The 113,559-nt window shown below is 53.8% G+C and carries 120 protein-coding genes, 5 tRNA genes, 1 other RNA gene and 2 riboswitches (2 of these 128 cut by a window edge); of the genes, 83 read left to right on the top strand and 43 right to left on the bottom strand.

Annotated features, from left to right (window positions below):
* On the top strand, positions 1-300 hold the 3' portion of the coding sequence (locus A3193_RS14075) for a porin (protein ID WP_069015099.1). The gene continues 717 nt to the left of window position 1, outside the view; only the last 300 of its 1,017 coding nucleotides appear in the window; the start codon falls outside the window, past its left edge; its stop codon occupies positions 298-300.
* 274 nt (positions 301-574) lie between these two features.
* Here A3193_RS14075 and rpiA read toward each other — a convergent pair whose 3' ends face one another.
* Positions 575-1,234 carry a ribose-5-phosphate isomerase RpiA gene (gene rpiA / locus A3193_RS14070; RefSeq protein ID WP_069003633.1) on the bottom strand — a complete coding sequence of 220 codons (660 nt, stop codon included), beginning with the start codon at positions 1,232-1,234 and terminating at the stop codon, positions 575-577.
* Between the two features lie 464 nt (positions 1,235-1,698).
* Here rpiA and ilvA point away from each other — a divergent pair, with 464 nt between their 5' ends.
* Positions 1,699-3,225, top strand: a complete 1,527-nt coding sequence (gene ilvA, locus A3193_RS14065) for a threonine ammonia-lyase, biosynthetic (protein WP_069003634.1) — start codon at positions 1,699-1,701, stop codon at positions 3,223-3,225.
* A gap of 92 nt (positions 3,226-3,317) precedes the next feature.
* On the opposite strand, the gene A3193_RS21030 is transcribed toward ilvA, so the two are convergent.
* From A3193_RS21030 to A3193_RS14040, 5 genes are all read right to left on the bottom strand, one after another.
* Entirely contained in the window at positions 3,318-3,761 is a 444-nt protein-coding gene (locus tag A3193_RS21030; protein WP_141694791.1) for a histidine biosynthesis protein HisIE, read from the bottom strand.
* Between the two features lie 414 nt (positions 3,762-4,175).
* Positions 4,176-4,760 (bottom strand): 5-formyltetrahydrofolate cyclo-ligase, encoded by a 585-nt coding sequence (locus tag A3193_RS14055; protein ID WP_069003636.1) that lies wholly within the window; start codon positions 4,758-4,760, stop codon positions 4,176-4,178.
* A 298-nt stretch (positions 4,761-5,058) separates the two neighbouring features.
* Positions 5,059-5,243: non-coding RNA, 6S RNA (gene ssrS, locus A3193_RS14050), on the bottom strand.
* A gap of 308 nt (positions 5,244-5,551) precedes the next feature.
* On the bottom strand, positions 5,552-5,866 hold the full coding sequence (locus tag A3193_RS14045) for a cell division protein ZapA (protein WP_069003637.1): 315 nt from the start codon (positions 5,864-5,866) through the stop codon (positions 5,552-5,554).
* Complete coding sequence (locus A3193_RS14040; RefSeq protein WP_069004123.1) at positions 5,863-6,096, bottom strand: TIGR02449 family protein; 234 nt, start codon at positions 6,094-6,096, stop codon at positions 5,863-5,865. Before A3193_RS14040 ends, A3193_RS14045 begins: the two co-directional genes overlap by 4 nt.
* Before the next feature lie 593 nt (positions 6,097-6,689).
* Here A3193_RS14040 and A3193_RS14030 point away from each other — a divergent pair.
* From A3193_RS14030 to A3193_RS13970, 13 genes are all read left to right on the top strand, one after another.
* Entirely contained in the window at positions 6,690-7,256 is a 567-nt protein-coding gene (locus A3193_RS14030) for a UPF0149 family protein (RefSeq protein ID WP_069015096.1), read from the top strand.
* On the top strand, positions 7,243-8,550 hold the full coding sequence (gene pepP / locus A3193_RS14025; RefSeq protein WP_069003639.1) for a Xaa-Pro aminopeptidase: 1,308 nt from the start codon (positions 7,243-7,245) through the stop codon (positions 8,548-8,550). Before A3193_RS14030 ends, pepP begins: the two co-directional genes overlap by 14 nt.
* Positions 8,547-9,767, top strand: a complete 1,221-nt coding sequence (gene ubiH / locus A3193_RS14020; protein ID WP_069015095.1) for a 2-octaprenyl-6-methoxyphenyl hydroxylase — start codon at positions 8,547-8,549, stop codon at positions 9,765-9,767. The genes pepP and ubiH overlap by 4 nt, the downstream gene beginning before the upstream one ends.
* A complete protein-coding gene (locus A3193_RS14015) occupies positions 9,764-10,975 on the top strand; it encodes a UbiH/UbiF/VisC/COQ6 family ubiquinone biosynthesis hydroxylase (RefSeq protein ID WP_069015094.1) in 1,212 nt (403 codons plus the stop codon). Before ubiH ends, A3193_RS14015 begins: the two co-directional genes overlap by 4 nt.
* Positions 10,976-11,066: 91 nt before the next feature.
* Positions 11,067-11,156, top strand: a riboswitch (glycine riboswitch).
* 21 nt (positions 11,157-11,177) lie between these two features.
* A riboswitch (glycine riboswitch) is annotated at positions 11,178-11,296 on the top strand.
* Between the two features lie 78 nt (positions 11,297-11,374).
* Positions 11,375-12,463, top strand: a complete 1,089-nt coding sequence (gcvT, locus tag A3193_RS14010; RefSeq protein WP_069003642.1) for a glycine cleavage system aminomethyltransferase GcvT — start codon at positions 11,375-11,377, stop codon at positions 12,461-12,463.
* Between the two features lie 32 nt (positions 12,464-12,495).
* Positions 12,496-12,888: a glycine cleavage system protein GcvH gene (gcvH, locus tag A3193_RS14005; RefSeq protein ID WP_069003643.1), complete on the top strand. Its 393-nt coding sequence runs from the start codon at positions 12,496-12,498 to the stop codon at positions 12,886-12,888.
* A gap of 38 nt (positions 12,889-12,926) precedes the next feature.
* A complete protein-coding gene (gene gcvPA, locus A3193_RS14000) occupies positions 12,927-14,309 on the top strand; it encodes an aminomethyl-transferring glycine dehydrogenase subunit GcvPA (RefSeq protein ID WP_069015093.1) in 1,383 nt (460 codons plus the stop codon).
* Between the two features lie 18 nt (positions 14,310-14,327).
* The gene (gcvPB, locus tag A3193_RS13995) at positions 14,328-15,776 is read left to right on the top strand and encodes an aminomethyl-transferring glycine dehydrogenase subunit GcvPB (RefSeq protein ID WP_069003645.1); all 1,449 of its coding nucleotides are present in this window, start codon (positions 14,328-14,330) and stop codon (positions 15,774-15,776) included.
* Positions 15,777-15,941: 165 nt separating this feature from the next.
* On the top strand, positions 15,942-16,874 hold the full coding sequence (locus A3193_RS13990; protein WP_069003646.1) for a carbohydrate kinase family protein: 933 nt from the start codon (positions 15,942-15,944) through the stop codon (positions 16,872-16,874).
* A 65-nt stretch (positions 16,875-16,939) separates the two neighbouring features.
* A complete protein-coding gene (locus A3193_RS13985) occupies positions 16,940-18,178 on the top strand; it encodes a molybdopterin molybdotransferase MoeA (protein ID WP_069015092.1) in 1,239 nt (412 codons plus the stop codon).
* Positions 18,179-18,341: 163 nt separating this feature from the next.
* Positions 18,342-18,593, top strand: coding sequence for a molybdopterin converting factor subunit 1 (gene moaD, locus A3193_RS13980; protein WP_069003648.1), 252 nt, complete (start codon positions 18,342-18,344; stop codon positions 18,591-18,593).
* Positions 18,594-18,596: 3 nt separating this feature from the next.
* Positions 18,597-19,067: a molybdopterin synthase catalytic subunit MoaE gene (gene moaE, locus A3193_RS13975; RefSeq protein ID WP_069003649.1), complete on the top strand. Its 471-nt coding sequence runs from the start codon at positions 18,597-18,599 to the stop codon at positions 19,065-19,067.
* Between the two features lie 79 nt (positions 19,068-19,146).
* Positions 19,147-19,791, top strand: a complete 645-nt coding sequence (locus A3193_RS13970) for a hypothetical protein (protein WP_069015091.1) — start codon at positions 19,147-19,149, stop codon at positions 19,789-19,791.
* A 145-nt stretch (positions 19,792-19,936) separates the two neighbouring features.
* Here the strand turns inward: A3193_RS13970 and A3193_RS13965 are convergent, their stop codons facing one another.
* The gene (locus tag A3193_RS13965) at positions 19,937-20,311 is read right to left on the bottom strand and encodes a helix-turn-helix domain-containing protein (protein WP_069003651.1); all 375 of its coding nucleotides are present in this window, start codon (positions 20,309-20,311) and stop codon (positions 19,937-19,939) included.
* A 240-nt stretch (positions 20,312-20,551) separates the two neighbouring features.
* Between A3193_RS13965 and lgt the strand changes: the two genes are divergently transcribed.
* From lgt to folA, 3 genes are read left to right on the top strand one after another with little or no spacing between them, the layout of a single operon-like run.
* Positions 20,552-21,391 carry a prolipoprotein diacylglyceryl transferase gene (lgt, locus tag A3193_RS13960; protein ID WP_069003652.1) on the top strand — a complete coding sequence of 280 codons (840 nt, stop codon included), beginning with the start codon at positions 20,552-20,554 and terminating at the stop codon, positions 21,389-21,391.
* A gap of 57 nt (positions 21,392-21,448) precedes the next feature.
* Positions 21,449-22,243, top strand: coding sequence for a thymidylate synthase (locus tag A3193_RS13955; RefSeq protein WP_069003653.1), 795 nt, complete (start codon positions 21,449-21,451; stop codon positions 22,241-22,243).
* 22 nt (positions 22,244-22,265) lie between these two features.
* Entirely contained in the window at positions 22,266-22,772 is a 507-nt protein-coding gene (folA, locus tag A3193_RS13950; protein ID WP_268802802.1) for a type 3 dihydrofolate reductase, read from the top strand.
* 53 nt (positions 22,773-22,825) lie between these two features.
* Here the strand turns inward: folA and A3193_RS13945 are convergent, their stop codons facing one another.
* On the bottom strand, positions 22,826-23,647 hold the full coding sequence (locus A3193_RS13945) for a symmetrical bis(5'-nucleosyl)-tetraphosphatase (RefSeq protein WP_069003655.1): 822 nt from the start codon (positions 23,645-23,647) through the stop codon (positions 22,826-22,828).
* 149 nt (positions 23,648-23,796) lie between these two features.
* Positions 23,797-24,180 carry a Co2+/Mg2+ efflux protein ApaG gene (gene apaG / locus A3193_RS13940; RefSeq protein ID WP_139116893.1) on the bottom strand — a complete coding sequence of 128 codons (384 nt, stop codon included), beginning with the start codon at positions 24,178-24,180 and terminating at the stop codon, positions 23,797-23,799.
* Between the two features lie 273 nt (positions 24,181-24,453).
* On the opposite strand from apaG, the gene A3193_RS13935 reads away from it, so the two are divergent.
* Complete coding sequence (locus A3193_RS13935; protein WP_069003656.1) at positions 24,454-24,927, top strand: ankyrin repeat domain-containing protein; 474 nt, start codon at positions 24,454-24,456, stop codon at positions 24,925-24,927.
* 130 nt (positions 24,928-25,057) lie between these two features.
* Complete coding sequence (locus A3193_RS20585; protein ID WP_155523021.1) at positions 25,058-25,213, top strand: hypothetical protein; 156 nt, start codon at positions 25,058-25,060, stop codon at positions 25,211-25,213.
* A 70-nt stretch (positions 25,214-25,283) separates the two neighbouring features.
* On the opposite strand, the gene coq7 is transcribed toward A3193_RS20585, so the two are convergent.
* Both coq7 and A3193_RS13925 read right to left on the bottom strand, forming a co-directional pair.
* The gene (gene coq7 / locus A3193_RS13930) at positions 25,284-25,928 is read right to left on the bottom strand and encodes a 2-polyprenyl-3-methyl-6-methoxy-1,4-benzoquinone monooxygenase (RefSeq protein ID WP_069003657.1); all 645 of its coding nucleotides are present in this window, start codon (positions 25,926-25,928) and stop codon (positions 25,284-25,286) included.
* A 166-nt stretch (positions 25,929-26,094) separates the two neighbouring features.
* Positions 26,095-27,297: a (Fe-S)-binding protein gene (locus A3193_RS13925; RefSeq protein ID WP_069015089.1), complete on the bottom strand. Its 1,203-nt coding sequence runs from the start codon at positions 27,295-27,297 to the stop codon at positions 26,095-26,097.
* A 208-nt stretch (positions 27,298-27,505) separates the two neighbouring features.
* On the opposite strand from A3193_RS13925, the gene A3193_RS13920 reads away from it, so the two are divergent.
* The 11 genes from A3193_RS13920 (at position 27,506) to A3193_RS13870 (ending at position 38,008) form a co-directional block, all read left to right on the top strand.
* The gene (locus A3193_RS13920; protein ID WP_069003659.1) at positions 27,506-27,814 is read left to right on the top strand and encodes a (2Fe-2S) ferredoxin domain-containing protein; all 309 of its coding nucleotides are present in this window, start codon (positions 27,506-27,508) and stop codon (positions 27,812-27,814) included.
* Between the two features lie 316 nt (positions 27,815-28,130).
* The gene (locus tag A3193_RS13915) at positions 28,131-29,966 is read left to right on the top strand and encodes an Ig-like domain-containing protein (protein WP_141694537.1); all 1,836 of its coding nucleotides are present in this window, start codon (positions 28,131-28,133) and stop codon (positions 29,964-29,966) included.
* Between the two features lie 191 nt (positions 29,967-30,157).
* On the top strand, positions 30,158-30,973 hold the full coding sequence (locus A3193_RS13910; protein ID WP_235615005.1) for an ABC transporter ATP-binding protein: 816 nt from the start codon (positions 30,158-30,160) through the stop codon (positions 30,971-30,973).
* The gene (gene mlaE, locus A3193_RS13905) at positions 30,973-31,752 is read left to right on the top strand and encodes a lipid asymmetry maintenance ABC transporter permease subunit MlaE (RefSeq protein ID WP_069003662.1); all 780 of its coding nucleotides are present in this window, start codon (positions 30,973-30,975) and stop codon (positions 31,750-31,752) included. The genes A3193_RS13910 and mlaE overlap by 1 nt, the downstream gene beginning before the upstream one ends.
* Positions 31,753-31,754: 2 nt before the next feature.
* Positions 31,755-32,234 carry an outer membrane lipid asymmetry maintenance protein MlaD gene (gene mlaD / locus A3193_RS13900; RefSeq protein WP_069003663.1) on the top strand — a complete coding sequence of 160 codons (480 nt, stop codon included), beginning with the start codon at positions 31,755-31,757 and terminating at the stop codon, positions 32,232-32,234.
* Entirely contained in the window at positions 32,224-32,559 is a 336-nt protein-coding gene (locus A3193_RS13895) for an STAS domain-containing protein (RefSeq protein WP_069003664.1), read from the top strand. Before mlaD ends, A3193_RS13895 begins: the two co-directional genes overlap by 11 nt.
* 210 nt (positions 32,560-32,769) lie before the next feature.
* The gene (gene trxA / locus A3193_RS13890; protein ID WP_068989632.1) at positions 32,770-33,096 is read left to right on the top strand and encodes a thioredoxin TrxA; all 327 of its coding nucleotides are present in this window, start codon (positions 32,770-32,772) and stop codon (positions 33,094-33,096) included.
* Positions 33,097-33,278: 182 nt separating this feature from the next.
* On the top strand, positions 33,279-34,535 hold the full coding sequence (gene rho / locus A3193_RS13885) for a transcription termination factor Rho (protein ID WP_069003665.1): 1,257 nt from the start codon (positions 33,279-33,281) through the stop codon (positions 34,533-34,535).
* Between the two features lie 316 nt (positions 34,536-34,851).
* On the top strand, positions 34,852-35,526 hold the full coding sequence (gene murU / locus A3193_RS13880; protein WP_069015086.1) for an N-acetylmuramate alpha-1-phosphate uridylyltransferase MurU: 675 nt from the start codon (positions 34,852-34,854) through the stop codon (positions 35,524-35,526).
* Positions 35,527-35,543: 17 nt separating this feature from the next.
* A complete protein-coding gene (locus A3193_RS13875) occupies positions 35,544-36,962 on the top strand; it encodes a glutamate-cysteine ligase family protein (protein WP_069015085.1) in 1,419 nt (472 codons plus the stop codon).
* A gap of 23 nt (positions 36,963-36,985) precedes the next feature.
* Positions 36,986-38,008, top strand: a complete 1,023-nt coding sequence (locus A3193_RS13870; RefSeq protein WP_069015497.1) for a M14 family metallopeptidase — start codon at positions 36,986-36,988, stop codon at positions 38,006-38,008.
* A gap of 18 nt (positions 38,009-38,026) precedes the next feature.
* On the opposite strand, the gene A3193_RS13865 is transcribed toward A3193_RS13870, so the two are convergent.
* The 14 genes from A3193_RS13865 to A3193_RS13800 form a co-directional block, all read right to left on the bottom strand.
* On the bottom strand, positions 38,027-38,782 hold the full coding sequence (locus tag A3193_RS13865; RefSeq protein ID WP_069003668.1) for a YdcF family protein: 756 nt from the start codon (positions 38,780-38,782) through the stop codon (positions 38,027-38,029).
* A 15-nt stretch (positions 38,783-38,797) separates the two neighbouring features.
* Positions 38,798-39,784 (bottom strand): lipoyl synthase, encoded by a 987-nt coding sequence (gene lipA, locus A3193_RS13860; RefSeq protein WP_069003669.1) that lies wholly within the window; start codon positions 39,782-39,784, stop codon positions 38,798-38,800.
* Entirely contained in the window at positions 39,777-40,430 is a 654-nt protein-coding gene (lipB, locus tag A3193_RS13855; RefSeq protein ID WP_069003670.1) for a lipoyl(octanoyl) transferase LipB, read from the bottom strand. Before lipB ends, lipA begins: the two co-directional genes overlap by 8 nt.
* Before the next feature lie 3 nt (positions 40,431-40,433).
* Positions 40,434-40,700: an HP0495 family protein gene (locus tag A3193_RS13850; RefSeq protein ID WP_071933756.1), complete on the bottom strand. Its 267-nt coding sequence runs from the start codon at positions 40,698-40,700 to the stop codon at positions 40,434-40,436.
* Positions 40,701-40,704: 4 nt separating this feature from the next.
* The gene (locus A3193_RS13845; protein WP_069015084.1) at positions 40,705-41,853 is read right to left on the bottom strand and encodes a D-alanyl-D-alanine carboxypeptidase family protein; all 1,149 of its coding nucleotides are present in this window, start codon (positions 41,851-41,853) and stop codon (positions 40,705-40,707) included.
* A 145-nt stretch (positions 41,854-41,998) separates the two neighbouring features.
* Positions 41,999-42,850 carry a septal ring lytic transglycosylase RlpA family protein gene (locus tag A3193_RS13840; protein ID WP_069015083.1) on the bottom strand — a complete coding sequence of 284 codons (852 nt, stop codon included), beginning with the start codon at positions 42,848-42,850 and terminating at the stop codon, positions 41,999-42,001.
* A 6-nt stretch (positions 42,851-42,856) separates the two neighbouring features.
* Complete coding sequence (gene mltB / locus A3193_RS13835) at positions 42,857-43,852, bottom strand: lytic murein transglycosylase B (protein WP_069015082.1); 996 nt, start codon at positions 43,850-43,852, stop codon at positions 42,857-42,859.
* Between the two features lie 5 nt (positions 43,853-43,857).
* The gene (gene rodA / locus A3193_RS13830; protein WP_320408961.1) at positions 43,858-44,988 is read right to left on the bottom strand and encodes a rod shape-determining protein RodA; all 1,131 of its coding nucleotides are present in this window, start codon (positions 44,986-44,988) and stop codon (positions 43,858-43,860) included.
* A 209-nt stretch (positions 44,989-45,197) separates the two neighbouring features.
* Entirely contained in the window at positions 45,198-47,042 is a 1,845-nt protein-coding gene (mrdA, locus tag A3193_RS13825) for a penicillin-binding protein 2 (protein ID WP_069015081.1), read from the bottom strand.
* 18 nt (positions 47,043-47,060) lie between these two features.
* On the bottom strand, positions 47,061-47,549 hold the full coding sequence (gene mreD, locus A3193_RS13820) for a rod shape-determining protein MreD (RefSeq protein WP_069003675.1): 489 nt from the start codon (positions 47,547-47,549) through the stop codon (positions 47,061-47,063).
* Entirely contained in the window at positions 47,546-48,439 is an 894-nt protein-coding gene (gene mreC / locus A3193_RS13815) for a rod shape-determining protein MreC (RefSeq protein ID WP_268803220.1), read from the bottom strand. Before mreC ends, mreD begins: the two co-directional genes overlap by 4 nt.
* 85 nt (positions 48,440-48,524) lie before the next feature.
* Positions 48,525-49,574, bottom strand: a complete 1,050-nt coding sequence (locus A3193_RS13810; RefSeq protein WP_083218177.1) for a rod shape-determining protein — start codon at positions 49,572-49,574, stop codon at positions 48,525-48,527.
* 272 nt (positions 49,575-49,846) lie between these two features.
* The gene (locus tag A3193_RS13805; RefSeq protein ID WP_069003677.1) at positions 49,847-51,178 is read right to left on the bottom strand and encodes a DUF5666 domain-containing protein; all 1,332 of its coding nucleotides are present in this window, start codon (positions 51,176-51,178) and stop codon (positions 49,847-49,849) included.
* Positions 51,179-51,218: 40 nt separating this feature from the next.
* Complete coding sequence (locus A3193_RS13800) at positions 51,219-52,040, bottom strand: DUF6502 family protein (protein WP_069003678.1); 822 nt, start codon at positions 52,038-52,040, stop codon at positions 51,219-51,221.
* 386 nt (positions 52,041-52,426) lie between these two features.
* On the opposite strand from A3193_RS13800, the gene gatC reads away from it, so the two are divergent.
* The 4 genes from gatC to A3193_RS13780 all read left to right on the top strand — a co-directional run bounded on the left by gatC (position 52,427) and on the right by A3193_RS13780 (position 58,011).
* Positions 52,427-52,714 (top strand): Asp-tRNA(Asn)/Glu-tRNA(Gln) amidotransferase subunit GatC, encoded by a 288-nt coding sequence (gene gatC / locus A3193_RS13795; RefSeq protein WP_069003679.1) that lies wholly within the window; start codon positions 52,427-52,429, stop codon positions 52,712-52,714.
* 53 nt (positions 52,715-52,767) lie between these two features.
* Positions 52,768-54,222, top strand: a complete 1,455-nt coding sequence (gene gatA, locus A3193_RS13790) for an Asp-tRNA(Asn)/Glu-tRNA(Gln) amidotransferase subunit GatA (protein WP_069003680.1) — start codon at positions 52,768-52,770, stop codon at positions 54,220-54,222.
* Positions 54,223-54,293: 71 nt separating this feature from the next.
* Positions 54,294-55,727, top strand: coding sequence for an Asp-tRNA(Asn)/Glu-tRNA(Gln) amidotransferase subunit GatB (gene gatB / locus A3193_RS13785; protein ID WP_069015080.1), 1,434 nt, complete (start codon positions 54,294-54,296; stop codon positions 55,725-55,727).
* Positions 55,728-55,797: 70 nt separating this feature from the next.
* Complete coding sequence (locus A3193_RS13780; protein WP_235615004.1) at positions 55,798-58,011, top strand: reprolysin-like metallopeptidase; 2,214 nt, start codon at positions 55,798-55,800, stop codon at positions 58,009-58,011.
* A 72-nt stretch (positions 58,012-58,083) separates the two neighbouring features.
* Here A3193_RS13780 and A3193_RS13775 read toward each other — a convergent pair whose 3' ends face one another.
* A complete protein-coding gene (locus tag A3193_RS13775) occupies positions 58,084-58,935 on the bottom strand; it encodes a hypothetical protein (protein ID WP_069015079.1) in 852 nt (283 codons plus the stop codon).
* 336 nt (positions 58,936-59,271) lie between these two features.
* Here A3193_RS13775 and A3193_RS13770 point away from each other — a divergent pair, with 336 nt between their 5' ends.
* A complete protein-coding gene (locus A3193_RS13770) occupies positions 59,272-59,817 on the top strand; it encodes a CAP domain-containing protein (protein ID WP_162272430.1) in 546 nt (181 codons plus the stop codon).
* A 31-nt stretch (positions 59,818-59,848) separates the two neighbouring features.
* Here A3193_RS13770 and A3193_RS13765 read toward each other — a convergent pair whose 3' ends face one another.
* From A3193_RS13765 to hemA, 7 genes are all read right to left on the bottom strand, one after another.
* Entirely contained in the window at positions 59,849-60,166 is a 318-nt protein-coding gene (locus A3193_RS13765; RefSeq protein WP_235615003.1) for a glutamyl-tRNA amidotransferase, read from the bottom strand.
* 64 nt (positions 60,167-60,230) lie between these two features.
* The gene (rrtA, locus tag A3193_RS13760; protein ID WP_069003686.1) at positions 60,231-60,839 is read right to left on the bottom strand and encodes a rhombosortase; all 609 of its coding nucleotides are present in this window, start codon (positions 60,837-60,839) and stop codon (positions 60,231-60,233) included.
* 15 nt (positions 60,840-60,854) lie between these two features.
* Entirely contained in the window at positions 60,855-61,601 is a 747-nt protein-coding gene (locus A3193_RS13755; protein ID WP_069015077.1) for a HesA/MoeB/ThiF family protein, read from the bottom strand.
* 52 nt (positions 61,602-61,653) lie between these two features.
* Positions 61,654-62,064, bottom strand: a complete 411-nt coding sequence (locus tag A3193_RS13750) for a hypothetical protein (protein WP_069003688.1) — start codon at positions 62,062-62,064, stop codon at positions 61,654-61,656.
* Between the two features lie 130 nt (positions 62,065-62,194).
* Positions 62,195-63,037, bottom strand: coding sequence for a peptide chain release factor N(5)-glutamine methyltransferase (prmC, locus tag A3193_RS13745; RefSeq protein WP_069015076.1), 843 nt, complete (start codon positions 63,035-63,037; stop codon positions 62,195-62,197).
* A 16-nt stretch (positions 63,038-63,053) separates the two neighbouring features.
* Positions 63,054-64,133, bottom strand: a complete 1,080-nt coding sequence (prfA, locus tag A3193_RS13740; protein ID WP_069003690.1) for a peptide chain release factor 1 — start codon at positions 64,131-64,133, stop codon at positions 63,054-63,056.
* Positions 64,130-65,398 carry a glutamyl-tRNA reductase gene (gene hemA, locus A3193_RS13735; RefSeq protein ID WP_068989717.1) on the bottom strand — a complete coding sequence of 423 codons (1,269 nt, stop codon included), beginning with the start codon at positions 65,396-65,398 and terminating at the stop codon, positions 64,130-64,132. Before hemA ends, prfA begins: the two co-directional genes overlap by 4 nt.
* A gap of 480 nt (positions 65,399-65,878) precedes the next feature.
* Between hemA and A3193_RS13730 the strand changes: the two genes are divergently transcribed.
* The 3 genes from A3193_RS13730 to A3193_RS13720 all read left to right on the top strand — a co-directional run bounded on the left by A3193_RS13730 (position 65,879) and on the right by A3193_RS13720 (position 72,066).
* Complete coding sequence (locus A3193_RS13730) at positions 65,879-66,856, top strand: outer membrane lipoprotein-sorting protein (protein ID WP_069003691.1); 978 nt, start codon at positions 65,879-65,881, stop codon at positions 66,854-66,856.
* A gap of 140 nt (positions 66,857-66,996) precedes the next feature.
* Positions 66,997-69,213 (top strand): DUF1302 domain-containing protein, encoded by a 2,217-nt coding sequence (locus tag A3193_RS13725; RefSeq protein WP_069003692.1) that lies wholly within the window; start codon positions 66,997-66,999, stop codon positions 69,211-69,213.
* Positions 69,214-69,300: 87 nt separating this feature from the next.
* Positions 69,301-72,066, top strand: a complete 2,766-nt coding sequence (locus A3193_RS13720) for an efflux RND transporter permease subunit (protein ID WP_069015075.1) — start codon at positions 69,301-69,303, stop codon at positions 72,064-72,066.
* Positions 72,067-72,132: 66 nt separating this feature from the next.
* On the opposite strand, the gene A3193_RS13715 is transcribed toward A3193_RS13720, so the two are convergent.
* The 10 genes from A3193_RS13715 to A3193_RS13670 all read right to left on the bottom strand — a co-directional run bounded on the left by A3193_RS13715 (position 72,133) and on the right by A3193_RS13670 (position 81,756).
* Positions 72,133-72,969: an ABC transporter ATP-binding protein gene (locus tag A3193_RS13715; protein ID WP_069003694.1), complete on the bottom strand. Its 837-nt coding sequence runs from the start codon at positions 72,967-72,969 to the stop codon at positions 72,133-72,135.
* A 7-nt stretch (positions 72,970-72,976) separates the two neighbouring features.
* Positions 72,977-74,221 (bottom strand): ABC transporter permease, encoded by a 1,245-nt coding sequence (locus A3193_RS13710; protein WP_069003695.1) that lies wholly within the window; start codon positions 74,219-74,221, stop codon positions 72,977-72,979.
* A complete protein-coding gene (locus tag A3193_RS13705; protein WP_069015074.1) occupies positions 74,214-75,458 on the bottom strand; it encodes an ABC transporter permease in 1,245 nt (414 codons plus the stop codon). The genes A3193_RS13710 and A3193_RS13705 overlap by 8 nt, the downstream gene beginning before the upstream one ends.
* A gap of 82 nt (positions 75,459-75,540) precedes the next feature.
* A complete protein-coding gene (locus A3193_RS13700; protein ID WP_069003697.1) occupies positions 75,541-76,287 on the bottom strand; it encodes an outer membrane lipoprotein-sorting protein in 747 nt (248 codons plus the stop codon).
* A gap of 245 nt (positions 76,288-76,532) precedes the next feature.
* Entirely contained in the window at positions 76,533-77,117 is a 585-nt protein-coding gene (pth, locus tag A3193_RS13695; protein WP_069015073.1) for an aminoacyl-tRNA hydrolase, read from the bottom strand.
* Positions 77,118-77,177: 60 nt separating this feature from the next.
* Positions 77,178-77,810, bottom strand: a complete 633-nt coding sequence (locus tag A3193_RS13690) for a 50S ribosomal protein L25/general stress protein Ctc (RefSeq protein ID WP_069003699.1) — start codon at positions 77,808-77,810, stop codon at positions 77,178-77,180.
* 261 nt (positions 77,811-78,071) lie between these two features.
* On the bottom strand, positions 78,072-79,010 hold the full coding sequence (locus A3193_RS13685; protein ID WP_201258728.1) for a ribose-phosphate diphosphokinase: 939 nt from the start codon (positions 79,008-79,010) through the stop codon (positions 78,072-78,074).
* Positions 79,011-79,064: 54 nt separating this feature from the next.
* Positions 79,065-79,139 (bottom strand) — tRNA-Gln (locus A3193_RS13680).
* Position 79,140: 1 nt separating this feature from the next.
* Positions 79,141-80,013 (bottom strand): 4-(cytidine 5'-diphospho)-2-C-methyl-D-erythritol kinase, encoded by an 873-nt coding sequence (gene ispE, locus A3193_RS13675; RefSeq protein ID WP_069003701.1) that lies wholly within the window; start codon positions 80,011-80,013, stop codon positions 79,141-79,143.
* Positions 80,014-80,034: 21 nt separating this feature from the next.
* Positions 80,035-81,756: a tetratricopeptide repeat protein gene (locus A3193_RS13670; RefSeq protein ID WP_069003702.1), complete on the bottom strand. Its 1,722-nt coding sequence runs from the start codon at positions 81,754-81,756 to the stop codon at positions 80,035-80,037.
* A 320-nt stretch (positions 81,757-82,076) separates the two neighbouring features.
* Between A3193_RS13670 and A3193_RS13665 the strand changes: the two genes are divergently transcribed.
* The 44 genes from A3193_RS13665 to A3193_RS13455 all read left to right on the top strand — a co-directional run.
* Positions 82,077-82,161: transfer RNA gene (locus A3193_RS13665), tRNA-Tyr, on the top strand.
* Positions 82,162-82,317: 156 nt separating this feature from the next.
* Positions 82,318-82,391: transfer RNA gene (locus tag A3193_RS13660), tRNA-Gly, on the top strand.
* 120 nt (positions 82,392-82,511) lie between these two features.
* Positions 82,512-82,587: transfer RNA gene (locus A3193_RS13655), tRNA-Thr, on the top strand.
* A gap of 66 nt (positions 82,588-82,653) precedes the next feature.
* Positions 82,654-83,844 (top strand): elongation factor Tu, encoded by a 1,191-nt coding sequence (gene tuf, locus A3193_RS13650; RefSeq protein ID WP_068989742.1) that lies wholly within the window; start codon positions 82,654-82,656, stop codon positions 83,842-83,844.
* Positions 83,845-83,899: 55 nt separating this feature from the next.
* A tRNA-Trp gene (locus A3193_RS13645) sits at positions 83,900-83,975 on the top strand.
* Positions 83,976-83,996: 21 nt separating this feature from the next.
* A complete protein-coding gene (secE, locus tag A3193_RS13640) occupies positions 83,997-84,371 on the top strand; it encodes a preprotein translocase subunit SecE (RefSeq protein ID WP_069003703.1) in 375 nt (124 codons plus the stop codon).
* An 11-nt stretch (positions 84,372-84,382) separates the two neighbouring features.
* Positions 84,383-84,916 carry a transcription termination/antitermination protein NusG gene (nusG, locus tag A3193_RS13635; RefSeq protein ID WP_069003704.1) on the top strand — a complete coding sequence of 178 codons (534 nt, stop codon included), beginning with the start codon at positions 84,383-84,385 and terminating at the stop codon, positions 84,914-84,916.
* A 117-nt stretch (positions 84,917-85,033) separates the two neighbouring features.
* The gene (gene rplK / locus A3193_RS13630; protein WP_068989753.1) at positions 85,034-85,468 is read left to right on the top strand and encodes a 50S ribosomal protein L11; all 435 of its coding nucleotides are present in this window, start codon (positions 85,034-85,036) and stop codon (positions 85,466-85,468) included.
* A 2-nt stretch (positions 85,469-85,470) separates the two neighbouring features.
* Positions 85,471-86,166 carry a 50S ribosomal protein L1 gene (gene rplA / locus A3193_RS13625; protein ID WP_069003705.1) on the top strand — a complete coding sequence of 232 codons (696 nt, stop codon included), beginning with the start codon at positions 85,471-85,473 and terminating at the stop codon, positions 86,164-86,166.
* A 245-nt stretch (positions 86,167-86,411) separates the two neighbouring features.
* Positions 86,412-86,939 (top strand): 50S ribosomal protein L10, encoded by a 528-nt coding sequence (gene rplJ / locus A3193_RS13620; RefSeq protein WP_069003706.1) that lies wholly within the window; start codon positions 86,412-86,414, stop codon positions 86,937-86,939.
* 218 nt (positions 86,940-87,157) lie between these two features.
* Positions 87,158-87,538, top strand: coding sequence for a 50S ribosomal protein L7/L12 (gene rplL, locus A3193_RS13615; protein ID WP_069003707.1), 381 nt, complete (start codon positions 87,158-87,160; stop codon positions 87,536-87,538).
* A 246-nt stretch (positions 87,539-87,784) separates the two neighbouring features.
* Entirely contained in the window at positions 87,785-91,861 is a 4,077-nt protein-coding gene (gene rpoB / locus A3193_RS13610) for a DNA-directed RNA polymerase subunit beta (protein ID WP_069004129.1), read from the top strand.
* A 42-nt stretch (positions 91,862-91,903) separates the two neighbouring features.
* A complete protein-coding gene (gene rpoC, locus A3193_RS13605; RefSeq protein WP_069015072.1) occupies positions 91,904-96,118 on the top strand; it encodes a DNA-directed RNA polymerase subunit beta' in 4,215 nt (1,404 codons plus the stop codon).
* Between the two features lie 259 nt (positions 96,119-96,377).
* Positions 96,378-96,752: a 30S ribosomal protein S12 gene (gene rpsL / locus A3193_RS13600; RefSeq protein WP_068989772.1), complete on the top strand. Its 375-nt coding sequence runs from the start codon at positions 96,378-96,380 to the stop codon at positions 96,750-96,752.
* A gap of 42 nt (positions 96,753-96,794) precedes the next feature.
* Positions 96,795-97,265, top strand: a complete 471-nt coding sequence (rpsG, locus tag A3193_RS13595) for a 30S ribosomal protein S7 (RefSeq protein ID WP_069015071.1) — start codon at positions 96,795-96,797, stop codon at positions 97,263-97,265.
* 50 nt (positions 97,266-97,315) lie between these two features.
* Complete coding sequence (fusA, locus tag A3193_RS13590) at positions 97,316-99,412, top strand: elongation factor G (protein WP_069003710.1); 2,097 nt, start codon at positions 97,316-97,318, stop codon at positions 99,410-99,412.
* A 19-nt stretch (positions 99,413-99,431) separates the two neighbouring features.
* A complete protein-coding gene (gene tuf, locus A3193_RS13585; protein WP_068989742.1) occupies positions 99,432-100,622 on the top strand; it encodes an elongation factor Tu in 1,191 nt (396 codons plus the stop codon).
* Positions 100,623-100,628: 6 nt separating this feature from the next.
* Positions 100,629-100,940, top strand: a complete 312-nt coding sequence (gene rpsJ / locus A3193_RS13580) for a 30S ribosomal protein S10 (protein ID WP_068989778.1) — start codon at positions 100,629-100,631, stop codon at positions 100,938-100,940.
* An 11-nt stretch (positions 100,941-100,951) separates the two neighbouring features.
* Entirely contained in the window at positions 100,952-101,602 is a 651-nt protein-coding gene (gene rplC, locus A3193_RS13575) for a 50S ribosomal protein L3 (RefSeq protein ID WP_069003711.1), read from the top strand.
* A gap of 5 nt (positions 101,603-101,607) precedes the next feature.
* Positions 101,608-102,219, top strand: coding sequence for a 50S ribosomal protein L4 (rplD, locus tag A3193_RS13570; protein WP_069003712.1), 612 nt, complete (start codon positions 101,608-101,610; stop codon positions 102,217-102,219).
* A complete protein-coding gene (rplW, locus tag A3193_RS13565) occupies positions 102,216-102,512 on the top strand; it encodes a 50S ribosomal protein L23 (protein ID WP_069003713.1) in 297 nt (98 codons plus the stop codon). Before rplD ends, rplW begins: the two co-directional genes overlap by 4 nt.
* 23 nt (positions 102,513-102,535) lie before the next feature.
* Complete coding sequence (rplB, locus tag A3193_RS13560; RefSeq protein ID WP_069003714.1) at positions 102,536-103,363, top strand: 50S ribosomal protein L2; 828 nt, start codon at positions 102,536-102,538, stop codon at positions 103,361-103,363.
* 19 nt (positions 103,364-103,382) lie between these two features.
* On the top strand, positions 103,383-103,655 hold the full coding sequence (gene rpsS, locus A3193_RS13555; protein ID WP_069003715.1) for a 30S ribosomal protein S19: 273 nt from the start codon (positions 103,383-103,385) through the stop codon (positions 103,653-103,655).
* A gap of 11 nt (positions 103,656-103,666) precedes the next feature.
* Positions 103,667-103,999: a 50S ribosomal protein L22 gene (gene rplV / locus A3193_RS13550; protein WP_069003716.1), complete on the top strand. Its 333-nt coding sequence runs from the start codon at positions 103,667-103,669 to the stop codon at positions 103,997-103,999.
* Positions 104,000-104,017: 18 nt separating this feature from the next.
* Positions 104,018-104,704 carry a 30S ribosomal protein S3 gene (rpsC, locus tag A3193_RS13545; protein WP_069003717.1) on the top strand — a complete coding sequence of 229 codons (687 nt, stop codon included), beginning with the start codon at positions 104,018-104,020 and terminating at the stop codon, positions 104,702-104,704.
* A gap of 3 nt (positions 104,705-104,707) precedes the next feature.
* Complete coding sequence (rplP, locus tag A3193_RS13540; protein ID WP_069003718.1) at positions 104,708-105,121, top strand: 50S ribosomal protein L16; 414 nt, start codon at positions 104,708-104,710, stop codon at positions 105,119-105,121.
* A complete protein-coding gene (rpmC, locus tag A3193_RS13535) occupies positions 105,121-105,321 on the top strand; it encodes a 50S ribosomal protein L29 (RefSeq protein WP_068989805.1) in 201 nt (66 codons plus the stop codon). The genes rplP and rpmC overlap by 1 nt, the downstream gene beginning before the upstream one ends.
* Complete coding sequence (rpsQ, locus tag A3193_RS13530) at positions 105,318-105,578, top strand: 30S ribosomal protein S17 (protein WP_068989809.1); 261 nt, start codon at positions 105,318-105,320, stop codon at positions 105,576-105,578. The genes rpmC and rpsQ overlap by 4 nt, the downstream gene beginning before the upstream one ends.
* 47 nt (positions 105,579-105,625) lie before the next feature.
* Positions 105,626-105,994: a 50S ribosomal protein L14 gene (gene rplN / locus A3193_RS13525; RefSeq protein WP_069003719.1), complete on the top strand. Its 369-nt coding sequence runs from the start codon at positions 105,626-105,628 to the stop codon at positions 105,992-105,994.
* Between the two features lie 10 nt (positions 105,995-106,004).
* A complete protein-coding gene (gene rplX, locus A3193_RS13520; protein WP_069003720.1) occupies positions 106,005-106,325 on the top strand; it encodes a 50S ribosomal protein L24 in 321 nt (106 codons plus the stop codon).
* A gap of 13 nt (positions 106,326-106,338) precedes the next feature.
* The gene (gene rplE / locus A3193_RS13515; protein ID WP_069003721.1) at positions 106,339-106,878 is read left to right on the top strand and encodes a 50S ribosomal protein L5; all 540 of its coding nucleotides are present in this window, start codon (positions 106,339-106,341) and stop codon (positions 106,876-106,878) included.
* 7 nt (positions 106,879-106,885) lie between these two features.
* The gene (rpsN, locus tag A3193_RS13510) at positions 106,886-107,191 is read left to right on the top strand and encodes a 30S ribosomal protein S14 (RefSeq protein ID WP_069003722.1); all 306 of its coding nucleotides are present in this window, start codon (positions 106,886-106,888) and stop codon (positions 107,189-107,191) included.
* A gap of 98 nt (positions 107,192-107,289) precedes the next feature.
* Positions 107,290-107,685 (top strand): 30S ribosomal protein S8, encoded by a 396-nt coding sequence (gene rpsH, locus A3193_RS13505; protein WP_069003723.1) that lies wholly within the window; start codon positions 107,290-107,292, stop codon positions 107,683-107,685.
* A 13-nt stretch (positions 107,686-107,698) separates the two neighbouring features.
* Entirely contained in the window at positions 107,699-108,232 is a 534-nt protein-coding gene (gene rplF, locus A3193_RS13500) for a 50S ribosomal protein L6 (protein WP_069003724.1), read from the top strand.
* 8 nt (positions 108,233-108,240) lie between these two features.
* Positions 108,241-108,600, top strand: coding sequence for a 50S ribosomal protein L18 (rplR, locus tag A3193_RS13495; RefSeq protein ID WP_069003725.1), 360 nt, complete (start codon positions 108,241-108,243; stop codon positions 108,598-108,600).
* Positions 108,601-108,612: 12 nt separating this feature from the next.
* A complete protein-coding gene (gene rpsE, locus A3193_RS13490) occupies positions 108,613-109,119 on the top strand; it encodes a 30S ribosomal protein S5 (RefSeq protein WP_068989840.1) in 507 nt (168 codons plus the stop codon).
* A 3-nt stretch (positions 109,120-109,122) separates the two neighbouring features.
* Entirely contained in the window at positions 109,123-109,311 is a 189-nt protein-coding gene (rpmD, locus tag A3193_RS13485; protein WP_069003726.1) for a 50S ribosomal protein L30, read from the top strand.
* Position 109,312: 1 nt separating this feature from the next.
* A complete protein-coding gene (gene rplO / locus A3193_RS13480) occupies positions 109,313-109,744 on the top strand; it encodes a 50S ribosomal protein L15 (RefSeq protein WP_069003727.1) in 432 nt (143 codons plus the stop codon).
* A gap of 3 nt (positions 109,745-109,747) precedes the next feature.
* Positions 109,748-111,097 (top strand): preprotein translocase subunit SecY, encoded by a 1,350-nt coding sequence (gene secY, locus A3193_RS13475; protein ID WP_069003728.1) that lies wholly within the window; start codon positions 109,748-109,750, stop codon positions 111,095-111,097.
* A 30-nt stretch (positions 111,098-111,127) separates the two neighbouring features.
* Positions 111,128-111,241 (top strand): 50S ribosomal protein L36, encoded by a 114-nt coding sequence (gene rpmJ, locus A3193_RS20110; RefSeq protein ID WP_071891793.1) that lies wholly within the window; start codon positions 111,128-111,130, stop codon positions 111,239-111,241.
* 109 nt (positions 111,242-111,350) lie between these two features.
* Positions 111,351-111,707, top strand: coding sequence for a 30S ribosomal protein S13 (gene rpsM / locus A3193_RS13470; protein ID WP_069003729.1), 357 nt, complete (start codon positions 111,351-111,353; stop codon positions 111,705-111,707).
* 32 nt (positions 111,708-111,739) lie between these two features.
* Positions 111,740-112,129, top strand: a complete 390-nt coding sequence (rpsK, locus tag A3193_RS13465) for a 30S ribosomal protein S11 (protein ID WP_068989854.1) — start codon at positions 111,740-111,742, stop codon at positions 112,127-112,129.
* Between the two features lie 19 nt (positions 112,130-112,148).
* Complete coding sequence (gene rpsD, locus A3193_RS13460; protein ID WP_069003730.1) at positions 112,149-112,769, top strand: 30S ribosomal protein S4; 621 nt, start codon at positions 112,149-112,151, stop codon at positions 112,767-112,769.
* Between the two features lie 20 nt (positions 112,770-112,789).
* On the top strand, positions 112,790-113,559 hold the 5' portion of the coding sequence (locus A3193_RS13455; protein WP_069003731.1) for a DNA-directed RNA polymerase subunit alpha. The gene runs 229 nt beyond the window's last position; the window shows 770 of its 999 coding nt (coding positions 1-770); it begins with the start codon at positions 112,790-112,792; the stop codon falls past the right edge of the window.

The following is a 113,559-nucleotide window of genomic DNA, read 5'->3' as shown; positions in this document are numbered from 1 at the left end:
TTCAAAGTTGGTATGATCTACGACACCATCGAGAACGGTGTTGACGATTCCACCAGTATCATGCTGAACGGTTCTGTGAAAGCCGGTCCTGGTAACTTCAAAGCTAAATTCTTCAAAGTTGACTCTGACGACTCCACCGCTAACCTGTTCCGTACCGGTAGCCACGATGGTTTCGGTTTCGGTTACGACTACAACATGAGCAAGCGTACCCAGGTTGCTGCTTACTACGTAACCTCTGAGATGGATGACAGCGGCGACGAATCAAGCGTTGTCAGCTTCCAGATCAACCACAACTTCTAATAGTTGTTAGAACTGGTTGTATCGAAAAGCGGGGCTCATTGAGCCCCGCTTTTTTTTGCCTCTTAAGTCAGAAACTCGATTTGATAGGTGAAGGATCAAGGTGGGTTGCCGATCCGGCGCGATCCTTTCCTGGGCTGAGTGAGTGGTTTCACACTCCGGCTAACAAACCGATCCCGCAGATCACAGCCTGCCGTTCAACTCGTTAGAGAAATAACCGTGAGACATCTCTAATCGTTTGATTTGACTGAATCGGCAGGCAGGGCTAATCGGTGGCTTATTTCGGCTGCACGGTTTTGGCGCCTTCCTCAGTTCCCAGAATCAACACATCCGCGCCGCGTAAGGCAAATATACCTGTTGTCACAACGCCGGCAATGGCATTGATCTGTTGTTCCATCTCTCTGGGCTTCATGATTTCCAGATTGTGAACATCCAGGATTACATTACCGTTGTCTGTGGTGAACCCTTCGCGCCAAACCGGTGTACCGCCCAGCTTTACCAGCTGTCGGGCAACATGGCTTCTGGCCATGGGGATGACCTCGACCGGCAGTGGAAAGGTGCCCAGCATATCAACCAGTTTGCTCTGGTCCGCGATACAGACAAATTTCTTGCTCGCACCGGCAATGATCTTTTCCCTGGTCAGCGCGCCGCCGCCACCTTTGATGAGATTGAGGTAGTGGTCTGACTCATCCGCACCATCGATGTAGACTTCCAAATCGCCAGTCGAGTTGAGATCCAATACGGGTATGCCGTGCTGTTTCAAGCGCTCGGTCGAGGCCTCTGAGCTGGAGACTGTGCCTTCGATTTTGCCTTTGACTGTGGCCAGGTAGTCGATAAAGTGGTTGACTGTGGAGCCGGTACCGACGCCTATGATTCCGCCTGTTATGTACTCCAAGGCAGCTTTTGCGGCCTGTTTTTTTAGTTCATCTGCATTCATCTGATCCCTCCGTCTACGATCGTTCTGTACACTGAGTTGTCTCTGCTCGATGTCTGTTGTGCGTTTAACCCTTACCGCACTGCGGTATGGTCCGTGAAAGCACCCAAAAAGAGATATAGTCAGCCGGACAGATTGGTTTTTTTGTTCGGTTTTTGGCGGCAGTGGGTGATAATACCCATGCTAGGGTCTGGTATCACTAATCCAATGCGTGCCGCGCAGACAATAGCAGACCATTGTCAACTGGCGCAATGCAAGATTCAGTCTGTGCGGGCCTCCCTTCAGGCGAGATGCTCAGTTAAATCGTCCGCATTTTTGGCGTGATTTGAAGAGAGTGAGCCATTTCCTGGGTCAGGCGTCTGGCGGTGAATGGTTTAGTGTCACGCTATAATCGTGGATTAGTATGAGGTACTACACAAGTTGAGAAAGTCAGTTATTGTTATCGGATATTCATTTGGGATCAGCCAATGCCCTTGCCATATATAGAAAAGATTCTCCGCGCGCGCGTCTATGATGTTGCCCGAGAGACCCCGTTGGACCGCATCAGCTTGTTGTCGGCTCGTTTGGATAACCAGGTCTATCTGAAACGGGAGGATATGCAGCCGGTATTCTCCTTCAAACTTCGCGGCGCTTATAACAAGATGATCAATCTCAGCGAAGAGAAGCGTAACCGGGGGGTTATCGCTGCATCAGCGGGTAATCATGCGCAGGGCGTGGCACTGGCAGCTCAACGCTTGAAAATCCAGGCATTGATTGTGATGCCGAAGACAACGCCGCTTATCAAAGTGAAGTCTGTGAGAAATTTTGGGGCAAAGATTGTCCTGGCCGGAGACTCCTACGATGAGGCCTTCGCCCGCTCCCAGGAGTTGGCCAAAGAGCAGAATTTGACCTTTATCCATCCGTTTGACGATCCTGAGGTGATTGCGGGCCAAGGCACTATTGGAATGGAGATATTAAGACAGCATCCGACACCGCCAGAAGCTATTTTCATTCCAGTCGGTGGAGGTGGTTTGATTGCTGGTATCGGCGCCTACATCAAATATGTCTATCCACAAGTGAAGATCATCGGTGTAGAGCCTGAGGATGCACCGTCTCTCTATACGGCATTGAAGGCCAAGCGTCGGGTCAAGCTCAAACAGGTGGGAATCTTTGCTGATGGCGTTGCTGTTAGGCAGGTTGGCAAAGAGAACTATCGACTCGCGCGCAAGGTTGTGGATGAGGTTGTACTGGTCAATACCGATGAGATCTGCGCCGCGATCAAAGATATCTATGACGATACCCGAACTACTGCTGAGCCTGCGGGTGCACTCTCTGTTGCCGGTTTGAAGCACTATGTAAAACGGGAGGGTTGCCAGGGTAAGGATCTGATTGCGATCAACAGTGGTGCAAATATCAACTTTGACCGCTTACGGCATGTTGCGGAGCGTGCTGAATTTGGTGAGCGCAGGGAGGCCTTGTTTGCGGTGCAGATCCCTGAGCAGCCCGGAAGTTTTCTGCGTTTTTGTCAGTTGATCGGTAAGCGCAGCATAACGGAGTTCAACTATCGTTATTGCAATGCGGTTAAAGCTCAGATCTTTGTCGGTATCGAACTGAGTGGCGGTGACAAGGAGCGCGAATCCCTGTTTCAGCGTTTTCAGGATAAAGGTTATTCGATTATTGATATGACCGACAACGAGACCGCCAAGCTGCATATTCGATATATGGTAGGTGGTCATGCTCAAGGCATTGAAGATGAGAGTCTGATACGTTTTGAATTTCCGGAGAGGCCCGGGGCGCTGCTCTACTTTCTCAGTCATCTGGGTAAAGAGTGGAATATCAGTCTGTTTCACTACCGTAACCATGGTGCTGCCTATGGGCGTGTGTTGATGGGAATCCAGGTTCCGCCAGGTGAAAAAGGGGATTTTTTACGTAAATTGAAGAGGTTGGAGTACGTCTACTGGGACGAGACAGACAATCCTGCATACAGATTGTTTGCAGGTGTCAGTGCAGACTGACTAGGGCCGATTGGATTCGTGTTAACAGGCCCTAGGTAGCAGGGTGTAAACAACAAACCCCGCAATGCGGGGTTTGTTGTTACTGAGCCAGTCTAAGAAGCAGCCTTTTTCTTTCTAGGGGTTACTTTCCTAGGGCGGGCTGGCCTCTTTTTAGCAGCCACCTTCTTCTTCGCTGCCTTTTTCTTGGTAGCTTTTTTCTTAGCGACCTTCTTCTTGGCAACCTTTTTCTTAGCGACCTTTTTCTTGGTTGCCTTCTTCTTAGCGACCTTCTTCTTGGCAACCTTTTTCTTAGCGACCTTTTTCTTGGTTGCCTTCTTTTTGGCTACCTTCTTTTTGGTTGCCTTCTTCTTAACAACCCGCTTCTTGGTAGCTCTCTTTTTCGCTGCTACCTTCTTCTTGGTTGCCTTTTTCTTGGTAGCAACTCTCTTCTTGGTTGCCACCTTCTTCTTGGTAGCTCTCTTTTTAACAGCTACCTTCTTGGTTGTGGTTGCACGCTTCGCTGTTGCCTTCTTTTTGGCGGCCTTTTTCTTCGCCATATATATTTCCTCCCAGAAGAACTACCTAACAGATGAACTGAGTATAATTCAGCTTTTAAAAAAATCCAGAAGATAACGCATTCTTTTGCTAATTAATTCAACTTGTTGGTACTTATCATGGTGAGTTAAGTGATTTTTAGCCATATCAGATCAAAATATTGATCAGATTTGTATCATCATCTCGTTTATTGAAATTAGTTTGATTGAAGCTTTCAGTCTGTTTTAGAGCTTTGAATATGCGTGATGCGAATCTTCTGAATTACATTGGTTGAATCAGTTATCACTGTAAAACACCTGCAATCGGATAGATAAATAGAGCGTTTCAGTAAGGATGATAGTTATCTGTAACGAATTTGATCGTCAAGAGTGTCATGCCTTACTGCTAAAGGCTTTGCTGGATACCTTGATCATCACTTAGAACTTGTAAAGATGAGACTCTGTTATCACGCAATCGAGTGGAATGTCCCAAGGGTTGGAGTTGATGACCGGTCGATGTTGGAGATTATGTGCCAGTCCTACCATGGTTGGGCCTGTGAGATGTCTGCGTTGCAGTTTGAAGGCAAATGTCCGGTCATAGAAGCCACCTCCCATACCCATGCGATGTCCATGATCGTCAAATGCCACCAGTGGTACAAAGACCATATCAAGTGACCATGGTTTGATCAGCTTCCGGTGTACTACGGTAGGCTCAGGAATACCGAACCGGTTCAACTTGAGCTTGGCCTTGTCAGTATAGGGTGCGAACCATAGGCCGATGGATGCATCATGCCTGAGGATCGGCAGGTAGGGGGTTTTTCCGCTCCTCAGTGCTTCTTCAAGCAGCGGCGTCGGATCAATTTCACCGTTGACGGCATGATAGAAGGCAATGCGTCTGCTCTGTCTGAAAGGTTTGTAGTTTTTCGCATGGTCCAGCAGTTGCAGACTGTGCTGTGTACGGGTCTGTAGGCTGAGTTGACGGCGTTCAGCCTTGATCTGTTGGCGGAGTTGTGAAGTCTGCATAATTATTAACCCGGTATCCAAATAGTTTGCTCTCAGGGCTGCAAGCCTGTCCTTGTTCAAGGCTTGACTCGCAGAGAAAGGTTGTCCCCTTGTCAAGAGCCACTACGCAGAGCAAGGGCAGGCTTGTAGTCCTAACATTTTGAATGTGATCATGATAGGCGTATTGAGCCTGTCAGCAGACTTCGCTATCAAAACCTGCTGTAGGTGTGCTACAGCGGCGTATTGATGCCTCGCTGCAGGCAGGCTCAATGCGGCTGAAAGTAAACTATTTGGATGCCGGGTTAATAACTGTTGAGGTGACGCCCCCGTTTGTGCCGTCGCGTGCCTTTGTTCTTGAACCAGAGGGTTCAAGTGGGAGCAACAGTAGTACCTCAGGCTTTCCGCATGAAAACGGACATGCACACCGGTATTAGCATTATGTTCCCAGGGTAGCTATTAGGCTCAAGAAAATACCCGGGCTGCTAACGTGCACCACAGGGGCGTCACAACTCTAGGCTAAACCTATTTTATTAAACCGGCAACTAAAACTGTCAACTTCATTGCGTCATTCAAAGCTTGCCAATCTGATTCCAGATTGAAGTTTGGCCAGGGAAATTGAGCAGGCTCTCTTTTTAAATCAGAATGTTAGGTATTACTGTGTCACCTTGATCCGAGTTGCAGCCATTGTATTGGAGTACCTCAATATCCCTATCTTTAACATGTGCACGGCCTGGCCACGGCACTGCTGCTGCGGAGTCTGGGGGTTGTACGGTGGCTCGCAGTGTTGGCTGGAGGTGCCAGTGGATGGATGCTTAAAGCTCCATCTGATTGGTTGAATTGAGGGCGATCTCAATCTTCTCTTGAAGTGTTTTGATCCGGCGGGAGATGTTTTGTGAACCATCTTCCTTGGTTCTCTGGCTGAGCAGTAAATCGTTGGCAATATTCAGAGCGGTCATTACAGCGATGCGTTCGGTTCCGATGATCCGACCGGCCTGACGGATCTCGCGCATCTGGCCATCCACATAAGCTGCCGCCTGTAACAGCGATTCACGCTCATCCGGTTGACAGGATATACGGTATTCCTTGTCGAGAATCGAGACGGTTACAGGCAGGGTGTTGCTTTTCACTGGGGTGTTTCCATGGATTTGAGACGGGTTATCATGGCTTCGACACGAGTTCTTGCCAGCTCGGTTTTCTCGATCAATGCAGCTCTTTCAGCAACAAGGTTGTCCTGCCTCATGCGAAGGGACTTATTTTCGTCTTTGAGGTAGGAGCAGGCGCGAATCAGCTCCTCAACCCGGACTTCGAGTGCCTGGAGATCCAGTTCAGTTGGATTATTTGTCTCTTTTTCTGTCATGGGCATCAATATAGTGGGCAGTTTGTGGTGGGTCAATCTCTATAACTGCATGAAATGATTCGAAACTGTAATCACGACACATCTATCGGCAGATTCTGACGGAAATTGATGGTTATCCGTGCTGTATTACTCAAACTGTCCAGTTTCTGTAGTGCAATTAAGCTGTCTCAGTGCAGGTTGCGGAGTGGCATACTATGGCTGCCGGGTGAATATCTGCGGTCGATAAAGCCCTATCCCAGCCAGAAATAGCCTGTTTTGATTGGCGATTCGCCCTTCACAGGCCTGTATTGAGGCTGCTTCCGTATCACGTATGACAGATCCATCATTTAAAATTAGATGTTTAGCAACTTCAAGAAAAGCTTTTCAGCTATTGTCCTTGTTGCCAAGAGCATCACTTTTTCATGGCCGTCTGTGACACGCTCTTTATGGATCAGTAGGCGTTGGCTGTGATTTGATCCGACAGCAACAATAAATGTGTATGGATTCTGTAGTTCAGCGGTTGATGGCGGCTGAAAACTCGGCTGGCGGATTGTGGCTGGAAACGACATACTTGGTTCAGTTGATTCTGAATCGAGAGGCATCAAAGAGATAAAATGTTAACAACGGATCAAATGCCCGACTACCAACGCCTCGAAAAGCTACTGGGCACGATGAGTGCCGATATGGGAGCCAGTGAGTTGCACGGTGTCATCAGCGGATTGATTTGCGCCGGTTCTGCCGAGGCACCGGTGGATTGGATTGCAGCCTTTATAGAGGCTTGGCCGGAGGGGGATCTGCTGGCTCAGGAAACCCGGGAAATGATAGGGCAACTCTACTACGCTGCCAGGCATCAGATTACTCAGGAAGAGCTCACATTCATGCCTTTACTTCCTGAGGATGATGAAGTCATTTCCACCAGGGCCAAAGCATTGAGCGAATGGTGTGAAGGGTATCTGTATGGACTTGGGCTGGCCGGTGTGACCGAACAGATGCTGTCGGGTGATTCCAAAGAGGCGATTCAGGACCTGGCGCATTTTACCCGTCTGGATTATGACCAACTCGAGTCTGGTGAAGCGACTGAGGTGGCCTATGTGGAGTTACAGGAATTTTTGAAGGTGGTCACGCTGCTGATGTGGGAAGAGCTGTTCGAGATACGGGGGGAATCGAATGCAGATGAGTGAATTCAAGCGCCGTCGTCGTGAGCTGATGCGAATGATGGGGCCTGGCAGTATTGCGATTTTACCAACTGCACCACTCCTGATTCGTAACCGGGATGTCCACTTTCCCTACCGCCCGGATAGTGATTTTTTCTACCTGACCGGTTTTCCTGAACCTGAAGCGGTGCTGGTTTTGATACCTGGGCGTAAACAGGCCGAGTATATTCTGTTCAACCGGGAATCAGATCCGGTAAAGGAGCTATGGGATGGGGCGCGTGCAGGACAGGAAGGCGCCTGTGAAAAGTATGCTGCCGATGACTCATTCCCGATTGGGGATCTGAATGACATATTGCCGCGGATGTTGGAGCAGTGTGAGCGAATCTTCTATGTCATGGGCTGCAATCCGAAATTCGACAAACGACTCTCTGAGTGGATCAATGAGATTCGATGCGAATCACGTAGCGGTGTCCAGGGGCCGGTTGAGATTATTGCACTTGATCACTATCTGCACGAGATGAGGCTCTACAAGAGTCGCTCTGAGTTGAAGGTGATGAGGCAGGCTGCACGTATCTCAGCAAAAGCACATAAAAAGGTCATGCAGAGTTGTAAACCGGGTGTATGGGAGTATCAACTCGAAGCCGAGTTTGTCAGAGAGTGCAGCCATCAAGGTAGCCGGGCGCAAGCCTACCCACCAATTGTCGGAGCGGGCGCCAATGCCTGTACTCTGCACTACATCGATAACAACTGTCAGGCACAGGCAAAACAGATGCTGCTCATCGATGCGGGTTGTGAGTATGACTACTACGCCTCTGACATCACCCGCAGCTATCCGGTAAACGGTCGATTTTCAGAGCCGCAGCGTCAACTCTATGAGTTGGTATTGGCTGCCCAGGATGCCGCAATTGAAAAGGTCAAACCGGGTAATCACTGGAATGATCCGCATGATGCAGCGGTGAGGACGATCACCCGTGGCCTGATCAAGCTGGGGATCATCAAGGGAACCCTGGCAAAATCGATACGTGAAGAGAAATATAAACCCTTCTTTCCTCATCGTACCGGTCACTGGCTGGGTATGGATGTTCATGATGTTGGTGATTACAAAGTGGATGGGGCCTGGAGAATGCTCGAGCCAGGCATGGCGTTAACCATCGAACCCGGCCTCTATATTCCAACCGGTAGTAAGGGGGTTGCGAAGAAGTGGTGGAATATCGGGATACGTATTGAGGATGATGTGGTTGTCACCAAGGAGGGTTGCGAGGTGTTGACCAAAGATGTTCCAAAGCGTGTTGCAGAGATTGAATCGGTGATGGCCACATGATTGATCGACTGGATATTCTGATCGTAGGCGGTGGTATGGTCGGCGCCAGCCTGGCCCATGCCTTGAGTGGACATGGCTATGAAATAGGTGTGATCGAGGCCTGGCCACTGAGTTCCACCAGTCAGCCCAGCTACGATGACCGGGTCATCGCACTCTCCTGGGGCAGTCGCCTGATTCTTCAGGCGATGGGTGTCTGGCAAGGTATCGAAGCTGTTGCTCAGCCGATTCTGGATATTCATATCTCGGATCGGGGGCACTTCGGTTTCACTCGATTGAATCACCGCCAGGAAGGGGTCGATGCCTTGGGTTATGTGGTGACGGCAAGGTCGCTCGGCAATGCGTTGTTGAGCGAACTGGATAGACGTCAGGATGTGCAGCTGATCTGTCCTGCACAGTTGAAGAGTTTCGCCGTTTCAGGCAACGGTGTGGAGGCGAGGGTAGAGCAGGATGGTCGTGAGCAACGAATCAATACCCGCTTGCTGGTTGCTGCGGATGGTGGGGATTCACTGGTCCGTCGCTTTCTGTCGATTCCTCTGAAAGAGAAAAGCTATGGGCAGACGGCCATAATCGCCAACCTCGGTTGTGATCGTGCCCATCGGTCTGTCGCCTATGAGCGCTTCACCGATACCGGTCCTTTAGCCTTGTTGCCGATGACGGATGATCGTCTCTCTATGGTATGGACGGCTGAAGATCACCAGGTGGCGGAGTTGATGGGGCTGAGTGATCAGGCCTTTCTGGACCGTTTACAGGATCGCTTTGGTTACCGGCTGGGCAGGTTGGAGCGGTTGGGTAAACGGGTGGCCTATCCACTGCGGCTGCGTCAGGCTGAAGAGCAGGTCAGGTCGCGCATTGCCTTGATCGGTAATGCGGCCCATGCGATACACCCGGTAACCGGACAGGGATTCAATCTTGGGTTGCGGGATGTTGCTGGATTGGCGGATCTGTTGGTTGAGGCGGCAAAACATGGTCAGGACCCTGGAGATCTTGAACTGCTGAATGAGTATCGGCAATGGCGAGAGAGGGATCAGAATCGGGTGGCTGCGATTACTGACAGTCTGGCGCGATTGTTTGCAAACCCGTTCGGGCCTCTGCGACTCATGCGAAACCTCGGCTTGGTGGGTCTCGATCTGATGCCTGGACTCAAACATCAGGTCGCCAGGCAGTTCATGGGTCTGAATGGACGATTATCAAAACTTGGCAGAGGAGTATCACTATGACGAATTCCCCATCCACTGTCGACTTGCTGATTGTTGGTGGCGGGATGGTCGGCAGTGCCTTGGCATGTGCCATGGCGGAGGCCGGCTTTGAGGTCACGGTCATCGATGTCAGGGAGCCTGCTCGGAGCTGGCCCGAGGATGAGGTTGATCTGAGAGTTTCTGCATTGACCCGGGCCTCGCAACGAATCCTTGAAAACCTGCAGGCCTGGCCTCGGATGGCTGAAATGCGGGTCAGTCCCTATGACAAGATGGAAGTATGGGATGCCGGAGGAAACGGGCGGATACATTTCAGTGCCGCTGAGATCGGTGAGATGGATCTGGGGCATATCGTGGAAAACCGGGTGACCCAGCTGGCCCTTTGGGAGCGGCTGGAGTCCTATTCCAATGTTCAGCTGCGATTTCCGGAAAGAATCAGCAATCTGCTGTTGGGGGAGTCGCCGGAGGTTGTATTGCAAAGCGGTGAGCGGTTGACTGCCAAACTGGTTGTGGCAGCCGATGGCCGGGACTCCGAGATCAGACATCTGGCCGGAATCGATACCCGGGGTTGGGAGTATGATCAGCACGCCATCGTAGCCACCATTACCCCGCATCGGTTTCACGATAATACCGCTCGCCAGCGCTTCATGAGCTCAGGGCCGCTCGCTCTGTTACCGATTGATGATGGCCGCTGTTCCATTGTCTGGTCTACCAGTCCGACCCATGGTGAGTCATTGATGTCGCTGGATGATGCAGGTTTTTGTCAGGAGCTGACCCAGGCCAGTGAAGCGGTTTTGGGCTCGATTCAGGCGATTGGCCCCAGAGGTCTTTTTCCGCTGCGACTCGAACATGCGGAGACCTATATTCAGCCTGGCCTGGCACTTATCGGTGATGCGGCCCATGCCATGCATCCACTGGCGGGGCAGGGGGTCAATCTGGGTCTGATGGATGCCATGACCCTGGCCGATGTCTTGACCGAGGCGGGTGCGGCTGGCAGGTCGATCGGATCGATGGCTACACTGCGTCGTTACGAGCGGGCCAGGAAGGGGGCGAATATCGCAATGCTGGGCGCTATGGATGGATTTAAGCGGTTGTTTAGCAACGAAGTGCCGCCGCTGCGACTGATCCGAAACCTTGGTTTGAATCTTGCCGACCGTTCCGGGTTTGTGAAACACCAGATCATGCGGCGTGCGATGGGAATGGTCGGGGACAGGCCGAGGCTGGCCCGCTGATCATCCGCCTGGAATCAGCAATTCAGCTGACAGTTTATGAGGTTTTTGCGGATTGGCAACCGCCCGGTAGAAGAGTATAGTCATTCCTCGATCCACCCCCGTGGGAGAGAGCGGCTGAAAGCCGACGCCGAAGGCGCAAACCCGCCCGGAATCGCTCAGGCAAAAGGACCGTGGGGAGAAGCCAAGTAAACTCAATTAGGCTTAGGTCGACTCTGGAGAGTGGTGTAACAACACCCACCGACGGGGCAGGCGCGCAGCAGGTTGCCTAAATCACCTTGTATGCATGCGCCAAACTCTCAGGTTTTGGACAGAGGGGCGGCGCGGATGGTCTCATCCGCGCCGCCCTTTTTTGTATTCAACCTGAACCCACGGGTTCAGGTTTAAACCGGGAGAAGATTAATGAACAAACAGACCGTCCTCTATCCCAAGCATCAACAGATGGGAGCCAAACTGGTGCCCTTCGGTGGCTGGGATATGCCTCTACACTATGGTTCCCAGCTTCAGGAGCACCATCAGGTGCGTCAGGATGCGGGCATGTTCGATGTTTCACACATGACCGTGGTCGATCTGCAGGGCCCCGGAGTCAAATCCTATCTTCGCCATCTGCTGGCCAACGACGTCGACCGCTTGAAGAATGAGGGTAAAGCGCTCTACTCCTGTATGCTCAATGAGCAGGGTGGTGTGGTGGATGACCTGATCGTCTACTACCTGGGTGACGAGTGGTATCGCATGGTGGTGAATGCGGCTACCACCGAGAAAGATCTGGCTTGGATGGAGAAGCAGTCTGCCGGATTTGATCTGAAGCTCACCCCGCGGCGTGACCTGGCGATGATTGCGGTACAGGGGCCGAATGCCAAGGCAAAGACTCTGCCGTTACTCTCGGAGAAATTACAGCAGGCTGGTGAGTTGAAGCCTTTCAATGCCTTGGACGATGGAGACTGGTTTGTCGCCAGTACTGGTTATACCGGTGAGGATGGCTTCGAAATCATGGTGCCTGGCGATCAGGCCGCAAACTTCTGGCAGGCATTGAGTGATGCGGGGGTAGCCCCCTGTGGTCTGGGTGCGAGGGATACCCTGCGTCTTGAGGCGGGTATGAATCTCTATGGTACCGACATGGATGAAGAGATCTCCCCGCTGGAGGCAGGACTCGCCTGGACGGTGGCCTGGGAGCCTGCAGATCGGCAGTTCATCGGTCGCGGACCCCTGGAAGCTCAACGCAAGAATCCACAGAAAAAGAAATTCATCGGTCTGGTCTTGACCGGACGCGGGGTGCTGCGTAACCATTTGAAACTGTTTAACGGAGAGCAGGAGATTGGTGAGATTACCTCAGGTGGCTTTTCGCCCACCCTGGAGCGATCCATCGCTTTTGCACGTGTATCGCCTGATGTTGGAGAGAGCTGTGATGTTGAGATTCGCGGCAAACGGGTTCCGGCACAGGTGGTGAAACCACCTTTCGCACGTCAGGGTAAAGCTGTCCTGGCGCTGTAACAATCGATCAATTTTTTCTAAAGGATAGTCACATGAGTAATGCACCTACCGACCGCCGCTATGCGAAATCCCACGAATGGATAAAAGATGAAGGTGACGGCAGTCTGACCATTGGAATTACAGATCACGCGCAGGAGCTGCTGGGTGATCTGGTGTTTGTCGATCTACCGGAAGTCGGTCAGTCACTCGATGCCGGGGGCGATTGCGCGGTCGTTGAATCGGTCAAAGCGGCCTCGGATGTCTACAGTCCGGTTAGCGGTGAAGTGATTGCCATCAACGATGCGCTGGATGGCGCACCCGAGACGATCAATGAAGACGCCTTTGGTGATGGCTGGATGTTTAAAGTCAAAGCATCCGATATGTCTGAACTGGATGGCCTGCTGGATGCTGAGGGCTATGATGCCCTGGTGGCTGAGGAAGAGTAGGACGCAGGGTTTTAATACAAGCGATTGATGAGGCGGATATGCCATTTATCCCACATACAGAAGATGATATTCAGGAGATGCTTGCGACCATCGGGGTCGACAGTATCGATGACCTGTTTGATGAAATTCCAACTGAGCTTCGCTGCGGAGAGCTGCAGGAGATTCCCCCGGGATTGCCTGAGATGGAAGTAGCCAGCTTGATGCAGAGTCATGCCCGTACCGATGGGCAGCCACTCTGTTTTATCGGCGCTGGGGCCTATGATCACCATATCCCGGCAGCGGTGTGGGAGTTGACCACCAGGGGAGAGTTTTACACGGCCTATACCCCCTATCAGGCGGAGGCCAGTCAGGGTACTCTGCAGTTACTGTATGAGTTCCAGTCGATGATGACTGGACTGACCGCAATGGATGTCTCCAATGCGTCTCTCTATGACGGCGCCTCAGCCTTGGCCGAGGCTGTATTGATGGCGGTCAGAGGTAATCGTAAATCCAAATCGAAACGGATTCTGTTGCCGAGAAATCTGCATCCGCACTATCGTCGGGTGGCTCACAGCATTGTCCGCAATCAGAAGATCGAACTGGTTGAAGTGGCTTATGACAAGTCGACCGGTCAGGTCGATATGGCGGATCTGGAAAAATATGCCGGTGAGGACTATGCCGCACTGGTGATCCCCCAGCCAAACTTTTTCGGTGTCCTGGAACAGACCGATACGTTGACGGATTGGGCTCACCAAAATGGTATGCTGGCGATCGCTGTGGTCAATCCTCTCGCCATGTCACTGATCAAACCGGCTGGTGAGTGGGGCGGGCAGGGCGCCGATATCTGTTGTGGTGAAGGCCAGCCCTTGGGGGCCCCTCTTGCCTCAGGCGGCCCCTATTTCGGTTTCCTCTGCTGTACCGACAAGCTGGTGCGACAGATGCCCGGGCGGATTATCGGCAAGACGGTGGATATGGATGGCAAGCCGGGTTACGCCTTGACCTTGCAGGCCCGTGAGCAACACATCCGTCGCTCGAAGGCGACTTCAAACATCTGCACCAATCAGGGGCTGATGGTTACGGCAGCCACCATCCATATGTCCATTATGGGGGCTGAAGGCTTGCAGCGGGTTGCCGCAACCTCCCATGCCAATACACAGAAACTCACTCAGGCACTAACCAGTTTGCCAGGTGTGGAGCCGCTCTTCAGTGGGGCGGTCTTCCATGAGCAGGTGCTGAAATTGCCGCTGGAAACTGTGAATGCGCTGAGCATGCTGGCAACCCATAACGTGCTCGGTGGATTCAATCTGCAGGATGACTACCCGGAGCTGGGTGATGCCGTATTGGTCTGTGCGACTGAATTGCGCAGTGATGATGATATTGAAAACTATCGGGGTAAGCTGGAGCGGGTGATTCAATCACAAGCCCAGACGCCTTCTCAGTAGTAACCGGATTGGTGAGTTATGATTTACGATCATTCGCGAAAAGGTAGACGAGCCACTGCACAGGCTCCATTGGAAAAACCTGAGCTGACAGGGATTCCTGCTGAGATGGTGCGTACCAGTCGGCCCAATCTGCCAGAGGTTTCAGAGATGCAGGCGGTCAGACACTTTACCCGTCTGTCGCAGAAGAATTTTTCAATCGATACACACTTCTATCCATTGGGTTCCTGTACCATGAAGTATAACCCCAGGGCGTGCAATACCCTGGCAAGTCTGCCTGGGCTGCTGACCCGGCATCCGCTGGCGCCGGATACCCACAGCCAGGGTTTCATGGCCTGTCTCTATGAGCTGCAGGAGATCCTGAAAAACGTTACCGGTATGCATGCGGTCTCGCTCTCTCCAGCGGCAGGTGCCCAGGGTGAGTTTGCCGGTGTGGCGATGATTCGCGCCTATCACGATGCCCGGGGGGATGATCAGCGTACAGAGATTCTGGTACCGGACGCGGCCCATGGCACCAATCCCGCGTCAGCGGTGATGTGTGGCTACAAAGCCCGGGAGATTCCCACCGGAGCGGATGGGGATATCGATGTGGATGCGCTGCAAGCGGCACTGGGCCCACAAACAGCCGGTATTATGCTGACCAACCCCTCTACGGTGGGTGTGTTCGAGCGTCGCATCAAAGAGATTGCCAGTATGGTGCACGAAGCAGGCGGACTGCTCTATTATGATGGCGCCAATCTGAATGCGATCCTTGGTAAGGTCCGTCCAGGTGACATGGGGTTTGATGTGATTCATATGAATCTGCATAAGACCTTTTCAACGCCTCATGGTGGCGGTGGTCCGGGAGCGGGTCCGGTGGGTGTCAGTGAGCGCCTGGAGCCCTATCTGCCGGTGCCCATGGTTGACTATGATGGTCAGGACTACCGTTGGCTGAGCGAAAAGGATCGACCGAATACCATTGGCCGGCTGTCCGCCTTTGCCGGTAATGCGGGTGTGCTGCTGCGTGCCTATGTCTACGCACGTCTGCTGGGGCGTGAAGGTATGCATCGGGTATCCGAGTTTTCCACATTGAATGCCAACTATCTGCTGAAACGTTTGATGGAGGCCGGTTTTGATGCCGCCTATCCAGAGAGGCGGGCCAGTCATGAATTTATCCTGACCCTGAAGAAGCAGGCCAAGGAGTTGGATGTGAATACCATGGATTTTGCCAAACGCATGCTCGACTATGGTGTGCATGCCCCCACCACATACTTCCCGCTGCTGGTGCCGGAGTGTTTACTGGTGGAGCCAACTGAATCCGAAGCCAAAGAGGAGCTGGATCAGTTTGTCGACATCATGCGCACCATCAAGCAGGAGGCTGAGAATCAGCCCGATCTTGTGAAACAGGCACCCCATACCATGCCTGTCAAACGTCTGGATGATGTGCGCGCGGCCCGGGAGCTGGATCTGGCCTATAAAGCTGAGGATTGAATGTCCAAGATTGTGGAAACGCGAGTGGACGCAAATCACCGTGAATCTGTCACCAATGTTATCTGTGGTGTTACTCCCACCACGATGACATTGTGATAACACCTTCTGTCTTGGATCGCTGTACAATAGCAATCTTTGTAACAGTTTAAAGGACAAGAGGCAGTTATGTCGGCTCTGATCTGCGGCTCATTCGCATTCGATACCATTATGGTCTTTCATGATCATTTCAAACACCACATCCTTCCCGAGCAGGTGCATATTCTGAATGTCTCTTTCCTGGTTCCGGATATGCGTCGGGAGTTTGGTGGCTGTGCCGGAAACATTGCCTACAATCTGAACATGCTCGGCGGAGAGGGTAAACCGGTCGGCACGGTCGGTGACGATTTCGAACCCTATGCGAAATGGATGGATGAGTGTGGTGTCAGCCGGGATCATGTTCAAGTGGTTCCCGGCAGCTATACTGCTCAGGCCTATATCACCACTGACAAGGACGATAATCAGATCACCGCTTTCCACCCTGGTGCAATGAACCAGGCTCACGAGATCGATGTCTCAAAAATTGATGATTGTACGCTGGGTATGGTCTCACCCGATGGCAGGCAGGGTATGTTGGAGCATGCCGAACAGTTTGCCGAATCCGGTGTGCCTTTCATTTTTGACCCTGGTCAAGGCATGCCGATGTTCGATGGCGATAGTCTGCTGAAGTTTGCAGAACAGGCTACCTGGATGGCTTTCAATGATTATGAAGCGATGCTGATGCAGGAGAGAACCGGTAAGAGCCTGAAGCAGTTGGCGGAGATGGTGGAAGGTGTCATTGTCACCCGGGGAGCTGAAGGATCGGAAATCATTACCCGTGACGCATCATTTCAGATTCCCAATGCACCGGTGAAAGCTGTGGTTGATCCGACTGGATGTGGTGATGCTTACCGGGCGGGTCTGATCTATGGCCTGATGAACGACATGGACTGGCAGACCACAGGTCGAATTGCCTCTTTGATGGGGGCAATCAAGGTTGAGCAGGCTGGGACACAAAATCATATCGTCTCTACCGAGTCCTTCGCTCATCGCTTTGAAAAAGCATTTGATTATCGATTTTGAACCATTGGTTCAATCCCTGGTGAACCCACTGGGTTCGGGTTAACAGATCTCTGGAGAGGTAAGAGATGAGTGATTGTGATCGCCATCAACCATCATTGAAACCTGTGGAAGAGGCATTGGCGCTGCTGTTGTCGCAGGCTGAATCTGTTACTGAGAAAGAGTCGGTGCCACTTAACCAGGCGCTGGGCAGAGTGTTGGCCGAACCGGTTAAAAGTCAGGTTGATGTGCCTCCCTGGGACAACAGTGCAATGGATGGTTACGCTGTCAATTCAGCGGACCTGTCGGCTGACAAAGCGCATCTGACCATCGATCAGCGGATTGCCGCGGGCTCAGTAGGTAAATCCCTCACCCCAGGAACCGCAGCCCGCATATTTACCGGAGCCCCAGTGCCACCCGGTGCGGATGTGGTGGTGATCCAGGAGGTTTGCGAGGCAAACGGGGATCGACTGATCATCAAGGAGAAACCGGCACCTGGAGCGAATATAAGAAGTGCCGGTGAGGATATCCTGCAGGGAGAGGTGATTCTGAAACCGGGGTTGCGTCTTGCGCCACAACATCTTGGACTGGCGGCATCCGTGGGGGTGGCTGAGTTGTCGGTATACCGCAAATTGAAAGTGGCGCTCTTCTCCAGTGGTGACGAACTGGTAATGCCGGGTAATCCACTCGGCTCAGGTCAGATCTACAACTCCAATCAATTCACCCTGACGGGACTGTTGCAACAATTGGGTTGTGAAACCTTTGAAATGGGAATTGTCGAGGATACTTTTGAGGCGACTTGCGATGCTCTGCGACAGGGTGCCGAAGAGGCTGATCTGGTACTTGCCTCGGGTGGGGTGTCGGTGGGGGAAGAGGATCATGTGAAGCCTGCCGTGGAGAGCCTGGGTTCACTGGACTTATGGAAAATTGCCAGCCGTCCTGGAAAACCCTTGGCTTTTGGACATATTAAAGGCACTCCGTTTCTCGGTTCTCCGGGAAATCCGGTCTCCCTGTTTGTCACCTTCACGATCTTCGGCAGGCCATTCATAAAAAAGATGCAGGGTCTGACCGCAGGTATTCAGCCCATCTCCCGCAAGGTTGTAGCGGGCTTCGAAAAGGCGGCAACCGACAAGCGTCAGGAGTATGCCCGTGGCCAGCTGGAGATCGACGAGCAGGGGCGTGAAGTAGTCAGGTTGTATTCAAATCGATCCTCAGGTGTCTTAACCTCAGTCGCCTGGGCCAATGGATTGGCTGTGTTACCCCCTTTGACGGCAATTAAACCTGGTGATGTCGTGGATTTCATTCCCTACAGTGAATTGATCAGCTGATTTCGACTCTAAACCCTTAGAGTTTACATCTGATATGCTTGCCATTAGGGCCGTTCAGGATTACCGGTAACCGGCCCTGAGACGATTGGGATGAGAGCAGGCCGGATGATTCCCGATGATATGAAACTATTTCAGAGACTTCGGTCTGCGTGAGGATTTCCGCATGGTTCAACTACGTTTGTTTGCAAGATTCAGAGAAGAGCTGGGTGTCGATTCGGAACAGTTGGAATCGGATGACATCCGCTGCGTTGAGGATCTGCTCAGTCGGTTACGCCAGCGGGGTGGTGACTGGTCGAGACTGTTGGCGGAGGACCAACGGATCATGATGGCGGTTAACCAGGAGATGGCCAATCCACAGACGCCTCTGCAGGCGGGTGATGAGATTGCCCTGTTTCCACCGGTAACCGGAGGCTGAAGCATGTATTTCATCCGGGTGGATTCCGAACCTTTCGATCCAAACCATGAAGTGGACCTGTTGCGGGGAGAGGATCCTGCCATTGGCGCGGTAGTCTCGTTTATCGGTTTGATGCGAGATCTCAACGAGGGTGATCGGGTCGACACTATGTTTCTCGAACACTACCCTGGTATGACGGAGAACGCCCTGGAACAGATCGTAAAACTTGCCTTTGAGCGTTGGCAGTTACAAGGCTGCCGGGTTGTGCACCGGGTTGGTGAGTTAAAACCGACCGATCCCATCGTCCTGGTCGCAGTGGCCTCAGCCCATCGGAAAGAGGCATTTCAGGCTTGTGAGTTCATCATCGATTATCTGAAGACTCAGGCGCCATTCTGGAAAAAGGAGGCAACCGAAAATGGCGAACGATGGGTTGACGCCCGCGACAGCGATGACGAGGCAATCCGTCAATGGTCCCAGGGGGACAATGAGCATTAACCTGGAATAGATCGGTCATGCCATAACGCTTTTGTCTTTAACTCAGTTTGATTAAGGATTGAAGAGCAGGAGAGGCTCAATGAACAGAACCCAATGGTTGTTGACTGGATTGGTCTTGCTGCCCCAATCCGCCGTTGCCTACGATACCGTAGTGGGAGCCAGACTGGGTTCATTGGGCTTCGGCATTGAAGCGGGCTATGGTCTGACTGAACAGTTCAAAGCTCGACTGGGTTTCAATCGCTACGACTTCGGTTTTGATGCCAAGGTGGATGGGATTGAATACGATCTCGATCTGCAGTGGCGCAGCCTCTCTCTGGTTGCCGATTGGCACCCGTTCAAAGCCAAATCCTCATTTCGTTTCTCCGCAGGTGTTTTCCGCAACAACAATGAAATCCATGGTTCTGCCGGTGCTGAAAACCTGACGATAGGCAATACCGTCTACCCAGGGGTAGGTTTGGACGCGGTTGTGGGTTTCAGGTCTTATGCACCCTACCTGGGTGTAGGCTGGGATACCGGTGCCTATAAGCAGCAGGGTTGGGGATTCAATGTGGACCTGGGGGTTCTCTATCAGGGGGCCGGAAGCGTCGACCTGGTGCCGACAGGTGCCTTCGCAGAGCTGGTTGATCCAAACGATATTAAACTGGAAGAGCAACGGTTTGAGGATGATATCGAGGATTACCGCTACTACCCGGTCTTCTCATTCGGTTTCTCCTACCGATTTTGAACCGTCGACTATCGGCTTGAAGCGCATTTCAGCAGGCGAGGGGTAGTCAACCCGGATATCCCGTGCTTGGTTTCTGTGAGAAAGAGGGGAAATTAAAAAGCCGGGATGTACCGCAATCATCCCGGCTGGAGCTTAGGAAGCTGAGCTACTTCTTGTTCGAGTGAAGCAGAACCTGCTCGAAGATGTTGCGTTTGATTCTACTGCGAATCGGTTCCGGCAGATTGTGCCAGGCTTTGGCCACTTCTATGGATTCGTCATCCATTACGGCGGAGGAGCTCTCACCGAACATCAGCCAGGCTGGATTGACATCCAAAACCTGAGCGATTTCATCGATTTTTCTGGGGCGCAGACTTTTCCCGTTTTCAATCTTTTGAATGACGGCCTGATTGGTACCGGCGCGCAGAGCCAGTTCCTCTTGCGTCCAGCCTCTTTCCCGTCTTTTTCTGCGTAGTCTAGAGCCTAGAGTATCCATTTCCCGCGGTATATAGGTTTCAAATTTTTGTGCGTGTACGTAGCTCATTGTCCTTCCCGTTGGATGCCTAAAGGTTGTTGCATCGTCTTGTATCTGGTAGCGGCGCTTCTAACGAAAACTTGACACTCCGGATTTGTCCGTCATGACGCCTGTGAAATTAATTCCAGTACATGGGAATAATGTGACTAAGTTCACAGTATCCTAACATGGGCTGTGTGTCAGAAAATCGCAGATATCCAAAAAAATGTCACATTAGAGAATGGGATTCCTGTGATAACATGCCGACCCATGCTGACTTACCCCGACATAGATCCCGTAATCGTGACCCTGGGGTCAATCGACATCTATTGGTACGGTGTGATGTATATGATTGGCTTCTTCGGTGGCTGGTGGCTTGGGCGTATCCGTGTCGGCAAGCCCGGTATCGTCTGGAGTGCCAAGCAGGTGGACGATATCGTCTTCTACATTGTGCTCGGTGTGGTCGGTGGTGGCCGAATCGGCTATCTGCTGTTTTATGATCTGCAGAGCTTTCTGGCCAATCCGCTGATCATTTTTATGGTTTGGGAGGGCGGAATGGCCTTCCACGGCGGTTTGATCGGTGTGTTGCTGGCCATGTGGTATTTTGCTCACAAAGAGGGGCGGACCTTTTTTGAGGCAACCGACTTCATCGCACCTCTGGTTACCATTGGTCTGGGTGCCGGTCGTTTGGGTAACTTCATCAATGCGGAGCTCTGGGGGGGTATCACCTCCCTGCCCTGGGGTATGCAGGTGCCCTGTGTTGAGTCCGACAACCTCTGTGCCCGTCTGGGTCTGCCACCGGACACGGTCCTATCGCCTCCGGTGCATCCCAATCAGCTCTACGAATTCCTGCTGGAAGGTGTACTGCTGTTTACCATCCTCTGGCTCTTCTCTGCCAAGGCCAGGCCGAGGATGGCGGTCTCCGGATTGTTTCTGATCTGCTACGGGATATTTCGCATCGCCATCGAGTTTGTTCGTCTGCCGGATCTGCACATCGGTTACCTGGCGTTTGACTGGCTGACCATGGGGCAGCTGCTGAGTGTGCCGATGATTCTGTTTGGTGTGTTGTTGCTCTATCTCGCCTACCGAAGAGATCCAATGCCTGCTTGATGCCCGATACATAACCTATTATTGTGCCGGGTTGAAACCAGATTTATAGGCAACAGCATGCAACAGTATCTTGATCTTATGCGCCATGTGCGGGATTTCGGGGTTACCAAGGAGGATCGAACCGGTACGGGTACCCGCAGTGTATTCGGTTATCAGATGCGCTTCGATCTCTCACAAGGGTTTCCTCTGCTGACCACCAAAAAGCTGCATCTGAGATCGATCATCCATGAGTTGCTGTGGTTTCTGCAAGGCGACACCAATATCCGCTATCTGAAGGAGAATGGGGTCAGTATCTGGGATGAGTGGGCTGATGAGGATGGCAACCTTGGACCTGTCTATGGCTATCAGTGGCGCTCATGGCCAACCCCGGGCGGTGGCCATGTTGACCAGATCAGTCAATTGGTGGAACAGATCAAACACAATCCGGATTCAAGACGTCTGATCGTCTCAGCCTGGAATCCGGCCCAGGTCGATTCCATGGCTCTGCCTCCCTGCCACTGCCTGTTCCAGTTCTATGTGGCCGAGGGTCGACTCTCCTGTCAGCTCTATCAACGCAGCGCGGATATATTCCTCGGTGTGCCGTTCAACATTGCTTCTTATGCCCTGCTGACCATGATGGTGGCTCAGGTCACCGGCCTCAAGCCGGGTGAGTTTGTGCATACGTTTGGCGACGCCCATCTCTATCTTAATCACCTGGACCAGGTGGAGCTGCAGCTCTCCCGGGAACCGAAAGCCCTGCCTGGCATGTCGATCAATCCGGAGGTGAAGGATATCTTTGCGTTTCGCTTCGAGGATTTTGAATTGACCGATTACGATCCCCATCCCCATATCAAGGCTCCGGTCGCGGTTTGAACCATATAAATAAGGTGTCGATGTGTCGATAATCTCGCTTATCACAGCTATGGCTAATAATGGTGTGATCGGTCGCGATAACCGCCTTCCCTGGCATCTGCCTGCCGATTTGCAGCACTTCAAGTCACTGACTCTGGGAAAACCGATCCTGATGGGGCGCAATACCTGGGAGTCCCTGCCCGGACTACTGCCCGGCAGAAGGCATATCGTGGTGACCCGAAATGAGGCCTATCTTGCCCCTGGTGCTGAGGTAGTGCACTCGGTAGAGGAGGCTTTGGCGGCCGTGCAAGGGGAGCCGGAGATCATGATCGTTGGTGGCAGCCATTTTTATGCGGAAATGCTGCCCAGGGCGGATCGCCTCTATCTGACCCTGGTGGATGCAGATGTTGAGGGGGATGTGCGATTTCCTGAAATCGATTGGCAGGAGTGGCAGGAAGTGGCGCGTCAAAATCATTCCGCAGATGAAAAGAACGCCTATGACTACGCATTTGTTAACCTGGTCCGACGTACTTCCGTAGCTGACGATTGATATCGGCTTGAGTGGGTAGCTGATGAAACCGCAAATTGTATCAGTATGATTGCTTATCTGGCTGGGCAGCTTAGGTGGTAGGGTTTCGGTGGTTTGCGTTTCCTCAGTTTCAGCGCGGTGAGCTGGCCACCCCAGAAGCATCCACTATCCAGTGACCAGACATTGTCGATCTGTCGATACCCCAGCGTCGACCAGTGACCGAACAGAATCATCTCATGCCGGCTTTTTCTTCCGGGTACCGCATACCAAGGGATGGAGGCATTCAGATGTTGTTCCGGTGAGCCTTTGTCACGCATCGACAGTCGGCCATCCCGGGTGCAGTAGCGAAGTCGGGTGAAGCAGTTGGTGATGAAGCGTAATCTCTCTATGCCTCTGAGGTTCTCCCGCCATTTATCCGGTTTGTCGCCATACATCTGCTGGCAGAAGTCGTGAAATCCCGGACCGCGAAGTGTCTTTTCCAGCTCCCGGGCGCAGCTCAGTGCTGTCATGATATCCCACTGGGGTGGCAGGCCGGCGTGCACCATACTGACGTTGCGCTTGGCGTGGTGGACCATGATTGGGCGATGACGTAGCCAGTCGATCAGTTCGTGACTGTCCGGAGCCTCGAGAATATCCATCAGGCTGCTCTGTTTCTGATGGGTGCGGTTACCCTGGGAGATGGCCAACAGGTGCAGGTCGTGATTGCCCAATACGCAAACGGCCCGGTCGCCCAGGGATTTGATGAAACGCACTACCTGAAGTGATTTTGGTCCCCGGTTCACCAGGTCGCCGGCAAACCAGAGCTTGTCTTTGGCTGGATCGAAGCGTATCAGCTCCAACAGCTTTTGCAGTTCATCATAACAGCCCTGTACATCCCCAATTGCATAAATAGCCATAGTTGTTCTTGTTATTGCCTGGTTTAATCTGTGGCGGTTGCCTGTTGGATGCTCAAAGCTGTGCGAAGAATGTGTCTGTTTGGGAAACTAACGGCCTGTGGAGTGAAGTTGGATGAGCCCAGTCTATGATTCATCCACGGACTATTGAATCAGTGAAGACTGCCGGGGCGGGCCAGAGAAAAAGCCGGGATCAGCGCGTCAAAATGGTTCCCATGGGCGTCGATCATATCGTAACTGCCCTGCATGCTGCCGACTGGAGTATCCAGTACGGTGCCACTGGTGTAACGGAAGGTCTCTCCCGGATTGAGTTGTGGCTGCTCTCCAACAACCCCTTCGCCACGGACCTCCTGGGTTTTGCCGTTGGCGTCGGTAATGATCCAGTGACGATTCATGAGGCGAGCGGAGGATTCTCCGTCGTTGCGGATGGTTACCGTGTAGGAAAAGACAAATCGCTGCTCTTTGGGCAGAGACTGGGACTCGATGTATCGAGTCTCAACCTCAACTTCGATATGGTGCTTCGTTTCCTTTTCCATCTTCTTCATCAAATCTGATCGTTTATCTTGCTCTGCTGTCTGCATCAATAGTTCTCATTGATTAAAGGGTACTGGGGCGCAGTGGGTAGTGCAATAGCGGACGGGTTATTGGTCATCCACTCTGTATGCTATTTGGCCACATCCTCAGGATTAGGTTCAGCCGGCTCAATGATATAGGAATTGTCTTGCTTTAGGGGAGGCTTGAGAATTCTATCAAGAAATAAATTCCGGTGCCGATACGCTGATCAGGAAACATTACAGGAATCCGGCTAAATGAGAGTTGGTCTATTGCTTCTACTTTGCTTTGTCGTCCCGCTAGGCAGTGCGGTCGAACTGACTCCTGAGAGTCAGGCGCTGCTTGCTGCCGCAACTTTCGGCGAAGTGGAACGGGTCAATGATCTGCTGTCACAAGGGGTTGACGTCAACACGAAAAACCCAACCGGCCGCTCAGTTCTGCATATTGCGTCGTTCAACGGCAATCTGCAGACCGTACGCGCCCTGTTGGCTGCCGGTGCTGATGCTAACCTGGCCGATGGTGCCGGTCTTACGCCATTGATGGAAGCGGCGTCCTTTGGTCATCTTGAGGTGGTGCGGTTGCTGATACAGCGTGGTGCTGATGTCAATGCGGCGGATCAGGCCGGGAACACGCCACTGACCCTGTCAAATCGGGGACGTCATACTGAGGTCTCCGCGCTGTTGACTGAGATGGGCGCGACTGAGGGTGGCGGCAAGGAAGTGAAGAAGTAGTGCGAGGTACTTCTCACAAAACCCGATATTTTGCGATGTTTCCCCTGCGACAACGTGATGTGCGTCTAAGTAAACAACGTAATGCACGTGAATAATTGTTAATAAGTCATTGATTGGACTTGTAAGAGAAATGAAAAGGCAACATCTTCATCATAAACCAGACTTCTTTGCCGTGGTGGTGGTGTTGGTCATGATAGGCTTTGGTTTGACGTTGGCTGTTCAGGTTGGGGCTATTGATCGGCATGAGGTGGTACACAGCGAAGTATCCCAGGCTGAGGCCGGATAATCCTGAAGTCTGCGGTTATCTGTCTGATAGCTTACCTGGTTTGATCCATACCTGAATCCAGGGTGTCGGGTCATAGATAAAATACTGACCTTGTCATCAGTTTGGAGGTCAGTTTCATCGCCGTTTTAATCGGTTGGGGGAGCTCGGCACCGCCTGCCTTCAGGGCCAGTTCGGCATGTTCGGCTTCATCCGTTTTCATCTGCTGTAATACAGCATGGGTCCGCTTGTCCTGTTGTGGGATACGGTTGATATGCTCGTCCAGATGGGCGCCTACCTGGTTTTCTGTCTCGGCCACAAAGCCCAGGCTCCATTTGTCACCGGCCAATCCGGCTGCGGCACCAAGCATGAATGAGCCGGCATACCAGAATGGGTTGAGCAGGCTTTTACGATTGTCCAGCTCAACCAGTCGCTTTTCACACCATGCCAGGTGGTCATTCTCCTCCTGGGCCGCTCTCTCCATCTGCTCTCTGATTTGCGGCAGTCGGGCGGTCAGTGCCTGGCCCTGGTAGAGTGCCTGGGCACATACCTCACCGGTATGATTGATCCGCATCAGGCGTGCGGTCAGGTCCCGCTCCTGATCCGATAGATCGGTCTCATCGATGCTGTCTGCAGGATTGGCTCTTTCTGTGACCAGGGGTCTGCCGAACAGGGTTCGAACTGCACTGTCCACGCCCATCAGCAGGTGGTCTGCCATTTTGTAATCACGTTCACTCATGTGCAAACCTTAGCCTTAAACCGAGGGGTTCTTCAACTTTGTTTGATTGGCTCAGCGATCGATTCGTTCAATTTTACCGCTGTGTTGCTGTCGGCTGGCAAAGGTGTTGTGGTCATTCGTGATGAGTACCAGTTTGTCAGGGGTTTTTGTACGCCTTGGAGACGGATTATTTGTTTCCCGTGCCGGTGATGGCCCACTGCTTGTAGATCAACTCGATCGGATGGCGTACCTCAATGGAGAGCCCGGCTTGTCTGATCTGCTGGCGAAACTGCATGGCACAACCGGTACTGGTGGTAATCAGGATTTTCGCACCGCTGGCTTTCAGGTGGGTTAATTTCATCTCACCGAGCTGATTGGAGAGTTCCGGTTGGGTGAGTATGTAACTTCCTGCCGCGCCGCAGCATAGCTCATTCTCAGCCAATTCAATCAATTCAAGCTGTGGGATCTTATTGAGTATCCGCCAATCCGAGCTGTCCCGTGAAGAGCAGGGGCGGTGCAGAACCGCCCTGATTGGCATGGGAGCCAGTTCGGGCATCTCCCTGTCGGGCAGATGCAACAGAAAATCGGAAATTGAGACCAGTGGCAGCCGGCTTGCCTGCTGATCCGCCAGCTCCAGATGGCATGCGGTGGCCAGGGTGATCAGGTATTGCGCACTGCTTTTGGCAGTCTGGGTACGGATGGTGTCGCACTGCTGTTCGGCCTCTTCGATAAAGCCGTTATGTCGATGCATGGCACCACAACACTCTGTGCCGGTAGGGATATCGATCGCATAACCCAGGCCACACAGTAATTGGATGGCGTTCTGAACCAGGTTGTCATCGATTTTTGAGCCAATGCAGCCGGTGAACAGCTGTACTTTTTTCCCCGTTGGTTTTGTTGATGGATAGAAACCGGTTCGATCCACAGCGGTTGGAGGCAGTTGCTCTGCCATGGTGAGTAGCTGCCTGAAACGGGGCGCTGGCAGTTTTTTAGCCAGGGCAAGTAAGCCTGATTGACGTATCGCATGATACAGGCGTATCCAGTAATTGAGTCTGCCGTTATGACTCAATTGATGGAGAAGTCGTTTCAGCAGCGGTTTTTTTCGATGTTCAGTGGCAATCGATGAGCGGCTGGCGTCCAGCAGGCTGCCATATTTCACCCCGGACGGGCAGGCGGATTCACAGGCCCGGCAATTGAGGCAACGGTCAAGATGTTGTTCCGCATGGGAGTCTATGTCGATCTCTTTTTTCGCCAACGCCTGGATCAGACTGATCCGGCCTCGAGGTGAATCAGCCTCGCTGGCGAGCAGTCGATAGGTTGGGCATACAGTCAGGCAGAGACCGCATTTTACGCAGCGGTCTGCTTCAACAAGCAGGTCTTCAGGTGTCACAACGGGCAGCGTTTCCGGAAAAGATCGGCCATTTTACCTGAATCGTGCTGTCAATTGGAGATATCATGATGATTTGGCGTCTAACCGGAAGCATCCGGCAGGTTGGTTGATCTGGTTGAGGAGAGTGGCTCCAGTCTCTAATATTGGACATGATCTTGAACAACGGGTTCTGCGAACAGCTTCCACTCCATAACGCCGAGGTTATGCCATGTCCTACTATCGTCACCACCTCTTTTTTTGTGTCAATGAGCGACAGGATGGGCGCCCCTGTTGTGGCAGCCATGGCAGCAAGGCCATGCGTGACTACCTGAAGGGGCGGGTCAAGGAGCTGGGTTTGACCGGGCCTGGAGGGGTAAGAGTCACCACCGCCGGCTGTTTTGATCGCTGTGATCTTGGGCCGGTTCTGGTGATCTATCCCGAAGCGGTCTGGTATACCTTTGTGGACCGTGACGATATTGACGAGATCTTACAGCGCCACCTGATTGAGGGAGAAATCGTTGAGCGGCTGACCGTGTAGCTGGCCGATCCGGGTTGCTACTGGGCAATCTGTAGCTTTTTCAGGAACTAAGTCATGTTTTACGGATTGGCCTGCCAGATTTTCCTAAAGCGGCAAACGATGCTGCCGCTACTCAGTAGAAGTTGAGGATTGAGTGGTGTAGAGTGGCTTGCCGCTACGAACGCTAAAGCGTGACGCGGGTTGGTATTGGAGTGAAAAAATAGCCATTTCATTGCTTATAATCCCTTGCATTAGCCGAGTGATTGTATACTATTAAGAAATTAGTCTAAGTTTCCTCACTTAATGGACTGTTTCGTATGGGATTTTGGAGTTTGCCATGTCAGGTTTAGCCCGTTTAGCTACCCCTTTTATTCTTATGTTAGCGCTCGTCGCCTGTGGCGGTGGAGATGCTGAAACCCCGTGGGATAGCAGTGGTGGTACAACCGGAACCGGTGACACCATCGATGATGCAGGAACCAGCGGGGCAACCATATTTCTTGGTAATGGCTCAGGATCCTCTTTCGAAATTGGTGAGCTGAATATTGCGGTTACCTCTCTCTCTGCCGGTGGTCAGACTTCTGTCAGGGCAACCTTGGCTGATGTCGAGGGCAATCTTTATCAGGATAGCGCTACCGTCACATTCACTACCGACTGTCTGGCATCCGGGTTGGCTACTATAGATTCATCCGTAAGCACTTCAGATGGTGTTGTGACGGCAACTTATATTGCCCAGGGCTGTTCTGGCTCTGACACGGTTCGTGCCACAACCACAGTGAATGGCAATACATCTACGGCAGATGGAACAATCACTATCCAACCGGCAGAGATTGGTTCAATGCAGTTTGTTTCCGCAGAACCATCGGTGATTGGTATCCGCGGCGTAGGTTTGACGGAGGTCTCCAAGGTTTCGTTCCAGGTACTGGATACCAACGGCAATCCGGTTTCCCAGCAGGTGGTTAACTTCTCGTTGAATACAGATATCGGTGGGGTTGCAATACCAGCTGGATCTATTAAGTCAACCAGTGATATCGACGGTATTGTCAGAACCGATGTGAAATCGGGTACCGTACCCACGACGGTACGTGTAACTGCCTCATTGGAATCCAATCCTTTAATCTCAACCCAGTCAGATGGCTTGGTCATTTCCACCGGCGTATCAGACCAAAACAGTATTTCGTTGAGTGCGGAAACGCTAAATCCAGAAGGGTTGAACATTGATGGCACTGAAGTTGATATTACCGTGCATGCATCAGATCACTTTAACAATCCTGTTCCTGACGGAACTGCCGTATATTTCACAACTGAGAGTGGTCAGATTCAATCGCAATGCCAAATAGATGATGGTGCCTGCACTGTAGTCTGGACGAGTTCTAACCCTAGGCCGTGGGATGACTTATTGCCTGGTGGTATGGGGCGGGCAACTATATTGGCAACCATGCTAGGTGAAGAGTCATTTGTCGATGCGAATGGTAATGGTGTACTGGACTCTGGTGATACGCCGTTCGCGGATATTCCGGAAGCCTTTCGTGATGATAATGAGGATGGTGTACGAGATCCGGTGTCAGAAGAATTCGTTGATTTCAATAATAATAATACTTACGACGGGGTCGGTGTTGATCCAAACTACAATGGTGCGCTCTGTTGTGATGCGGCAGCGGTTGCTGAAGCCCAAACGGCGGTTGCCGCAGGGGAAGATCCTGGTGTCTGCTTCGGGGTCACACCTGTATCTGTAGTCTCATGCAGCGCAGAGAAGAATATCAGTGTCCGGGATAGCCTTGTGCTTGTTATGTCAGAATCCTTTCCTGAGATTTTACTGGATGGTGTGAATGTTGCTGTCGATAGTGGATTTCTGATAATTGACCTGACTGCGGCTACTACGATTTCAACCTATAACTTTACAATCAGAGGCGCTGTAACCGGGCAGGTAATGCCTGCCGGGACAACCATAAACTTCTCGACCACCAACGGCACTATTGAGACAGCCAGTAGCTTTGTTATTCCCAGTACCAATGCAAATGCTCGTTTGGCATCACAAGCAAGTGTTGTTGACTATCGAGTCGCATTGGTTCCAACGGAAAATAGAAACCCTGGTGATGAAACAGGTGTGCTTACAATCCGTGTGACAACACCAAGTGGAGCAACGACAACTGGCTATGTCATTGTGAACGATTAACCGCTGACGGTCATTTCATACAAAAGCCCTGTCTTTTTGGCAGGGCTTTTTTATTGGGAGGTATTATTAAAGACAATCTACAACTCCATTCTGCAGTAACATATAAGGGTTATAGCTTGACGCCTCATCACGACAAAGACACAATGCAATCCATCTGCCCCAGATGCTGAGTATGAAGCTCTGAAATCATAGTGAACAATTCACCACCGCTCGTAAAAATCAGAGATCTGCACTTTTACCATGGAGATCGCCCGATATTCCAAGGGGTCGATATCGATATCCCCCGTGGCAGGGTGACTGCCATCATGGGCCCCAGTGGTACTGGAAAGACCACCTTACTCAAGCTGATCGGCGGCCAGTTACGCCCAACCCGGGGCACCATCGAGGTCGATGGTCAAAATGTGCATAAACTCTCCCGTAAGGCGCTCTATCAACTGCGGATGCGGATGGGCATGCTGTTTCAAAGCGGAGCTCTGCTGACCGATCTCTCGGTCTATGACAATGTGGCTTACCCGCTGCGGGAGCACACCAATCTGCCGGAGTCGATGATTCGCCGTCTGGTGCTAATGAAACTCGAAGCGGTCGGTCTGCGGGGTGCCAGGGAACTGATGCCCTCGGAGCTTTCCGGCGGCATGGCCAGGCGGGTCGCCCTCGCCCGTGCGATTGCTCTGGATCCCATGATGGTGATGTACGATGAGCCGTTTACCGGTCAGGATCCAATCTCCATGGGGGTGTTGGCGCAACTGGTGAGACGCTTGAACGATGCGGTCGGTTTGACCAGTATCCTGGTCTCCCATGATGTTGAAGAGACGGCTGGTATCTCCGATCTGATCTATGTCCTCTCCGGTGGTAAGGTGATCGAGTCAGGTGCATCGGATGCCTTGATGGGCTCCAGTTCGCCAGCGGTCAAGCAGTTTATGGGTGGCTTGCCCGATGGGCCGGTAGGATTCCATTACCAGGCACCGGCCTTATCTGAGGACCTGCTGAGTATGCGGGGGGCAAAGTAGTGTTGGATCTCTTCGCCAGATTTGGTCGACTCGGTTTGGCTGCTCTGGAACGATTGGGGCGTGGTCACCTGTTGCTGTTACAGATTCTGTTGGGTTTGACCAGCCTGTTGCCTCGTCTGAAGCTGTTGGCTGCTCAGATCCATAGTATCGGTGTGCGTACCACCACAATCATTGTGGTCTCCGGATTGTTCGTCGGCATGGTGCTCGGCCTGCAGGGTTACTATGTGCTCTCCCAGTTCGGTGCCGAGGATAGTCTGGGGGTGATGGTGGCCGCCTCTCTGGTGCGTGAATTGGGTCCGGTGGTGACCGCGCTGCTGTTTGCCGGGCGTGCCGGTTCGGCGCTGACTGCAGAGATCGGTCTGATGAAGGCGACCGAGCAGCTTTCTGGTCTGGAGATGATGGCTGTCGACCCGATTCGTCGTATTCTCACCCCCAGATTTTATGCCGGGTTCATCTCCATGCCCCTGCTGGCTGCCATGTTCAGCGCGATTGGTGTGATCGGTGGCTATTTCGTCAGTGTGGGATTGCTCGGGGTGGATGATGGCGCCTTCTGGAGTCAGATGCAGGCCAAGATCGACTGGAGTGAGGATGTGCTCAACGGTGTGATCAAAAGCTTTGTGTTCGGTTTCGTCTGTGCCTGGATCGCCCTTTTTCAGGGATATGATACGATCCCCACATCGGCGGGTGTCAGTCAGTCGACGACACGGACGGTGGTTCACTCGGCACTCGCGGTGCTGGTGCTTGATTTCGTACTGACCGCATTAATGTTTGGAGGCTAATTATGCAGACAAGACAGCTGGAGATTACCGTCGGCTTCTTCATGGCACTGGGTCTTGTGGCGCTCTTTTTCCTGGCAATGCAGGTCAGTAATCTTGCCAGTATCTCATCCGATGAGGGTTATACGGTAACCGCCCGTTTCGATAATATTGGTGGACTGAAAGTGCGTTCGCCGGTATCCATGGCCGGTGTGAGAGTCGGTCGTGTGGTTGGCATCAGTTACGACCAGAGCAGCTTTGAAGCCGTGGTCACCCTGGCGATCGATCCTCAGTTCAATCAGATACCCGATGACAGCATCGCCAAGATCTATACCTCAGGGCTGCTGGGTGAGCAGTATGTCGGCCTGGATCCCGGTGGCAGTCTGGAGAGTCTGCAGCAGGACAGTGAATTGATGATGACTCAATCGGCACTGGTGCTTGAAGAGATCGTGGGGCAGTTTCTGTTCAGTAAAGCTGAAGAGAATGCCATATCTGATGAGCCCTGATAGCGTGAGCGAAGCAAAACTGGAGCGTGTGGGGGCCTTCCATTTCCAGCTGCATGGTGAGATGACCTTCGGTCATGCCAGGTCGCTACTATTACAGTCAGAAACCCTGTTTGCCAACTTGCCCGATGTGGAGATCGATCTTATGCGGGTGGTGAAGGCCGACAGTGCCGGACTCGCACTGATGCTTGAGTGGCTGGCCAGGGCGGCGGAACGGGATGCCAGGGTTGTCTTCACCAAGGTGCCTGAGACGATCTACTCAGTAGCTCGGCTCTGTCAGATTGAGTCACTGCTAACGGGACATATCGCGGAATCGAGTACCCTGTAACTTGATTTGTGACAATTTTTAGCGGATTGGTCTAGAATAGGCCTTGAAATAATCTCTGTTTTAAGATTCAATATTCAATCCTATCCAGTCATTCCCCCTCGATACTGTTACTTGTCACGCGGTGTATTACTGGATGCTTGGCATGAAGAATAGAAGCGGATCGACTCCGCTCAACACATCCCCAATCATTCAATTGGAGATCCTCAATCGATGAGTGAGCAGATTGTTCATATAACAGATGATTCTTTTGAATCTGACGTACTTCAATCAAGTCAGCCGGTGCTGATTGATTACTGGGCCGAATGGTGTGGTCCTTGTAAAATGATTGCGCCCGTACTGGACGAAATTGCCAAAGAATATGGCGATAAGCTGAAAGTGGCAAAGTTGAATATTGACGAAAATCCAAATACACCACCGAAATACGGCATTCGCGGTATACCGACCCTGATGTTGTTCAAAAACGGTGAAGTCGAGGCAACCAAGGTTGGTGCCGTCTCTAAATCACAACTTGTGGCATTTATCGATAGTAATCTATAACAGCATCAGGCGCAGGACGTTTCGCCACTGTCTGCCAACATCCGACCTCGTAGACTCCTCGCTCCGTTCAGGCCTGAGCTGATAACTGACAACGAAATCAAAAGCTAAATATCAACCAACCCATTACGGGCCAATTTCCTTCCAAACCAATTTCTCATCAACCAAAACACTCCTGAATCATTATGAACCTTACCGAATTAAAGAAAATGCCTGTGCCGGAACTGGCTGAACTCGCCACCAACATGAAAATTGAAGGTATGGCGAGGACACGAAAACAGGATCTGATCTTTGCCATTCTCAAAGCACATGCAAAAAAAGGTGAAAGTATCTTCGGTGATGGGGTGTTGGAGATCCTGCAGGATGGATTTGGCTTTCTTCGCTCGGCTGACAGCTCCTACCTGGCGGGGCCGGATGATATCTATGTTTCGCCGAGTCAGATTCGCCGCTTCAGTCTGCGCACCGGTGATACCATCTCCGGAAAAATCAGACCTCCCAAGGATGGTGAGCGCTACTTTGCCCTGCTTAAAGTAGACAAGATCAACTATGACAAACCGGAGAATGCCAAAAGCAAAATCCTGTTTGAGAACTTCACTCCACTGTTCGCCAATCAACGTTTCCATCTGGAGATCGGTAACGGCAGTACCGAGGATATCACCGCCCGTACCATCGATCTCTGCGCCCCCATCGGTAAAGGCCAACGTGGTCTGATCGTGTCTCCGCCAAAAGCGGGTAAGACGATGATGCTGCAGAACATTGCCCAATCGATCACCCACAACCATCCAGAGTGCTATGTGATGGTACTGCTGATCGATGAGCGTCCTGAGGAGGTCACGGAGATGGCTCGCTCGGTACGTGGCGAGGTGATTTCGAGTACCTTTGATGAACCGGCCACCCGTCACGTGCAGGTTGCCGAGATGGTTATCGAAAAGGCCAAGCGGCTGGTCGAACACAAACGTGATGTGGTGATTCTGCTCGACTCCATCACCCGTCTGGCACGTGCCTACAACACGGTTGTGCCCTCATCGGGTAAGGTCTTGACCGGTGGTGTGGATGCCAATGCCCTGCATCGGCCAAAGCGCTTCTTCGGTGCGGCGCGAAACGTCGAGGAGGGTGGTTCACTGACCATTCTGGCCACCGCATTGGTGGATACCGGCTCCCGTATGGACGATGTGATCTACGAGGAGTTCAAAGGTACCGGTAACATGGAAGTACACCTGGATCGTCGGATTGCCGAGAAACGTATCTTCCCGGCCATCAACATCAACCGCTCAGGCACCCGCCGTGAAGAGTTGCTGATGAAACCGGATGAACTGCAGAAGATGTGGATCCTGCGTAAGATCCTCCACCCCATGGATGAACTGGCAGCGATGGAGTTTCTGTTCGACAAACTCAAGGTCAGTAAGACCAATGATGAGTTCTTCGATGCCATGAAGGGTTGATATCGACCCAAACAGGCTGGATTCAAGATTAAAACAGTCCACAAATGATGGCGATTAAAAGCATATTTTTTTTGCGGAGTTGATGCTTAAGTCTGGCTGCCGCACGAAAAAGCTTTGTAGAGATTGAGTGGACACTATTTTGGTGTCGCTAGACGGCCCGGAAATTGCGTATTTGCGTTGTTAGCGTTCATTCTCAGACCTCCTTTTATCTTTGATCATCTGCCACTGTTATTGCTCGACTATACTTCCTAGAGGGTGTGGCTAAGCTGCGCACAGTCGGTTACAGTTGAACTTTCCACACTGATTCAACCAAACAATGAAAGCCATGATTCTGGCCGCAGGACGTGGAGAGCGGATGCGGCCGCTTACCGACTCTATGCCGAAACCATTGCTTCCTGTCGCGGGCAAGCCACTCATCGTTCACCATATCGAAAGGCTGGCAAAAGCCGGTTATCGGGAAATTGTCATCAATCATGCCCATCTGGGAGAGATGATAGAAGACCGCTTGGGCCGTGGAGATCAATGGGGGGTTGCTATCGACTATTCGGCTGAAGGTCAGGCACTTGAGACGGGTGGTGGTATCTTTAAGGCTCTCCCCCTGTTGGGTGATTCTCCATTCCTGGTGATCAATGGGGATATCTGGTGTGATGTGGATCTTACGCAACTCAATCTTGAGCCCGATGATCTGGCCCATTTGGTGTTGGTGCCCAATCCAGCGCATAACCCGCTCGGTGATTTTTATCTGCTGGATGAACGTCTCTCCGACGGGTCTGGAGAGATGTTAACGTTCAGTGGGATTGGACTCTATGACCCTCAACTGTTCAGTGGCTGTCGCGCCGGGGCATTTCCTTTGGCGCCATTGATTCGTCAGGCGATCAGCCTGGGTAGAGTATCCGGTGAGCTCCATGTGGGGGAGTGGATCGATGTAGGAACCCCGCAACGACTTGAAAAACTTGAGCAGAAACTCGACTCTTTCAGTAACAGTATCTAATTTTTAATAGGCACAGCATGGGCCAGGAGATTACCTCAAGTAATTTTACTGAAGCGGATATTGCTGAATTTCAGCGACGGTTGATTGTGGAAACCAGGCTGCTGGAAAGCTGGTTCAAAGAGGGGGTTTTCGACAGTCACGGAGATCTGGGTGGATTGGAGTTGGAAGCCTGCATCCTCGATCAGGCGGGTGAGCCTGCCCCACTGAATCAGCAACTACTGGCCGGTCTGGATGATCAGTTCGTCGTGCCCGAACTGGCAACCTTCAATGTAGAGATCAATACCACCCCTCGTCAGCTGCAGGCCGATGCGCTGGACCGGATGTTTGCTGAGTTGCAGGGAATCTGGCGTGAATGCAACGGGCGTGCTGAAAGTCTCTCCGCAAGAATGGGTATGGTGGGTATTCTGCCCAGTCTGCGACAAGCGGATCTCAGTCTTGAAAACATGTCCCCGCTGAACCGCTATCGGGCACTCAACGATCAGGTTTTCAAGCTGCGCCGGGGACAACCGGTGGAGTTGCATATCGACGGACGGGAGACACTTGATCTCTGCCATGATGATGTGATGCTGGAATCAGCCGCAACCTCTTTTCAGATTCACCTGCAGGTAGCGGCGAACCAGGCGGCCAAACTCTACAATCTGTCGAAAATCGTATCGGCACCGATGGTTGCCTTGAGCGCAAATTCACCCTACCTGTTTGGCAGAAGCCTGTGGGACGAGACCAGGATTCCACTGTTCGAGCAATCCATATCGGTGGGCGCTTCCGATTTGACCAAGCGGGTCAGCTTTGGCATTCGTTATCTCTACCAATCGATGATGGAGAATTTCAGCGCCAATCTGCAGCGCTACCCGGTACTACTGCCCAGATTGATGGATGAGCCGGTGGAGCGTTTGGCCCATCTGCGCCTGCACAATGGCACCATCTGGCGATGGAACCGCCCTTTGATCGGTTTCAATGAGCGACAGCAACCCCATCTGCGTATTGAACACCGGGTGGTGCCGGCGGGTCCAACTCTACCTGACATGATTGCCAATGCGGCGTTCTATTTCGGTCTGGTTACCGGTCTGGCAGAGCAGTATCAGCAGCCGGAGCGTGAAATGGGATTTATCAGAGCACGCAGTAACTTCTATCAGGCGGCCCGCTTCGGTTTGCAGTCACAGCTCTATTGGTTTGGTTGGCAGAGTATTCCGGCAGATCAGTTGATTACGGAGCATTTGCTGCCGATAGCCAAAACAGGATTGTTATCACTGAATATCGATCCCATCTCGGTGGCGTATTGGCTGGGGATCGTCGAAGCGCGGGTCAGACGGGGGCTCAACGGGGCTGACTGGCAAAAGCAGTGGGTTGCCAACTATGGTTTGGATATGCAGGGATTGACCCTGGCTTACCTGGAACGGCAGGAGAGTGGCAAACCGGTTCATGAGTGGAGTGTTTAGATGTTATCGGTGCTGTGGAAATCATGTTAACCCAATACGATCATATTCCTGACGGTCTGCTCACGCTGGAAGCCGATCAGCTGATCGGTCAGTTGCCAGGACCCAGCTTGATACACCTTCCGGGTCGCAAACCTCAGCCGCTGTTCGTATCTGTGTTGATGCATGGCAATGAGCATGTGGGATGGGAGGCGATTCGTCTGCTGCTGAAGCGTTACCAGGGGGGTAAGGAGCTGCCTCGCTCCTTGAGTCTGTTCATCGGTAATGTTGCTGCTGCGGCAGAGCATAAGCGGCTGCTACCCGGACAATCCGACTACAACCGGGTCTGGCCAGGATGCCAGGCGACGGAATCCGCAGAGCGGCGGATGATGGCACAGGTGGTCGACCTGATGCGCGAGCGAAAGCCTTTTGCCAGTGTCGATGTGCATAACAATACCGGTCTGAACCCGCACTACGCCTGTGTCAACAAACTGGACAGTGCTTTTCTCCATCTGGCGTTACTGTTCTCCCGAACTGTGGTCTATTTCCTCAGACCCAAGGGGGTGCAGTCGATGGCGTTTGCGGAACTCTGTCCATCGGTGACTCTGGAGTGCGGTAAGGTGGGTAGCGCCCATGGGGTGGAGCATGCGCTGGAGTATCTCGAGGCCTGCCTGCATCTGGCCGAACATCCTCAACACCCGGTGGCCCATCAGGATATCGACCTGTTCCATACCGTGGCGCAGGTCAAGGTGGCCGGCGATACCCGATTCGGATTCTCGCCTGGTGAGAGTGAGCTGGTGTTTGATCCCGATCTGGATCATATGAACTTTCGTGAGCTGCCCGCCGGAACCCTGTTCGGTTGGGTCAATGGTCGAGGTATTGAAGCATTGGATGTGAGGGATGAGCAGGGGGCTGAAGTGGCCAGGGACTATTTTCAGATCGATGATGGGCAGCTCTGTCTCAATCGGTCGGTTATGCCTTCGATGCTGACTAAGAATCTGGAGGTGATCAAGCAGGATTGCCTCTGTTATCTGATGGAGCGCTATACCGCCCACCTGGATCAACAGTGACCGCAGAGGTCCCGGTGACTATTTCAGGGAGTACCAAAAACGGCCAAGCAACTCATGCAGCCCAAACGAGATGTTCATCACCGCGGCAGCGCTGGGGATGAGCCGTTCGTGGAGTGGTCGCCTGGCGCTCTGATGGTATTCAAAATTGGTCGGGGCGGCGATGGCATCGACTCCATGACGCTGCAAGGCGTAGAGTGCTCTGGCCATGTGGGCAGCATCGGTGACCAGGATCACGCTCTCTATCTCCAGCCTGTCGAGCAGCCTGGCGATATAGCGCGCATTCTCCCAGGTGTTTTTACTGCGTTTGTCCAAATGCTGGACAGAGATGCCGAAATCCCGGTTTAACACCTGTTCGGCAATCACCGCTTCGGCAACCCCTGTTCCATCCGGTTTGCCGCCACTGGGAATGACCGGCAAGCCGGTTTGGCGTGCGATTCTGGCGGCATATCGCAGACGGCTGAGGTGGCGCATGCTGGCGGTGTCGGAGGCATATTCCGGGGCCTCCCGGTAGCGTCCGGCACCCAGAACCACGATCGCTGAAGCCTGGTTTTCAGCGAGTTGCTGCCTGTTCAGGGAGGGGTATTGCTGCAGATGGTTGAATAGCAGTTCAGCGGTAATGGGCAGACTCAAAAGCAGCTGCAGCAGCAGAGCGAAAACGACCAGTTTCCTGCCAAAGGCCGACCACCACAGGAGCAGTCCGAGCAGTCCCAACAGCAGGGTACCGGAAGGGGGGAGAATCAGATTTTCGATCAGTTGCGTATCAATGCCGTCCATCTGCGATCTACCGGGTCAGTTGCGGGATTCGGATTCCAGTAACGGATTGGCCTGTAGGTCCGCATGGTATGAGGATCTTACCATCGGTCCACTGGCAACACGGGTAAATCCCATCTCCTCGGCCTGTTTGGCCAGATCGTCGAACTCTTCAGGGGTGACGAATCGGTCCACCGGCAGATGGTCATGACTGGGTTGCAGGTACTGCCCGAGGGTCAGCATTTCGCAATCATGATCACGCAGGTCCTGCATGACCGCGAGAATCTCCTGCTTGCGTTCACCCAGTCCCAGCATCAGCCCTGATTTGGTGGGCACCCCGGGTTGTTGCTGTTTGAACCTTTTCAGCAGCTCCAGCGAACCCTGATAGTCGGCACCTGGACGTGCCTGGCGATAGAGCCTTGGGACTGTTTCAAGATTGTGGTTGAAGACATCCGGTGGAAACTCCAGCAGGGGTGTCAGCGCCTGCTCAACCCGTCCACGGAAATCGGGCACCAGCAGCTCGACGCTGGTATTCGGCATCTTCTCTCGGATCGCGGCAACGCATTGTGCAAAGTGGTTGCCGCCACCATCCCGCAGGTCGTCACGATCCACTGAGGTGATCACCACATATTTCAGCGCCATCGAGGCAATCGCATCAGCCAGATGCTCCGGCTCCTGGGGGTCCAGAGATTGAGGTTTACCGTGAGCAACATCGCAAAAGGGACAGCGCCGGGTGCAGATGTCTCCCATGATCATGAAGGTGGCTGTACCGTGTTGAAAACACTCACCAAGATTCGGACAGGCGGCCTCCTCGCAGACTGAGCTCAATCCCTTGTCACGCAGGATACGGCGGATACGACTGACCTCTTTGCCCAATGGCGCCTTGGCACGGATCCATTTGGGCTTTCTCAAGGTTGGTTGGTCCGATTCCACCTTCACCGGGATGCGGGAAAGCTTGGATTTGCCCCGCTGATGGCTCTCAGGTTTGGTTCGTGAAGGTGGCAGGAGGTCTTTGTTGCTACTCATCTAATTTGTCTGCATCCGGATCGGTGAAGCTGAGAGTGTAGCCTAAACCTGCAGCCAATTGTTGGGCCAATTCCCGGCCCAGACTGGGTAAATCGGATTTTACCCCAAGCTCAGTAAGTTGTGTGACCGCCAATCCGGGATAGCCACAGGGGTTGATCCGGGTGAATGGTTCCAGATCCATGTCGATATTCAGACTGAGGCCGTGATAGCTGCAACCCTTGCGCACCCGAAGGCCGAGGGAGGCGACCTTGGCGCCGTCGATATAGACCCCAGGGGCATCCTTGCTGGCGTTGGCTTGGATCGCATACTTCGCCAGTAGCCCGATCACGGCGGACTCCAGCTGGGTTACCAGGCCTCGGACTCCCAGGCGGGCTCTGCGCAGGTCGATCATAGTGTAGGCGATCAGCTGTCCCGGGCCATGGTAGGTGACCTGGCCGCCCCGGTCGCTGTTGACGATCGGGATTTCACCAGGATTCAGGATGTGTTCCGGTTTTCCAGCCTGACCCAGGGTGAAGACCGCTGGATGCTGCAACAGCCAAAGCTGGTCAGGTGTGCTGGGCGTACGCTTGTCGGTGAGCTCCTGCATGGCGCGCCAGCTGTCGCCGTAGAGCTGCAGGCCCAGCTCTTTTACCTCGAGTACGGGCACGGTTCAGAGTGCCATGACCACTTTTTCATGGGCACTGAGGTCGAGATAGATGGCGTCCAGCTGTGCCTTGCTCTCGGCACGCAGGGTGACGGTAACCGAGATCCACTTGCCGCCTTTGCTGCTGCGGCTGTTGACCGCGGTTTCGGTGATACCTGGTGCATGGCGACTGATCAGCTCAACCACCATCGCCTCGAATCCAGGCTCTGCCTTTCCCATCACCTTGATCGGGAAGTCGCAGGGAAACTTAAGCAGTGTCTCTTCTTCGTCCACGGTCTCACTCCAGCCAAAGCAGTGCGCTGTCTTTGATCTGCTGCCATAGATTGCCTTCAGCGATACCCTTCAAAGAGACCAGCGTGGCGGATCTGACCGGTTCCCCATTCAAAGTCACAGTCACCTTGCCAAGGGATTGCCCTTCGCTAACCGGGGCCATGATCTTTGGATCGATCTCCAGGCTGGCGTCGAGGTTTTTGTATTGATGGCGGGGTATGGTCACATTCAGGTCTTCGTTCAGTCCCAGGGGGAGCTTCTCCCGCTCACCTTTCCAGATTCTTACCCGATTGAGGGTTTCACCCGCGGCATACAGTTGATGGGTTTCAAAGAAACGGAAACCGTAGTTCAACAGGCTCTGGCTCGCCTGGGCTCTGGCCTCTTCGCCTTTGGTGCCCATCACCACAGAAACCAGACGCATATTCTCCTTCAGGGCGGAGGCCACCAGACAGTAACCGGCACCTTCGGTGTGGCCGGTTTTCATGCCGTCCACACTGTTGTCCCGCCATAACAGTTTGTTTCGATTGTGCTGTTCTATGTTGTTAAAAAGAAAGGATTTCTCCTTGTACCAGGGATAGTATTCCGGGAACTCGCCAATCGTCGCTATCGCCACTTTGGCGATATCTGCCGGGGTCGTATAGTGGTTTTCATGGGGCAGGCCGGTGGAGTTGACGAAGTTGGTCCGGGTCATGCCGAGCCGGGTCGCATGGGTGTTCATCAATTCGGCGAAGGTCCCTTCACTGCCGGCAATGTGTTCGGCCAGGGCGACACAGGCGTCGTTACCCGACTGGATGATCATGCCTTTGATCAGATCGAGCAGTTTGACCTTCTTGCCGACCTCGATAAACATCCGGGAGCCGGGAGTCCGCCAGGCCTTCTCACTGACCAGTACCTGGTCTTCCGGGGTGATGTTGCCCTGTTGCAGTTCACGAAACACGGTGTAGGCGGTCATGATTTTTGTCAGACTGGCGGGTTCCAGACGTTTGTCCGCATCCCGTTCAGCGAGTACCTTGCCACTGTGGAAATCGACCAGCAGATAGCCGGTGGCGGAGACCTCCGGAGGTGCCGGTAAAGGTACAGCGGCATTTACGCACAGGGTGAAGAGGGCCAACAGGCCAGTTGCAAAGAGATTGTAGATTCGTTTGGGTTGATACATGAGTATGGATAATTCTGTCGATAATTACAGGCTATTGTATTGAACTTGGATTGAGTTGCCTATCGCCGGATCTGTTCAGATGTCAGCTGAGATCAGATCTCGGCAGGGGAGTGTTAACAGGCCCTAGGGTTTTCAGAGCATGCGTTTAACGAATCACAACATGGGGATTTTCGATACCCAGCTGACTGAGCCTCTGGCTGAGGTGATCCGCCAGCTCGACACTTGCGATCGGCCCTACCTGGACCCGGTAGACCCGTTTCGCCACGGCGCTGTCTCCCTGTATGAGTACACTGGTCTTCAATTGTTCCTCCAGCCGCTGTTTCAACCGCTGTGCATTTTGTGAATCGCCGAAGGCCCCGACCTGAAGAAAAAGCTCGGGCAGTCTCTGTGTCTTCTGACGAGCTGGGGTGACCACAACACGGGTTGGTGTCGGTTCGGTGGAGTCCGCTTGCAATGCGGTGACCTCCACCAGCCCGGTCCCTTCACCAATGATGCCCAGTTTCCAGGCTGCGGTGTAGGAGAGATCGATCAGCCGATTGTCATGGAACGGACCCCGATCGTTGACTTTGACTACCACACTGCGGTTGTTCCTCAGGTTGGTGACCCGTACATAGCTCGGCAGAGGCAGGCTCTTGTGGGCAGCCGTCATGGCGTACATATCGTAGGGCTCGCCGCTGCTGGTGCGCTGGCCGTGAAACTTGCTGCCATACCAGGAGGCTATGCCGCGGGCGTTGTAGCCCTGGCTGTTCGACAGAGTGTGATAGCGTTTACCGAATACCACGTAGCTGTTCGGATTACCGTACCTGCTCTTCGGTTCATCCCTGGGGGTGGCGTCCGGTATCGCCGCCATGTCGGCCGGTGGCGGATGGTAAGGACTCACCCCATCGGATTGGCTGCTGCGGCTGCCTGGTGCACTGCTGCAGCCGGCCAGGATCACCAGGCCGAGATAAAACAATGTACGGTAGAGCATGATAACCGGCTGACTCGGGCTGATCATTGTCGATTACCGGCGGCTGGCCTGTTTCGATGCCAGAATTTCCTGGCTCAATTGATAGACAGCCATGGCGTAGAGATTGCTGTGGTTGTAACGGGTGATGACATAGAAGTTATCCAGCCCCAGCCAATACTGCTGATGGTTTCCCGCATCCAGCTTGATCAGACTGGTCTGAGCCTCAGCATCGAGTGGCAGCTGATCCAGGGGTTTGACTCCTGCCGCAATCAGCTCCGCTACCTTGATGCTCGGTTTCATGCCGGCCTCCACAAACTTCTGCAGGTCTCCGCTGCCCTGCACCTGTCTGGTGATCGGCTGATCCTTCTGCCAGCCGTGAACCTTGAAGTAGTTGGCCACACTGGCAATGATGTCGGCATTACTGTTCCACAGGTCCCTTTTGTCGTCCGCATTGCCATCCACGGCGTAGCGGCGGTAGCTGCTGGAGATGAATTGGGGTTTGCCCATGGCGCCGGCATAGGAGCCCAGGGCGCTGTAGGGGTCGACCTGCTCTTCCCGGCTCAGCAGTAAGAACTGTTCCAACTCCTTGCGGAAGAACTTGGCCCGTTTCGGATAGCCGAACGCCAGCGTGGTGAGCGAGTCGATCACCTTGTATTTGCCGGTATGCCGGCCATACCGGGTCTCCACCCCGATGATCGCGACAATGATCTCAGGGGGGACACCATAGGTCTGATAGGCCTGCTCCAGCAGCGCGGCGTTTTCATGCCAGAAGTCGATGCCGCCGGCAACCCGGTCGGGCTTGAGAAAGATCGGACGGTACTGATACCAGGCTTTTGACTCCGCCGGTCGTGTGATGGCGGCGATGATATCGTCCCGGAAACGGGTCTTCAGCAGCAGCTGATCCACCTCGGCTGCCTGGAAACCGTGCTTGTTTGCCATCTCATCGGCGAATGCTCTGAACTCCGCCTTCATCTGAGGTGTGTGGGCGCAGGCCAGATTTGACAGGCTGATGAGGAGAAAGAGCGTGATTTGTGTCGTTATTCGCTTCATATTCTTTAAGTGGGTAGCAGTTTTTTATGGGTCTGTATGGACATCAGGATACCGAAGCTCGCCAGAATGGTCACCAGGGAAGTTCCGCCGTAGCTGATCAAGGGTAAGGGTACACCGACAACGGGCAGTAAACCGGTAACCATGCCCGCATTCACAAAAAGGTAGACGAAAAAAATCAGGGAAAGTGCACCGGCCAGGATACGGCCAAAGGTATCCTGAGCCTGGGATGCGATATAGAGACCGCGTAGAATGATGAACAGGTAGAGCATCAACAGCGCGACCACACCCACTAGGCCAAACTCTTCCGAGATCACGGCGAAGATGAAATCGGTATGTCGTTCCGGGAGAAATTCGAGGTGTGACTGGGTGCCGTTGAGCCATCCTTTGCCGCTGATACCACCGGATCCGATGGCGATTTTCGACTGAATGATGTGGTAGCCGGTGCCTAACGGATCACTCTCTGGATTGAGAAAGGTCAGTACCCGCTGGCGTTGGTAGTCATGCATCAGATACCAGGTCACCGGCCCCATGGCGGCCATCAGAACCCCGCCAAATGCAATCAGGCGCCAGCTAATACCGGCAAGAAAGAGGGCAAAGGCACCGCCTGATCCGACCAGCAGTGCGGTGCCCAGGTCAGGTTGTTTGGCAATCAATATTACCGGCAGCACGGTGAACAGTGCGGCTGCGATCAATCTTGAGGGGGAGGGGGGAAGTGGCTGTTCCGCCAGATACCAGGCGATCAGCATCGGCAGGGTCAACTTGAACATCTCTGATGGCTGGAAGCGAACGAATCCCAGGTCGAGCCACCGCTGGGCCCCTTTACCCAGTTCGCCGAACAGAATCACCAGCACCAGAAAGAGGATTCCCAGGCCATACAGCCAGGGAGACCAGCGGCGAAAATTGTCCGGATGGATCTGTGCCAGTACCACCATCACCACAAAACCGAAACCGAGCCGGATCAGCTGTTTGTGCAACAGCGCCATCTCCTTGTCGCCGGCACTGAAGAGAATCGCCAGGCCGATACCGACCAGCAACAGCAGTGCAATCAACAGTGGCAGATCGATATGCAACCAGGCCAGCAGGCCCTGGGCCCTGGCCGGTTGTGATTCGTGAAATGTGATATGGGGTTTTGCCACGCGTGTAGTGCCCTATATAAATCGTGCACTTGGAAAGCCACTCAAGCCGCGAGTGCAAGATGCAGCCCGCAGGGAATGGCTGTTCCCTTTCCAAGGGGTGCAATGCCGCAACCGTGGCTTGAGTGGCTTCCCGCAGGGCGAGGTATGGGGTTTCAACGCCAACTTAAGGTATGCCTCGTCTAAATGTATGATTTGTATAGGACACTACACTACTTAGCCTGAGCTGTGTCGACCAGATAACGATCCATGACCTGACGAGCGATCGGTGCGGCAACTGAGCCGCCGTGTCCACCGTTTTCAACCACCACCGCAATGGCAATTTTCGGACTCTCCACCGGGGCGAAGGCGACAAACAGTGCATGGTCACGCTTTCGTTTCGCAACGGTCTCTTCATCATACTCCTCATCCTGTTTGATGCTAAACACCTGCGCGGTTCCGGTTTTGCCCGCAATCCGGTAGTTGCTGGTATAGATCGACCTGGCCGTTCCCTGCTGCCCCTCGACCACCTGGGTCATGGCGTCGATCACCTGATTCCAGTGTTCCGGGTCGAGCTGATGGAGTACATCCTCGATCAGCGGGCTGTCTCTTTTCTCCCCATCCGGGCCTTCGATGGTGGCAACCACCCGGGGACGGATCCGGTGACCCCGGTTGGCCAGGGTGGCGGTTGCTGAGGCCAACTGCAGGGGGGTTGCCAGGAAATAGCCCTGGCCAATACCGACAATCAGGGTTTCACCCGGGTACCAGGGTTCCCGCCGTTTACTCTGTTTCCACTCCCGGTTCGGCATCAGACCGGATAGCTCACCATCCAGGTCCACCCTCGAGGGTATGCCGAAACCGAACCCGGTAAGAAACTCATAGAGACGGTCTATACCCAGTGTTCTGGCCAGTTCGTAGTAGTAGACATCGCAGGATTCGATAATGCCTTTCGCCATGTCGACTTTGCCGTGTCCCCACTTTTTCCAATCCCTGTATTTATGGTCCTTGCCGGGCAGTTGATAGTAACCGGGGCAGTAGGTCTCCTGATAAAAACCCACCACATCGTATTCCAGGCCGGCAAGTCCGATGAACGGTTTTACCGTCGATCCCGGTGGATATTGGCCGCGAATGGCGCGGTTGAAGAGGGGGTTGTCAGGGGAGTCCTCCAGTGCCCGGTAATCCCTGCTGCTGATCCCCTCGACAAACAGATTGGGGTTGTAACCCGGTTTGCTGACCAGGGTCAGCACGCCGCCGGTCTCAACATCGATCGCCACAACTGCGCCGTTGTAATCACCCAGCGCCTCCAGCGCGGTGGATTGAAGCCTCATGTCGAGAAAAAGCTCCAGGTTGTTACCCGGTTGCGGCGGTTGATTCTCCAGCACCCTCAGCACCCGGCCTTTGGCATTCACTTCGACCTGCTGCAGGCCCACATCCCCGTGCAGCAGGCTTTCGTAGCTCTTCTCCACGCCATTCTTACCGATAAAGTCGGTGCCACTGTAGTTGGAGGTATCGATGAGCTGCAGCTCTTTCTCATTGATCCGACCCACGTAGCCGAGCAGATGAGCCGTCTGCAATCCTTGAGGGTAGTCCCTGAGCAGAGTCGCTTTGACATCCACGCCGGGAAACCGGTGGCGATGCACCGCAATGCGGGCGACCTCATCCTCCTGCAGGCGGACCCGGATCGGGATGCTGTCGAAACGTCGGCGCTGTTTGCGCAAACGGTGAAAGCGTTGGATGTCATCTTCGGTAATGGAGATGATCTCGCCGATCTGCTCGATAGTCTCTGCCAGGTCCCGGGTCTTCTCCGGAATGATCTCCAGACTGTATGCCGGCAGATTTTGCGCCAGAATGGCCCCATTGCGATCGAATATAAGCCCTCGCGTGGGGGGTAAAGGTTCGAGTTTGACCCGGTTGTCCTGGGAGAGGGTGGTGAAGTGATCGTGGTTCTCAATCTGCAGAAAGAACAGCCTGCTGACCAGCACGATCAGCGCCAGTATCACCAGTGTGCCGGAGACGATCGCTCTTCCCAGGAAAAGCTGGCTCTCGTGCAGGTAGTCCTTGAGTGAGGATTGAGGCACCGGTGGCGTTCTCCAGGATCAGCTGACGTGAAAGCGGTGACTGATGTCCCGCAATATAATATAGATCCAAGGCCACAACAGGGTGCTGACCACGGGGGTTACCCAGTACCAGAGGGATGGGGTTGGGTAGTTGGCGGCGCCGGTGGACCAGAGTGCAAGCAGTCGCTCAACCAGCAACAGGATGAAAATGGTGAATACCTGCTGTCGTAAGGGAATGACCCGAACCCGCAGGTGCAGTCTCAGCATCAGATAGGCGACCACGGAGAAGCCAAGGGCGTGCTGGCCAAGCAGGGTGCCGGTCAGTACATCGAGTAGGAATCCGGTGCTCCAGCCCACCCCGACCCCGATGCGCTCCGGCATTGTCATGCACCAGTAGATCAGGATCAGGGCCACCCATTGGGGGCGAAAAGTGTTGGCCCATTCGGGCAGCGGCATGATGGTGAGAATGAATCCGACCAGCAGACTGAGATAGATCACTGAGCTACCGTTCTGAGGCTGACTGATCATGGCGCCTCCTCGGACTCTGCAGTCTCTTCCTGATCGTCAGCTGATGCACGCTGCTGTTGTGATTCGATAGCGCTGTCAGGATCGAGGGTCCAGACCAGCAGGACTTCCCGGATCCTGTCCAGGTGTGCGGTGGTCTGGGCGATCACCGAGGCGAATGGTTGCCCGGGTTCGCGCCTCACTTCGATGACTTCCGCCACCGGGTAACCCGATGGAAAGCCGCCGCCGAGCCCGGAGGTGATCAGCAGGTCACCCACTTGTATATCCGCGTTGTTCGGCAGGTGGGGCAGCTCCAGACGGTTGATCAGACCGGTGCCCAGGGCAATGGTACGCAGGCCATTACGATTGACCTGGATGGGGAGTGCATGGGCCGCATCCGTGATCAGCAATACACTGGCATTGAATGGCGTGATATGGGTGACCTGGCCGACCACCGCATTGGCGTCGAGTACAGGCTGGCCTTCAAAAATACCGGAGTTTTTGCCTTTATTGATCAAAACCTGCTGGCGGAAAGGGTCCTGCTCAACCGCAATGATTTCAGCGATCAACACCCGGTCCCCGACCTTGAATGAGGAGTCGAGCAACCCTCTCAGGCGCATGTTTTCCGCTTCCAGCGCCTCAAACTTCTGTAACCGGGCGCGTAACTGCAGGTTCTCCTGGTGCAGGTTTTCCCGCTGCTCTTCCAGCTCGTTGCGGCTGATGATGGCGTCACTGGCCGACTCGCTCAACAGCAGCGGCAGGCTGGCCAGGTACTGGACAGGGTAGAGCAGCACGGAGAGTGCGGATCGTAGCGATTCCAGGTGGTTATAGCGATGGTCAAGCACCATCAATGAGATGGACATGAGGGCGGCCACCACCAGTCTTGTGGTAATTGAAGCGCCCTGTGTGAAGATCAGTTTAATGGCTGAATGACTCCGTAAAGTGTCTACTGCAATCGCTCAGACGTACAGTAGGCACGTCAGGGCAGCTGAGGTGACATTAGTCAACCATGAAGAACTCACCACCCCGTTCGTCGATCAGTTCCAATGCCCGTCCACCGCCACGGGCGACACAGGTCAGTGGATCTTCCGCCACAATCACCGGTAGGCCGGTCTCCTCCTGCAGCAGGCGGTCGATATCCTTGAGCAGGGCGCCGCCGCCAGTCAGCACAATGCCCCGTTCGGCAACATCGGCGCCGAGTTCAGGCGGTGTCTGCTCCAGTGCGGTCTTCACTGCCCCGACAATACCGGACAGGGGCTCCTGTAGAGCTTCGAGAATTTCATTGCTGTTGAGGGTGAAACTGCGCGGAATGCCTTCTGCAAGATTGCGTCCTTTGACATCGATCTCTTTCACTTCGTTGCCGGGGTAGGCGGAACCGATTTCATGTTTCACCCGCTCAGCGGTGGCTTCACCGATCAGGGTGCCGTAGTTGCGTCGAACGTAGTTGACGATCGCATCATCGAACCGGTCGCCGCCGACTCGGACGGAGTTGGCGTAGACGATTCCGTTCAATGAGATGATCGCCACTTCGGAAGTACCGCCGCCGATGTCCAGAACCATCGATCCGCGGGCTTCATCAACCGGTAAACCTGCACCGATTGCCGCCGACATGGGTTCTTCGATCAGGTAGACCTCACGGGCGCCCGCGCCCGCAGCCGACTCTTTGATGGCACGTCTTTCAACCTGGGTGGAGCCGCAGGGAACACACACCAGAACCCGGGGACTGGGGCGGATGATGCGGGATTCATGTACCTTGTGGATGAAGTACTGAAGCATCTTCTCGGTAACCGTGAAATCGGCAATCACGCCCTCCTTCATCGGTCGGATGGCGGTAATATTCGCCGGGGTTCTGCCAAGCATCTTCTTGGCGTCTTCACCTACCGCCACCACTGATTTCGCACCGCCCGGTCCTCTGTCCTGGCGAATTGCAACAACGGACGGTTCGTTGAGCACAATGCCCTGACCCCGGGCATAGATTAAGGTGTTGGCTGTACCCAGGTCGATGGAAAGGTCATTGGAAAATATGCCACGGATGCGTCTGAACAGCATGGATCTCTTTATCTTCTCGTGTCAGTGGTTGATATGGGGTCTATCCTGGGTTCGATCAGGCGGCAGGATTGGTACTGCGCCCGACTCGAGGAACCTGGGTAAACCAGAAGACGGCTAATCTATCAATGGTACAGGAGATGAGCAAGAATGGGGATGGTGAATCCGGAAGAATTCACCTTTTTTAAGTCATAAACGGAGTATTCCGGAGTTCCTGTCGGGTTACTGCCTGCCCGGGAGGAGGCGTTCCTCTCCCGGGCAGGAATGCGCTGGGATCAATCCTCTTCGATCTTGCTGGCGGTCAGTAGACCGTTGGCGAAGTCCCCCTCGACCTCGACCCTCTGATCCGAGAACTCATACTCCAGGTTGGATGTGTCGACCAATACCCCGAACACCCGGATGGTGGTCTCATCGATGAACTCGGGCATGCCTTCAACTTCAGCGTTGTGGTTTTCCGGTGCCCGTTCCCTTTTCAACTTGGTGGCGATCAGCTGTCCGTTGTCACTGAATACCTTGGCTTCCAGGTAGTCGGTGGATACGAGCTGCGCCAAGGTGAAACTGTCCTCATCCTCCAGGTCGCTCTCCATGATGGTGGAGCTGGTGACCTGAATCGTCTGTCCCAGCAGGGTGATGGTTCCAGCGGAACTATCCACGTTGTCAGCCCCGAGAATTCCGGCAATTTCGCCCTTCTCCGACTGTTCTGCCTTGAGCTCGATCTTTTCGGCAATCAGGATTGTGCCATCCATGACACCTTCAACCTCGGCAATGCGGCCAACCGTCAACTGACTGGTCTGGCCGCTGAATGGCGTATTCGAGGCATCCACGATCTGGCCGTTCAAGGCAAATTGGTCCTGGCTGTCCAGGGCGGTGGTAATACGCCCTTCGATTTCGACATCATCTCCGTCGTCGGCAACCTGATTGGTGCCATCCCCTTCAACCTCTATGGAGTCGGCTTCGAACACTTCACCGACAAAGCTGTCGCCTTCAACTTCGACAAATGTGCCCTCATCCGGGATGGTGAGTGTGCCTGCCTCGATGGTCAGATTGCCGATCTGGAAGCGACTGCCGGAGATACTCATCACCACACCCGATACCTCCAGGCTATCTCCAGACCAACCCAGGGATTCCACTTCGATACGGGTTGCCAGAATATCCCCGTTACCATCGGTGAAACCGCTCACTTCGACGACACTGTTAACAGGGAGATCCGCCAACGAGGTGGCATCGAATGGGTTTTCATAAACCGTCTCGTCATCGACCGTAATGGTCTGGTTCATGATGGTGAGTGTATTGTTGGTCGCGATGTCGTTTCTGTCGACGACCCCCTCTAACAGGCTGTCATACTCAACACTCTCCGCTTCACCGGTGGCGCTGGCCTGATCACTGCTACCATTGATGACCACCACCATGCCGATGGCCAGGTCATCCTGGGTGCCGTCACTGTTGTTTACCGTGAAGCTGGCATTGTCGGTCTCATATTCGGTACCGTTGACGAAGATCGAGCCGAACCCGGTTACTCTGCCCTGGGTTACCCCGGTACCGCCGATGCCGCCATCGGCAACCTGGGAGCCGCCGCCACCGCCGCCACAGCTGTAGAGTGCAGTCATGCAAACCGCACAGATAATTGGCGAGATTAACCTGTTCAAGCTAGTCATTTCGCTGTATGTCCTTTTCGAAATAGTAGATGCCTATGCCGGCCTGTATCCGCCCGGTTCCATCACTCTCTGAAGTGACATCCCGATCGTGTCGAGAGAGGTATTTATCGCACTCAAGCAGTAGCGCCTGTGACTTTTCAGCGCTCAAATTGCGAAACTCCGGCAGGGCCTCTACCGGTAGATTGTCATAGGCTACTTTACGTTGAAAATAAGGCGATTGGGAACCGGTCTGTAGATTGTGGTCGATGGTGTCGATCAGTAACTCCACATCGGTGCCCAGGATGTGCAGTTTGCCAGTCTCTCCGGTTCGGGGAATATAGCCGTCACTGAGCAGCGTGATCTTACCGGATTCATTTTTTGCAATGGTACCCACCCTCAGCAGTTCGTCATAGATTGCCCGGGGCGGTACGTCACCGCTGTGTTCCCGCACCAGATCACTGAAGCTGTTTTTACCCCTGTCGAACTCCAGTGCAGCGGGTTCCCCTTTCTTGTTGGTGAAACGCTTGTCTCTCAACCAGCCTGAGATGACTCTGGCGGCACGGTTGTACTGATGAGCGATGGCACTGTCGTCCGGGGTATCGATTTTCTGCAGTCGGCTGACCTCTTTGCGGGTCAGGCCGGTGATCACCGAGACGCGGGAGACGGTCTGTTTACGGCCAGGAATGCCGAACTCCTTTGAGGCGACATCCATAAAAGTCCACTTGCTCAAATCGGCAAAATCGCCATAGGTGAAGCCATTACGCAACATCAGCCTGACGAGCGGCCGCAGCAATTTCAGGATAGAGGCGGTAAGTATTTTACGATTTTCATCCATTTTGACGTCTCACTAACCCGATTTACGATCTATATCAGGCTTCACTCTAATCCCAAATAGCTCGAAAAGTCTTTGATATTTATCGATTCTGGTCAATTTTCCCCAAACATCATCCGATGAAAGGCCAAGCTTTTATTGTGGTCTATCATCCCCTGGTTGGGAATATTATCCCAACTAGACCTATTAGTGAATTATAGATGGTAATTCAAAGAGGTAAAACTGAATTACATTCACAAAATTACAAATATTCTGGTTCGGCCAGGGTGACCCGGATTACTCAAATCGCCATTTCTTGGCGATTTGAGCGTGATGGCAGCCGGTTCGCCATGTATACACTCTCCAGAGTGTGGTAGATTCCCCTGTTTTTCTAACCAGGAATCAGCCGGATGTCATTAGATCGTTCCGATGTTGAAAAGATTGCTCATCTGGCGCGTTTGGCGCTGGATGAAAACCAGGTAGAAGGCTATGCGGCGGAGCTGAGCAATATCCTTGCTCTGGTCGAACAGCTCGAGGCGGCGGATACGGACAATATCGAGCCGATGGCTCACCCCCTGCATATGGCCCAGAGGCTGCGGGAGGATCAGGTAACCGAGCCGGATTGCCGTGATCAGAATCAGGCCGTTGCCCCGCTGGTAGAAAATGGTCTCTATCTGGTACCCAAGGTAATCGAGTAGTGTCGTCAGATCCTAGAATCCCTAGCGCTATTCACAGTCAATGAAGTCTAACCATGCATAAAAAAACGATTGTTGAGCTGGCAGCCGGATTGAAGGCCGGTGAGTTCTCCAGTGTTGAGCTGACAGGCCATTTTCTCGAACGGATCGAACGTCTGGATGGGAACATCAATGCCTTTATCACTACCACTGCGGAACAGGCACTGGCTGACGCTGCCACGGCTGATGAGAAGCTGAAAGCCGGTGACGCTGGCCCGTTGACCGGTATTCCCATCGTGCAGAAGGATATATTCTGTACCCAGGGTGTGAAGACCAGCTGCGGTTCCAAAATGTTGGATAACTTTATCTCACCCTATGACGCCACGGTGGTGACAAAACTGAAACAGGCGGGTGTCATCTCACTGGGTAAGGCGAATATGGATGAGTTTGCCATGGGCTCCTCCAATGAGACCAGTTTCTACGGAAATGTGCACAATCCCTGGGATAGGCAGCGGGTGCCAGGCGGCTCATCAGGTGGCTCGGCCGCTGCTGTGGCTGCACGTATGGCAGCGGCGGCAACCGGTACCGATACCGGTGGTTCGATTCGTCAGCCAGCCGCTCTCTGTGGCATCACTGGACTGAAACCGACCTACGGGCGTGTCTCCCGGTTTGGCATGATCGCCTTTGCATCGAGTCTCGATCAGGCCGGTCCAATGACCGCCAGTGCCGAGGATGCCGCACTGATGCTGCAGGCGATGGCCGGTTTCGATCCACGTGACTCCACCAGTGCGGATCATCCGGTACCCGACTATTCGGCCGGTCTGAACGACTCCCTGGCGGGGCTGAAGATCGGCCTGCCGAAGGAGTATTTCGGTGAGGGCTTGGATGAAGATGTCAGGAGTTCGATAGAAGCCGCGTTGGAAGTCTACAAGGGGCTGGGGGCCGAAGTGGTCGAGATCAGCCTGCCCAACAGTGCCATGGCGGTACCGACCTACTATGTGGTCGCTCCGGCCGAGTGTTCGTCCAATCTGTCCCGATTCGATGGTGCCCGGTTCGGCTATCGTTGTGACAATCCGAAGGATCTTGAGGATCTCTATAAGCGCTCTCGGGGCGAAGGTTTCGGTGCTGAGGTGAAGCGGCGCATCATGATCGGTACCTACGCGCTCTCCGCAGGTTACTACGATGCCTACTATCTGAAAGCGCAGAAGACCCGTCATCTGATATCGGACGATTTCAAACAGGCATTTGAACAGGTCGATGTGATCATGGGGCCTGCTACCCCTGCACCCGCTTTCAAGCTGGGAGAGAAGACCGATGACCCTGTGACCATGTATCTGAATGATATCTACACCATCGCAGCCAATCTGGCCGGTCTGCCCGGGCTTTCGATGCCGGTACAGCCGGCGAACGGTCTGCCGGTGGGATTACAGCTCATAGGAAACTATTTTGCCGAAGCCAGACTGCTGAATGTAGCCCATAAGTTTCAGCAGGAGACTGGCTGGCACCGGCTCATTCCCGAGGGATTGGATTAGAGAATCGGACTGCCTGATGGCAGATTCGATCAGCAACAGTAAACAGATCAGCGCAACATAGAGTTATAGATATGCAGTGGGAAACCGTTATCGGCCTGGAAATACATACCCAACTCGCTTCGAAATCGAAGATTTTCTCCGGCGCCTCAATCGCCTATGGCGCAGAACCGAATAGCCAGGCCTGTATCGTGGACCTGGGTTTCCCCGGTGTGCTGCCGGTACTCAACGAGGCGGCTGTGGATATGGCGCTGATGTTTGGTCTGGCAGTGGATGCAGAGATCGGTCCACGCTCTGTCTTCGCCAGGAAAAACTATTTCTATCCCGATCTGCCGAAAGGCTATCAGATCAGTCAATTCGAACTGCCGATCGTTGGTCGGGGATCTCTGACCATCGATCTGGAGGATGGTCAACAGAAAGTGATCGGCATCACCCGGGCTCACCTGGAAGAGGATGCGGGCAAATCCCTGCATGAGGATTTTCACGGAATGAGTGGGATTGATCTGAACCGGGCCGGAACGCCACTGCTGGAGATCGTCTCCGAGCCGGATATGCGTTCGATCAAGGAAGCGGTAGCCTATGCCCGCAAGATTCATCAGCTGGTGGTCTATCTGGGGATCTGTGACGGCAACATGCAGGAGGGCTCTTTCCGGGTCGATGCCAATCTCTCCATGCGACCCAAAGGTCAGCAGGAGTTCGGCACCAGAACCGAGCTGAAGAACATCAACTCCTTCCGCTTTCTGGAGCGGGCGATGAATTTCGAGCGGGAGCGCCAGATCGATCTGCTTGAGAGCGGTAAGGCGGTTGTCCAGGAGACCCGCCTCTATGATGCGGATCGGGATGAGACCCGCTCCATGCGCAGCAAGGAGGAGGCCAACGACTACCGCTATTTCCCCGATCCCGATCTGTTGCCGGTAGAGATCACCGAGCAGCGTCTGGGGCAGGCTCGGGAACGGATGCCGGAACTGCCGGATCAGAAAAAAGCCCGCTTCGTAACCGACTATCAGCTCTCTGACACCGATGCGACGTCGCTTACTCAGAGTCGTCAGCAGGCCGACTACTATGAACAGGTAGTTGCCACCGGCGCCGACCCCAAAATGGCCGCCAACTGGGTCACGGTGGAACTGGCCGGTGCACTCAACAAGGCCGGATTGGAGTTGGCCGATTCACCGGTCAGTGCGGAGCATCTGGGTGGCTTGCTGAAGCGTATCGCCGACAACACCATTTCAGGCAAGCTGGCGAAGCAGGTGTTTGAAGCCATCTGGCAGGGTGAGGGGGATGCGGATACGGTGATCGAGGCCAAGGGGCTCAAGCAGATTACCGACAGTGGTCAGATCGAGTCGATCATCGATGAGATCATCGCCGCCAATCCAAAGCAGGTGGAACAGTTCCAGGCCGGTAAGGAGAAGTTGCTGGGATTTTTTGTTGGCCAGGTAATGAAGCAGACCCAGGGAAAAGCCAACCCAGGCCAGGTCAACCAGATCCTGCTGAAAAAGCTGAAAGGTTGATGGGCAGACAGAGGGTATTGCTGAAATCCCCCGATTGCCAACCAACCAGGCCCTAAACAAAGGAGGTTCGATGCGGATTTGGCATAGCATTAAGACCAGTGGATGGTTGTGGCCTGTTGTTCTCTTGCCGCTGGTTGCCGAGGCCGGCATCTGGCGGGATCTGTCACCACCTGAATATGCTGCCAGAGCAGTCACTGAAACCCCGCGCTACTACCGTGCCCTTGAGGCGGACCTAGCGGCCCTTCGGGCACAACTCTCTCAGGCACCATCCGAGTCCGGACTGGCAATTCACAACAGCCATCAAATCACGCTGCCCCTGCCCGGTGGTGAGATGGTGCGCTGCTGGATAGAACAGTCGCCGGTGATGGCCCCAAGCCTGGCGGATCGCTATCCGGAGATCGCCACCTATCGTGTCAGGGGCGTGGAAAACCCGGAGCTGACCGGGCGGCTTGATCTGACCCCCAGAGGCTTTCATGCCATGCTTACCTCCCCATCCGGAACCATCTATATCGACCCGGATCCGGACGGCCACTATCGAAGCTTCTATAAATCGGATTACGCGAAATCTGTCGGTATGGCTGAGTCCCAACAGATCTGTCAGCTCGATCATCAGATCAGTGGTGAGGCCTTGGATCCGTGGGTTGTCAGGGCCGGCAGGCAGACCCACAGCAGTGATCAGCGACGCATCTATCGGCTTGCCGTAGCGGCTACCGGTGAGTACTCCGCCTACTTCGGCGGCAGTGTTGCTGAAACCCTCGCCCAGATTGTGACGGCGATCAACCGGGTCAACCAGATCTATGGTCGTGATCTGGCAATCCAGTTTCAGCTGGTGGGCAACAACGATCGGATCATCTACACCGATGCAAGTTCGGATCCCTATACCCATACGCCCAGCGGGATCCCCACCATGCTGACTGAGAATCAGCAGAATCTCGATTTTACTCTGGGTGCCGACAGTTACGATATCGGTCATCTGTTCGGTATTCTTGGCGGCGGTCTGGCCAGTGTGGGTTCGGTCTGTCAAAGCTTCAAAGCCCAGGCCTATACCGGCACTTCTGAACCTGACAACGATGTTTTTTACATCGATTTCGTCGCCCATGAACTGGGGCATCAATTGAATGCCAACCATACATTCAACGGAACAACAGCCAATTGTGGCGGTGTCAATCGAGTTGGCTTTGCGGCAGTTGAGCCGGGCAGTGGATCGACCATCATGAGTTATGCCGGGATTTGCGGGGATGAAAACCTTCAATCCAACTCGGATGCGACATTCCATGCACTCAGCATCGAAGAGATGGGAAGCTACATCAACCAGGGCAGTGGCAGACTCTGTGGCACGCTGGTTTCCACCGGTAACCGGGCACCGATGGTCGATGCGGGAATCGTAGGCGAGGATGGGGTATACACTATTCCTGCCGGAACCCCCTTTCGACTCACCGCACAGGCCGAGGATCCGGATGAGGACAGTATCTCTTATCAGTGGGATCAGATGGATGCCGGGGGTGAGGGTGGTGCCACTGATGCGGATACCATCGGTACGGATATCGATCAGCAGGACAACCCGTTGTTTCGCTCCTTTTTACCAACCACCTCCCCGGATCGCTATCTGCCGCGACTCAGTTCCCTGTTGGCCGGCACTGAAGATATCGGTGAAACATTACCGACCAGCAGCCGGCAACTCAACTTCAGGCTCACCGTGCGGGATGGTGAATCCGGGGTGTCCAGTGACGATTTGGTTATCGATGTGGATGATAGTTCCGGCAGCTTCCAGGTTACTGGAGGTTCGCTCAACAGTGGCGGTCGATTCAACAGTGGCTCGAGTCAGTCGATCAACTGGTCGACTGGCGGCACTGAGCAAAGCTGTACCGAAGTACTGATCTCGCTGATGAGTCTTGATGCAAGCGATCCACCCACGAACTATTGTGATTATCATGATCCAGGTATGACGATTCTCAACCTGGGACGCTATCCCAATAGTGGTTCTGCATTGGTCGAGTTACCCGATGTTACGTTGCAACAAGGACGGATCATGCTGGCCTGCGCAGAGGGTCTGTTTTTCAATCTGTCCGGGCAGAATATTTCGATTCAAGGTGGCTCGCAGGAGATTGCCGGTGACTGCAAACCATTGGATGGGACAAACCTGCAGCACGGTACGCTGTTTACCGATGCAGGTGGGGCGACAAAATTCGACAGTCCCGGCGGAGGCGGTTCTTTTTGGTTGCTTAACCTGATACTTGGGCTGTTCAGCCTGGCCGCCATTCGTGAGCGAATTCATCACCCATGAGGTTATTTCGTGAGTCGCAGCTTGTGCTGAGACTGAACAAAAAGTGTGATGCTGTTTGGATTGACTCCTGAATCAGCTTGCACGGAATCGACAAGGCTTGCTGAACAGGCTGAACAGTGTATTCAACATCTGCGTCGCCTGTCGGAACAGGTGCAGATTGGACCGGTAGTGTGTTTGGGCGGTAATGAACTTTCTGCGGCGGCTATCCCGCAACTTGATATAGCAATCCCTTTCATCGCAAGTCATGGCATCCAGTGTCTCCTGGCTCTTATTGGAGAAGCTGACACTCTCCTGCATGGTGTTGAGGTTATCCATGGCGGCTTGCAGAAACTGAATCTGTATGGCGGCAATCGAGCCTGAGATCACCACCAGCCAATTGATGGTTTTTTCGTTGACTTCCTGGGGATCGCCACTTCCGATTAAACTGAATACCAGCTTTTCGTAGATGAAGTTAAGTGTGCGTTGCCATGACCAGCTGTTCTGTAGAGTGTTGATCATAATCGCAATGGATTGTTGGTTTTCTACAGCTATAGTCTCCTTGAGGCTTGTGCTGGTTTGCCGGTTTTGCAATGGCAGAAACTCCATGCAGAGGGAGTCTGTCTTGCTGCGACAATCCAGTGATACCGGGATATTCGATATTGAGCAGTTGTGTTTTACCGTGTCACGTAACTGATCCTGTAAAAAACCAGGCAGGGAGGAGTCGCAAAGTTGTTGATTCAGACTCTCGTCGGCATGATCGGTGAAACTATGAATGAAACCTGCTGCCATATCTTCAGCGCCATGATCATCCGTAATGCTTTGCAGTCGATAACTGATTCGCTGCAGGTTTTTATCACTACGCAATGAGCCCTGTGGTCGACAGATGAGTCTGCGTTGCTGCGGTAGGTGGTGGAGATGTCTGATTGGATGTAACAACATGGACATGGAAAACTGTCTATCGGTTAACGCTTAATATTGTTCAATTTAGTTGATTCAACATCTTCATGTAACTAGGGATTCCCCGAGCTATTATGAGCGCAGTTTAATTACTGACTTGGGTTGAACGATCGGTAAACGCTCTTTTTCGATTGGTTGGTTTGGAGTGCGACGCTCCTTATCATTGAAAAAAGGATTGTAATGAAACGCCCTGGAACTTATCTGCTTTTACTGGCCATTCTGATCAGTTTTTCAGTCATATCCAACCGGCTGATATCCGATGGTATTGGTAACTTGAAACATCAATCAGGATTTGCTGTTTACTCTTCACAAGATGCAACCTCAATGTTTGGGAAGCTGCCGTTCACTAGCAGGCTTGCCAGATCATATGAAGAGAGAGAGCTGCACGACCCGGCTTATGAAGCCGATCGGCCAGCCGAAGGTTCTGTACAGGCCGCAGGGCCTTGTGAGGTCACTCCCCATCAACAGGAGATGTTACAGCTGGTTAATCGTGCCAGAGCCAGGCCGCGGGATTGTGGTGGTGAAATCCACCAGGTCGCCGCTCCGTTGAGATGGAACTGCCGCTTACATGAAGCCGCTGTGGTGCATTCGCAGGATATGATTGATTATGATTTTTTTGATCATCAGGGCTCTGATGGATCAACGGTTGGTCTGCGGGTTAGCCGCTCTGGCTATGAGTGGCGTACTGTTGGGGAGAACATTGCCGCAGGCTATCCTGACAATGAAGCGGTCATGCAGAACCTGTTGTCGAGTCCCACCCATTGCGGGAATATCATGAATCCGAAGTTCCGGGAGTTCGGTTCTGCGGTGATTGCAACGGATCAGGCTCACTACGAAAACTACTGGACCCAGGTTTTTGCGAGCCGATGATCGAGCGGTAACGGCCTGAGTGGCTTTGCGTCTATTTATCGAGACACTGTTTTAGGATTGCCTGATTATAAGCGGCCGCATAATCATAGGCCCGTTGTAATAACTTCAGGTGAACCTCTCCCCGCACCACATCCGTGGATCCCTCCACATAGCGGATACCACAGATTGTCTTTGCCTTACTGGTCAGCTCTGTGGGAACTCCCGGCAGATCGGTAGCCCGCCCCATCATTCCGAGCAGCCGTTTATCTCGTTTATCCAGGGCAGCCTGAACATCGCGTTCGACATTCACATCACTCAGCCAGGCTAATGACTCGACACTTCTTCTCTCCTCGGGGGTGAGTTGGTTCAAATCAATATCCTGACTATTTTGGCAGGCTGCCACGGAAAGCAGCAGGGTTAAAAAAATGGCTCGCCTATTCACTGGTTTTCCTGTTAATTGCGAAGAGTATTCTGCCGATCAGCCAGACAAGCATACCACTCAACGCACCGTAGAGATGTGATGCGACCACAACCGGTCCATCCGCCATCGATTCACTGCCCGGTAGTGGCCCCTGCCACTGCTCCCAGGCTATTTTCCCTGTCACAGCGAGCAGCAGACTCACAGAGAGTAGAGGCTCTGTCTTGAGTCGATTGAACAAGCCCCAGATCAAGAGACCGTGGAGGGCGCCGGAGAGGCCTCGGTACCAAACCAGTTGCGGACTGAAATACCAAAGTGCCGCTGAGGTGATGAGGGTGATGAACAACAGTATCAGGCCGCAGTGTTGCGAGGGAAGATTGTTCATCAGCAGCGCCCAGATCATCCATAGACCCAGCAGGTTCATCGTCAGATGACCCCAACCAAGGTGGACCAGATGTGCCGTGATCAGGCGCCATATCTCGCCGTTTGAGATATGGTCACGGTGATATTCAAACCATCCTGATGCGCTCTCTGTGGCGACGGAGAGCAGCAGACAGACCAGGGTGACTGCGAGCGGACAGATGGTGTGTGTGAAGGGGAATTTGAAACTGGCTGATCTATCCAATGGTCGATCCGTAGTTCAGCCTTGCTTACCGCAGACCGGACAGCCTGGGTCCTGTTTCAATTTCAAGCTGCGCCACTCCATCTGAAGTGCATCGAGTAACAGCAACCTGCCTTCAAGTGCATTACCCGCCCCGGTCAGAACTTTGATCGCTTCAGTCGCCTGGATGCTGCCGATGATTCCGACCAGTGGTGCCAGAACCCCGTTCGCTGAACAGCTCTCATCCATCCCGCCCTCATCCGGATAGAGGCAGTGGTAACAGGGGCTGTTGGGTTTGCCGCTGAACACACTAACCTGTCCCTCCATGCGTATCGCCGCTGCAGAGACCAGCGGGGTCTGGTACCTATGACAGGCCTTGTTGATGGCAAAGCGGGTGGCAAAGTTATCGGTGCCGTCGAGCACCACATCTGCCTGTTTCACCAGTTCGTTCAGCTGACCCTGATCCAATTTTTCTGCTGTGGTCTCAACCCGGATCTCGGGATTGATCGCTTGCAGTGTCTGTTTGGCTGATTCAACTTTCAGCTGATCGATGCGATCCGTGGTATGGATGATCTGGCGTTGCAGATTGGTCAGATCCACTCGGTCGAAATCGAGCAGATGTAGAACGCCCACGCCGGCAGCGGCAAGATACATCGCAGCGGGTGAACCCAGACCGCCCAGGCCGATGATCAGGGCCCGTGAATCGAGCAGTCGTTGTTGCCCCTCAATCTCGATGGAAGGCAACATTATCTGTCGACTGTAGCGCAGCAGTTGATCGTCATTCATAGAGTCAGGACCTGAACAATTGAATTGACCGGTAACAGGTCATTGTGTGGTATCAGAGGTATTTCCGCCAATGTTCCGGGCGTTGATCCCGTAGTTGATGATTCATCCGTTGATAGCGGTCTGCAAAGATCATTCGGGTGCATTTTGAGTCGCTTCGGTTGCATCCCAGGTTGGCGCGCTCGGTATCTTCCGTATAGTAGTAGAGGGCTCTTTTGAGGCGATAGAGCAGACGGTTGTCGATGTGCAGGCCCATTGCCGTCAGGCCGGTCTCGATCTGCTCAAGTGAGACCTCCATCAGTTCATATTGAATCTGCAACAGGGTGGGGGAGACAGGATTTGTTTTAATAATACCTGACACATCCGCCAGTAAGCTTGACGCTGTACCGGCCTGATTAGGGTCCGGGTGGAGTTCGACAAAGTGAATGTCCCGGTGTTTCACCAAGTCGTGTGGGGGATCACCCATAGCCTTCAATCCTAGCGAAAGCGATAAAATAATCAAGCAATTTAGAACACGCTGAAGCGCTCAGGGCTGGCCCCTCTGAGGATTGGATCAGCATGATTATCAGTCACTCAATCGATTGATTTTAAACGATTCAGGAGCGACAGCCTTCAGTCACTCTGGGTTGCCCGGCAAGATCCTCATGACTCGATATCCCACTCATTCCGGCAGACTGCATCAGTCGGCGCACAGCGGCAGCCTGATTGTATCCATGTTCGAGTAACAGCCAACCGTTCCGTTTCAGCCTGACTGGTGCCTGCTTGATGATGGTTCGGATATCATCCAATCCATCCTCTCCGGAGACCAGGGCGGTTTGGGGTTCATAGGGTAGATCCCCCTGTGCGAGGTGGGGGTCGGCCGATTCAATATAGGGCGGGTTACTGAGGATCACATCAAACTGCTCACCCTCGGGTAGTGCATCGCACCAGTCACCGGCATGGAATGCCAGATTGCGTAGATCCAACCGCTGGGCATTTTCCGTGGCGATGTTGAGTGCGGCCTGGTGCAGATCGGTGGCAACCACTCTGGCATCCGGGCGTTCGCTGGCCAGTGCCAGGGCAATGGCGCCACTACCGGTGCCCAGATCGGCTGCAGTCGGGTTGTGGCAGCTCTGCAGATGGTGGATTGCCCGTTCAACCAGCAGTTCGCTCTCGGCCCTTGGGATCAGGGTGTCGGGTGTCACCCGCAGTGACAGAGACCAGAACTCCCGCTGCTGCAGAATATAGGCGATGGGCATACCCTGCTGCCTCTGTTCGATCAGCTTTTGATAACGCTGTTGTTGGGGTTCGCTCAATTTCGCCTCGGGCCAGGTGTAGAGATGGCTCTTCGGCTTATTCAGCAGGTGACACAGCAGCATGGACGCTTCCAGGTCGGGATTGTCGGCGATGTCAGTGAGGGATTGTTGTGCTGCCAGCAGGGCCTGTTTGAGTGTTGGCATTGGATGCCCGGTAGCTTCAGGCTTCGCCCATGGCGGCCAGCTCTTCAAGCTGATGTTCCCGCAACAGGGGTTCCACCACTTGATCCAGCGTGCCGGTCATCACCTCATCGAGTTTATAGAGGGTCAGATTGATGCGGTGGTCTGTCAGGCGGTTTTGCGGAAAATTGTAGGTGCGGATGCGTTCCGATCGATCGCCGCTGCCGACCTGCAGTTTACGGGCGCTGGCCTGCTCCGTGGCGATCTTCTGTTGCGCCTGGGAGAGCAGCTTGGCCTGCAGCAGGGACATCGCCCTGGCCTTGTTTTTATGCTGCGAGCGCTCGTCCTGACACTCAACCACGATACCGGTGGGCAGGTGGGTGATGCGTACCGCGGAATCGGTTTTGTTGACATGTTGTCCACCGGCACCGGAGGCGCGATAGGTGTCGATGCGCAGATCGTTACTGTTGATCTCCACATCATCCACCTCCTCAACTTCCGGCAGTATCGCCACGGTGCAGGCTGAGGTGTGGATGCGTCCCTGGGATTCGGTCTCGGGTATGCGCTGTACCCGGTGGGTGCCCGATTCAAATTTCAGACGGGAGTAGACCGCACTACCACTGATACGACAGACAACCTCTTTGTAACCCCCGTGCTCACCCAGGCTTTCACTGATGGTTTCGGTCTGCCACTTCTGTGATTCCGCATAACGAAGGTACATCCGGTGGAGGTCACTGGCGAACAGGGCCGCTTCGGCACCACCGGTGCCGGCCCTGATCTCGAGAAAGACATTACGTTGATCGTTCGGATCGGCCGGAATCAGTAGCAGCTGCAGCTCAGGCTCCAGACGCTCCCTGGCCTCTTCAGCATGATTCAGCTCCTCTTTGGCAAGCTCGGCCATTTCCGGATCTGACATCATCTCCTTTGCCGCCTCGATATCCTCTTCCGCTGCGGAATACTCCCTGAATGTCAGAACCACGGGTTCCAACTGGGCATACTCCCGTCCCAGGTCGCGGAACTGGTTCTGGTTACTTTGGATATCCGGATCCGCCATCAGTGCGGTGATCTCTTCGAAGCGTTCGGCGATCTGGTCCAACTTGCCGCGGAGTGAGGGCTTCATGTTTTATTGTCTGTTTTTTTGATTTGAAAAAGCGTGTTGGCGGCTTCCAGCAACTCAATCTGGCCATTGAATCCGGCCTGGCGCATCTGCGTGCTTGGAGTATGTAGTAGTTTGTTGGTCAGGGTGTGGGCAATGAAGCGGATCGCCTCTTCCGGGGATTTGCCCTTTGCAAGTTGCTGCAGTGCCTTCTGCATCACTTCGTCACGCAACTGTTCTGCACAGCCGCGATAGTCCTGGATCAGCTCCACCGCATCCAGCGAGCGCAGCCAGCCCATGTAGTCGTCCACATAGTGCTCGATAATCTCTTCAGCCTGTTCGGCCGCCTCTTCCCGTGAGCGCATGTTCTCCTGGATGACCTCATCCATATCATCCACGGTGTAGAGATAGATATCGCTGAGATCTGCCACTTCGGGTTCGATATCCCTTGGAACGGCGATATCCACCATGAATATGGGCCTGTGTTTGCGCTCTTTCAAAGCGCTCTCGACCGTTCCCTTGCCGAGCACGGGGAGTGGACTGGCGGTGGAGGATATCACGATATCCGCCTCGGCCAGATGATTGCTGATCTCCGTCAGGGCGATGGCATAACCCTCAAATTGAGCCGCCAGTTGGTGCGCCCTTTCCACTGTTCGGTTTGCTACGATGATGCGCCCGATACCGTTCTGGCTCAGATGCCGGGCCGCCAGCTCCACGGTTTCACCGGCGCCGATGAGCAGTGCGGTCTGTTCCGAAAGGTCACTGAAAATCTGTTTCGCCAGGCTGACCGCGGCAAAGGCCACTGAGACCGGACTGTTGCCGATGTTGGTGTCGGTGCGGATCTGTTTTGCCGCCGAGAAGGCGTGCTGAAATAGTTTATAGAGCAGTTTGCCTGTGGTGCCGGTGTCGGTTGCCGTCTGGTAGGCCGCCTTAACCTGCCCCAGAATCTGTGGTTCCCCGAGTACCAGGGAATCGAGGCCGCAGGAGACGCGCAACAGGTGTTTTACAGCATCCAGCCCGAAATGGCTGTACAGATAGGGCATCACCCGGTCGCTGGGCAGGCCGTGAAAACGGCTGATCCAGTCAGCCAAGGGTTCGTGGTCCTCTTCATTGAGGATGCAGTAGACTTCTGTCCGGTTACAGGTGGAGAGGATAACCGTCTCTTTGACTGCCGGGTTCTCCTGCAGACTGCGCAGGGCTCCGGCAATGATATCGGGACCAAAGGTGACCTTTTCCCGGATTTCTACCGGGGCGGTTTTGTGATTAAGTCCGAGTGCAAGTATCGACATCTGAGCGGGTACGCAGCCAACAGAATTGGAAATTTTGTTATATCAAGGGGTTAAATTCAAGCTCAAATCGCCTGTTCACTGTGAAACGGTCGTTTATTTCGTATCGGATGGAGCCAATCATAAGCGCACTTTCTGAAGAAAAACGTTTTTCTCGGTAAATGATCGATAATAACTGTCAAAGACCTTAATTAAATCGGGGTTATTGATTGTCTTGTATGACGTAAGAAAACCTTAAGAATCAGAGTCCATGCTGTCATGGGCAGTTTAAATACAATTCCTGCTAGGACTTGGTTGGAATGTGATTCTACAATTCAGGTGCTTTCTGCTGCCTATGTTGTGGATAACCCGGATTGCTAAACAGCAGGTAACTCTGTTATTAATAGAGAAGTTACATTAACTGTCGCTCATAAGAAACACTTAAAATTTTAATAATAGGGCGGTTGAGCTCACAAATACCGCTCAACATCAGGAGGATTCAGTATGCATATGCGTAACCAAGTCTACGCAATGGCCACTGTCGGTTTGTTGTTTTCCAGTTCCATATTCGCCGGGGTAGCCAAGGATCTACCGCTACCCTCCGGTACACCAAGTGCTGATGAGCTTGCCAACCAGGTCTATTTCGTCAACCACTTTTATGCGTTGAAGAATTTCGGTATCACCAATAACAACAAGGATCCGAAAAAGAGTAATCGGGCAATACCGGGCAAGATCACCGTGATCGTCAATAAATCCGCCGGTAGCAAACCCACCACCATCACGGTTGAGCGATATCTCAACAATGATTATGGTGAAAGCGCCACCAATGCTCAGGATATCGCGATCTTCCGTTCCGGCAAGTTGAAAGGCACCGGTATGCTGATTACCGATTACGTCGATGACAACAAGAGTCAGTCCTATTCGATCTGGTTGCCCGCACTGAGGAAAATCAGACGTTTTGCCCAGCCTGCCCATGATGATGCCTGGGGCGGTACCGACTTCACCTTTGGTGACGTGACCCTGAGAAAACCCAAGGATGAGACCCATGAGCTGGTCGGCACCGATACCTTCAACGATTGCCTTGGCGCAATCGACAAGGCTGAATCGAAAAACAAATATCTGCCCAACCCACCGGATGCCGCCTGCGATCATAAAGGCAAAGAGGTCTACAAGCTGAAAAGCACCACCAAGCGGGAAAACTGGTGGTATGACTATCGCATCAGTTATGTGGATAGCAAAACCTTCGCCGACTACCGTACGGAGTATTTTAAAGGGGACAAGCAGGTCAAAGTGATCGACCGGGATTGGCGCAGTCTGGAACAGGATGATCCACGGGCCCAATACTGGGGCTACTGGTATGGAAAGACCCTGGAGTCAGGTCATGAGACCTGGGCGGTCATTCCACGTGAGATCGTTCAATACAACCAAGCCTGGAAATCGGATTATTGGTCAGAGAAGACCCTGAGAAAAATAAAGCGCTAATAACTAAAAATTGAAACACCCGGCATTGCCCGGGTGTTTCCACTTAACAGGGCTGGCTCGCAAGCGGTCGGCAAACACCATCATTGCGCGACGCTCTTACATTGGGAGCCTTGTCGTAGTGAATTCGGGAGGATTCTTTCATGTTCAATCGCAGTAAGTTGTATCAGTCGATTCTACTCGCCATGCTCGTACCCGGTGCGGCCGTTGCCGAGATAGAGTACAGCGGATACTTGAAAAATGAGACATCAGTCTTTACCAGAGACGGTCAGGTTACCGGCAAAGCGGACAGCATGCTGGATATGGAAGGCCATGACAAAGGGGACCTGCTGAAGTTCGAAAACTCAGTGCGTCTGTTCCTGAATGGGTATGTTGGTGATGCCATTACCTGGCACGCCGACTTGAATGTGATCTACGATTCCGAGGGCGTGAATGACGACTATAAGGGGCATAGGCTCTATACCCAGCACGACTACCTCAGAGAGCTCTATTTCGATGCCACGGTCTTCGATTGGGACCTGCGTGTCGGTAAACAGCAGGTCGTGTGGGGAACCGCTGACGGCATCAAACTGCTGGATATCATCAATCCCACCGATTTTCGCGAGCTCAACCAGAATGCCATGGAGGACTCCCGTATTCCGATCTGGATGCTCAATGCGGAACGTAACATCGGTGACAACAGCAACATTCAGTTGATTGTCTCTCAGGTTGAAGAGAACAAGATTCCAGGCCTCAACGCCGACGGTGATGCCGGCCATCCCTTCCTGATGAAGGGGGTGGAGACAATCAGTGGACAGGTAAACGGCTTCTACAACATCGCCCCGGCATTGAGTAATGTGGCGGCCACTTTCAATGGCGCAGCCATGGGTGGTGGTTTCACCGGCGGTATGGCGCTGCCCCTGGGTCTGAATCTTTTTGCCGGTCTGACCGTGGATGGTTTTGCCGGCAACTTCTGGGATGCCTCGACCACACCTGGCCTGCTCAATCCCACCGTACCGACCGACCCGGCTGCCGCACCCGGCTGGCTGTTGCTCAACGCCTTTACTCAGTTCGGATTTACCGGCCAACCCGGATTTCCTCCCGGTGTCAGCGATCCCAATGGGAACTTCGGTGAGACCAACCTGATGCCGATCACCGGTTTGACACCGCTCTCACCGACCGAGGTGACCTGGCAGCCGGATGAAGCAACTTCCGCCTTCGAATATATGGCGAATGCGACCTTCGCCACCTTCAACACCTTTACCAGCTTTACTGCAGGTGGCGGTTTGACCGGTTTCGAATCCGAGTGGGTCAAAGACTACCCGGATGACAGTGATGTGAATGGCGGTTTTCGCTTCAGAAATTCAACCGATGGTGGTTTGAACTGGTCCGTCAACTACTTCTACCACTACAGCGGCAACCCGAACATCGATCTGAGTTGGCGTGATGCCAATGGCGACGAGTTGATCGTGCAGCGTGCGCCTACCCTGTTCTTCGACACCAACGGTACCCCTGGTCCACAGCAGAATGACACCTTCGTACCGGATGTGGCTACCAGCCTGACCCGGGATGAGGCCCGGGCAAACTGGGATATGGGCAATGCCACCACCATACTGGTACACGATGCAGCGGGTAACTACTCCGGTGCGCTCGATCCGAGTGGCGTGCTGCCGGCGCTGGCTGACGGCAATCCCTTCAACGATGCGATGGCGATGGGAACCGGTGCGCCCACCCTGCGCTTCACAGAGCAGCTGCATCGGGTCAACAGTCTCGGTACCTCCTTTGACTATGCCCTTGAAGCCGGGGATATTCCGCTGGTACTCAGAGGTGAATTTCTCTATGACGAAGGTGATAAACAGCCGGTTATCGACAAGTTTCTGTTGAGCATCGGTGATCTGACCAACGCACTCAAGATGGAAGATGCGGACTACTTCAAGTATGTCCTGGGCGCCGATATCACGGTGGCAACCAACCTGTTGATCAGTGGCCAGTTCATCCAGTTCCGCAATCTGGATTTTATCGATGAGCCGGATACCTGTCGCACCCAGACCGGCGTGACCATGGATTGCAGTCGCTACACGGCGGATTTCGCCACCATGAGTCTGTCGAATGGCCTGAACATGGGATATGAGGATAAAGAGTTCTACTCGATCTTTCTCTCCAAGCCCTTCGGCGAGTCTCAGGAACATCGCTGGAACAACATCTTCATTTACGAAGAGGGTGGCGGCAAATGGAACCGCTTCGATGTTGAGTACACTTTCACCGATACCCTGCTGGCTTCTGTGGAGTGGAACAACTACTGGGGTGAAGAGAATACGACCTTCGGTCAGTTCAGAGACTCATCAAACTTTCAGGTGGGTCTGAAATGGATCTTTGAGTGATTCCAGACTGGCAGTGAAAACCCAACGTCTGCCGCCTGGCTCCCCAGGCGGCGGTCGACTCACAGCGAAATCTAGGAGTAGTGAGCCATGAGCGGCTCTACAGCAAAACAACAAACAAATAATGCCTGGGCAGAAGGCTACGCGGATTTTGTCATCAAGTATCGCTGGCCGTTGATGATGATCCTGTTGGTGGTGACAATCCTCGCCGCACTGCAGATCAAGAATCTGGACATGCGTAATGACCCGGATACCCTGTTGCCGCCGAGCAACCGCTATGTAGCGACCAACCTCTATGCGGAACACAATTTCGGCATGGGTAACCTGATGGTCTTCACCCTGCGGATCAATGAAGGGGATGTCTACAAGAACTGGTTCGTGAACAAGGTGCAGGAGATCCACAATCGACTGGTCGACCTGCCCACAGCCCGTGAGTCGAATTTCATCGATGTGGCGGCGAAGAAGATCAAGTACATGGGGGCGGATGAGAACGGTCTGGTCTTCAAGCGTCTGATCCCCACCGAGGGCATCAGCAGTGATCCCGAAAAGGCGGCACAGCAACTGGCCTTTTTGAAAGAGGGCATCGAAAACAATCCGGTGATCGGCCCGATGCTGATCGGTTTTGAGGATGCGGAAGGCAACAAGTGTGAGTTTTCGCAAAAAGATGAGAAGAACTGTACCGCGAAATCCCTCTACATCATCGGCGACTATACCGATGAGGTAAAAGAGATCTATCTGCCCTGGGTGCGTGAAATCCGCGCCATGATGGATGAGTACAGTGAGGATGATCGGTTCGAGGTGCTGGTAGCCGGTGAGCCCTACTTTCTCGCCTGGATGCTGGCCGACCTGGTCAACAAGTGGTGGCTGTTCGTTATCTCATTCGCCATCGTCATCGCCGCACTCTGGTTTGAGTTTCGCAATTGGCGAGGCTCCCTGTTTCCGATCATCGGTGTCAGTGCCACCATCATCCTGACCCTGGGACTGATGGGCTTTTCTGCCTTCAAACTGACCACCATGATGGTATTGACCCCGATGCTGTTGTTGGCCATCGGTATCGGCCACTCGGTGCAGGTAACCCGGCGCTTCATGCAGGAGCAGGCGAAATCGGGGGATTGCGAGTCGGCTGCCCGCTCCGCCATCTCCCATACGATTGTTCCGGCAACCCTGTCGATTGTCACCGATATGGTCGGCTTTGCCACCCTGGCAACCGTGGATATCTCGTTCTACAAGGCCTATGCCTATTTCGGCATGTTCGGCATGTTGACTCTGCTGTTTACCACCACCACCCTGATCCCGCTGTTGATGATGACTTTTCCCTGCAGTCACCGTGAGACGAAAGAGGGGCATGAGCATGAGTGGGAGACCAAGGTGGGCAGCTTTATCTCCGGTCTGTTGACCGGTCCCGGTAAGCTGATCCCGATCGGTATCGTGATGGCGATCATGGCCTGGTCTGTCTATGAGACCGATATCCTGAATGGCACCAGTGAGGATCTGATGCCTGGTGTGGAGAAGGGTATCAACTATTCACGTGCCGCTTTCAAGGAGAAGTCGATCACCATTCAGCACATCGAACGTCTGAATGAGATCATGCCGGGTGTTATCTCGGTATCCATACCCATACGCGGTAAGGAGCCCACATCCGAGCTCTGTGTGGAGACCTATTTCCCGGAAGAGATCTATGACATAGAGGACCCCCAGGAGAAGCTCGCTCAGTGTGAAAAGGCCAAACAGGAGTTGAACTGCTGGGATCCCGATCCCTGCGGAGCCCAGGGTATCTTCAACGAAGCTGATGTGCTGGCTGACATTGAAGCGCTTGAGGAGTGGATGCGCTCACATGAACATATCGGTTTCACCGGATCCTATGCCCAATATATCCGTTTGGTGAACATGCTGTTGACCGCTGAGCCGGGAGAGCAGCCTGACATCAAGGATCTCTATATTCCAACCTCGAAAAAGCTGCGTGAGATCGATCCGGATGATGATCGTGGCGGTGATGATATCGTGCAGCTCTACAATGGTCTTTTGGAGACCATGACCGAAGAGGGGGACATGGACTCCTTTGTCATGAAGAACTGGAACGAAGGGGTGGTGATGGGCTTCATCAATACCATGGATCCTGTGGAGACTCACAACGTCACCATGGATATCCAGGAGTATATCGAAGACCATAAGAACGATCCCGGTTTCAGCAAGGTCAACTTCGGCCTGAGATCCGGACCGGTTGACGATCTGTCCGGTGATACCAATGAACTCTCTGTGGATGGCTCAGGTTATGTAAGGCCTGGTTTGGGTGGCTTTCTCGGCGCCACTGAGGCGACCCGGGAGGTTGCCGTGGATAATTGGCTCTCAGGGCCCCTGCTCACGGCCGCGGCGGTATTCGTGATTGCGGCGCTTATCTTCCGTTCACTGGTCGTCTCGGTGATTCTGATGGTACTGCTGTTCATCACCCTGTTTGCCCAGTATGGCTTGGGTGGATATATGACCAGTATCCAGAACTGGTCCGGTAATCTGGCCTTCCACCTGCAAGTAGCCCTGAGTATCGCCATGGGCTTGGGTATCGACTACGGTATCTACATGATGTCGAGGCTCAAGGAGGAGATGCAGGCGACGGCCGGTAACTGGCAGGAGGCGCTGGTCAATACCCTCAATACCACCGGTTCTGCGGTGATCATTTCGGTTGTGGTTCTGTTGGGCTGTTTCATCCCACTGCTGAATACCGATCTGGCCAATACCTGGGGATTGGGTATCTACATCAGTCAGGCTCTGTTGATCGATGTGGTGACCGCCTTGACGATACTGCCGATGCTGGTGGCCTGGCTGAAGCCGAGATTTGTTTTTGGTGAGTATAAAAACTAAAAAAAGTTGACTGGGCTTCGGCTCAGTATGACCTCGAGCCGGCATTTATGCCGGCTTTTTTTGTCCTCAGCTGTGCCTTGATGTTCCCTGCTTTTTCTGCTGATCGGCTGTACGACGAGGATTGAAAAAGTGACGCAGTCGCTCGCTGAAGGGACGGTTGCGGATTGGGCAGGTTACGGCGAGTGAAACCGGAGGCTTAGTCTCTTCATCCCAGCTGTTGACGATGAAGCCATCACTCAATTTGATCAGCCGACTTGCAGCCTGTTTCACATCCGGGTCGTGGGAGGAGATCAGAAATGTGGTGCCGAGGTTTTGATTCAATCGTTGCATCAGTTCGATCAGGTGTCTGCCGGTGGTGCTGTCGAGATTGGCTGTCGGTTCATCCGCAAGAATGATTTTCGGATCAGTGGCCAAGGCCCGGGCTACGGCAACCCGCTGTTGCTGACCGCCGGATAGCTGGTCAGGGCGACGATAACCCAGATGACCTATCTCAACCTCATGCAGCCAGTGGTTGGCGATCTCCAGACTCTCCTGTTTGCTCTTTCCCTGCAGCTGACACACATAGGCGACATTTTCCCGGGCGCTGAGTACACGTATCAGATTGTAGGCCTGGAAGACGAAACCGATATTCGCCAGCCGAAACCCGGTGCGTTGGCTGTTACCCATCTTCAGGATATCTTCGCCCAGAACCTGGGCCTGTCCCCGATCGGCTGACTCCAGACCGCCAACTATGTTCAACAAGGTGCTCTTGCCTGAGCCGGAACGACCGGCCAGCACGACAAACTCACCGCTCTGAATCTCCAGGTCGATACCATGCAGCGCCGGGTAGGGCATGGTGCCGACCCAATAGCATTTATGCAGGTCACAGGTTTGGATGATGGTTGATTGGTTGTCTTCCGGCATGGTCCACCTATTGGATTCGAAGAGCCTGGCTTACTGAGAGGCGGGTGGCTTTCCATGCCGGGTAGATTCCTGCGAGCAGGGCGGCCACCAGCGTGGCCAGCAGAATTTTAACTGCGGAGTCCCGGGTCAACTGGGGGTGGATCACCGGGTCCATATAGAAAAATTCAAAGGCGTTGGCATAACCGGTCAGATCGATACCGCCATCCGCCAGCAGCATCACCACCAGGGATGCGATCAGATAGCCCAACAGGGCACCGACAAAAATCAGCAGCACCGCCTCAAACAGCAGCATCAGAAAGATTCGATGGGGCTGGGTACCGATGGCAATCATCACCCCAAGCTCCTTTTGGCGCTCGTGCAAGGAGATCAGCATGGTATTGAGGATCTCCGTGAGCACCAGCAGGATCACCACAAACAGGATGATCAAACCATAGGCATCACTGAACTCCAGCCACTGCCTGACCATCGGATCCAGCTCCTGCCAGGGCATGATCTCATAGACCTGCTCAGAGAGCTGTTGAACAAACAGCCGGTAGAGGGTATCGGTCTGATCATGATGGTCGGCGCGGATCACGATATCGGTCACCGCCTGCTGCATCTGCAGCCACTGCTGGGCCCCATCCAGCGAGATCAGTGCCAGGGTGCGATCAATCTGTGGAGCGCCGGTCTCGATGATGCCTCTCAGATAGTAGACCTCGGAGATCATTTCGCCGGAGGGGCGCTGGGTCATCAGGATTACCCGGTCAGATAATTTCGCACCGAGATTTTGCGCCACGGTCTTACCCAGTAAAAGATCTTTGTTCATGCCGGGTCGCAGCCACACTCCGGTTTTTACATTCTGGTCCATGGAGGTCACCCAGGTCTCCTGCTCCGGGTCGGCGGCCATAATCTGCACACCGGTACTGTTGCCACTGACTGAGGCGAGTCCGGAGGTGCGGATGCGTTGGGTCCAGCCGATGATCTCAGGATAGGTGTCCATATAGCGGGATATGGTATCGGGATCGGCAATGTTGTCCCGCAGGTTTTGTGAAGCCTCGAATCCCTTGGCGTGGATCTGCAGATGGCCGGTGAAGCTGAGGATGAAATTGGTCTTCATCTGACTCAGCCAGCCATCATTGAGGGCACTGAGCAGGGTCAGGGTGGCGATGCCGAACATCATGGTCAGCAGGGTGATCGTGGTACGGCGGCGGTTGCGTACCAGGTTACGAACGGCCAGTGCCACGTAGGTGAGTATGCCCAGTCGGCTAACCATTGCGGATCGCCTCCACCGGTTGCAGCAGACTGGCGCGCCAGGCCGGATAGACCCCCGAGAGGATTGAAGCCATTAGTATGGTACTGGCCGTTATTCCGAGGTGGTCCAGTTTTAATTGGGGATAGATCAGTGGGTCGACATAAAACCTGGAGGTTGATCCCAACAGTATGGAGAGATCGATGCCGATCATACCGGTCAGCAGGATGATCAGATAACCGAGCAGAGTGCCGAGCAGGATACCGATGATGCCGATCCCCACCGCTTCCACCACCATCAGCAGAGCGATCTGGCGTCGACTTGTACCGATTGCCATCAGGATGCCGAACTCGCGGGTTCGGTCCAGCATGGAGAGCAGCAGGGTATTCAACTCTCCCGCCAGTACGATGAAAAGCACAATGCCGAGAAACAGATAGAGAAAACCGTTATGCAGGGTTACCCACTCTTTCATGACCGGAAACATGGTGTACCAGGGCATGACTTCCAACTGTTGATCGACCAGATCCTCATTCAGGCTGGCCACCAGGCCAGGCAGTGTTTGCTCATCCACATTGATGACGAAAGTGGTGACCTGACCTTGCAGATCGACCATCTCCTGCAGGGTCGCCAGGCTGGTGATCGCCATGCCGCTGTCGAGCCCCATTTCGCCACTGGTGATAATTCCCACCAAAGTAAAGGATTCGGCAATCATGGCGCCGTAGCGGTCATAACCGATCATCACCACCTCATCACCAAGCCGGACTTTGAGGTTGCTTGCCGTGGTGGCACCCAGAATCAGTGAGTAGCTGTCATCCGGCTGCAAAAAGCGTCCAACGCCGATTCTGCTGCCAAGTTCGGTCACCTTGGGTTCATTCTGCGGATCCATACCAATCAGCATCACCCCCTGGGTGGTGTGGTCTGATGCCGCCAGCCCAAAGGTATCCAGGCGTTGGCTGTATCTTGTTACACCATGCAGCTCAAGGGTTTCACTGATCTGCTGTGGATTGGAGATGGTCAGGGAGAGATCCGGGTGTTGAAAAAACCCCTGCCGGTGTATCTGTAACGCACCGATGATCGAATTCTGAAAATTACCGAGCATATTGCGATGCAGCCCCTCATTGAATCCCCACAGGAAGATTAATGAAGCGAGGCCGAGTGCAATGGCGCCGGAGGTCAGCAGGGTGCGTCTTGGATGGCCAAGCAGGTTACGCAGTGCAACCCTGGCAAGGTGGAGATTGAGCTGTGATTTCGCGTCGGCCATCCAAAACCTGTTGTTTGTTAGAGCTTGATGACACTAAACCAACAAGCCCTGCTGGGTCTCTCTTTGTGCCCAGCCAATCGCTTTACTGTGCCTGCATTGGCGTGAAGAGCTGGGATTCAAGCGTTAGATTGAATTTGATCGACTGAAGGGTGATGACCGTACGCTTGCCCTCTCCATCTTCTGGCTGCATGGTCCAGCGTGTGGGTATGACTCGCCCACCCATTTCCGCAATCTGGTCGAACACCATCAGGCGCCTGATCTTTTTCCGGCAATGGTAAGCCATCTCCAGGGGCACCCCGTCGCCACGAATCTTCCGCACCAGCTTTTTCCAGGTCACCGTCGTGTCAGGCTCAGGGATCGATTCTATGGTGTAGATCCCGGTCTCCCCCTCACCCTGACGATCGATGATCTGATGGGTGTGGCCATCGATCATGGCATCGGTGTCGAGCAGATCCTGGTTGTTGAAGTCCGATCCCATCCACGGATCCTGCATCATGGCGGGCGAGATGTTGATCTGGCGACGCAGTTTCGGCAGGTACATGGAGAGGATATTGTCCACCTTGAGAAACACCGTCCCCTTGGTCTTTCTGGGAGAGAGAATCTCCATGCGGAAACGTTTGTTATCCCTGTCGTCGTGGCTGCGAAAGGTCATTGTGCGCTGCCAATCCGGGCGCAGGATATCAATCTGGTACTCGGCCTCCGTACCGCTGGAACGCATCAGTGCCTCTGACTTTTGCAGCAGCTCAAGTGCTTGCTTTGCGGAATCCTCTGCCAGGCTCCCTGTGGCGATGAAAATCAGCAGCCAAATCGTATTGCTTAGTCGTACCATGTGAAAAACATACTCTGAAAGTAGGAAATCAATCTGGTCATTATAAGCATTTCATAATATATAGCCAGTGCGGGCCTGGCCGCTGGATTTTCAGCAGACCTGGTCTCTCTGGTATAAATCAATGAAATTAAAGTGATTTATTTAAGATAATGAAGAGGTAAAGAAGTGTTTCAATAGCCTGGCGGTCTGAGACAGAGGGCAGTTTAATGCTGTCTGCTCAGTGGTTGGAGGCGTTGTATGGGTGCCTATCTGCTGCTGTGCAGTCTGTTCATGGCCAGTTGCAGGTCACCTTTTACAATGGTCGGCAGGCTGTCAATCGCCTTGTCGATAGCCTGGTCAATGGAGGCTCTGTGCTCTTTCGAGGGGCGGCCAAGCACGTAGTTGACCACGGCAGCCCGATCATTCGGATGATCGATACCGATGCGCAGGCGATGAAACTCCCGCTTGCCGAGAACACTCATGATGTCCCTCAGGCCATTGTGTCCCGCATGACCTCCACCGGTCTTCAGGCGTGCCTGTCCCGGTTCCAGGTCGAGTTCGTCATGCACCACCAGAATCTGCTCGGGTTCAATCCGAAAATAGTTGGCCAGACTGGCGACGGCCTGCCCGCTTCGGTTCATATAGGTGGTCGGTTTCAGCAACCGTACCTCTTCACCCTGCAGATTCAGTTTGCATACCTGACCGTGGTGTTTGGACTCCGTGCGAAAGCTGAGGTGGTGTTGCTGGGCAAGCTTATCCAGCAGCCAGAAGCCGGCATTGTGACGGGTTTGTTCGTAATCCGGGCCTGGGTTTCCAAGACCTGCAATCAGACGGATGGGTTGGGATGCCATGGATAGGGGGGGATGGGGTGTTTGTGAAGAGGGAGGCTTTCGCCTCCCTCGGGAGCGGTTTTATTCAGCGCTCTCTTCACCACCTTCATCAGAGGATTCAGCAGGCTCATCCTCTTCACTCTTATGAGTGGCGTGAATGGTCACTACGATCGGATCTTCATTACCCTCATGGGTGATCAGGTCAACACCCTCAGGCAGGGTGATCTCTGAGGCATGCAGAACGGTACCCAGTTCAAGGTTGCCCAGATCGATCTCGATGAATTCAGGCAGATCTTTAGGCAGACAGCTGATCTCCATATCGGTCATCACGTGGCTGGCCTGTCCGCCGGACTTGATACCCGGGCAGGTGTCTTCATTGATGAAATGCAGCGGAACATGCAGTCTGATCTTCTCATCAGCCTGTACACGCTGAAAATCCACATGGAGGATGAATGGCTTGGCCGGGTGGCGCTGCAGATCCTTCAGCACCACGGTCTGATTTTTACCATCCAGTTTCAGCTCGAGCAGGTTGGAGTAGAAACCTTCATTCTCGAGTGAGTGAGCGATCTCGTTGTGCAGAACGGTGATCGGGGTTGGATCCTTGTGTGCACCATAGACGATGCCCGGAACCAGACCGGCGCGACGCAGGCGGCGGCTCGCACCTTTCCCTGTATCGCTCCGTGCTTCGGCGTTAACTTCAAAATTTGCAGACATGGTTATCTCCGTATCTGTTTAGGTCAATAGGGATGTCGCTTTGCGACCAAGCGACACCACCGCTGAATTCAAGCGGACGCGCGATTCTATCAGGATTGGCCAGAATTTCCAGCCTTTTGGGTGTGTTTGCTCTGTTAATCGAGTGGCAAATGGACGCAAATCACCGCTAAACTTCGTAAATCTTATCTCTGATAGAGATACGCATTTGCGTTTTTTGCGGTGTTTCGTGCCCGTTGCGCTGAATGATGAGATGGTCGGTGTTTAATCGATAAACAGAGAACTGACCGACTCCTCATTGGAGATCCGGCGCATGGTTTCGGCAAGCAGTTCGGCGATCGAAACCTGACGAATCACGTCGCACTGTTTGGCCTCTTCCGACAGGGGAATGGTATCGGTGACGACAAGCTCATCCAGTTTGGAGTTATTGAGGTTGGTGACCGCGGGGCCGGAAAGCACCGGATGGGTACTGTAGGCAACCACTTTGGCGGCACCATGCTCCTTGAGGGCGTTGGCCGCCTGGCAGAGGGTGCCAGCGGTATCCACCAGGTCGTCGATGAGAATGCAGCTGCGACCCTCCACTTGGCCGATGATATTCATCACCTTGGCCTCATTCGGTTTCGGACGGCGCTTGTCGATGATGGCCAGTTCGGCATCATCCAGACGCTTTGCCAGTGCCCGGGCCCTGACCACACCACCCACATCGGGAGAAACCACCACGATATCCGGATGTTTCTGGCGCCAGACGTCACCGAGCAGGATCGGTGAGGCGTAGACATTATCCACCGGAATGTCGAAAAAACCCTGGATCTGGTCCGCATGCAGATCGACCGTCAGTACCCGGTCAGCACCGGCGGTGGCGATCATCTTTGCCGCCAGTCGGGCAGTGATCGGTACCCTGGCGGAACGGGGGCGGCGGTCCTGACGGGCATAGCCGAAATAGGGGATGACTGCGGTGATGCGATTGGCTGAAGACCAGCGCATGGCATCGATCATCACCAGCAGCTCCATCAGGTTTTCATTAGTCGGTGCTGAGGTGGATTGCACGATGAAGACATCCCGGCCACGGACATTCTCGTGAATCTCGGCCATCACTTCCCCGTCACTGAAGCGGCCAACCTGCATTTTACCCAGGGGGAGGTTGAGATGACTCACGATTCCGGAGGTGAGAGAGGGGTTGGCGTTACCCGAAAAGACCGTCATGGCAGTGGATGGCACGGTGCTAATCCTCAGTCGAGAAAATAGTTTGCAGAGAAATGGCTGGGGCGGCAGGATTCGAACCTACGAATGCTGGGATCAAAACCCAGTGCCTTACCGCTTGGCGACGCCCCAATTAACTCTTTTCCAGTTGGAACTGATCCAGTAGCGGGGAGCGGTTAAGCCCCCGGGCAACAAACCCTGTAAGATCGTTCGGTAGCCGATCCAGTACCTCGTCCGCCTCTTGCCGTTCAGCAAATTCTGCGAACAGGCAGGCCCCTGTTCCGGTCAGGCGCGCGTCGGCATACTGATCAAGCCAATCCATCGCCTGCGCCACTTCCGGGTAGCGCCTTCGGACCACCGTTAGGCAGTCATTTTGGCTGTTGCCCTCTAGAAAGGCGCGTATTTTGATCCTGGGGGAGTTGCGTGTCAAATCAGGTTGTCCGAATACTTCGGCGGTTGACACGTGACAGGCTGGATTGAGTACCAAAAACCAGGGTTCCGGGAGCTCAATGTGGGTCATTTTATCCCCCACACCTTCCGCCCAGGCCGCCTGGCCATGAATGAAGATCGGCACATCGGCACCCAGGGACCGACCGATCTCCATCAACTGATCCTTGCCAAGACCAAGCCCCCACAGGTGATTGAGTGCGACCAGGGTTGTGGCCGCATCGGAGCTGCCTCCCCCAAGCCCGCCTCCCATCGGCAGGATTTTGTGCAGGGTCAGCTCTACGCCTGAATCGGATCCAGAGATCTGTTGCAGCATCTTTGCTGCGCGAAAACAGAGATTCTGTTGCTCTGGTACTTCGGGTAGTGGATTGGTGATGATGATCCGGCCGTCATGGCGATGTTTGAAATCGAGCCGATCCTGCCGGTCGATGAATTGAAATACGGTTTGCAGATCGTGGTAGCCATCCTCACGTCTGCCGACAATGCGCAGCATCAGATTCAATTTTGCCGGTGCCGGACAGCTGAGGCTCTCCGGGGTGGGATCAAGTGGTCTGGTCACATGCACAATTCAGGTGGACGACTAGTCCTCAGCACCCAAACGCAACATGGCGGGCCGTATGAAGCGGTTGTCTGGTTCCCTCTCCAGTGCGGCCTTCCAGATTTCGAGGGCCTGTTCCTGCTCTCCCATTACCCACAGTACCTCGCCCAGGTGGGAAGCGATCTCAGCGTCGTTGCTGATCTCCGCTGCCTTCTGCAGATGCTCCAGGGCGGCAGGCAGATTGCCCAGACGATATTCAACCCAGCCCATGCTGTCGAGTACCGCCGGACTTTCCGGTTTCAGTGCCAATGCCTGTACGATGTACTCCCTGGCCTCCTGCAGGCGGTCGGTCTGATCAGCCAGGGTGTAGCCGAGGGCGTTCAGTGCATCGGCATGTTGTGGGTGGGTCTCGAGTATCTTGCGCAGGTCCTGTTCAAGCAGGTCGACCCGTTTCATGTCTGCGGCATTGAGGCCCCTGGCATAGAGCAGGTCGATGTTGTCGCTGAACCGCTCAAGCGCCTTGCTGTAGACCTCATGGGCGGTGGCGTACTCTCTGGCTTCACGCAGCAGTTCGGCTTCGATCATGTAGAATTTCAGCTGATTGCGCGATTGATTCACTCTCAGGCGCTGCAGGGTCTCTCTGGCCTGTTTCAGGTTGCCTTGATCGGAGAGAATCTTGGCTATCCGCACCTGTGCGTCGGCCAGGTGTTTTCCCTCCACCCGGCTGTAGCGGTCCAGCGCCTGTTCGTAGGCTTGCTGCTCTTCAGCGATCGCACCGAGATAGAAATTGGCTTCATTTCTCTTCGCCCGGCTCTGGGTCAGGTTTGACAGATACTGTTCTGCCTTGTCGTACTGATCAAGCTGCATGTAGATCATGCCGAGAGAGAAACTGAAATCGGTGTTGTCCGGAGCTTGCTGATTGAGTTCAAGAAACTGCTGCAGGGAGGCATCAACCTGATTTATCTCGAGTAGAATCCTGGCATAGGCGTGTCTGAGCTTGATGTCACTCGGATACTCCTGCACCGCTTGCTGGAGAAATTCAACACCCTGTTTCTCCTTTTTCATGGCAATCAGAGTGTGGGCTCTCAATACCAGACTCTGGGTGGAGCTGGGCTCCAGTTTCAGGGATCGATCGATGTATTCGAGGGCCAGTACTCGCTGAGATGCCCGGTTGGCAACCAGGGCAAGGGCATAAAGGGCCGAGGAGGAGTCGGTATCCTCAGGTACCAGTTGCTGCATCAGTGCCAGTGCTTTCTCTGGGGAACCTGATTTTTCAGCAATCGCGGCCGCCTGCACGTAGCCTGATTGGCCATTGCGGTTTGCGATTGTAATAACCTGTTGCAGATGTGAGATCGCCTCATCCAGCTGATTGGCTCTGATGTTGATGATGGCGGCAATTTGATAGGCTTTCAGCTCCTGTGGGTCGACATCGATCCAGAGACGGGCGGCTGTCAAAGCATTTTCCGGTTGATTGGCTTGCAGTGCCAGACTGGTGGCCCGCTCAGCTGAAAGGGGATCCCGCGACTCCCGGGCAACCTGTAAGGCGTGGTCAAACGCCATCGATTGTTCGCCACGCTGAGCCGCAATTTCACTGGCAAGCGTGTGGTAGACCAGGTCTGTGCTGAGCTTGTCTGCGCCATTTCCGGTCTGAGCAGACCCTGGATCCTTACCCTCCAGGCTGGTCGGCTCGGGTGATTTAAGTGCTGGGTTGCTGCCGCAGGCTGATAACAGAAGCAGGCAAATAAGGGTGGCGGTTTTGTTCATTCGGTTAGCTGTGTAATTTGTCGTACCTTGGTTTGGTCGATTTTACTGTTCCAGGTTCTTGGATATTAACTTTTTATTGTAGTGGAATGCCTGGAAATTCTGCCAATAGGGGCATCACAATCCATGCTCTTGCCAACGCTCCGATGGCCTGGGCGACCCGCATTTATGCCACCTCCGAAAGAGACACTACACTAACACCAATCCAATTGACATCAGTGGTGAGCCTGAATTCAGCATTGGTATTCTCAGTAGACAAAAAAATCTTTGAATTGTTTGTTGACTTTGGCAAAAGTTGGCGTCAGAATGCCCGGCTCTCGTTAGGAGGGGTTCCCGAGTGGCCAAAGGGATCAGACTGTAAATCTGACGGCTCAGCCTTCGGAGGTTCGAATCCTCCCCCCTCCACCAGATGATTGATGAGAAGAGGCGCTGAAAAGCGACTTTGAAAACAATGCGTGGGGCGCATTGGCCCGGAGGTTTCAGGTTGGTAGAGATCCTTCCCAACCTCTCCGCCAAGATGGAAATTGGTCGTGGTTGTTGGTGAGCGACGCGTTGCTTGGCTACGCGGGTGTAGTTCAATGGTAGAACTTCAGCCTTCCAAGCTGAATACGTGGGTTCGATTCCCATCACCCGCTCCAATGAATTATAGGCCAATATTCAAGATTGGCATTGAGCGACGGTACTGTATGGCAGTGGCGTCGTTGGTGTGTGCTGAAAGTCTGGCCGTTAGTGGAAGGGACTGACAGTCAAAGAGTTTTGCCCAGATAGCTCAGTTGGTAGAGCACACCCTTGGTAAGGGTGAGGTCGGCAGTTCAAATCTGCTTCTGGGCTCCAAAAATTGAAAGGCGTGCGGAAGCGCGCGAATTTGTCTTTATACAATAGAGAACCTGGAGAACACTCATGTCCAAGGAAAAATTCGAACGCACAAAGCCGCATGTCAATGTGGGCACGATTGGTCACGTAGACCACGGCAAGACCACGCTGACGGCGGCCATCACAACAGTCCAGGCGTCCAAGTACGGTGGCGAGCAGCGCGCTTTTGACCAGATCGACAACGCCCCGGAAGAGAAAGAGCGTGGTATCACCATTGCGACCTCTCACGTGGAGTACGAGTCAGACACTCGTCACTATGCCCACGTGGACTGCCCGGGCCATGCTGACTATGTAAAGAACATGATCACTGGTGCGGCGCAGATGGACGGCGCGATCCTGGTGGTATCGGCGGCTGACGGCCCAATGCCTCAGACCCGTGAGCACATCCTGCTGTCACGTCAGGTTGGTGTGCCTTACATCGTGGTCTACCTGAACAAGGCGGACATGGTGGATGACGAAGAGCTGCTGGAGCTGGTTGAGATGGAAGTGCGTGAGCTGCTGGACAGCTACGAATTTCCTGGAGACGACACCCCGATCATCGTGGGTTCTGCGCTGAAAGCGCTGGAAGGCGACACTTCTGAGATCGGCAGTCAGTCAATCGACAAGCTGGTCGAAGCGCTGGATACCTACATTCCGGAGCCTGAGCGTGCGGTAGACGGCGCCTTCCTGATGCCGATCGAGGACGTATTCTCGATTTCAGGTCGCGGTACCGTGGTAACCGGTCGTGTCGAGCGTGGTGTGGTCAAGGTCGGGGAAGAGATCGAGATCGTTGGTATCAAAGAGACCACCAAGACCACCTGTACCGGTGTTGAGATGTTCCGCAAGCTGCTGGATCAGGGCGAAGCGGGAGACAACGTTGGTGTGCTGCTGCGTGGTACCAAGCGAGACGAGGTGGAGCGTGGTCAGGTACTGGCCCATCCGGGTACGATTACACCGCACACCCACTTTGAGTGTGAAGTGTATGTACTGAGTAAGGACGAGGGTGGCCGTCATACGCCATTCTTCAGTAACTACCGTCCGCAGTTCTACTTCCGTACCACCGACGTAACCGGTGCGTGTGACCTGCCGGAAGGCGTCGAGATGGTCATGCCGGGAGACAACGTGAAGATGACTGTGAAGTTGATAGCGCCGATCGCGATGGAAGAGGGTCTGCGTTTTGCGATCCGTGAAGGCGGTCGGACCGTGGGTGCCGGCGTGGTATCCAAGATTATCGAATAATCGATAACAGGACCGGCGGGGCTGGCCGGTGGCCAGCCCCGCTTTAACTTTTTCTAGGCCAATAGCTCAATTGGTAGAGCAGCGGTCTCCAAAACCGCAGGTTGGGGGTTCGATTCCCTCTTGGCCTGCCAAACAACTGGCAGTCAGAAATTATGAATGCGAAGTCCCAGGTGGAGGCATCCAGTCTCGATACCGTAAAGCTGATTATTGCGGTAGGGATAATCGTGGGCGCTATTCTCGGCTTTTACTATCTTGATGCCTACTCACAACTGCTGCGTGTGCTCGGGCTGTTGGTGATGATGGGATTGGCTGCGCTGTTGGCATACCAGACCGCGATGGGTAAGTCGGTGTGGGATTTTGCCTCCGCCTCCAAGATGGAGGTGCGCAAAGTCGTCTGGCCGAGCCGCCAGGAGACGGTGCAGACCACCTTGATCGTATTCGTCATGGTGCTCTTCATGGGTGTCGTGCTGTGGCTGTTTGACATGATGCTTGGCGCCATATTGCGCGCCTTGACCGGGTCTGGTTAGGGAGTGGTGAGATGACCATGAGATGGTATGTAGTGCACGCCTATTCCGGCTTTGAGTCCCAGGTCCAGCGCTCCCTTAAGGAGCGCGTTGAGCGTTATGGGATGCAGGATAAATTCGGTGAGATTCTGGTGCCCACTGAGGAAGTGGTCGAGATGAGAGCCGGACAGCAGCGTAAAAGTGAACGTAAGTTTTTCCCCGGTTATGTGCTGGTCCAGATGGAGATGACCGATGAGACCTGGCACCTGGTGAAAGACGTGCCGAAGGTTATGGGATTTATCGGTGGCACCGGGGATCGTCCGGCGCCGATTTCCGAGAAAGAGGCAAACGCCATTCTGCAGCGTGTACAGGAAGGTGTTGAGAAGCCTCGTCCAAAGATTCTATTCGAGCCGGGCGAAGTGGTTCGGGTTGTCGACGGGCCGTTCAACGACTTTACCGGTGTTGTCGAAGAGGTCGATTACGACAAGAGTCGTTTGAAGGTCTCGGTACTGATTTTTGGCCGCTCCACCCCTGTGGATCTGGAGTTCGGCCAGGTAGAGAAGGGCTGACGGTCCTTCAATTAGCGGGCCTCCGATTGCCGCTCTATCGGCAGCTGGAGGTTTCATTCTATTGATGGGGAGTCATGGTGAGAGTCCATGGCGTCTGTACCCGGAGAAGAGGTAAACATGGCTAAGAAAATAATGGCTTACATCAAGCTTCAAGTGAAAGCTGGTGAAGCGAATCCAAGTCCACCGGTTGGTCCTGCGCTGGGTCAGCATGGTGTCAATATCATGGAATTCTGTAAGGCGTTCAACGCCAAGACCCAGAGTGTGGAAAAGGGTCTGCCGATTCCAGTGGTGATCACGGTCTATAATGATCGTTCGTTCAGTTTTATCACCAAGACTCCACCAGCTTCTGTCCTGCTGAAGAAGACCATGGGTCTGCCAAAGGGCAGCTCTACACCGAATACAGTCAAAGTTGGTACGGTAACCCGTAAGCAACTGGAAGAGATTGCGACCATCAAAATGCCTGACCTCACAGCTGCAGATATGGATGCGGCGGTACGCACCATTGCGGGTAGTGCTCGTCAGATGGGGCTGGAAGTAGAGGGGGTTGAATAATCATGGCTAAGTTGAGCAAGCGAGCAAAAGCGATTCGTGAAAAGGTTGAGCCAGGTAAGCTGCACGCAGCTGAAGATGCATTCAGCCTGTTGAAAGAGGTCTCTTCCGTAAAATTCGGCGAGTCTGTGGATGTCAGTGTCAACCTGGGTGTTGATGCGCGTAAGTCCGATCAGGTTGTGCGTGGTGCCTCAGTACTGCCCCATGGTACCGGTAAAACTGTACGTGTTGCGGTATTTGCACAAGGTGCTAATGCTGATGCAGCCAAAGAGGCGGGTGCTGATGTTATCGGTTTTGAAGACCTGGCAGCAGACATCAAAGCCGGCAACATGGATTTTGATGTGGTGATTGCTTCTCCCGATGCCATGCGTGTGGTCGGTCAGCTGGGACAGATTCTCGGTCCCCGCGGTCTGATGCCTAACCCCAAAGTGGGCACCGTCACGCCGAATGTGGCAGAGGCCGTGCAAAACGCTAAAGCGGGCCAAGTGCGTTACCGTACTGACAAGGCAGGCATCATTCACTGTTCAATCGGCAAAGTCGATTTTGAACCGCAAAAACTGAAAGAGAACCTGGAGTCCCTGTTGGCTGCGCTGGTTAAAGGAAAACCGAGTTCAGCCAAAGGCGTCTATTTGAAGAAGATAACTGTCTCTTCAACCATGGGACCAGGTCTGATTTTGGATCAGGCTACTCTGAGCCTGTAACGAAATGAATACTGGGCATCACGCCGGTTGGTGATGATGCCCTTTTTGAACTTTGGGGTGCCGGAAATCCGGTGCTGTCAAAGACCGCAGGCGCATGCTTTTCATGCTTAATCCTGCCTGCGCAGATGGTGCGCCCCCAATCAGGATTTTACCTGGTGATGGCGTGCGTTAGGTTGCGACACTAAGGTGTCGTGTAGTGTGTGTTGGGAAATGTGATATTTCCCCATTATCAGGAGGTGACGACTTTGGCACTCAATATTGAGCAAAAGAAAGCCATCGTTGCCGAAGTCAATGATGTGGCCAGTAGTGCACTGTCAGCTGTTGCAGCTGAATATCGTGGTCTGACTGTCGAGCAGATGACCCTGTTGCGTCGTGAAGCGCGTAACAATGGCGTCTACCTGCGGGTAGTCAGAAACACCCTGGCCAAGCGTGCCGTAGAGGATACGGATTTTGCCTGTATGCAGGAAGGATTGACGGGTCCGTTGATCCTGGCCTTCTCTCAGGAAGACCCGGGTTCCGCAGCACGTGTCATTAAGGACTTTGCCAAGGAGCATAAGCTTCTCGAGGTCAAGATGGTATCCATCGGCGGCAAAATGCTTGCCCCGAGCGATATCGATACCCTGGCCAAGATGCCGACTTATGATCAGGCTATCAGCTTGCTGATGGCGGTCATGAAGGCACCGATCGAGAAACTGGCTCGCACTGTCAACGAAGTGCCTGGCAAGCTGGTCCGGACTGTGGCAGCGATCAAGGACGCCAAAGAGGCGGCCTGATTGGTTTTATTAAACCTGAATCCGTGGGTTCAGAAGGAGTGCAGCGTGCAAGATATTGATTCGGATGGCGTAATAAAAATTCGTAGCCATGCCCTTAGGTCTGGTGAGAATTTTTATATAGCTAGACGGATCAAGAGCTTGTGCGATGTGCCCTGATGGACCCACGGATTCAGGTTCAACACAAAGTTATCGTACAAAATTTTTTCAGGAGTTAAACAATGGCCGTTTCTAAAGAAGAGATTCTCGACGCAATTGCCGAAATGTCCGTGATGGACGTTGTCGCTTTGATCGAGGCAATGGAAGAGAAGTTTGGCGTATCCGCAGCTGCCGCTGTGGCTGCTGCCCCTGCAGCTGCTGGTGGTGGTGACGCTGCCGCCGCTGAAGAGAAGACCGAATTCGACGTGGTACTGGCAGAGATCGGCGGCAACAAGATTGCTGTCATCAAAGCAGTTCGCGGCATGACCGGTCTGGGCCTCAAAGAGGCAAAAGAAGCTGTAGAAGGCGCACCTTCAACCTTGAAGGAAGGCGTCAGCAAGGAAGAGGCCGAAGAGGCCAAGAAGCAGCTTGAAGAGGCGGGCGCTAAAGCCGAGATCAAATAAGATTCTCGTCTCGATCGTCTGTAGACAAGCGCGGTTGAGGCTGGTGGCGTAATGCCACCGGCCTTTTCCCGCTTGCATAATGTGCTTTAAAAGAACCTTTCTGACTTAAACTGGATCTGTATCTTTATAAAGCCGGTTCCCTGAGCCAATAAGTCAGGAGACAGTTTGAAGCGATGGTGATTTCGGGGCGGTTTGCCCGGTGTCCTCATCGCAACCACCAAGCGTAAGACACTGAGGGATGGCAGCATGGCCTATTCTTTCACCGAAAAGAAGCGAATCCGTAAAGACTTCGGTAAACGACCCAGTATTCTGGATGTTCCGTTTTTACTTGCAACACAGATTGACTCCTATCGGAGCTTTCTTCAGGACGGTGTGGCAGCCGACGATCGCCAGGAACTCGGGTTGCATGCCGCATTCAAGTCGGTAATGCCGATAACGAGTTATTCCGGCAACGCGGTTCTCGAATATGTGAACTACAAGCTTGGTGAGCCTGTGTTCGATGTCAGGGAGTGTCAACTGCGTGGCACCACCTACGCCGCTCCCCTGCGCGTGCTGGTTCGCCTGGTTATCTATGACAAAGAGGCTCCAGCGGGCTCCAAAGTAGTCAAGGATATCCGTGAGCAGGAAGTCTATATGGGGGAACTGCCCCTGATGACCGATACCGGTACCTTCGTGATAAATGGTACCGAAAGGGTTATCGTCTCCCAGCTGCACCGTTCGCCCGGCGTGTTCTTCGATCACGACCGTGGTAAGACACACTCATCGGGTAAGTTGCTGTTCTCTGCCCGGGTGATTCCCTACCGTGGTTCCTGGCTCGATTTCGAGTTCGACCCTAAGGACAACGTGTTCGTACGTATCGACCGTCGTCGCAAGCTGCCGGCCACCATTCTGCTACGCGCCCTGGGTTATGAGACCGAAGAGATCCTGGGGATGTTCTTCGAGACAGACAGCTTCACTCTGACCAAGCGTACCTTGAAGCTCGATCTGGTACCGGAAAGATTGCGTGGCGAGACAGTCAGCTTCGATATCAAAACCGGTGACAAGGTACTTGTCGAAACCGGTCGACGCATCACCGCCCGCCATATTCGCGAGCTGGAGAAGGCCGGTGTCAACAAGCTCGATGTGCCGCGTGAGTTTGTCTATGGCAAGGTCCTGGCGCACAATGTGGTGGATAAAGGGACCGGCGAGCTGGTCGCTGAAGCCAACTCCGAGATCACCGAAGAGATTTTCGAGAAGTTGATCGAGAATGGGGTGAAGAAGCTGGAAACCCTGTTCACCAATGATCTGGATCACGGCCCCTTCGTATCGGAAACCCTGCGTATCGATCCGACCACCAACGAGCTTGAAGCCCAGGTCGAAATCTACAGAATGATGCGTCCTGGCGAGCCGCCAACCAAAGAGGCTGCACAGAATCTGTTCAACAATCTGTTCTTCACCCCGGAAAGATATGATCTCTCTGCGGTTGGACGGATGAAATTCAACCGTCGTCTGAGTCGTGATGATGAGACCGGTGAAGGCGTACTCTCCAAAGAGGACATCGTCGATGTACTCAATGAACTGATCAACATCCGTAACGGTAATGGTGTGGTGGATGATATCGATCACCTGGGTAACCGTCGTATCCGCTGTGTCGGTGAGATGGCGGAGAACCAGTTCCGGGTTGGTCTGGTACGTGTCGAACGTGCCGTGAAAGAGCGTCTGACCCAGGCGGAATCCGAAGGTCTGATGCCTCAGGAGATGATCAACGCGAAACCGGTATCGGCTGCCATCAAGGAGTTTTTCGGCTCCAGTCAGCTGTCCCAGTTCATGGATCAGAACAACCCCCTTTCAGAGGTTACCCACAAGCGCCGTGTATCGGCCCTCGGCCCGGGTGGTCTGGCCCGTGAGCGTGCCGGCTTCGAAGTGCGTGACGTCCATCCGACCCACTACGGTCGTGTCTGCCCGATCGAGACCCCTGAAGGCCCGAACATCGGTTTGATCAACTCCCTGGCGGTCTATTCGAGAACCAACCGTTTCGGCTTTCTCGAAACCCCATACCGAAAAGTGGATGATGGCAAGGTAACCGATCAGATCGATTATCTCTCTGCCATTGAAGAGGGGCGCTATGTCATTGCCCAGGCGAACGCTTCACTGGATGAGAAGGGTTACCTGGCGGATGAGCTGGTCTCATCCCGTTTCCAGAATGAGTTCACCCTCTCTTCACCGGACAAGGTGCAGTACATCGACGTATCGCCGAAACAGATCGTCTCGGTTGCGGCCTCCCTGATCCCCTTCCTGGAACACGATGATGCGAACCGCGCATTGATGGGCTCCAACATGCAGCGTCAGGCTGTGCCTGTACTGCGTGCTGAAAAACCTTTGGTGGGTACCGGCATCGAGCGTGTCGTAGCGGTTGACTCCGGTGTCACCGTGGTGGCCAAGCGTGGCGGCGTGATCGAATCGGTCGACGCGGCGCGTATCGTGGTGCGGGTCAACGATGATGAGACCGAAGCTGGCGAGCCCGGTGTGGATATCTACAATCTGACCAAATACACCCGCTCCAACCAGAACACCTGCATCAACCAGCGTCCGCTGGTGAATGTGGATGATGTGATCGCTCGTGGTGACGTACTGGCCGACGGCCCCTCCACCGATCTGGGTGAGCTGGCCCTGGGACAGAACCTGCGGGTCGCGTTCATGCCCTGGAACGGTTACAACTTCGAGGATTCCATCCTCATCTCCGAACGTGTCGTGCAGGAGGATCGTTTCACCTCGATCCACATCGAAGAGATGACCTGTATGGCCCGGGATACCAAGCTGGGTCCTGAAGAGATCACCGGCGATATCCCGAATGTGGGTGAAGCCGCCCTCTCAAAACTGGATGAGTCGGGCATTATCTACATCGGTGCCGAGGTACGCGAAGGCGACATCCTGGTGGGTAAGGTTACCCCCAAGGGCGAGTCCCAGCTGACCCCGGAAGAGAAGCTGCTCAGAGCGATCTTCGGTGAGAAGGCGTCTGATGTGAAAGACACCTCCCTGCGGGTCTCCTCAGGTATGGTCGGTACTGTTATCGACGTACAGGTCTTTACTCGTGACGGCGTCGAGAAAGATGCCCGCGCCCTGCAGATCGAAAAGGTTGAGCTGGACCGGGTGCGCAAGGATCTGGACGATCAGTTGCGCATCATGGAAGACGACACCTTCCAGCGTGTGGAAAAGATGCTGATCGGCAAGGTGGTCGATGGCGGTCCCAACCAGATTAAGGCTGGCACCAAAGTCACCAAAACCTATCTTGCGGAACTGGATCGGGACAAGTGGCTTGAGATCCGTCTGCGCAATGAAGAGTCTGCTGCACAGCTGGAGGCGATAGCCGAGCAGATCAAAGCCCAGCGTGAAACCTTCCGCGACAAGTTCGAGGAGAAGAAGCGCAAACTGACCGCCGGAGACGATCTGGCACCTGGCGTGCTGAAGATGGTCAAGGTCTATGTGGCGGTGAAACGTCGCATCCAGCCTGGTGACAAGATGGCGGGTCGTCATGGTAACAAGGGCGTTATCTCCACCATCGTGCCGGTTGAGGATATGCCTTTCGATGAGCATGGCGAGCCGGTGGATATTGTACTCAACCCGCTCGGCGTACCCTCGCGTATGAACGTCGGACAGGTACTGGAGACCCATCTGGGTTTTGCCGCCAAGGGCGTAGGACGCCGTATCGGCGCGATGCTCGAGGCAAAGAGCAAAATGGCGGAACTGCGTGGATTCCTCGACAAGGTCTACAACACCAGCGGTAAAAAAGAGGATATCGACTCCTTTACCGACGAAGAGGTGGTGGCCATGTGCATGAATCTGAAGAAGGGTGTGCCGATGGCGACGCCGGTATTCGATGGTGCTCATGAGAGCGAAGTCAAAGCGATGCTGGAACTGGCGGGTCTGCCGGAGAGCGGCCAGTGCAAACTGTTTGACGGGCGTACCGGTGACTCCTTCGAACGTGATGTCACCGTGGGCTACATGTACATGCTGAAGCTCAACCATCTGGTAGATGACAAGATGCACGCCCGTTCAACCGGTCCCTACAGTCTGGTTACCCAGCAGCCGCTGGGTGGTAAGGCGCAGTTCGGTGGCCAGCGCTTCGGTGAGATGGAGGTCTGGGCGCTGGAAGCCTACGGCGCAGCCTACACCTTGCAGGAGATGCTCACGGTCAAGTCGGATGATGTCAATGGCCGTACCCGCATGTACAAGAACATCGTTGATGGCAATCATCAGATGGAAGCAGGCATGCCCGAGTCGTTCAACGTACTGGTCAAAGAGATCCGATCTCTGGCGATCAACATTGAACTGGAACAGGACTGAAGTGCTGACTCAGGTCAGTAACTGAATGCAGGAGAGACGATCTTGAAAGATCTACTGAATATTCTTAAGCAGCAGGGTCAGACTGAAGACTTCGATGCGATCCGCATCGGTTTGGCATCACCGGACATGATCCGTTCCTGGTCCTACGGCGAAGTGAAGAAACCGGAGACCATCAACTACCGTACCTTCAAACCGGAACGGGATGGCCTGTTCTGTGCCAAGATCTTTGGTCCGGTGAGTGACTACGAGTGTTTGTGCGGCAAATACAAGCGCCTGAAGCACCGTGGTGTGGTGTGTGAGAAGTGTGGTGTTGAAGTCACTCTGGCGAAAGTGCGTCGTGAGCGTATGGGCCACATCGAGTTGGCCAGCCCGGTAGCCCACATCTGGTTCCTCAAGTCACTGCCGTCACGTATCGGCCTGTTGATGGACATGACCCTTCGGGATATCGAGCGTGTACTCTACTTCGAATCCTTCGTGGTGGTCGATCCGGGTATGACGCCGCTGGAGCGCGGTCAGCTGCTGACGGACGAACAGTATCTGGACGCCATCGAAGAGAATGGTGATGAGTTCGATGCGCGAATGGGCGCCGAAGCGGTCTATGAACTGCTGAAGACCATCGATATTCCGGAAGAGATCAAGCGACTGCGTGAAGAGATCGACGGTACCAACTCCGAGACCAAGATCAAGAAATTCACCAAGCGACTGAAGCTGCTGGAGTCCCTGCAGGAGTCGGGTAACCGTCCCGAGTGGATGGTGATGACCGTTCTGCCGGTTCTACCCCCTGAGCTGCGTCCACTGGTACCTCTGGATGGTGGCCGTTTTGCCACTTCCGACCTGAACGATCTCTATCGTCGGGTAATCAACCGTAACAATCGTCTGAAGCGTCTGCTCGACCTGAATGCGCCGGATATCATCGTGCGCAACGAAAAGCGTATGCTGCAGGAGTCTGTGGATGCGCTGCTCGACAACGGTCGCCGTGGTCGTGCCATCACCGGCACCAACCGCCGTCCGCTGAAGTCCCTGGCCGATATGATCAAGGGTAAGCAGGGCCGTTTCCGGCAGAATCTGTTGGGTAAGCGTGTCGACTACTCCGGTCGTTCGGTGATCGTGGTGGGTCCGACCCTCAAGCTGCATCAGTGTGGTCTGCCAAAGCGCATGGCGCTGGAGCTGTTCAAGCCGTTCATCTTCAGCAAACTGCAACTGCGCGGTCTGGCGACCACCATCAAAGCCGCGAAAAAGCTGGTCGAACGTGGATCAGGTGAGGTCTGGGATATCCTCGAAGAGGTTATCCGCGAACATCCGGTGATGCTGAACCGTGCGCCAACCCTGCACAGACTCGGTATCCAGGCATTTGAGCCGGTGCTGATCGAAGGTAAGGCGATTCAGCTCCATCCGCTGGTCTGTACCGCATTCAACGCCGACTTCGACGGTGATCAGATGGCGGTTCACGTGCCCCTCTCGCTGGAAGCCCAGCTGGAAGCACGCAGCCTGATGATGGCCACCAACAACATTCTCTCACCGGCGAATGGTGATCCGATCATCGTACCTTCCCAGGACGTGGTACTGGGTCTCTACTTTATGACCCGTGAGCGTATCAATGCCAAGGGTGAAGGCATGGTGTTCGCCGATGTGGCCGAGGCGAAACGGGCCTATGAGGCGGGTTTTGCCGATCTGCAGGCGCGGGTCAAGGTACGGATGAAAGATACCGTACTGGACGACGATGGCAACCTCTCCGAGGAGACTCGGGTCATCGACACCACCATCGGTCGTACCCTGGTCTACAGCATCGTGCCTGCCGGACTGCCCTTCAACCTGGTCGATCAGGCAATGGGCAAGAAGCAGATCTCGAATCTGATCAATGCCTGTTATCGCCAGCTCGGTCTGAAAGATACGGTTATCTTTGCCGACCAGCTGATGTATATGGGCTTCCGCTACGCCACCAAGGCGGCGGTCTCCTTCTGCTCCAACGATATGGTGGTGCCGGAAGAGAAGACCGAAATCCTCGCTTCCGCCGAGTCGGAAGTCAAAGAGATCGAGAGTCAGTACACCTCCGGTCTGGTAACCAACGGTGAGCGCTACAACAAGGTGGTTGATATCTGGTCCCACACCAATGACCAGGTAGCCAAGGCGATGATGAGCAAACTGGGTAAGGAGATGGTGGTCGACCGGGAAGGTAACGAGGTCGAGCAGGACTCCTTCAACTCGGTCTACATGATGGCCGACTCCGGCGCCCGTGGTTCCGCGGCCCAGATCAGACAGCTGGCCGGTATGCGTGGCCTGATGGCGAAACCCGACGGCTCCATCATCGAAACCCCGATCACGGCGAACTTCCGTGAAGGTCTGGACGTACTGCAGTACTTCATCTCAACCCATGGTGCTCGTAAAGGTCTGGCGGATACTGCGCTGAAGACCGCCAACTCCGGTTACCTGACCCGTCGACTGGTTGATGTGGCCCAGGATATGGTGGTGCTCGAAGAGGATTGCGGTACCGAAGAGGGGCTGCTGATGCAGCCGATCATCGAGGGTGGTGACGTGGTCGAACCTCTGAGAGAGCGGATACTGGGACGTGTCACGGCTCAGGCGGTCTACAAGCCAGGCGGTGATGAAGTGGTCTGCGAGGCTGGTGTACTGCTGGACGAAAAGTGGATGGAAAAGCTGGAGACCGCAGGTGTCGACCAGGTGGTGGTCCGCTCTGCGATTACCTGTAATGCCAAAGTCGGTGTCTGCGGCAAGTGTTATGGCCGTGACCTGGCCCGTGGTCACCAGGTGAACATGGGTGAGTCTGTCGGTGTTATCGCCGCCCAGTCGATCGGTGAACCCGGTACCCAGCTGACCATGCGTACCTTCCATATCGGTGGTGCTGCATCCCGTTCGGCTGCGGTCAATAACATCCAGGTGAAGGCAGCCGGTACGGTACGCCTGCACAACATCAAAACCGTGAAACACTCCAGCGGTCATCTGGTGGCCACCTCCCGTTCCGGTGAGCTGACCATCGTCGATGAGGTTGGTCGTGAGCGTGAGCGTTACAAGGTGCCTTATGGCGCCACCCTGCAGGTGGAAGACGGTACGGCGGTCGATGGTGGTCAGATTGTGGCCAACTGGGATCCCCATACCCATCCGGTTGTTACCGAGGTGGAAGGTGTGCTGCGTTTCGTCGACTTTGTTGACGGTGTCACCGTACAGAAGAAGACTGATGAGGTCACCGGCCTGAGCTCTCTGGAGGTTATCGATCCCAAGCAGCGTCCGGCTGCGGGTAAGGATATTCGTCCGATGGTGAAGCTGGTGGACGACAAGGAGAAAGACCTGAACATTGCCGGCACCGACATCCCCGCCCACTACTATCTGCCGGCGAACGCGGTGGTCAATGTACAGGATGGGGCGAATGTCGGCGTGGGTGATATTCTCGCCCGTATCCCGCAGGAGTCATCCAAGACCCGTGATATCACCGGTGGTCTGCCCCGGGTTGCCGATCTGTTCGAAGCCCGTAAGCCGAAAGATCCGGCGATCCTGGCTGAGGCGACCGGTACCGTCAGCTTCGGAAAGGACACCAAGGGTAAGCAGCGCCTGATCATCACCGATCCGGATGGTGAGCAGCACGAAGAGCTGATTCCCAAGTGGCGCCACGTCAACGTGTTCGAGGGTGAGCAGGTGGTCAAAGGGGAGGTCATCTCCGATGGTGAGCTCAACCCCCATGACATACTGCGCCTGAAAGGTGTCACCGATCTGGCGGAGTATCTGGTGAAAGAGATTCAGGACGTCTACCGTCTGCAGGGTGTAAAGATCAACGACAAGCACATCGAGGTGATCATTCGCCAGATGCTGCGTAAGGTTGAAGTCTCCGCTTCCGGCGACAGCCGCTTCCTCAAAGGTGAGCAGGTGGAGCGTTCCATGCTGCTGGAAGAGGCCGAGGCGCTGCGTGCTGAAAGCAAGCACCCGGCACTCTACGATCCGCTGCTGCTGGGTATTACCAAAGCCTCGCTGGCGACCGAGTCGTTCATCTCGGCGGCCTCTTTCCAGGAGACCACCAGGGTACTGACCGAGGCGGCTGTGAGAGGTTTGGGAGATCGTCTCAATGGTCTGAAAGAGAACGTAATTGTCGGACGTCTGATCCCGTCCGGTACCGGTCTCTCCTACCATAACGAGCGTCGTCGCAGACGCCATGAAGAGACTGCTGAAGCCGAAGCCAAGAACGAGCTGGTGGTGGAAGAGGTCGAACAGGCGTTCAAAGAGGCGCTCAATACCCCGGAGTCAGATTAGGCATTATGTAAGTAGTATTACATACTCCTTGACATGGGAGTGGAGTGGGCATAGAATGCGCGCTCCTTAGGACAGGCCGGCCATCGCCGGCCTGTCGTTTCTGATACTCAAAGCGCCTTTTAAGGTGTTGTTGAGTAAAGTTATTCAAACCTGAGAATGTGTGATGCCCGGATGCTGCTTGTTAGGGCGGCAAGGGGAGATGTTCTCCGGTTTTTTTTATGCAAAATAGCAAAGATGACGTCTCTGGAGACGGATATAGATGGCGACAATCAATCAGCTGGTGCGTAAGCCCAGAAAGAGAAAAGTCCAGAAGAGTAACGTGCCGGCGCTGGAGGCCTGTCCACAACGCCGCGGTGTTTGTACACGCGTCTACACCACAACGCCTAAGAAGCCGAACTCGGCGCTGCGTAAGGTGGCCCGTGTCAGACTGACCAATGGCTACGAGGTCTCAAGCTACATCGGTGGTGAGGGCCACAACCTGCAGGAGCACTCTGTGGTGTTGATTCGTGGTGGTCGTGTCAAGGACTTGCCAGGTGTTCGCTATCACGTAGTGCGCGGTAGTCTCGATACCTCCGGTGTTGAGAAGCGGCGTCAGGGTCGCTCCAAGTACGGCGCGAAGCGGCCAAAAGGCTAAGATCTGCGGATCTAACATATTCAACAGGTTTGAGATAGAGCAATGCCAAGAAGACGAGTTGCAGCACGGCGTGAAGCCCTGCCGGATCCCAAGTACGGGAGTGAACTGCTGGCCAAATTCATCAATATGGTGATGCAGGACGGTAAGAAGTCAGTCGCCGAAAAGATTTTATACGGTGCATTGGATAACGTGGTCGAGAAGCGTGGTGGTGAGCCGCTGGATCTGCTTGAGACTGCGCTTGAAAATGTCCGTCCGCTGGTCGAGGTAAAGTCCCGCCGTGTTGGTGGTGCCACCTACCAGGTGCCTGTGGAAGTTCGTCCTAACCGTCGTAACTCCCTGGCAATGCGTTGGTTGATTGAAGCGTCCCGTAAGCGCAGCGAGAAGTCGATGGCTTATCGTCTGGCTGGTGAGTTGCTCGACGCATCGGAAAACAAAGGTGCGGCGGTCAAGAAGAAGGATGATACGCACCGTATGGCGGAAGCCAACAAGGCATTCTCACACTATCGCTGGTAAGCGGTCGTTTAACCCTTAACTTTTTAGCTCTTTAAAAACAGGTTTGTAACGTGGCACGGAAAACTCCTATCGAGCGCTATCGCAATATCGGTATCATGGCGCATATCGATGCTGGTAAGACGACGACAACTGAGCGTGTGCTCTACTATACTGGTGTCTCCCACAAGATTGGTGAGGTGCACGATGGTGCAGCCACCATGGACTGGATGGAGCAGGAGCAAGAGCGCGGTATTACCATTACCTCGGCTGCCACGACCTGTTTCTGGAGCGGCATGGCTCAGCAATTCCCTGAGCATCGTTTCAACATAATCGACACCCCCGGACACGTGGACTTCACCATCGAGGTGGAGCGTTCCCTGCGTGTACTCGATGGCGCAGTATTCGTACTCTGCGCGGTTGGCGGTGTTGAACCTCAGTCTGAGACCGTCTGGCGTCAAGCCAACAAATACAATGTTCCCCGTATGGCCTTCGTCAACAAGATGGACCGTATGGGTGCCGATTTCTTCCGTGTGGTTGAGCAGCTGAAAGAGCGCTTGGGCGCCAATGCCGTGCCGATTCAGGTCCCGGTAGGTGCAGAAGAGGGCTTCAAGGGGCTGATCGATCTGGTGAAGATGAAATCGGTCGTCTGGAGTGAAGAGAATATGGGCGTAGAGTTTGAATACGTCGATATTCCTGCCGATCTTCAGGATACCTGTGATGAGTGGCGCGAGCACATGGTCGAGGCGGCCGCCGAAGCCTCTGACGAATTGATGGAAAAATACCTCGAAGAGGGTGACCTCTCTGAAGAGGAGATCCTTGAGGGGCTGAGAATTCGCACCCTGAAGCTGGAGATCATTCCGGTGACCTGTGGTTCTGCCTTCAAGAACAAAGGCGTGCAGGCGGTTCTCGATAAGATCATCGAGCTGATGCCTTCACCTGTCGATGTGCCGGCAATCACCGGTATTCTGGATGATGCCGATGGCACTGAGGAAGAGCGTCCTTCTGATGACAATGCACCTTTCTCAGCACTGGCTTTCAAGATTGCCACTGACCCCTTTGTTGGAACCCTGACCTTTTTCAGAGCCTATTCCGGTGTGCTGAAGTCGGGTGACCACGTCTACAATCCTGTCAAGGGTAAGAAAGAGCGTGTTGGTCGTATCCTGCAGATGCACTCCAACTCTCGTGAAGAGATCAAGGAAGTGTTGGCCGGTGATATCGCCGCAGCGGTTGGTCTGAAAGACGTCACCACCGGTGATACCCTCTGTGCACTCGACAAGCCGATTACTCTGGAACGGATGGAGTTCCCGGAGCCGGTTATCTCGGTTGCGGTTGAGCCGAAAACCAAAGGTGACCAGGAGAAGATGGGTATTGCGCTCTCCAAGCTGGCCCAGGAAGATCCCTCATTCCGCGTCAGCTCAGACGAAGAGTCCGGTCAGACCATCATCTCCGGTATGGGTGAGCTGCATCTCGATATTATCGTCGATCGTATGCGCCGTGAATTCAAGGTTGAGGCGAATGTCGGTGCCCCTCAGGTGGCTTATCGTGAAACCATTCGTAGCTCCATCGAGCAGGAAGGCAAGTTTGTACGTCAGTCCGGTGGTCGTGGTCAGTTTGGTCATGTCTACCTGAAGATTGAGCCGCAGGAAGCTGGTGCCGGGTATGAGTTTGTCAACGAGATCGTCGGTGGTGTCGTGCCGCGTGAATATATTCCGGCGGTAGACAAAGGTATTCAGGAAGCCATGGGTAACGGTGTTATCGCCGGTTACCCGGTGGTGGATATCAAGGTCACGCTTTACGACGGTTCCTACCATGACGTCGACTCAAGCGAAATGGCCTTTAAGATTGCAGGTTCCATGTGCTTTAAAGAGGGTGCGGCGAGAGCCAAACCGGTACTGCTGGAGCCGGTCATGAAAGTTGAGGTTACAACACCTGAGGAATATATGGGTGATGTCATGGGTGACCTCAACAGTCGTCGCGGAATCGTGCAGGGTATGGATGATTCACCTGCCGGTCGTCAGATCAAGGCTGAAGTTCCACTGTCAGAGATGTTCGGTTACGCAACCGACCTTCGCTCGGCCACTCAGGGTCGTGCCAACTACAGCATGGAATTCGGTAAGTATGCAGAGGTGCCGGCCAGCATTGCCGACGCCGTAATCAAGAAACAGTAACGGGTATAGGGGTAGCACTGTGTCCAAGGAAAAATTCGAACGCACAAAGCCGCATGTCAATGTGGGCACGATTGGTCACGTAGACCACGGCAAGACCACGCTGACGGCGGCCATCACAACAGTCCAGGCGTCCAAGTACGGTGGCGAGCAGCGCGCTTTTGACCAGATCGACAACGCCCCGGAAGAGAAAGAGCGTGGTATCACCATTGCGACCTCTCACGTGGAGTACGAGTCAGACACTCGTCACTATGCCCACGTGGACTGCCCGGGCCATGCTGACTATGTAAAGAACATGATCACTGGTGCGGCGCAGATGGACGGCGCGATCCTGGTGGTATCGGCGGCTGACGGCCCAATGCCTCAGACCCGTGAGCACATCCTGCTGTCACGTCAGGTTGGTGTGCCTTACATCGTGGTCTACCTGAACAAGGCGGACATGGTGGATGACGAAGAGCTGCTGGAGCTGGTTGAGATGGAAGTGCGTGAGCTGCTGGACAGCTACGAATTTCCTGGAGACGACACCCCGATCATCGTGGGTTCTGCGCTGAAAGCGCTGGAAGGCGACACTTCTGAGATCGGCAGTCAGTCAATCGACAAGCTGGTCGAAGCGCTGGATACCTACATTCCGGAGCCTGAGCGTGCGGTAGACGGCGCCTTCCTGATGCCGATCGAGGACGTATTCTCGATTTCAGGTCGCGGTACCGTGGTAACCGGTCGTGTCGAGCGTGGTGTGGTCAAGGTCGGGGAAGAGATCGAGATCGTTGGTATCAAAGAGACCACCAAGACCACCTGTACCGGTGTTGAGATGTTCCGCAAGCTGCTGGATCAGGGCGAAGCGGGAGACAACGTTGGTGTGCTGCTGCGTGGTACCAAGCGAGACGAGGTGGAGCGTGGTCAGGTACTGGCCCATCCGGGTACGATTACACCGCACACCCACTTTGAGTGTGAAGTGTATGTACTGAGTAAGGACGAGGGTGGCCGTCATACGCCATTCTTCAGTAACTACCGTCCGCAGTTCTACTTCCGTACCACCGACGTAACCGGTGCGTGTGACCTGCCGGAAGGCGTCGAGATGGTCATGCCGGGAGACAACGTGAAGATGACTGTGAAGTTGATAGCGCCGATCGCGATGGAAGAGGGTCTGCGTTTTGCGATCCGTGAAGGCGGTCGGACCGTGGGTGCCGGCGTGGTATCCAAGATTATCGAGTAAGAGATAATGGCTAACCAGAGAATACGAATTCGTCTCAAAGCATTTGATCATCGACTGATTGATCAATCTGCCCGTGAGATTGTGGAAACCGCTAAGCGGACCGGTGCACACATCCGTGGCCCGATTCCACTGCCGACTAAGAATGAGCGTTACACCATCCTGATTTCACCGCACGTCAACAAAGACGCCCGTGATCAGTATGAAATCCGTACCCACAAGCGTCTGCTCGACATCGTTGAGCCGACCGACAAGACTGTGGATGCGCTGATGAAGCTCGATTTGGCTGCCGGCGTAGACGTGCAGATCAAACTGAACTGAGGTTAAGAACGATGGCGATTGGAGTAGTCGGCCGCAAGGCAGGAATGACCCGAGTATTTACCGAGCAGGGTGATTCAGTGCCTGTAACGGTAATTGAGGTTGAACCCAACCGTGTGACTCAGCTGAAGAGCGACGATACCGATGGGTATCTGGCGATTCAGGTTACTACCGGTGCCCGCAAGGCGTCACGGGTCAGTAAACCGGCTGCCGGACACTATGCGAAAGCAGGTGTAGAGGCTGGCCGGACGATGGTGGAGTTTCGCGCAGAGACCGCCGATGTCGAAGGCATCGAAGTGGGTAGCGAGATCAAGGCTGACCTGTTCGAAGCCGGACAGATCGTGGATGTTCGCGGTCAGTCACAGGGTAAGGGCTTTCAGGGTGGCGTAAAGCGTCATAACTTTCGTACCCAGGATGCAACACATGGTAACTCCCTGTCTCATCGTGCCCCGGGTTCGATCGGACAGTGTCAGACACCAGGTCGTGTATTCAAAGGTAAGAAAATGGCCGGTCACATGGGTGCCGCTCAACGCTGCCAACAGAACCTTGAGGTTGTGCGCGTCGATGCAGAGCGCAACCTGATCCTGGTGAAAGGTTCAGTGCCTGGTTCCAGAGGTGGAGACGTGATCGTTACACCTGCTGTGAAGATGAAGAATAAAGGGTGACAGTAATGGATCTCAACGTAAAGACAGCCGCCGGCGCTCAGACAATACAAGTCTCTGACGACGTGTTTGGCGCAGAGTACAAGCAGTCGCTGATACATCAGGTGGTAACTGCCTATATGTCTGCTGCACGTTCCGGTACCAAAGCGCAAAAGAATCGCGCTGCAGTCCAGGGCGGTGGCGCCAAGCCTTTCCGTCAGAAGGGCACTGGCCGCGCACGTGCCGGTACCAGCCGCAGTCCGATCTGGCGTAGTGGTGGTGTTAATTTTGCTGCTACCCCACGTAACTACGAGCAGAAGATCAACCGCAAGATGTACCGTGGTGCGATCCGCTCAATTCTGTCGGAACTCAACCGGCAGGAGAGACTGGTGGTGGTCGATGAGATCAGCATCTCTCAACCTAAGACCAAAGAGTTGGTTGGCAAATTGAAGGACATGGAACTGAAAGATGTCCTGGTGGTATCAGAAAACCCTGATGAAAACCTCTATCTCGCCTCCCGCAACCTGTATGGTGTGGATGTGCGTGATGTAGAGGAGATCGATCCGGTGAGCCTGGTTGCTTACGAGCATGTTCTGGTCACCGAAAGTGCGGTCAAGAAACTTGAGGAGCGTCTGGCATGAACAACGAACGTCTCATGAAGGTACTTCTGAGTCCTCTGGTCTCGGAAAAGAGCAGTATCGTTGCAGACCAAAACGATCAATACACCTTTCGCGTCACCAAGGATGCGACCAAGCGTGAGATTGCGAAAGCGGTCGAGAAGCTGTTCGAGGTTGAGGTCGAGCGTGTCCAGGTGGTTAACGTCAAAGGCAAGCAAAAGCGTTTTGGCGCCATCAATGGCAAACGTTCCGACTGGAAAAAAGCATATGTACGTCTCAAGGCTGGAAGCGAAATCGATTTCGCTGCCGGTGCGTGAGCAAGTAATACAGGATTGGGATAATGGCAGTCGTTAAAACTAAACCGACCTCTGCAGGCCGCCGATTTGTGGTCAAGGTAGTCGATGCGGAGCTGCACAAAGGTGCACCTTATGGCCCGCTGCTGGCAAAGAAGAGCAAAAGTGGTGGTCGTAACAACAACGGTCGTATAACCACTCGTCATCGTGGCGGTGGTCACAAGCAGCGCTATCGTATTATCGACTTCAAGCGCAACAAGGAGAATATCCCGGCGGTCGTCGAGCGCCTGGAATACGATCCTAACCGTACTGCAAGAATTGCCTTGATCCGCTATGCGGATGGTGAGCGCAGCTACATTATCGCACCGAACAATCTGCACGTTGGCGACACGGTTGAATCGGGTAGCGCTGCGGCGATCAAGACCGGTAACTGTATGCCACTGCGCAACATGCCATTGGGTTCAGTGGTTCACTGTATTGAAATGAAGCCGGGCAAGGGTGCTCAGATGGCCCGCTCCGCAGGTGCTGCTGTACAGCTGGTAGCCCGTGAGGGTGAATATGCCACCCTGCGTCTGCGTTCAGGCGAGATGCGTAAAGTGCCTGCAGACTGTCGCGCTGTAATTGGTGAAGTCTCCAATTCAGAACACAGCCTGCGCTCGCTGGGTAAAGCTGGCGCCAAACGCTGGAAGGGTGTTCGCCCGACCGTCCGTGGTGTCGCCATGAACCCGGTAGATCATCCTCACGGTGGTGGTGAGGGACGTACATCTGGTGGACGTCATCCTGTATCACCATGGGGTACGCCTACCAAGGGCTATAAGACCCGCACCAACAAGCGCACGAACAAGATGATTGTTCGTCGCAGAAACCGTAAATAGATAATTAGGGGTTAGAGTCGTGCCACGTTCAGTCAGAAAAGGCCCATTCATCGACCACCATCTGGTAAAGAAGGTGGACGAAGCAGTAGCCCAGAACAACAAGCGTCCTATCAAGACCTGGTCACGCAGATCTGTCGTGTTTCCGGAGATGGTGGGCTTAACCATCGCTGTGCACAACGGTAAGGTTCATGTGCCTGTTCTGGTCTCGGAAAACATGGTCGGACACAAACTGGGTGAGTTTGCGTTGACCCGTACCTATCGCGGCCATGCCGCTGATAAGAAGTCGAAGTAGAGGTAATAACGATGCAGACAACAGCAAAGTTACGCCACGCTCGTCTATCGGCTCAGAAAGGTCGCTTGGTTGCTGATCAGATTCGCGGACTGCCAGTGGAGCAGGCGCTGGATATTCTGTCTTTTAGCAAGAAGAAAGGCGCAGTGCTGGTAAAGAAGGTTCTCGAGTCGGCTATCGCCAATGCCGAGCACAATGACGGTGCGGATATCGATGAGCTGAAAGTTGCCGCAGTCAGCGTTGATGAAGGACCAACCATGAAGCGCATTCGAGCTCGCGCCAAAGGTCGGGCATCCAGAATTCTCAAGCGGACCAGTCACATCAATGTGACTGTCGCAGAAAAGTAATAGGCAAGAGAGGCCGAAATGGGTCAGAAAGTACATCCAACCGGGATACGTCTTGGCATTGTCAAAGACTGGACGTCCAAGTGGTACGCAGATTCGAAAGAGTACGCAACACTGCTAAACAATGATCTTGTAGTGCGTGAGTACCTGAAAAAGAGACTGTCGCAAGCCTCTGTCAGCCGTATTCAGATCGATCGTCCGGCTAACAACGCCCACATCACTGTTCACACAGCCCGTCCAGGCCTGGTGATCGGTAAGAAAGGCGAGGATATCGATGCATTGAGATCCGAAGTCTCTGCAATGATGGGTATTCCGGTACACATGAGTATCGAGGAAATTCGTAAGCCTGAACTCGATGCGCAGCTGGTTGGTGAGAGTATCGCTCAGCAGCTTGAGCGTCGCGTCATGTTCCGCCGGGCCATGAAGCGTGCTGTTCAGAATGCCATGCGCCTGGGCGCTGAGGGTATCAAGGTCCATATCAGTGGTCGTTTGAATGGTGCTGAAATCGCACGTTCAGAATGGTATCGCGAAGGTCGTGTACCGCTGCATACCCTGCGTGCTGACATTGATTATGGTTTTGCTGAAGCCAATACCACATACGGCATCATTGGTGTCAAGGTATGGGTCTTCAAAGGTGAAGTTTTCGGTGATCGCGAGGAAGTTGAGGTTGAGACCAAGCCCGCTGCCGCACCGAGCAAGAGGTCTTAAGTCATGCTACAGCCAAAACGGACAAAATTTCGCAAACAGCACAAAGGACGCAATCGTGGCCTGGCGTTTGCCGGCAGCTCGGTCTCCTTTGGTGAGTATGGTCTGAAGTCGACTGGTCGGGGACGCATTACTGCACGCCAGATCGAAGCAGCACGTCGTGCGATCACCCGTCATGTAAAACGTGGCGGTAAGATCTGGATCCGCGTGTTCCCCGATAAGCCGATTACCAAGAAGCCTCTCGAAGTGCGTCAGGGTAAAGGTAAGGGTAACGTGGAATACTGGGTTGCTCAGATTCAGCCTGGACGTATGCTCTACGAAATCGAGGGCATATCCGAAGAGCTGGCGCGTGAAGCGTTCGCACTGGCATCTGCCAAGCTGCCTGTCGCGACTACTTTCGTGAAACGGACGGTAATGTAATGAAAGCATCTGAGATTAGAGAAAAGTCACAGCAAGAGTTGACCACTACTCTGGATGAACTCTTGAAAGAGCAGTTTAACCTGCGCATGCAACGGGGTACCGGGCAGCTTGCACGTCCCTCCCGTATGAATGAAGTACGTAAAGACATCGCGCGGATCAAGACTGTGATGAATGAACAGAAGTCAGGTGACGCATCATGAGTGAGCAACAGGCATCAAACCGTACGCTGATTGGCCAGGTGGTCAGTAATGCGATGGATAAAACTATCACCGTTACCGTCGAGCGACGCGTAAAGCATCCCGTATACGGGAAGTTCATGAAGCGTTCCACCAAAGTGCACGCACATGACGAAGCGAACGAGTGTCACTCCGGTGATACCGTAATGGTAGAGCAGTGCCGTCCTCTGTCGAAGAGCAAGACCTGGCGTCTGGTGAAGGTACTGGAGCGTGCAAGCTGATCGATCAGTTTGTACCAATCGTAACTATTTGGAATTAGGGCAATACCATGATTCAGATGCAGTCTAACCTAAGCGTTGCTGATAACAGCGGTGCAAAGCGGGTTCAGTGCATAAAGGTGCTCGGTGGTTCGCACCGTCGCTATGCCGGTGTTGGCGACATTGTGAAAGTCAGTGTCAAAGATGCGATCCCCAGGGGTAAAGTAAAGAAGGGCGACGTCTACAACGCCGTTGTTGTACGTACTAAGAAAGGTGTTCGTCGGCCTGATGGTTCGGTGATTCGTTTTGATTCCAATGCTGCGGTTCTGCTGAACAGCGCCCTGCAGCCGATTGGTACACGTATCTTCGGCCCTGTTACCCGTGAATTAAGGAGCGAGCGGTTTATGAAAATAATCTCGCTTGCACCTGAAGTTTTGTGAGGCAGCACTAATGGCAAGCAAAATCAAAAAAGGTGACGAGGTGATCGTCATAAGCGGCAAAGACAAGGGTAAGCGTGGTACTGTTGTCAAGATGATGGATGACGACCGTCTGGTGGTCGAAAACGTCAACATGGCTAAAAAGCACACCAAACCAAATCCGAACCGGGGTGAACCTGGCGGTATCCTGGACAAGGAGATGCCTCTGCACATCTCCAATGTGGCTTTATATAATCCGGCAACCGATAAGGCTGACCGTGTTGGTTTCAAAATTCTCGAAGACGGCAAAAAGGTTCGGGTGTTCAAATCCAACCAAGAAGTCGTCGATATTTGAGGCATGATGAGAGATGGCTAGGTTACAGCAATATTACAGTGAAACTGTTATCAAGGATCTGATGGATAAGTTTCAATTCGACAGCATCATGGAGGTGCCGAAAATCACCAAGATTACCCTCAACATGGGTGTTGGTGAGGCAATCGGCGATAAGAAGGTGCTGGAGCATGCGGTTGGCGACATGGAGAAGATTGCCGGTCAAAAGGCAGTCATTACCCATGCGAGAAAATCGATCGCTGGTTTTAAAGTCCGTGAGGGATGGCCGATCGGTTGTAAAGTGACTCTGCGCAGAGAGCGTATGTATGAGTTTCTTGATCGTCTGATTAATATCTCGATACCCCGTATTCGTGATTTCCGCGGTTTGAGCAACAAATCTTTCGATGGCCGCGGCAACTACTCTATGGGTGTTAAAGAACAGATTATGTTTCCTGAGATCGATTACGACAAAATCGACGCACTGCGTGGTTTGGATATCACCATCACCACCACAGCGCGTACCGATGACGAGGGTCGTGCGCTCTTGGAAGCCTTCAAGTTTCCTTTTAAGAACTGAGTTTAATATGGCAAAGAAAAGCATGATCGCTCGGGAAACCAAGCGTGCACGGACTGTCTCCAGATTTGCAGCGAAACGGGCTACCCTGAAAGCTGTGATCAAAAATCCGAACAGCAGCTTTGAAGAGATCGAGCAGGCAGTAGCAAAATTGCAGAAATTGCCCCGGGATGCGAGCCCGTCACGCCGGCAGAATCGCTGTCAGGTGACCGGTCGTCCTCACGGCGTCTACCGCAAATTTGGCTTGTGCAGAAATAAACTGCGTGAAGCAGCAATGAGAGGTGATGTGCCAGGACTTGTTAAAGCAAGCTGGTAACAGTATAATCCTGCGCCCTTACCCGAGTGCCCATTGCATTCGGTTGTTCAATCAATAGGTATCGCGCCAAAAAGGCGGACTGACCTTAGGAGCTCATTATGAGTATGTCAGATCCCATAGCGGATATGCTCACACGCATCCGCAATGGTCAGGCAGCGAAGAAAATGTCTGTCGAACTGCCTTCTTCCAAACAGAAGGTAGCCATTGCCAACCTTCTGAAAAATGAAGGCTACATCCAAGAAGTTTCCGTAAATGAGAATGGCGCCAAACCTACCCTGGTTCTGGAGCTTCGCTATTTTCAGGGTCGTCCCGTTATCGATCTCATCAAGCGTGTAAGCCGCCCAGGACTGCGTGTCTATAAAGGCAGAGATGAACTGCCAAAGGTACGTGCCGGCCTCGGCGTTGCGATCATCTCCACATCCAAGGGTGTGATGACAGACCGTGCGGCGCGTGAACTCGGCCAGGGCGGTGAAGTCATCGCCTACGTCGCCTAAGGAGGGATGAGCAATGTCTCGAGTAGCAAAAAGCCCTATCGCATTGCCTTCTGGCACCAGTGTAAAGATGGCCGGTCAGTCGATCTCCATCAAAGGTCCAAAGGGTGAAATGGCGCTCAATCTGCACCCCGACGTGGCTGTCAATGAAGAGGACAGCCAGCTGAAAATTGCTCCCAAGAGCGAGAGCAAGTCAGCCTGGGCCATGGCCGGTACCTTCCGTGCATTGGTCAACAACATGGTTCACGGTGTCAGTCAGGGATTTGAGAAGAAGTTACAGCTGGTTGGTGTTGGATATCGTGCCCAAGGTGGTGGTAAATCACTGAATTTGAACCTTGGTTTCTCCCATCCGATCGACTATCCGGTTCCTGAGGGAATCACCATCGCTACCCCATCCCCGACAGAGATCGTGGTCAGTGGCAGCGACAAGCAACGTGTTGGTCAGGTTGCCGCAGAGATTCGCGCGTTCCGTCCACCTGAACCCTACAAGGGTAAGGGTGTCAGATACGCCGACGAACATGTGGCGCGTAAAGAAGCCAAGAAGAAATAGGTAGAACGATGGACAAGAAACAATCACGTATGCGCCGCGGGCGCCGTACCAGAGCTAAGATTCGGGAGCTGGGCGTTCATCGTCTCTCGATTCACCGTACACCTCGCCATATTTACGCTCAGGTCATCAGTCCTGACGGTTCCAGTGTGTTGGCCAGTGCCTCAACTCTGGACAAGGATGTAAAAGGTGAGATCAGCGGCGAGGCCAGCGGTAACGTCAAGGCTGCCTCCGTTGTTGGTAAACTGGTCGCCGAGCGGGCAAAAACCGCCGGTATCGAAAATGTGGCCTTTGATCGTTCGGGTTTCCGTTATCACGGTCGGGTTAAGGCCCTCGCTGAAGCGGCTCGCGAAGCCGGTCTTCAATTTTAAAGGTTTAGGATTATGGCAAATTTTAATGCAAAACCTGAGGGTGATGAGTTACTTGAGAAACTCGTCAATGTTAACCGTGTGGCCAAGGTGGTCAAAGGTGGTCGTCAGTTCGGTTTCTCAGCGCTGACCGTGGTCGGTGACGGCAAAGGCCGCGTCGGTTTCGGTACCGGCAAAGCACGCGAAGTGCCGGTAGCCATCCAGAAAGCAATGGAGACAGCTCGCAAGAACATGGTCTCTGTGAAGCTTGATGGGGCTACCCTGCAGTATCCGCTGGTTGGTCGTCATGGTGCCGCCAAGGTCTTCATGCAGCCTGCATCCGAAGGTACCGGTATCATTGCCGGTGGCGCGATGCGTGCCGTATTCGAAGTGCTCGGCGTACAGAACGTACTGGCCAAGTGTATCGGCACCAACAATCCGATGAATGTGGTGCGTGCCACCATCAATGGTCTGAATGAAATGGCCGACGCTGAATCGGTTGCCCTGAAACGGGGCAAAAGCGTCGAAGATATCCTGGGGTAAGTCATGGCTGATAAGAAGATGATGCGGGTCAAGCTGGTGCGTAGCACAAGCGGTCGCCTTGCTAGCCATCAAGCATGTGTAAGAGGTCTGGGTCTGCGTCGTATGCATCACGAAGTGGATGTGGAAGACACCCCTTGCACCCGCGGTATGGTGAACAAGGTCAGTTACATGGTTAAGGTAGTGGAGTCTTAAGATGAAATTGAATACTCTCCAGCCTGCTGCGGGAAGCAAAACCACGCGTAAACGTGTCGGTCGCGGTATCGGCAGTGGATCAGGCAAAACCTGTGGACGCGGCCATAAAGGTCAGAAGTCCCGTTCCGGCGGTTTTCACAAAGTCGGTTTCGAAGGTGGCCAGATGCCGCTGCAACGCCGTCTGCCGAAGATCGGTTTCACCTCACGGGTATCCATGGTATCTGCTCAGGTTCGTCTGGGTGAGCTGGCAAAAGTCGATGGCGACGTTGTCGATCTGGATGCACTGAAGAAGGCGAACCTGATCACTCGTGATATGAAGCGGGCAAAGATCTTCCTTTCCGGGGAGATCGATCGTGCAGTTACTGTTAAAGGTATCGCCCTGACCAAGGGTGCAAAAGCCGCTGTCGAAGCTGCTGGCGGTAAGGTCGAATAAATTATGGCCAACCAAGGTGCAATGATGGGTGCTCTGGGCAGCATGGGTCAGCTGACTGAACTACGTCAGCGACTGCTGTTTGTCGCCGGTGCTCTGCTGGTTTTCCGGATCGGTACATTTATTCCTGTACCGGGTGTGAATCCAGTGGCATTGGCTGCCCTGTTTGAGCAGGCCCAGGGTTCGATCCTGGATATGTTCAACATGTTTTCCGGTGGTGCACTGGAACGCGCCAGTATCTTTGCGCTCGGTATCATGCCCTACATCTCTGCGTCGATTATCATGCAGTTGATGTCGGCTGTCATACCAACCCTTGAACAGCTGAAGAAAGAGGGTGAGTCCGGTCGAAGAAAAATCACTCAGTACACCCGTTACGGTACCGTGGTACTGGCGACCTTTCAGGCTGTCGGTATCTCCATTGCCTTGCAGAGTCAGACGGTCGGTGGTGAAACCATTGTAGTTCATCAGGGAATGGGTTTCGTTGTTACCGCAGCAGTATCCCTGGTTACTGGCACCATGTTTCTGATGTGGCTGGGTGAGCAGATCACTGAACGCGGCATCGGTAACGGTATCTCGATGATCATCTTTGCCGGTATCGTCGCCGGATTGCCTTCCGCTATCGGTGGTACTCTGGAACTGGCCCGTACCGGTGAACTGAATGCACTGACCATTCTGTTCCTGTTTGTACTGGCGATTGCGGTTACCGCCTTCGTTGTCTTTGTCGAACGTGGGCAGCGTCGCATAACCATTAACTATGCCAAGCGCCAGCAGGGCCGTCGGATGCTGGCGGCGCAGAGTACTCATCTACCGCTGAAACTGAACATGGCCGGTGTAATCCCACCGATTTTCGCCTCCAGTATCATTCTCTTCCCGGCAACTCTGGGGCAGTGGTTTGGTAATACTGAGGGTACCCGCTGGATACAGGATATCTTCGCCAAGTTATCGCCTGGTGAACCTGTCTATGTCATGGCCTATGCGGCAGCGATCATATTTTTCTGTTTTTTCTATACTGCGTTGGTCTTCAACTCACGGGACACCGCAGATAATTTGAAAAGATCCGGAGCATTTATTCCAGGGATCCGGCCTGGTGAACAGACCGCCAAATATATCGACGGCGTAATGTCCAGGCTCACCATGGCGGGTGCGGTCTATATCACCCTGGTATGTCTGCTTCCCGAATTCCTGATAGTTGGTTGGAATGTGCCTTTCTACTTCGGTGGCACATCACTGCTGATTATCGTTGTGGTAGTGATGGACTTTATGGCCCAGGTACAAGCGCACCTGATGTCACACCAATACGACGGCTTGATGAAAAAAGCCAACCTGAAAGGCAGTGGTGGCGGATTGCTACGCTGATCTGACCGAATCTGAATTGGAGTCTGAAAAATGAAAGTGCGTGCATCTGTGAAAAAAATCTGCCGCAATTGCAAGATTGTTCGCCGTAATGGCGTAGTACGGGTGATCTGTAAAGAGGGTCGCCACAAGCAGCGTCAGGGTTAACCTGGCAATCAAATAATGGGGTGACGGCTTGCTAGAGGCTGTCGCCTAAGGTATTATTGAACGTTTCCCTTCGGAACAATTCCAGGGGTTACTTTAGGAGATTAGAAAGATGGCTCGAATTGCAGGAGTCAACATTCCGGATCGAAAACATGCAGTTATTGCATTGACCTCTATCTATGGTATCGGCCGCTCTACGGCTGGCAATATCTGTAAAGAGGCTGGTATTGAGCCCAATATCAAGATCCAGGAGCTGAGTGAAGACCAGATTGAGTCCATTCGCGGCATCGTGGCCCGTTACACAACGGAAGGCGACCTGCGACGTGAGATCTCCATGAACATCAAACGTCTGATGGACCTGGGTTGTAATCGCGGCATTCGTCATCGCCGTGGTCTGCCACTACGTGGACAGCGTACGCGCACCAATGCGCGTACCCGTAAAGGTCCACGTCGTCCAATCAAACGTTAATCAACTTTAAATCGAATCTGTAGGTACAGAAGATGGCAAAACCCAGCAGCCGTGCCAAGAAGAAGGTAAGAAAGAGCGTCACCGATGGTGTTGCGCATATTCACGCCTCTTTCAACAATACCATCATCACCATAACCGACCGTCAGGGTAATGCTCTTGCATGGGCAACAGCCGGTGGTTCAGGTTTTCGTGGTTCAAGAAAAAGCACCCCTTTCGCAGCTCAGGTGGCTGCTGATCGCGTTGGACAGATGGTTAAGGAGTACGGCGTCAAGAATCTGGATGTCAACGTCAAAGGTCCCGGACCAGGCCGTGAGTCTGCCGTTAGATCACTGAACAATGCCGGTTTCAAAATTACCAGCATCTCCGACGTAACACCGATTCCTCATAACGGTTGCCGTCCTCCTAAAAAGCGCCGCGTATAAACACTGGAGTTATTGAATCATGGCAAGGTACATCGGACCTAAGTGTAAGCTGAGCCGTCGCGAAGGCACAGACCTCTTTCTCAAGAGTCGCGTGCGTTCGCTTGACTCCAAGTGCAACATGGAGAAAGTGCCCGGACAGGCTGGCGATCGTCGCCGTCGTGTTTCGGATTATGGATTGCAGCTGCGTGAAAAGCAGAAAGTACGTCGTATCTACGGCGTGATGGAAAAGCAGTTCCGTAACTACTACAAAGCTGCTGCGCAGAATAAAGGTGCAACCGGCGAGAATCTGCTGCAACTGCTTGAAACCCGTCTGGACAACATCGTCTACCGCATGGGTTTTGGCTCAACTCGCGCAGAAGCCCGTCAGCTGGTCAGCCATAAGGCGATTGAAGTCAACGGAAAGATCGTCAATGTGCCTTCCTTCAAGGTGACTGCAGAAGACGAAATCTCAATACGTGAGAAGGCTAAGAAACAGGTACGTATTCAGGGGGCGCTGGAACTGCAGGGTCAGTATGGCTTCGTGGATTGGGTTGAAGTTGATCCAAAAGCGATGAAGGGTAAGCTGAAGCGTATCCCGGATCGCTCTGATCTTTCTGCTGAAATTAACGAACAACTGGTCGTTGAGCTCTACTCCAAGTAAGCCTTGACGAGGGAAAATATATGACCGAAAGCGTTACGGAATTTCTAAAGCCGCGTATTGTCAACGTACAGCCGATCACTGCCACTCGCGCAAAAGTGACTCTTGAGCCACTTGAGAGAGGGTTTGGTCATACGCTCGGTAACGCCTTGCGCCGCATCCTGCTTTCATCGATGCCAGGTAGTGCGATTACAGAAGTCGAAATCGCTGATGTATTGCACGAGTACACCACCATTGAAGGTGTGCAGGAAGATGTACTGGATATACTGCTCAATCTGAAGCAGGTTGCCCTGATCATGCATACCCGTGACGAAGCTACACTGAAGCTGCAGAAAAAGGGACCCGGTCAGGTCTTCGCCAGTGACATCGCGCTCGATCACGATGTAGAGGTGGCCAACCCGGATCATGTGATTGCCACTCTGACCAAGTCAGGTGAGATCAACATGACCCTGAATATTCATCGTGGCCGTGGCTATCATCCTGCTGCCGCCCGTCAGGGGTCCGCAGGTGATGAGCGTCCGATCGGTATGTTGCAGGTTGATGCATCATTCAGTCCGATACGTGAAGTGGCCTACAGTGTCGAAGCGGCCCGTGTTGAGCAGAACACCGGCCTGGATCGTCTGGTTATCGAGCTGGAGACCAACGGTACAATCGATCCTGAAGAGGCGATCAGGCGTTCTGCAAGCATCTTGCGTGATCAGCTCTCGGTGTTTGTCGACCTTGAAGCTGAGGCTGCAGAGTCTGTCGCAGAACCGGAAGAGCCGGCGATCGATCCGATCCTGCTGCGTCCAGT

The sequence above is a fragment of the Candidatus Thiodiazotropha endoloripes genome (assembly GCF_001708965.1).
GTDB lineage: Bacteria > Pseudomonadota > Gammaproteobacteria > Chromatiales > Chromatiaceae > Thiodiazotropha > Thiodiazotropha endoloripes.
Note: the sequence above shows the minus strand (reverse complement) of the source record. Positions and strands in the feature narration are given on the sequence as shown.

Excerpts from the sequence above, each read along its gene's own strand:
- rpiA (WP_069003633.1), bottom strand. The coding sequence starts at position 1,234 with ATGAATGCAGATGAACTAAAAAAACAGGCCGCAAAAGCTGCCTTGGAG.
- ilvA (WP_069003634.1), top strand. The coding sequence starts at position 1,699 with ATGCCCTTGCCATATATAGAAAAGATTCTCCGCGCGCGCGTCTATGAT.
- A3193_RS21030 (WP_141694791.1), bottom strand. The coding sequence starts at position 3,761 with ATGGCGAAGAAAAAGGCCGCCAAAAAGAAGGCAACAGCGAAGCGTGCA.
- A3193_RS14055 (WP_069003636.1), bottom strand. The coding sequence starts at position 4,760 with ATGCAGACTTCACAACTCCGCCAACAGATCAAGGCTGAACGCCGTCAA.
- A3193_RS14040 (WP_069004123.1), bottom strand. The coding sequence starts at position 6,096 with ATGACAGAAAAAGAGACAAATAATCCAACTGAACTGGATCTCCAGGCA.
- A3193_RS14030 (WP_069015096.1), top strand. The coding sequence starts at position 6,690 with ATGTTAACAACGGATCAAATGCCCGACTACCAACGCCTCGAAAAGCTA.
- pepP (WP_069003639.1), top strand. The coding sequence starts at position 7,243 with ATGCAGATGAGTGAATTCAAGCGCCGTCGTCGTGAGCTGATGCGAATG.
- ubiH (WP_069015095.1), top strand. The coding sequence starts at position 8,547 with ATGATTGATCGACTGGATATTCTGATCGTAGGCGGTGGTATGGTCGGC.
- A3193_RS14015 (WP_069015094.1), top strand. The coding sequence starts at position 9,764 with ATGACGAATTCCCCATCCACTGTCGACTTGCTGATTGTTGGTGGCGGG.
- gcvT (WP_069003642.1), top strand. The coding sequence starts at position 11,375 with ATGAACAAACAGACCGTCCTCTATCCCAAGCATCAACAGATGGGAGCC.
- gcvH (WP_069003643.1), top strand. The coding sequence starts at position 12,496 with ATGAGTAATGCACCTACCGACCGCCGCTATGCGAAATCCCACGAATGG.
- gcvPA (WP_069015093.1), top strand. The coding sequence starts at position 12,927 with ATGCCATTTATCCCACATACAGAAGATGATATTCAGGAGATGCTTGCG.
- gcvPB (WP_069003645.1), top strand. The coding sequence starts at position 14,328 with ATGATTTACGATCATTCGCGAAAAGGTAGACGAGCCACTGCACAGGCT.
- A3193_RS13990 (WP_069003646.1), top strand. The coding sequence starts at position 15,942 with ATGTCGGCTCTGATCTGCGGCTCATTCGCATTCGATACCATTATGGTC.
- A3193_RS13985 (WP_069015092.1), top strand. The coding sequence starts at position 16,940 with ATGAGTGATTGTGATCGCCATCAACCATCATTGAAACCTGTGGAAGAG.
- moaD (WP_069003648.1), top strand. The coding sequence starts at position 18,342 with ATGGTTCAACTACGTTTGTTTGCAAGATTCAGAGAAGAGCTGGGTGTC.
- moaE (WP_069003649.1), top strand. The coding sequence starts at position 18,597 with ATGTATTTCATCCGGGTGGATTCCGAACCTTTCGATCCAAACCATGAA.
- A3193_RS13970 (WP_069015091.1), top strand. The coding sequence starts at position 19,147 with ATGAACAGAACCCAATGGTTGTTGACTGGATTGGTCTTGCTGCCCCAA.
- A3193_RS13965 (WP_069003651.1), bottom strand. The coding sequence starts at position 20,311 with ATGAGCTACGTACACGCACAAAAATTTGAAACCTATATACCGCGGGAA.
- lgt (WP_069003652.1), top strand. The coding sequence starts at position 20,552 with ATGCTGACTTACCCCGACATAGATCCCGTAATCGTGACCCTGGGGTCA.
- A3193_RS13955 (WP_069003653.1), top strand. The coding sequence starts at position 21,449 with ATGCAACAGTATCTTGATCTTATGCGCCATGTGCGGGATTTCGGGGTT.
- A3193_RS13945 (WP_069003655.1), bottom strand. The coding sequence starts at position 23,647 with ATGGCTATTTATGCAATTGGGGATGTACAGGGCTGTTATGATGAACTG.
- apaG (WP_139116893.1), bottom strand. The coding sequence starts at position 24,180 with ATGGAAAAGGAAACGAAGCACCATATCGAAGTTGAGGTTGAGACTCGA.
- A3193_RS13935 (WP_069003656.1), top strand. The coding sequence starts at position 24,454 with ATGAGAGTTGGTCTATTGCTTCTACTTTGCTTTGTCGTCCCGCTAGGC.
- A3193_RS20585 (WP_155523021.1), top strand. The coding sequence starts at position 25,058 with ATGAAAAGGCAACATCTTCATCATAAACCAGACTTCTTTGCCGTGGTG.
- coq7 (WP_069003657.1), bottom strand. The coding sequence starts at position 25,928 with ATGAGTGAACGTGATTACAAAATGGCAGACCACCTGCTGATGGGCGTG.
- A3193_RS13920 (WP_069003659.1), top strand. The coding sequence starts at position 27,506 with ATGTCCTACTATCGTCACCACCTCTTTTTTTGTGTCAATGAGCGACAG.
- A3193_RS13915 (WP_141694537.1), top strand. The coding sequence starts at position 28,131 with ATGTCAGGTTTAGCCCGTTTAGCTACCCCTTTTATTCTTATGTTAGCG.
- mlaD (WP_069003663.1), top strand. The coding sequence starts at position 31,755 with ATGCAGACAAGACAGCTGGAGATTACCGTCGGCTTCTTCATGGCACTG.
- A3193_RS13895 (WP_069003664.1), top strand. The coding sequence starts at position 32,224 with ATGAGCCCTGATAGCGTGAGCGAAGCAAAACTGGAGCGTGTGGGGGCC.
- trxA (WP_068989632.1), top strand. The coding sequence starts at position 32,770 with ATGAGTGAGCAGATTGTTCATATAACAGATGATTCTTTTGAATCTGAC.
- rho (WP_069003665.1), top strand. The coding sequence starts at position 33,279 with ATGAACCTTACCGAATTAAAGAAAATGCCTGTGCCGGAACTGGCTGAA.
- murU (WP_069015086.1), top strand. The coding sequence starts at position 34,852 with ATGAAAGCCATGATTCTGGCCGCAGGACGTGGAGAGCGGATGCGGCCG.
- A3193_RS13875 (WP_069015085.1), top strand. The coding sequence starts at position 35,544 with ATGGGCCAGGAGATTACCTCAAGTAATTTTACTGAAGCGGATATTGCT.
- A3193_RS13870 (WP_069015497.1), top strand. The coding sequence starts at position 36,986 with ATGTTAACCCAATACGATCATATTCCTGACGGTCTGCTCACGCTGGAA.
- A3193_RS13865 (WP_069003668.1), bottom strand. The coding sequence starts at position 38,782 with ATGGACGGCATTGATACGCAACTGATCGAAAATCTGATTCTCCCCCCT.
- lipA (WP_069003669.1), bottom strand. The coding sequence starts at position 39,784 with ATGAGTAGCAACAAAGACCTCCTGCCACCTTCACGAACCAAACCTGAG.
- A3193_RS13845 (WP_069015084.1), bottom strand. The coding sequence starts at position 41,853 with ATGTATCAACCCAAACGAATCTACAATCTCTTTGCAACTGGCCTGTTG.
- A3193_RS13840 (WP_069015083.1), bottom strand. The coding sequence starts at position 42,850 with ATGATCAGCCCGAGTCAGCCGGTTATCATGCTCTACCGTACATTGTTT.
- mltB (WP_069015082.1), bottom strand. The coding sequence starts at position 43,852 with ATGAAGCGAATAACGACACAAATCACGCTCTTTCTCCTCATCAGCCTG.
- mreD (WP_069003675.1), bottom strand. The coding sequence starts at position 47,549 with ATGATCAGTCAGCCTCAGAACGGTAGCTCAGTGATCTATCTCAGTCTG.
- A3193_RS13810 (WP_083218177.1), bottom strand. The coding sequence starts at position 49,574 with ATGCTGTTCAGACGCATCCGTGGCATATTTTCCAATGACCTTTCCATC.
- A3193_RS13805 (WP_069003677.1), bottom strand. The coding sequence starts at position 51,178 with ATGACTGCACTCTACAGCTGTGGCGGCGGTGGCGGCGGCTCCCAGGTT.
- A3193_RS13800 (WP_069003678.1), bottom strand. The coding sequence starts at position 52,040 with ATGGATGAAAATCGTAAAATACTTACCGCCTCTATCCTGAAATTGCTG.
- gatC (WP_069003679.1), top strand. The coding sequence starts at position 52,427 with ATGTCATTAGATCGTTCCGATGTTGAAAAGATTGCTCATCTGGCGCGT.
- gatA (WP_069003680.1), top strand. The coding sequence starts at position 52,768 with ATGCATAAAAAAACGATTGTTGAGCTGGCAGCCGGATTGAAGGCCGGT.
- gatB (WP_069015080.1), top strand. The coding sequence starts at position 54,294 with ATGCAGTGGGAAACCGTTATCGGCCTGGAAATACATACCCAACTCGCT.
- A3193_RS13780 (WP_235615004.1), top strand. The coding sequence starts at position 55,798 with ATGCGGATTTGGCATAGCATTAAGACCAGTGGATGGTTGTGGCCTGTT.
- A3193_RS13775 (WP_069015079.1), bottom strand. The coding sequence starts at position 58,935 with ATGTCCATGTTGTTACATCCAATCAGACATCTCCACCACCTACCGCAG.
- A3193_RS13770 (WP_162272430.1), top strand. The coding sequence starts at position 59,272 with ATGTTTGGGAAGCTGCCGTTCACTAGCAGGCTTGCCAGATCATATGAA.
- A3193_RS13755 (WP_069015077.1), bottom strand. The coding sequence starts at position 61,601 with ATGAATGACGATCAACTGCTGCGCTACAGTCGACAGATAATGTTGCCT.
- A3193_RS13750 (WP_069003688.1), bottom strand. The coding sequence starts at position 62,064 with ATGGGTGATCCCCCACACGACTTGGTGAAACACCGGGACATTCACTTT.
- prmC (WP_069015076.1), bottom strand. The coding sequence starts at position 63,037 with ATGCCAACACTCAAACAGGCCCTGCTGGCAGCACAACAATCCCTCACT.
- prfA (WP_069003690.1), bottom strand. The coding sequence starts at position 64,133 with ATGAAGCCCTCACTCCGCGGCAAGTTGGACCAGATCGCCGAACGCTTC.
- hemA (WP_068989717.1), bottom strand. The coding sequence starts at position 65,398 with ATGTCGATACTTGCACTCGGACTTAATCACAAAACCGCCCCGGTAGAA.
- A3193_RS13730 (WP_069003691.1), top strand. The coding sequence starts at position 65,879 with ATGCATATGCGTAACCAAGTCTACGCAATGGCCACTGTCGGTTTGTTG.
- A3193_RS13725 (WP_069003692.1), top strand. The coding sequence starts at position 66,997 with ATGTTCAATCGCAGTAAGTTGTATCAGTCGATTCTACTCGCCATGCTC.
- A3193_RS13720 (WP_069015075.1), top strand. The coding sequence starts at position 69,301 with ATGAGCGGCTCTACAGCAAAACAACAAACAAATAATGCCTGGGCAGAA.
- A3193_RS13715 (WP_069003694.1), bottom strand. The coding sequence starts at position 72,969 with ATGCCGGAAGACAACCAATCAACCATCATCCAAACCTGTGACCTGCAT.
- A3193_RS13710 (WP_069003695.1), bottom strand. The coding sequence starts at position 74,221 with ATGGTTAGCCGACTGGGCATACTCACCTACGTGGCACTGGCCGTTCGT.
- A3193_RS13705 (WP_069015074.1), bottom strand. The coding sequence starts at position 75,458 with ATGGCCGACGCGAAATCACAGCTCAATCTCCACCTTGCCAGGGTTGCA.
- A3193_RS13700 (WP_069003697.1), bottom strand. The coding sequence starts at position 76,287 with ATGGTACGACTAAGCAATACGATTTGGCTGCTGATTTTCATCGCCACA.
- pth (WP_069015073.1), bottom strand. The coding sequence starts at position 77,117 with ATGGCATCCCAACCCATCCGTCTGATTGCAGGTCTTGGAAACCCAGGC.
- A3193_RS13690 (WP_069003699.1), bottom strand. The coding sequence starts at position 77,810 with ATGTCTGCAAATTTTGAAGTTAACGCCGAAGCACGGAGCGATACAGGG.
- A3193_RS13685 (WP_201258728.1), bottom strand. The coding sequence starts at position 79,010 with ATGACGGTCTTTTCGGGTAACGCCAACCCCTCTCTCACCTCCGGAATC.
- A3193_RS13670 (WP_069003702.1), bottom strand. The coding sequence starts at position 81,756 with ATGAACAAAACCGCCACCCTTATTTGCCTGCTTCTGTTATCAGCCTGC.
- tuf (WP_068989742.1), top strand. The coding sequence starts at position 82,654 with ATGTCCAAGGAAAAATTCGAACGCACAAAGCCGCATGTCAATGTGGGC.
- secE (WP_069003703.1), top strand. The coding sequence starts at position 83,997 with ATGAATGCGAAGTCCCAGGTGGAGGCATCCAGTCTCGATACCGTAAAG.
- nusG (WP_069003704.1), top strand. The coding sequence starts at position 84,383 with ATGACCATGAGATGGTATGTAGTGCACGCCTATTCCGGCTTTGAGTCC.
- rplK (WP_068989753.1), top strand. The coding sequence starts at position 85,034 with ATGGCTAAGAAAATAATGGCTTACATCAAGCTTCAAGTGAAAGCTGGT.
- rplA (WP_069003705.1), top strand. The coding sequence starts at position 85,471 with ATGGCTAAGTTGAGCAAGCGAGCAAAAGCGATTCGTGAAAAGGTTGAG.
- rplL (WP_069003707.1), top strand. The coding sequence starts at position 87,158 with ATGGCCGTTTCTAAAGAAGAGATTCTCGACGCAATTGCCGAAATGTCC.
- rpoB (WP_069004129.1), top strand. The coding sequence starts at position 87,785 with ATGGCCTATTCTTTCACCGAAAAGAAGCGAATCCGTAAAGACTTCGGT.
- rpsL (WP_068989772.1), top strand. The coding sequence starts at position 96,378 with ATGGCGACAATCAATCAGCTGGTGCGTAAGCCCAGAAAGAGAAAAGTC.
- rpsG (WP_069015071.1), top strand. The coding sequence starts at position 96,795 with ATGCCAAGAAGACGAGTTGCAGCACGGCGTGAAGCCCTGCCGGATCCC.
- rpsJ (WP_068989778.1), top strand. The coding sequence starts at position 100,629 with ATGGCTAACCAGAGAATACGAATTCGTCTCAAAGCATTTGATCATCGA.
- rplC (WP_069003711.1), top strand. The coding sequence starts at position 100,952 with ATGGCGATTGGAGTAGTCGGCCGCAAGGCAGGAATGACCCGAGTATTT.
- rplD (WP_069003712.1), top strand. The coding sequence starts at position 101,608 with ATGGATCTCAACGTAAAGACAGCCGCCGGCGCTCAGACAATACAAGTC.
- rplW (WP_069003713.1), top strand. The coding sequence starts at position 102,216 with ATGAACAACGAACGTCTCATGAAGGTACTTCTGAGTCCTCTGGTCTCG.
- rplB (WP_069003714.1), top strand. The coding sequence starts at position 102,536 with ATGGCAGTCGTTAAAACTAAACCGACCTCTGCAGGCCGCCGATTTGTG.
- rplV (WP_069003716.1), top strand. The coding sequence starts at position 103,667 with ATGCAGACAACAGCAAAGTTACGCCACGCTCGTCTATCGGCTCAGAAA.
- rpsC (WP_069003717.1), top strand. The coding sequence starts at position 104,018 with ATGGGTCAGAAAGTACATCCAACCGGGATACGTCTTGGCATTGTCAAA.
- rplP (WP_069003718.1), top strand. The coding sequence starts at position 104,708 with ATGCTACAGCCAAAACGGACAAAATTTCGCAAACAGCACAAAGGACGC.
- rpmC (WP_068989805.1), top strand. The coding sequence starts at position 105,121 with ATGAAAGCATCTGAGATTAGAGAAAAGTCACAGCAAGAGTTGACCACT.
- rpsQ (WP_068989809.1), top strand. The coding sequence starts at position 105,318 with ATGAGTGAGCAACAGGCATCAAACCGTACGCTGATTGGCCAGGTGGTC.
- rplN (WP_069003719.1), top strand. The coding sequence starts at position 105,626 with ATGATTCAGATGCAGTCTAACCTAAGCGTTGCTGATAACAGCGGTGCA.
- rplX (WP_069003720.1), top strand. The coding sequence starts at position 106,005 with ATGGCAAGCAAAATCAAAAAAGGTGACGAGGTGATCGTCATAAGCGGC.
- rplE (WP_069003721.1), top strand. The coding sequence starts at position 106,339 with ATGGCTAGGTTACAGCAATATTACAGTGAAACTGTTATCAAGGATCTG.
- rpsN (WP_069003722.1), top strand. The coding sequence starts at position 106,886 with ATGGCAAAGAAAAGCATGATCGCTCGGGAAACCAAGCGTGCACGGACT.
- rpsH (WP_069003723.1), top strand. The coding sequence starts at position 107,290 with ATGAGTATGTCAGATCCCATAGCGGATATGCTCACACGCATCCGCAAT.
- rplF (WP_069003724.1), top strand. The coding sequence starts at position 107,699 with ATGTCTCGAGTAGCAAAAAGCCCTATCGCATTGCCTTCTGGCACCAGT.
- rplR (WP_069003725.1), top strand. The coding sequence starts at position 108,241 with ATGGACAAGAAACAATCACGTATGCGCCGCGGGCGCCGTACCAGAGCT.
- rpsE (WP_068989840.1), top strand. The coding sequence starts at position 108,613 with ATGGCAAATTTTAATGCAAAACCTGAGGGTGATGAGTTACTTGAGAAA.
- rpmD (WP_069003726.1), top strand. The coding sequence starts at position 109,123 with ATGGCTGATAAGAAGATGATGCGGGTCAAGCTGGTGCGTAGCACAAGC.
- rplO (WP_069003727.1), top strand. The coding sequence starts at position 109,313 with ATGAAATTGAATACTCTCCAGCCTGCTGCGGGAAGCAAAACCACGCGT.
- secY (WP_069003728.1), top strand. The coding sequence starts at position 109,748 with ATGGCCAACCAAGGTGCAATGATGGGTGCTCTGGGCAGCATGGGTCAG.
- rpmJ (WP_071891793.1), top strand. The coding sequence starts at position 111,128 with ATGAAAGTGCGTGCATCTGTGAAAAAAATCTGCCGCAATTGCAAGATT.
- rpsM (WP_069003729.1), top strand. The coding sequence starts at position 111,351 with ATGGCTCGAATTGCAGGAGTCAACATTCCGGATCGAAAACATGCAGTT.
- rpsK (WP_068989854.1), top strand. The coding sequence starts at position 111,740 with ATGGCAAAACCCAGCAGCCGTGCCAAGAAGAAGGTAAGAAAGAGCGTC.
- rpsD (WP_069003730.1), top strand. The coding sequence starts at position 112,149 with ATGGCAAGGTACATCGGACCTAAGTGTAAGCTGAGCCGTCGCGAAGGC.